The following is a 114,362-nucleotide window of genomic DNA, read 5'->3' as shown; positions in this document are numbered from 1 at the left end:
CCGGCGCGCTGCGCTTCACAGGCCAGAGCATCACGGTCTACGGCATTACCATCGCCTTCATCGTCGGGCTGTGGCTGTTCTTCGGGCTGACACTCTACGGCAAGGCGCTGCGCGCGACCGCCGTGAACCGGCTCGGTGCCCGGCTCGTCGGCATCCGCACCACGCTATCCGGGCAGATCGCCTTCCTGCTGGCGTCCGTCATCGGCGCACTGTCGGGCATCATGATCGTGCCGATCACGACGCTCTATTACGACTCGGGCTTCCTGATCGGCCTGAAGGGCTTTGTCGCCGCGATCATCGGCGGGCTTGTCAGCTACCCCCTCACCGCGGTCGCGGCGCTGGTCGTCGGCATCGTCGAGGCGTTCTCGTCCTTCTATGCCTCCAACTACAAGGAGGTGATCGTTTTCATGCTCTTGATTCCCGTGCTGCTGCTGCGCTCGCTCGCAGCGCCTGCGGTCGAGGAAGAGAAGGACTGACGCCAAAATGCAGAGCCGGCTCCCCATCCTCATCTTCGCGCTGATTATGGCGGCGATCCCCTTTGTTCCGGGCATGCCCCCGTTCTGGATCGTGCTGCTCGACAATGTCGGCCTCACCGCCCTGGTCGCGATGGGCCTCGTGCTGCTGACCGGCGTCGGCGGCCTGACCTCGTTCGGACAAGCGGCCTTCGTTGGCTTCGGCGCCTACACCACCGCGGTGCTGTCAACGACCTACGGCATGTCGCCCTGGCTAACGCTCCCATTGTCGCTGCTGGTCAGCGGATTGCTGGCGGTGCTGCTCGGCCTCGTCACAGTCCGTCTCTCTGGCCATTATCTGCCGCTCGGCACGCTCGCCTGGGGGCTCGGCTTGTTCTATCTCTTCAGCAAGCTCGAATTCCTGGGAAGAAACGACGGCATCTCGGCGATCCCGCCGCTGTCGATCGGCTCGTTCAAAATGCTCTCGCCCGGCTCGATCTACTACGCGATCTGGGTTGCCGTGATCCTCTCGGCGCTGCTCACGATGAACCTGCTGGACTCCCGCACCGGCCGCGCCATCCGCGCGCTCCGGCGCGGCCATGTCGCGGCCGAGGCGTTCGGCGTGCACACGCCGCGGGCGAAAATGCTGGTGTTCATCCATGCCGCCGTGCTCGCCGGCCTCTCCGGCTGGCTTTACGCCCATCTTCAGCGCGCGGTGAACCCGACGCCGTTCGGCGCGCAGGCCGGCATCGAGTATCTCTTCATCGCCGTGGTCGGCGGCGCCGGCTATGTCTGGGGTGGCGTCCTGGGCGCGGCGCTCGTCGTGGTCCTCAAGGAAGTGCTGCAGAGCTATCTGCCGCTGATCCTGCCCGGCTCCGGCCAGGTCGAGACCATCGTGTTCGGCATCATGCTGGTGGCGCTGCTTCAGCTCGCACCCGGCGGCGTCTGGCCCTGGCTGATGTCGTTCCTGCCCCAGCGCACCGGTGGCAAAAAGCCGGACACCTCGCTCAAGCTGGAGCAGCGCACCCGCTCCCCCGGCCAATCCAGCGTCCTGCTTCAGGTCGAGAAGGCCCGGAAGCAATTTGGCGGCGTGGTCGCGGTGAACAACGTCTCCTTCGACGTCCTGGCTCGCGAGATCGTCGCGCTGATCGGCCCCAACGGCGCCGGCAAGAGCACCACCTTCAACCTGATCACCGGCGTGCTGTCGGCCACCTCAGGCTCGATCTCCGTGCTCGGCAACAAGGTCGACAGGGCACCGCCGCAGGAGATCGTCAAGCTCGGCATCTCCCGCACCTTCCAGCACGTCAAGCTGGTGCCTGACATGACCGTGCTGGAGAACGTCGCGATCGGCGCCCATCTGCGCGGCCATTCGGGGCCGATCTCCTCGATGCTGCGGCTCGACCGCACTGATGAGGCAAAGCTGCTCGCCGAAGCCGCCCGCCAGATCGAGCGGGTCGGACTTGGCGAGCAGATGCATCAGCTCGCAGGCTCGCTTTCGCTGGGACAGCAACGGATCGTCGAGATCGCCCGTGCGTTGTGCGTCGATCCGATGCTGCTGCTGCTCGACGAGCCGGCCGCCGGCCTGCGCCACATGGAGAAGCAGCGGCTCGCGAGCCTCCTGCGGGAGCTGCGCGACGGCGGCATGAGCGTGCTGCTTGTCGAGCACGACATGGGCTTCGTCATGAACCTCGCCGACCGCATCGTGGTGCTCGATTTCGGCACCAAGATCGCAGAAGGAACGCCGGCCACGATCAAGACCAATCCCGAAGTGATCAAGGCCTATCTCGGAGTGGCGGCATGACCGCGCTGTTGTCCGTCGCCGACGCCCATGTCGCCTATGGCAAGGTCGAGGCCGTGCGCTCGGTCTCGCTCGAAGTCGGCCAGAACCAGATCGTCACCATCGTCGGCGCCAATGGCGCCGGCAAGACCACGCTGCTCTCCGCCATCATGGGCATCTTTCCGCTGAAGGGGCGCGTGGCATTCGCAGGTCAGGATCTGTCGCGACTCGACATCGAGGACCGCGTCGCCATGGGACTTGGCCTCGTTCCCGAGCACCGCGAATTGTTCGTGACCATGAATGTCGAGGACAATCTCGAGTTGGGGGCCTTCCGCATCGAGAGAAGCAAGGCGAAAGCCTCGATGGAGCGGGTCTACGCGCTGTTTCCGCGGCTCAAGGAACGGCGCAAGCAGCTCGCCGGCACGCTCTCCGGCGGCGAGCAGCAGATGCTCGCAATGGGCCGCGCCCTGATGGGCGAGCCCAAGCTCCTGATGCTGGACGAGCCGAGCCTCGGCCTCGCCCCGATCATCGTCGCCGACATTTTCCGCATCGTCACCGAACTGCGCGCCGCCGGCGTCTCCGTACTGCTGGTCGAGCAGAACGCGCAGGCCGCATTGAAGATCGCGGATCAGGCCTATGTCATGGAGCTCGGCGAGTTCGTGCTCAGCGGTAAGGCCAGCGACATTGCGGCGAACGAGCGCGTCGCCGCCAGCTATCTCGGCTTCCAGCACGAAGGCGCGAGCGGGCTGTAAGTTCGAGAAATTGCTGACGCCGCACGCGCTGTCTTCTTCCCTTCTCCCCTTGCGGGAGAAGGTGGCGCGAAGCGCCGGATGAGGGGTATCTATCTAAACGGAAAGTGCTTCATTCGTGGAGAGAGACCCCTCACCCGTCTCGTCGCTCCGCGACGAGCCACCCTCTCCCGCAAGGGGACAGGGTGCACGCCGCAAGTCGCTCTAGCTTTCATTGGCAGGTAAGCTCAACTCGCGGCCTTCTCCCCCTTCAGCGCCGCGACCTCCGCCTCCAGCTCCGTGATTTTCGCATCTCTTGCCGCCAGCGCCGCTGCCACATCCGTCGCGTCGAACTTCTGCGGGATGTGCTGCGGGCAGTTCGTGTCCCACGCTTCGATCTTGAACAGGATCACCTGCTCCGGCCGGGCGCGGTAGCCTTTCGGCATCAGCGATGTCGTCAGCGCCTCGTCGTCTTCGACCACCCGCGCCTCGCCCCAGATCTTCACCCGGCGGCGATGGGCGTAGTCCATCACGAAGATGTAGGCCTTGGGATTTTCGGACAGATTTCCCTGCGTGATGTATTGCCGATTGCCGGCATAGTCCGTGAAAGCCAGCGTCTGCTTGTCCAGCACTTTCAAGAAGCCCTTCGGGCCGCCGCGATGCTGGATGTAGGGCTGTCCGTCGGCCGAGGCCGTGGCAAGATAAAAGCTGTTGGCGTCGGCCAGGAACGCCGCGAGGTTTTCATCGACCTCGGTGCGCCAGCCGCGCTGCTCGGCATGCGCATAGCCTTCGCGGGATCCCTTTCGGGTCTGGATCGACTTCACCGCCGGCGTGAATGCGACGTCGCTGGCATAGGTGTGAGTTGCCGTCATCGGACCATCTCCTGAAATCCCGGCGCATCCCTGCGTCTTCGCCACCTAAAATGGACTTTTCGCCGGCTAAAACAATCGGCCCGCTTGACACTTCATCATTGCGGTATATGCAACAATACCATGGATCGCCTCGAGGCCATGCATGTTTTCGTCACCGTCGCTGACCTGCACGGCTTCGCGCCGGCGGCACGAAAACTGCGGTTGTCCCCCTCCGCGGTGACGCGGCTGATCGCGGCGCTGGAGGAGCATCTCGGCGCGCGCCTGTTGCAGCGGACCACCCGTCAAGTGACCCTGACCGACGTCGGCACGCGCTATCTGGAGCGTGTGCGTCGTATCCTGGCCGATGTCGAGGAGGCCGACGGCTCGGCACGGGAGGAGCGCAACCGGCCGAGCGGGCGGCTGGTGGTGTCGGCGCCGGTCGGCTTCGGCCGGCTCCATGTCGGGTCTGTCATGACCGCCTACCTCAAGCGCTATCCCGAGGTCGCCTGCGAATTGCGGCTGTCGGACAATTTGGTCAATCTCGTGGAAGATGCCGTCGACGTCGCGGTGCGGATCGGCCATCTCGCCGACTCCTCGCTCGTGGCGCGCCAGGTCGGCGAGATGCGTCGGATCGTTGTGGCGACGCCAGGCTATCTGAAGCGCCATGGCGAACCGAAGACGCCGGAGGCACTGCTTACGCACCAGACCATCGCGTTCGGTCCATCCGCGAACTGGCGCTTCGTGCAGGACGGCCGCGACATCGAGGTGGCGCCGAATCCACGCTTCGCCAGCAACAGCGCCGACGCCGCCCTGCAATATGCCGAGGCCGGCGGCGGCGTGACCCGGGTGCTGGCCTATCAGGCCGCCGAGGGCTTGCGGCGCGGGCGCCTCAGAATCGTGTTGGCGAAATACGAGCAGCCGGCGCTGCCGATCCACATCGTCTACCCGACCTCGCGCCTGCTCTCCGCCAAGGTGCGCGCCTTCGTCGATCTCGTGGTGGAGACGGCGGGGTGGAAATTCGGGTGACGCCCTCACCCCTTTTTCGGCACGACGCGAAAGGTGCCGCTGGCGCGCGCGATCACGGCGCCGTCGGCCTTCGCGAGGCACTGCGCGAAACAGATTGTGCTGCCGGTCTTGATCGCCTCGCCCTCGACCGCGAGCCATTGGCCGATCTCGCCGGCGCCGACATAGTCGACCGACAGCGAGATCGTGACCAACGAGGTGGTCCAGCCGGTCGCCTGCGCGCAGCTGTAGCCCATGGCGGCATCGGCCAGCGCTGCGATCAATCCGCCATGGATCAGCCCGCGCGCGTTGGTGTGCGGTGTTGCGAGCCGCAATCCCACGGTGACGCCGTTGTCGGTCTTCCTGGAGTAAAGCGGCTCCCAGGGGTCGGTGAGCGGGGCTTTGCGGAAATGCGGCTCGAAGCCGGCGGGGATGTCGGTGCTGGTCATGTCCATCTCGCGTTGGTGGCTGCCGCCATTGAACGCGAGGGACGTGACGGTTGCACCACCTACAAAGTTTTAAACGGAATTTGCGCGGGTGTTTGAAAGAAGTGGCGCCGGCGCGAGCACTCGTAGGGTGGGCAAAGGTGCGCAGCGCCGTGCCCACCATCTCGCGCGAAGACAACGCTGGTGGGCACGCTTCGCTTTGCCCACCCTACAGCACCGTCCTAAAACGGCAGCCCCACATAGTTCTCCGACAGTGATGTCATCGCGGCTTGGGACTGCGTGACGTAGTCGAGCTCGGCGAGCTGGATGCGCGCCCCAATCGTACCGGTGTCCGGAAATTTGTGCAGCATCGAGGTCATCCACCAGGAGAACCGCACGGCTTTCCAGACCCGCGCCAGTGCCTTCGCGGAATAGGCGTCAATGCCGGCGCTGGATTTTTCGTCGTAGAACTCGCGAAATGCGCTCGACAGATAATGCGCATCGCTCGCGGCCAGATTCAGCCCCTTGGCGCCGGTCGGCGGCACGATATGGGCGGCATCACCGCACAGGAACAACTTGCCGAAACGCATCGGCTCGGCGACGAAGCTGCGCAGCGGCGCAATGCTCTTCTCGATCGAGGGGCCCGTGATCAGGCTGTCGGCGGCGTCCCGGTCGAGGCGGCGCTTGAGCTCGTCCCAGAATCGATCGTCCGGCCACTGGTCGACATGGTCGTCGAGCGCGCACTGCACATAGTAGCGGCTGCGCCTGGTCGAACGCATGGTGCACAGCGCAAAGCCGCGGACGTGGTTGGAATAGATCAGCTCGTGGCTGACCGGCGGCGTCTCGGAGAGGATGCCGAGCCAGCCGAACGGATAGATGCGCTCGAACTCCTCGATGGCCGAAGCCGGAACGCTGGCGCGGCTGACGCCGTGAAACCCGTCGCAGCCGGCGACGAAGTCGCAATCGATCGTGTGGGTGACGCCATCTTTCATGTAGGTTACGCGCGGGTGACCGCCGTCGAAATCGTGCGGTTGTACGTCCTTGGCCTCGTAGACCGAGGTGAGACCGGCGGCGTTGCGCGCATCCATCAGGTCGAGCGTGACCTCGGTCTGGCCGTAGATCATGACCGTCTTGCCGGTCGCAGCCTTCATGTCGATGCGGTGCCGGCGCCCCGAAAAGGCGAGCTCGATCCCTTCATGCACCAGCCCTTCGGCATGGGCCCGTGCGCCGGCGCCGATCTGGTCGAGCAGCGCGACTGTTCCCTCCTCCAGCAGTCCGGCCCGGATGCGGCCGAGCACATAGTCCGGGCTCTGCCGCTCCAGAATGACATTGTCGATGCCATAGCGGTTCAGCAGTTGCCCAAGCAACAATCCAGCCGGCCCTGCCCCGATGATTGCGACTTTTGTCCGCAATACTTGCTCCTCCCGATCCGGTAGGCTTTCGGCGTGGCTCGCTTGTCGCAGCTGTCCGCACACGATAATTATATCATATAACGGTTGGGCAAAAAGGGAGTGCGCGGCGGCACGCCGCGCCAGTTCCGGCTTGAACGCGCCGGCCAATTAGATAACATGTTAAATAACGAGACCGGGCCATCGAAGCCCGCCGTCAAAAGAGGGAGAGACGCGTGATGAGGAAAGCCTGTCTGGCGTTGCTGCTGGCAGCAAGCGTGAGCCCTGCGTTCGCGCAGGACAAGACCTTCGATTTGAAGATCTCGCACTGGGTGCCGGCCTCGCATCCGCTGCAGAAATCGCTCGAGGATTGGGCCGCCGCGGTCGAGAAGGATTCCGGCGGCACCATCAAGGGCAAGGTGTTTCCGGCCCAGCAGATGGGCAAGGCCTTCGATCATTACGACATGGCGCGCGACGGCATCGCCGACGTCACCTATGTCAATCCCGGCTACCAGCCCGGCCGCTTCCCGATCATCGGCGCCGGCGAATTGCCGTTCCTGATCTCGGATGCCAAGGGCGGCTCGATGGGGCTGGATGCGTGGTATCGCAAATACGCCGAGAAGGAGATGAAGGACGTCAAGTACTGCCTCGCCTTCGTCCACTCGCCGTCTTCCTTCCACTCCCGCACCAAGAAGATCGTGATGCCGGAGGACGTGAAGGGCCTGAAGATCCGCCCCGCCCACGCCACCATGGCGAATTTCGTCACCTCGCTCGGCGGCACCAATGTGCAATCCTCCGCGCCCGAAGTACGCGACATCATCGAGCGCGGCGTCGCCGACGGCGTCACCTTCCCCTGGGGTTCGCTGGTGCTGTTCGGCATCGACAAGGTGACCAAGTACGACATGGAGGCGCCGCTCTACACCACGACCTTCGTGTTCGTGATGAACAAGGACAAGTACAATGCGATGTCCGACAAGCAGAAGGCCGCGATCGACAAGAATTGCACGGTCGAGATGGCCGGTGTGGTCGGCGAGCACTGGGGCAAGTTCGAGGACGCCGGCATCGACAAGGTCAAGGCGGAAACCAGCCACGAGGTCTACAAGCTGACGCCCGAGCAGACCGCCGCCTGGAAGAAGGCTGCCGAGCCGCTGGTGAAGACCTGGGCCGACGGCGCAAAGAAGGCCGGCGCGGATCCGGATGCGGCGCTTAGCGAGCTGAAGGCCTCGCTGAAGAAGTACAACGCGCTGGCGGAGTGACGCTGAATCGGAGCCGCAGACTCGCTGCACCTCTCCCGCTTGCGGGGGAGGTCGGCGCGAAGCGCCGGGTGGGGGCTCTCTCCACTCGGGGTCCGTTCATTGCGGCGACACCCCCACCCCAGCCCTCCCCCGCAAGCGGGAGAGGGAGTGCAGCATCGCTGTTGATGCAACTCGCACTCATCTCGAGCAGGAAGCTCCCATGAAGCGCAGCTGGATGGATCGCGTTATCGATTCGATCGAGTGGATCGCAGCCGCCTTCGTCGGCATTGTCGCACTCGACATCTTCCTGTCGGTGCTGCTGCGCAACACGCTGAACTATGCGATCCCCGATAGTTTCGACATCGGCCGCATGCTGCTCGGCATCCTCATCTTCTGGGGCATCGCCGCGACCTCCTATCGCGGCACCCACATCACGGTCGATCTGGTCTGGGGCAATGTCGGGCCGCGCTACCAGCGCTGGATCGACGTGTTCGCGACACTGGTGCTGCTGTTCGTCGTGACGGTGCAGACCTGGACGCTGTTCGACAAGGTCCGCGGCACCTACAACGACAACGTCCAGACCTTCGACATGCACATGCCGACCTGGCCGTTCTTCGCGATCGCCTGGATCGGCGACGTCTCCGCCGTGCTGCTGATCGCGATCCGCACCTATCGGTTGATCTTCCATCCCGAAGAGATGCACGACCCCAAGCTGAAGGCGACGGAGTAATCATGAGCACCGATGCCGTCGCCGTTATCGGCTTCGTTTCCCTGTTCGCCCTGATGCTGCTGCGCGTGCCCGTCGGCATGGCCATGGGCCTCGTCGGCGTCTCCGGCTTCTCCTATCTCGTCGGCGCCACGCCGGCGCTGAAGCTGGTCGGCCAGACCTCCATGCGCACGGTGACCGACTACACCTTCGGCGTCATTCCGATGTTTCTGCTGATGGGCTCCTTCGTCAGCAATTCCGGCATGAGCCGCGAGCTATTCCGCGCCGCCAACGGCTTTGTCGGCCATTTGCGCGGCGGGCTCGGCATCGCCACCGTCGGTGCCTGCGGCGGCTTTGCCGCGATCTGCGGCTCCTCGGTCGCGACCGCAGCGACCTTCTCGGCGGTCGCTTACCCCGAGATGCGCCGTTTCGGCTACCCGCAGTCGTTTGCCACCGGCGTGATCGCGGCCGGCGGCACACTGGGCGCGATGCTGCCGCCCTCCACCGTGCTCGCCGTCTACGGCATCATCACCGAGCAGGACATCGGCAAGCTGTTCATCGCCGGCATCATCCCGGGCATTCTGGCGATGACCATGTACATGATCACGATCTTCCTGATCGGCTATTTCCGGCCGGACTTTCTGCCCAAGGGCAAGGTGCTGCCATGGCGCGAGCGCTTCGCCGGCCTGAAGGACATCTGGGCGCCGGTGCTGCTGTTCGTGTTCGTGATCGGCGGCCTTTACGGTCTGCCCTATTTGCCGCGCTTCACGCCGACCGAAGCCGGCGGCGTCGGCGCTGCCGGCGCCTTCATCATTGGCGTGGCGACCGGCCGCCTCGACCGCGAGAAAATTCTGGCCTCGCTGCTGCAGGCGACGCGCACGGCGGCCGCCGTGTTCACCGTGCTGATCGGCGCCTTGATCTTCGGCTATTTCCTCACGGTGACGCAGACCCCGCAGAAGGTGACGGAATTCCTCACCGGCCTTGGCCTCGGCCCCTACGGCGTGCTGGCGCTGATCATGGTGATGTATCTCGTGCTCGGCTGCCTGATGGACGCCATGGCGATGATCATCCTCACCGTGCCGATCATTTTCCCCGTGATCATGCATCTCGGCTTCGACCCGATCTGGTTCGGCGTCATCATCGTCATGACGGTCGAGCTCGGCCTGATTCACCCGCCGGTGGGCATGAACGTCTTCGTCATCAAGAGCGTGGTGAAGGACGTTTCCTTCTCCACCATCTTCAAGGGGGTGATTCCGTTCGTGGCGACAGACCTCGTGCGCCTCGTGATCCTGATCGCCTTCCCGCTGCTGGCGACATGGCTGCCGACGCGGATGATGGCGCATTGAGGAGGTGAAGCGATGACCACGCCGGCGCTCGAAACCAGATACGTCTTCACCGTCACTGCACGTATCGGCGACGTCGTCACCGCCGGCGAGACCGGCATCGGCGTTCGCCGCATCATCCCGATCATCGGCGGCGAGGTCTCGGGCGCGATCACCGGCAAGGTGCTGCCGTTCGGCGCCGACTTCCAGACCATCCGCCCCAACGAGCTGATTGATCTCGAAGCGAAGTACGCTTTCCAAACCAACGACGGCGCCATCGTCTATGTCGAGAACAAGGGCATGCGCTTCGGCCCGGTCGAGCTGTTACAAAAGCTCAAGCGCGGCGAGCCGGTGGATCCTAAACTGATCTATTTCCGCACCGTGCCGAAGTTCGAGACCGGGCATGAGAAGTACCGCTGGCTGATGCAGCACATTTTTGTCGGTTCAGCCGCGCGGCATGCGGACCGCGTCGTGATCGACGTGCATCAGGTGATGTGAACGCGTGGCGCCGCACCAAGGGCCGGCTGGTCCATTGACATTGCCACTTATGTAGCGTATACGCTACAGATGCCGACGATCAAGAGAACCGACGAATTCTCTGACTGGCTTAGAAACCTGCGAGACCGGAGAGCGAAGGCAAAAATCCTGGCCCGGATCGATCGGCTGGCGCTCGGCAATCCCGGAGACGTTGCTCCGGTCGGAGGCGGCATCAGCGAAATGAGAGTTCACGAGGGCGCTGGATACCGGATCTACTACGTTGCCCGAGGCGAGGAGATCATCATTCTTCTTTGCAGTGGCGATAAAGGCTCTCAGCCAGGGGACATAGCGTTGGCAAAGAAGATCGCGAGCGAATTGGAGGTCTGAGCAATGGCAAAAGTGAAATCCTTTGATACTGCGGAGTACCTCGACAGTCCGGAGATGGTTGCGGCCTATCTCACCGAAGCCTTTGAATCCGACGATCCGTCCGCAATAACGATGGCAATCGGCGCCGTAGCGCGCTCTCAGGGCATGGGCGCCATTGCCGAAAAAGCCGGTCTATCCCGTGAGAACTTGTATCGCTCGCTTGGCGGCGAGGCCAAACCCGAATTCGGCACTGTGATAAAGGTTCTCCACGCCATGGGTATCAATCTTGTGGCGCAACCCCAAAGCGGAACCAAGGCGGCGTAGCGGCCGGATAGCATCGGCGTCGGTGATATTCATCCCAATCTTGCGCATCGGGCATTCGGGTACGGGCTCTGTACCCGGACTGTCGTCCCATTTCCGGACGATGCATCGGCTTCCCCGCTGCCAGCCGTATTGACTCCCCCTGAATTCGTTATACAACATAACTATTCTGACAAGGACGCAAATGACACAGGGAAACGCCGAGACCGCCGACGCGGGCGCCTCCGGGCTTTTGAAGATCGAGCGGGCGGACCGGGTTTTGACCGTCGGCCTCAATCGGCCGGCCAAGCGCAATGCGCTCAACGACGGCATCATCCTGGAAATCGGCGAGTGTTTTACGTCCCTTCCCGAGGATATCGGCGCGGTCGTCATCCACGGCATCGGCGACCATTTTTCCAGCGGTCTCGACCTCTCCGAACTGACCGACCATGATGCCACCGGCGGCCTTCTCCATTCCCAGATGTGGCACCGGGTGTTCGACCGCATCCAGTACAGCCGCGTGCCCGTGATCGCGGCGCTCAGGGGCGCCGTGATCGGCGGCGGGCTGGAGCTCGCCTGCGCGGCGCATATCCGTGTCGCCGAACCGTCGACCTATTTCGCGCTGCCGGAGGGACAGCGCGGCATCTTCGTCGGTGGCGGCGGTTCGGTGCGCCTGCCGCGCCTGATCGGCGTCGCCAGGATGATGGACATGATGCTGACCGGCCGCGTCTATTCCGCGACCGAAGGCACCTCCTACGGCTTTGCGCAATATGTCACGGAAGCCGGCAACGGCCTCGGCAAGGCGATGGAGCTTGCGACCAAGGTCGCCTCCAACGCGCCGCTGACCAACTTCGCCGTGCTCCAGGCGCTGCCGATGATCGCGGAGGCCAATCCGCAGACCGGCCTGTTGATGGAATCGCTGATGGCGACGGTGGCGCAGAGCGACAAGGAAGCCAAGCGCAGGATCCGCGAATTCCTCGAGCACAAGACCGCAAAGGTGAAGCCGAAATCATGAGCGCGCAGCCGTCCTCTTCCAGCATGGAGCGCGGCGCGAGCACTTCCCCGCTGCGGCCCATTTCATTCGGCGATCCCGTCGTGAATATCGAGCGGCGCGACGACGGCACGATTTACCTGCGGCCCAAACAGCCGCTCGGAGACTATCCGGCCCGCATCACCGACCGCCTGCATCACTGGGCGAATACGACGCCGGATCGCATCTTCATGGCCGAGCGCGAAGGCGGTCGCGGCTGGCGCAAGATCAGTTACGCCGAGCTGCTCGCCGCGAGCCGGCACATCGCCTCAGGACTCATTGCGCGCGGGCTGTCGGCGGAGCGGCCGGTCGTCATCCTCTCCGGCAATTCGATCGACCATGCATTGCTCGCGTTTGGCGCGTTCTATGCCGGCATTCCGTTCTGCCCGGTGTCGCCGGCCTATTCGTTGGTTTCGAAGGATTACGGCAAGCTCTCCTACCTGATGAAGCTCCTGACGCCCGGCCTCGTCTTCGCCGAGGACGCCGACAAGTTCGCCGACGCGCTCGCGGCCAACGTCTCGCTCGGCACCGAAATCGCCGCGTCCTACGGCCACGTGCCGGGCCGCGACGTCACCTCGCTCGCCGACCTCATGGCAACCCCGATCCGCGGCGATCTGGACGAAGTCCACGGCAAGATCGGTCCCGACACCATCGCGAAATTCCTGCTGACCTCGGGCTCGACCGGCAACCCCAAGGCGGTCATCAACACCCAGCGCATGATCTGCGCCAACCAGGTGATGCTGCGCGAGACGCTCGCCTTCCTCAAGGACGAGCCGCCCGTCATCATCGACTGGCTGCCCTGGAATCACACTTTTGGCGGCAACCACAATATCGGGCTGACGCTCTACAATGGCGGCTCGATGTATCTCGATGCCGGCAAGCCGGTGCCTGGAGGCATCGACGAAACCGTGCGCAATCTCCAGGAGATTTCGCCGACAGTCTATTTCAACGTCCCCAAGGGATACGAGTCGCTGCTTCCTTATCTGCGCGACGACCAGGGCCTGCGCGCGAAATTCTTCGACCGGCTGCACGCGATGTTCTTCTCGGGCGCGGCGCTGTCGCCGTTCGTCTGGAACAGCCTCGACGAGCTCGCGGTCAAGGAAAAAGGCTACCGCGTGCCGATGCTGACCGGCCTCGGTGCAACCGAGACCGCGCCGTTCTTCATGTCGGTCAACCCGCGCACCAGCCGCTCCGGTCATGTCGGGCTTCCCGTATCCGGCAACGACGCCAAGCTGGTGCCGAACAACGGCAAGATGGAAGTTCGTTGCAAGGGACCGAACGTGATGCCCGGCTACTGGCGCCAGCCCGACATCACCGCGAATTCGTTCGACGAAGAAGGCTTCTACAAGCTCGGCGATGCGCTCAAGCCTGTCGATCCCGACGATCTCAACGCCGGCTTCGATTTCGACGGCCGCATCGGTGAGGATTTCAAGCTCGGCAGCGGCACCTGGGTCAGCGTCGGCCCGTTGCGCGCGCGCTTCGTTGCGGCCTGCGCACCGCTGGTGCGCGACGTCGTCATCGCCGGCATCAACCGTGACGAGGTTTCCGCGCTCGTCGTACTCGATCTCGACGGCTGCCGGCTGATCAACCCGACGCTGCCGACCGACGATCTCGTCCTCGCGACCCGCGACCGGCTGGTGCGCGAGGCATTTCGCGAACGGCTGACCCGCTTTCTCGGCGCGGCCACGGGATCCTCGACGCGGATCACGCGCGCGATCCTCATGGACACGCCGCTCTCGATCGACAAGGGCGAAGTCACCGACAAGGGGTCCATCAACCAGCGCGCGGTGCTCGAGCATCGCAGCCTGCTGATCGAGGAGCTCTACGCTGCCAATCCATCGGACCGTGTGATATCGGTCGGCTAAGAAAACATCGCTACAGGGAGAACGCCATGTTGTTGAAGGATCAGGCAGTCATCGTCACCGGCGGCGCATCGGGACTGGGCGCGGCGACCGCGCGTAAGCTGGCGGCGCAGGGCGCCCGGGTGGCGGTGTGCGACCTCCATGCCAAGCTCGCGGAAACCGTGGCCGCCGAGATCAAGGGCGTCGCGGTGACCTGCGATGTTTCCGATGCGGCCTCCGCGGAAGCTGCGATCGCCCAGGCGACCAAGGCCCATGGACCCGCGCGCGTGCTGGTCAATTGCGCCGGCATCGGCGTTGCCAAGCGCGTCGTCGGCCGCGACGGCCCGATGGCGCTCGCGGATTTCGACAAGGTGATCAAGGTCAACCTGATCGGCACCTTCAACATGCTTCGCCTTGCCGCGAACGAGATGTCCAAGCTCGAGCCGCAGGCAACCGGCGAGCGCGGCGTCATCATCAACACGGCGTCGGTTGCCGCTTATGACGGCCAGATCGGGCAATCGGCCTATTCGGCATCGAAGGGCGGCATCGTCGGCATGACGCTGCCGATCGCGCGCGAGCTGGCGCAGTTCGGCGTCCGCGTGCTGACGATCGCGCCCGGCCTGTTCCTCACGCCGCTGCTCGCCAACCTGCCGCAGGAAGCCCAGGACTCACTCGCCGCCGCAATCCCGTTCCCGCGCCGGCTCGGCCACGCCGACGAGTTCGCGGCGCTCGCCCTGCACATGGTCGAGAATTCGTACCTGAACGGCGAAGTCGTACGCCTCGACGGCTCGCTGCGCATGGCACCGAAATAGGGCGCGACATATGTTCGTGAACCGGCGCGACGTCCAGATCCAGTGGGGTGATTGCGACCCCGCCAACATCGTCTATTACCCGCGCTATTTCGCGATGTTCGACGATTCGACCTCGACCCTGTTCGAAGTCGCCGGGTTCTCCAAGCAGGACCTGGTCCGCAAATACGGCCTGGTGGGCATTCCCATGGTCGACACCCGCGCCAAGTTCTACATCCCCTCGACTTATGGTGACTGGATCACCATCGAAACCAAGGTCGAGAGCATCAAGCGCTCGAGCTTCGAGGTGAAGCACAGCGTCTTCAAGGGCGAAGCTCTGGCGATCGAAGGTTTCGAGACGCGCGTGCTGGTCGGCCGCGACCCCGTTAACCCCGACAAACTGAAATCGGCACCGTTTCCCGCGGAAATGGTAGCCAAATTCACGGGGAGCGAGGCCCGGAGCTAAATCGCCACATCACCAAAAGAGGGGGCTGAATTACCCCCCGATTTCTGCTTTCAAAGAAACACATAAAGGGAGGAATAGATGAAACGCTTTTACCTGACCGCCGCCGTCACCGCGGCCGCGCTTGCGCTGCCGGCCGTGCCCGCGCTGGCCCAGACCGCCGAGGTCACCATCGGCATCACCACCACCACGACCGGCCCGGGCGCAGCGCTGGGCATTCCCGAGCGCAATGCGCTGGAGTTCGTGCCGAAGGAGATCGGCGGCGTGCCGCTGAAGGTGATCGTACTCGACGACGGCGGCGATCCCACCACCGCGACCACCAACGCCCGCCGCTTCGTGACCGAATCCAAGGCCGATATCATCATGGGCTCGGCGCTGACGCCGCCGACCATCGCGGTGTCGAACGTCGCCAACGAAGCCGGCATTCCGCATTTCGGCCTGGCGCCGTTCCCGATCACGCCGGAGCGCATGAAGTGGTCGGTCGCGATGCCGCAGCCGATCCCGATCGTGGGCAAGGTGTTGTACGATCACATGAAGGCCAAGGGCGTGAAGACCATCGGCTATATCGGCTATTCCGACTCCTATGGTGACCTCTGGTTCAACGATTTGAAGGCGCAGGCCGTGCCAATGGGCATAACCATCGCCGACGAGGAGCGCTTCGCTCGCCCCGACACCTCGGTGACCGGACAGGTGCTGAAGCTCGTGGCTGCGAATCCCGACGCCATTCTGGTCGGCGCTTCCGGCACCGCAGCCGCGCTGCCGCAGACCGAGCTGCGCGAGCGTGGCTATCAGGGCCTGATCTACCAGACCCACGGCGCCGCCAGCATGGACTTCATCCGCATCGCCGGCAAAGCGGCGGAAGGCGTGCTGATGGCCTCCGGTCCCGTCATGGATCCCGAGGACCAGCCGGACGAAGCCGCCACCAAGAAGCCGGGCCTCGCACTCAACTCGGCCTATGAAGCCAAGTACGGCCCGAACAGCCGCAGCCAGTTCGCCGGCCATTCCTACGACGCCTTCGAGATTCTCAAGCGCATCATCCCGACGGCACTCAAGACGGCGAAACCCGGCACGCCGGAATTCCGCGAAGCAATTCGCCAGGCCTTGCTGTCGGAGAAGGAGCTGGCCGCAAGTCAGGGCGTCTACAACTTCACCGAAAAGGACCGCTACGGCCTCGACGACCGTTCGCGGATTTTGCTCACGGTGAAGAATGGCAAGTACATGCTGGTGAAATAGGCGCGACCGCAGGATTGAGACGACGAGAGCCGGCCCGATGGGCCGGCTCTTTTGTTTGCAGTCCCAGACCCTCGGGGCGTCATGCCCGGGCTTGTCCCGGGCATCCACGTTCTTCGTTCCGCGCGGCAACGCGTGGATGGCCGGGACGAGCCCGGCCATGACGACGTGGAGGCTTCAGCGCCCCAAGCCAACGTCGCACAGCACTAAGCCGCCTGTCGCAACGGGGTCCAGGCGAACTCCGGATAGTAAGTGTCCATCATCCGGTCGACATAAGCGGTGAGGTTCGGAAATCCTTCGGCGCGACGGCGCAGCGCGGATTCGAAGAACGGCGTCAGGATCCCGGCGAGTGCACCGAAGGCGGTGGCATCGACGCCGCAGGGCTTGTTGCCCATCAGACAGGCCTTGTCGCCGAGCTGCACCGAGAGCGCAAACAGCGAGCGCACGGCGAGATCGACGTCGTCATCGGGCGCGTGACGGCCTAATCCGGAGAGCAAATAGTTCTCGGCGACACGGAATTGCGCGTCCTCGCGCAACTTCTCGCGATTGTGCTCCGGCGCGCCGTCGAAGAAATGCGCAGGCCCCTTGGCGAAATTGACTGGGTCGACCCAGCGCGCCCCGACCAGCGCAAAATAAACGTGATGCTCGATCATGCGCTCGAATGCCCAAGCCTGTGCGCGCTCGGCAAGCGACAGCCCGGCGTCGAAATCGAAGCCATAGCGGCGCTCGATATGGGCGCGGATGAAGGTGGAATCGGCCACCGCCTCGCCGCCATCGTCGATGAAAGGCAGCTGCCCCTTGGGAGAGGCGGGCGGCATCGCCCGCTCCTTCCGGTAGGGCAGTCCCGCCATCTTGAGCTGCACCTCCGTCTTGGTGACGAAGGGGCTGATTTCCGGCAGGCCGAAACCGGCGCCAAAGCCGTAAAGCGTGATCATGAAGGCTCTCCTGAAACGACCGAAAGAGTTGAGGGAACTTAGCCGCGGGCTGCTGCCACCATGGTGGCAGCAGCCGTGATATCTTCTGCGAAACGGGCCCCCCGCCAGGCGCGGGCCATGACATGATGAACCAGCCCGTCCGCGGCCTGGACCAGGAAGCGAGCCACCACGGTCGCGAGCGCAAGGCGGAGGTCGAGCACCATGAGATCAAGCGATACGAGGCGTCCGAACGCCCATGCGTACCAAGCTCGGACTTGCAAACGCAGGACTTGCAAAGGCGGGACTCGTAAAGGCTGGGTCCGCCACAGCGCAGCGGCCGGGCCGAAATGAGTTGGAATGATCATGGACAAATCCTCTTCAGTCGACGTGTTGTCCCGGTATAGAACTCCCCTGCTGCCAACATCCTGTCAGCAGCCGCGCGCCACCTTCTGAAAAACCACCGACAAGAGACCCGTCATGAGACGCGCCGACCGGCTGTTTCAAATCATCCAGGTGCTGAGGCGCACGCGTAAGCCGTTGACGGCGGACGCCATCGCGGCCGAGCTCGAGACCTCGAAGCGCACGATCTATCGCGACATCGCCACGCTGATCGGCCAACGCGTGCCGATCCGCGGTGAAGCCGGCATGGGCTACATCCTGGAAAAGGGTTTTGACCTGCCGCCTTTGATGCTGACACCCGACGAGATCGAGGCGGCGGTGCTGGGCGCGCAATGGGTCGCCGGCCATGCCGATCCCGCGCTGGCGCGCGCGGCTGAAGATTTGATGGCCAAGATCGCCGACACTGTCCCCGAGCGCCTGCGCCCCTTCGTGCTGGAGCCGGCAAGCCGGGCCCGGCCGAGCTGGAACAGGGAGCCGGACCGCCTCGACATGGCACGCACGCGCACCCAGATCCACGAAGGCAAGAAGATCATGCTGCGCTATCGCGACGAGCAGGGCCGCGCCAGCGAGCGCATGATCTGGCCGATTTCGATCGGCTATCTCGAAGCCGTGCGCCTGCTCGCGGCCTGGTGCGAGCTGCGCGGCGACTTCCGCAGCTTCCGCACTGACCGCGTGGTGGATGCGAGCTATCCCGACGAGAGATATCCTGAAAGGCGCGACGTGCTGCGCGCGAAATGGCGGCAAAGCCTGGTCTGGGGCCCGCCCAAGGATACGTGAAGGACACGTGACGATGGACGAGAACGCCCCCGTCGACCTGTCGAGCTGTTGCCAGAGTTGCGGCGCCTGCTGCGGCTATTCGGCGAACTGGCCTCGCTTCTCGATCGAGAGCGACGAGGAGCTCGCCGCGATTCCCGAAGCGCTCGTCAACGCGCGTCAATCCGGCATGCGCTGCGAAGGCGATCGCTGTTCGGCGTTGCAGGGAGAAATTGGAAAAGCGACCGCGTGCGGCATCTACGCAGTGCGGCCGGAGGTGTGCCGCACATGCATGCCGGGTGATGCCGAATGCGCGATGGCGCGACGGAAATTCGGGCTGCCAATTATCGCGAGCGTTTAGGCCGGGACGGCTTCACTGATCTCGTCGTCGATCTCGTCGTCCAGCGGCGCGAGCACCGAGAGCGGCTTGGTCGACAGCGTGATCGGCTTGCGGCCACCGGACAGCGACGGCGAGGATTTCGCCGCGCCTTCGCGCGCGAGCGCGTAGAGCGTCGAACCGACACGGCCGCCGTTCTCGATCAGGTCGCGCTCGTTACAGCTGCCGGCGATCGCGACCGCCAGCGAGTGCAAATGGCTGCGGCGATAGCAGAACAGCGCCAGCCTGGCGCGCGCGTCTGGGGAAACACTTTCAACCAACCTCGGCAGGCCACTCTCGCTGGCGCGGTACATCTCGCCAAGGAGCTCGTCGCGGACCGGGCACGAATCGCCTTCAAAGGTATCGCGGCTTGAAAACATTGCAGTTCTCCCTCGTGGGCGAAGATGCAGTGCAATTCTCTAATGAAAGGTTAACCACGCTGCCCGGTAGTCGCCCGGGGTGCTTGCGCGTGGGCAGCGAATCAATGGGCTGGAAAGGGTTTCTCTGTGGCCATCCTTCGAGACGCCCGCCTTCGGCGTGCCCTCAGGGTGAGGTCTGTTTTCTGCTGAAAGATTCTCACCCTCATGGTGAGGAGGCGCGAAGCGCCGTCTCGAACCATGCAGGCCCGACAGCCACTTCAGAGGGCCATCGTCCGTCAGTTCGCCGCCATGAAGATGGAGAGGCCGAAGCCGGTCAGATGGTGCAGGGCCTGGTCGACACCGATCAGGGTCCAGAACCAGGGATGCGCAAGGTCGACGCCGAAATTGGCCGAGACGAGGCCCTTGGCGCGGTCGATCGTGATGTGGATCACGAAGTCGATCAACGCCACGAACCAGAATTTCGGCGCCACGATCAGGATCAGCGGCAGCGCAACCGCGAGGTGAACCAGGCAGTGTACCAGGAGCGGCAGGGCCCAGCCGTGCTTCTGGTCCTTGCCGTGCGCCATCCAGGCGGTCTGGAGGACGAAATCGGCGATGATGTGCTTGAACGTCAGCAGCAACATCCAGCCAATGAGGGCTTCGACCGGAACCGCCGATGACAGGGGTGGAAACGACAAGGCGCCCTCGTTGACGTGACAAGAAGAATTGGAGCGTTCAGCGCAATCTCTTCCTGGACCGGTCAAATCGCCGGGACTTGCGATTTATGACACCTCCCGCGGCGGAATGCAGCCGGGGGGAACCGGAAAATCGCCAACTGTGGCTAACTGGTGATAGGATGGCCAATCGCCGCGGCCGACTTGAGTAAGGTTACCTTCGGCTCGGAATTTGCATTCCGCGGGCTGCGCGCTATCATCGCCGGTAGAGAATATCGTTCTTTTTTCAGACGTTTACGAATTGCAGGGCGACCGCAGCGATCACATCCGCGAGCCGCCCGCCACCGGAAGCATAAGGCCAGAGTGCTGCCATGAGTACTGAGGGCCCGACCTCATCGCCGATCGAGCCACCGCCCCGGCGACCCAAGGTGATCAAGACCAACCAGCAGCAGGTCTTCCTCTACGTCGTGCTGACCCTGCTGTTGTCGCTTGCCACCGTCTGGGGCGGCCGCATGCTGGTGCACAATTCGGAAACGCTGACCTTTGCCGTCGGCGCGCCCAACAGCGATGAGGCGCTGTTCGCAGCCAAGCTCGCCGCCGTCCTGAAGAACAACGCCTCGCGCTTCCGGATCAAGATCGTCAACAACGCCGACAACGCCAAGGCGATCGCCCAGTTCGACCGCAAGCAGGCCGACCTCGCGGTGCTCCGCACCGACGCCAAGGTGCCGCTGCGGGCACGCACGCTCGCGATCCTCGAGCACGATCTCGTGCTGCTGCTCGGGCCCGGCAACAAAAAGATCAAGTCGCTCGCCGAGCTGAAGAAGAAGAAGGTCGCCGTCCTCGCTGACAGCGAATCCTCGCTCGCCTTCGTCCGCGGCATCCTCGACATTCCCGACGGTCCGGACGCGGCGAAGATCCAGATGGCGCCGCAGGGCGCAACGCTCGACAAGCTGTTCGCGCCGGCGAGCGGCTTTGGCGCGGTCGTCGCCATCGTTCACGCCTCGCGGGCGGTGCGGGACAAGGCGTATGAGCAGGTCGCCAGGCGTGGCGGCTTCACACTGAACGCGATCGACGAGGCGAAAGCGCTGGCGCGCAGGATCCCCGGCATTTCCAGCGAGACGCTGACGGCGGGGACGCTGTCTGCATCGCCGGAAATTCCCGACGACGATCTCGACACGATCGGTCTCGAATGGTTGCTGGTCGCCCAATCCAGGATGTCGCCGACGGCGGCCGGGGAACTCGCGCGCACCGTCTACGAGAACAAGTCCGCGCTCGGGCTCGACAGCGGCTTTGCCAGCAGAATCGAGCCCGCCTCCGTCGAGAAGGACGCCTTCGTGATGGCGCATCAAGGGGCGGCCGACTACATCAACGACGACACCAAGTCGTTCATGGATAAGTACAGCGACCTGATGTATCTGGGCGCTGCCGCGCTCAGCGTCATCGGCTCGATCTTCGCCGCGATCTACGCCAAGATCACCCGGATCGCGCCCGAGAAGGCGAGCGAGCTCTCCACCGCCATTCTCGACATCGGTGAGCGGATCGAACACGCTCATTCGCTGGACCAGCTCGAATGTCTCCAGGACGAGCTGGAAGGCATTTTACGCGGCGCCGTCATCGGCCTCAGAGACGGCACGATCAGTACCGACGGGCTCGACACGTTCAAGCTCGGCTACGAATTCGTCCGCGACGAGATCGGCATGCGCCGCGACTACCTCAAGCGCCATGCCGGCGAGAGCGAGAAGGCAGCTCAGGATGTGGCCCCTCCCCACCACGACGAGAGCAATGTCGTGGTGGTGAAGACAGCTCAGAGTGCCTGACCTATCGAAGCTCGACTGCGGCCATCCTTCGAGACACCCGCCTGCGGCGGGCCGAGCGACCGGGGGGCCCTAGTCCGGGAACCGTCCCCGGTCCACAACCGTTTGTTCTCGGATCAACCGGAGACTGCGCCATGCGTGCACTCCTCATCATCTTCCTGCTGGGAATGTTGGCGGCGGTTGGCTATTTCGCTTATTCCGCGATGACGGTCGAGGGCGAGCCGATCCCGACGGAAGGCTATGTGGCGCTGGCGCTGGGGGCCGGGTTTTCCGTTGTTGTCGGCATCGGCTTGATGGTGCTGCTGTTCTTCAGCAGCCGTCGCGGCTACGACGAACCGCCGCATTTCAAGTAGCGGCGCGTGGCCGGCGGACGCGCCCGTCGTTGACGACCTCGGCCCGGGCAGGCACTTTGGCACCGAGGTTCCAGCCGGGGACCGCAAAGACAAAACCGAGCCGCCGTCCCGCATGTCCAAGCCGCTGATCTCCGCTATGGCCCAGTTCGCGGCCGCCACAGCCGGCCGCAACATGACCAGGGCGGCCTACGTGGCCGTCGCCGTCGGCGTGCTCGCCATGGTGCTGCTGACGGTCAACCCGGCCTATGAGACAGCGCATCGCTGGGTCGATGCCCTGCTTTGGACCTGCCTCGTCTACTTCGTGTTCGAATGGGTGGTCCGGCTACGCCATATGGCGCGACAGGGGCGCCTTGCACTCTACATGTCCTCCTCCGCCGGGCTGGTCGACACAGTCGGAGCGTTGGCTGTGCCGGCCGCGTTGATTCTCGGGATCGAGCCCAGGACGGCGTGGCTGCTCAGCGTGCTCTGGGTGCTGAAGGTGGTGCCCGGCATTCCCGGCCTGCGGCAGCTCCGCCGCGTGCTGGTGCTGGAATCGGGACCGCTGGTCAGCGTGCTCGTGATCTTCCTGATGGTGGTCTTCCTGGCCTCGGTCGCGGAATATTTCCTGGAGCGGGACGTGCAGCCCCAGACTTTCGGCAGCGTCCCCGCCGCACTGTGGTGGGCCGTCGCAACCCTGACGACGACGGGCTATGGCGACGTCGTGCCGGTGACGCCGCTGGGCCGCATGGTGGCCGCGCTGGTGATGATCTCCGGCCTCGGTGTGTTCGGCCTCTGGACCGGCATCCTGGCGACCGGCTTTGCCGCCGAGACCCGGCGTGACAACTTCCTCAAGACCTGGGAATCCGTCAGCAAGGTGCCGTTCTTCGCGGCGCTTGGGCCGGCCGCCATCGCCGACGTCACCCACATGCTGCGCACCATGGAGCTGCCGGCGCGCACCATGATCATCCGCAAGGGTACGCAGGGCGACTGCATGTATTTCATCGCCGCCGGCGAGGTCGAGGTCGACCTGCCCGGCAAGAAGGTGCAGCTCGGCGACGGCGCCTTCTTCGGCGAGATGGCCTTGCTCGGCAACAATTTGCGCGGCGCCAATGTCTCGACCACCAAGGTGTCGCGGCTTCTTGTGCTCGACCTCGTCGACTTCCGCGTGCTGATGGCGCGGCATCCCGATCTCGCCGAGACCATCGATGCCGAGGCGAAGCGGCGCACGCTCGAAAACAAATAAATGGAGACAAGAATGTCGGATATCACCGACGCGGCCTCTGGCCCCGTGCTCGAAATCACCGGCGCACGCGCCACCATTCGCCTCAACAGGCCTCAACATCTCAACCGGCTCCAGGCCGAGGATCTCGGCGAGCTAGTCAAGCTGTTCGACCGGGTCGAGGCCGATCCCGCCATTCGCGTGCTGGTGCTGACCGGCACCGGGCGCGCCTTCTCCGCGGGCTACGATCTCAATTCCGTTGCCGAGCGCGCGGTCAGTGCGAGCGAGCAGCAGAGCGCGGGCTCGGCGTTCGAGGTCGTCGTCAATCGGCTGGAGGATCTGGGCGTACCCACGATCTGCCGGCTCAATGGCGGCGTCTATGGCGGCTCGACCGATCTCGCGCTCGCCTGTGATTTCCGCATCGGCGTCGACACTGCGGAGATGTTCATGCCCGCGGCCCGGCTCGGGCTGCACTATTACAGCAGCGGCATCAAACGCTATGTGACGCGGCTCGGCGTCGACAATGCGAAGAAGCTGTTCCTGACCGCGCAAAAGATCAGCGCGCCGGAGATGCTGCGGATCGGCTACCTCACCGATATGGTGGCGGTCGAGTTTCTGGACGAGGAGGTCGACAAGCTCGCCAACATCCTCGCCGGCAACGCTCCGCAGGCGATGCGCGGCATGAAGCGCGCGATCAACGAATTTGCCCGCGGCGAACTCGACCAGCAAGCCGCCGACCACCGTCACCGCGACAGCATGCGCGGCGACGAGATCAAGGAAGGCATCAAGGCCTTCGCGGAAAAACGACTGCCTCGGTTTTGAGTGAGATGGACATTATTTCGCAACAGCGCGCCACACCCTCAGTGTCGTCCCGGCTAAGTGCGCAATTGCGCACGGGGGCCGGGACCCATACTCCCAGGAAGGAGTTGTAGGGCGAACTGGTAACTCCGGGTCTTCGCAAAACGTAATCCTGTGCTTATGGGTCCCGGCCTTCGCCGGGACGACACCGGATTTGAGATGCGCGCCGTCGTTCACCGATGCATGCCGCTCACGCTCCAGCAGCCGCAGCATGCTGCGTAGCCATCTCGGCATCGGCCGCAGTGATACGCTGGAACGCCGGCCGCGCCGTCATCCGTTCGGCATAGCGGACGAACACATCCTTCTTCGGCACGATGCCGAACATCATGGTCCAGCTGAACGCGACGCCCCACAGCACATCCGCGGCCGTCATGCGCTCGCCGAGCAGATACGGTCCCTTCGACAGCTGCGCCTCGAGCGCGCCGAGCATGATGTCATAGTCGGCATACGGCGATTGCGTGATCGGTGCCGGCTCGCGCTGCATGAACTTGTCGATCAGGGCCGGCTCGAAGGATGAGCCGTAATAGGCGATCCAGCGCAGATAGGGGCCGCGCAGCGGATCGTTCAGCGCAGGCGTCAGCCCCGCCTCCGGAAAAAGATCGGCGAGGTAGATGGTGATCGCGACCTGCTCGGTCACAAGCTGCCCGTGGTGGCGGATCGCTGGCACCTTGCCGAGCGGGTTGATGGCGAGATAGGCCGGCTGGCGCTGCTCGCCGGCCTTCATGTTGAGGACATGGAGATCATAAGGCGCCCCCAGCTCCTCCAGCAGCACCCGCGTGCCGGTGGCCCGGGTTTGCGGCGAATAATATAACGTGATGCGGTTCGGATCGGTCATAGCGGTCTCCATCTGGCCGGCTGGCGATGGCGTTGTAGCGGACCATACCTGACATCCTGTGTCAGGTATGGTTTAAGAGATCATGCGCGCGAGCCGGATGCTGTCGATCCTCACCACCCTCCAGGCCAAGGGGCAGGTCACCGCGCCCGAGCTCGCGGAGGCCTGCGAAGTCTCGGTGCGCACGATTTACCGCGACATCGACGCGCTCGCGGCGTCCGGCGTCCCTGTCTATGCCGACCGCGGTGCGGAGGGCGGCTATCGCCTGCTCGACGGTTATCGCGTGCGGCTGAATGGTTTGTCGCAAAGCGAGGCGGAAGCGCTGTTTCTGGCGGGATTGCCGGGCCCGGCGGCGGCGTTCGGGCTCGATGCGGCGATGATCGCCGCACAGAACAAGCTGATGGCCGCCCTGCCCGCCAATTTGCGCGAAGACGCGGGACGGATGCAGGAGCGTTTTCATCTCGACGCGCCGGGCTGGTTAGGCGAGGCGGAAGAACCAAAGCATCTGCGCACCATCGCTGCCGCGACCCTGCGCGGGACACTGATCAAAATCCGTTACCAGAGCTGGCGCGCCGAGAAGCACCGCCGCGTCGCGCCGCTCGGTCTCGTGCTGAAAGGCGGCAGCTGGTATCTCGCAGGTCTGGTCGACGGCAGCGTGCGGACCTATCGCGTCGCGCGCGTGCTCGATTGCACGGCGCTCGACGATCGCTGTGAGCGGCCCGCCGGTTTCGATCTCGCCGCCTATTGGCGGGACGCAACGCTGCGTCTCGAGGCCGAGATGCATCCCAATGTCGCGATCGTCCGGCTGTCGCCCTTCGGCGTGAAACTGCTCGACGCACTGAGCCAACCTTACGTCAGGGCGCGTACGCAGCTCGAAGACACCGCAGATGCAGATGGCTGGCGCATTGCCAGAGTGCCGACCGGCAAGACGTCATGGCATGCCGCCGCCGAATTGTTGCGGCTCGGGCCCGAGGCCGAAGTGCTGGAACCGGCCGATCTGCGCGAGAAGATGGCGGAGCTGACAGAGGCGATGGCTGTGCGCTATCGCGCGGCGCGGAAAACAGGACGGCGGCGCAACGCGCCGCGACCGACGAAACACTCCTGAAACACGATTCTCCCCTGCCTGCATGAACGCATCCGCGTTTCGGCTCGACCGAGATGCAGGGACACAACAACGGCCCTTGCGCCACACTGGAGAATGAAGATGTTTCGTAAGCTTGCACTTGGTCTGATCGCCGCCGGCTCGCTCGGCGTTGCCGCTCTCGCCCCCACCGCCGCGTCGGCCCACGGCTTTCACCATCACTGGGGTCCCAGCTGGGGCTTTGGCGGCGTCTACGTCAACAGCGGCGTCAACAATTGCTATCAGGAGCGCGTCGTCCAGACCCGCCACGGCCTGCGCGTCCGCGTCGTCAACGTGTGCGCGTACGGGATCTACTGATATCAGCCGCATTCACGACAAAGCCCCGATCGCACCGCGATCGGGGCCTTTGCGCGTCAACTTTCTTCGGCTAGCCGGCCTGTCTATGTCGCCGAAACCAGGCCCACGTCTCGCGCGTCGTCCTGATGTAGCCGCGGCCACGATGGACGATCTCGCCGTCGACGATTCCGTTCAGCTTTGGCAGCGCGTGGAACGGGATCGAGGGATAGGCGTGGTGCTCGACATGATAGGGCATGTTCCACGCGATCCATTTGACGATTGCGCCGGTGTAGGTCGTGCGAGTGTTCTGGAATGCGCTGCGGGTACGCTCGCAGCCGGTGTGTTCGGCGTAGAGATAGGGCCGCAGGAAGAACTGCCCAATGATCAGCGGCACGATCCAGACCCAGAGCAGCAGCGCCGACGAGAACCACAAGGACAGAACGAGCAGCAACGCATAGAGCGCGGCATAAGCGCGCGCCTCGGTGACGATGATGGCGCGCCTGTTCTCGGGAATCCAGGGCACGACGACCTTGCCGGTGACGGCATGGCCGAGCATCAGCCGCAGGCGTCCGGCGACCTGAAGCACGCCGCTATAGGCGAGCGCGAGCTGCGTGTCGGATTTCGGTTTCACGCCGACGACCAGTTCAGGGTCCTTGTCCGGATCCTGGGTGTAGCGGTGATGGTCCCAGTGAAACAGGCAATAATATTCGTAAGGCAATCCGATGATGAAACCCGAGAGGTAGCCGACCACGAGGTTGAGACCGCGGCTCTTGAACGCCGTCTTGTGCGCGGTCTCGTGCACGGCCATGAACAGGAAGGCGACGAGATAGCCCTGCACCGCTATCAGCGGCAGCGCCCAAAAGACACCCCAGGTCGAAGAGACCCTCCAGATCAGCGCGCCGACTAGTACGACCAGGCCGTAATGGCTGAGGCTTTGCGCGGCACCTCTGAGATTGGAGCGCACCGACAATTCCCGCAGCATCGTCGGCGCCAGCGGCTTCAAGCGATGGCCGGACTCTGAAATCGTTGCGTCGCTCATGATCGGATGCCTGTCCTACTTGCTGAGGAGCTCCGCGATCTCGGCCTTGATGAAGGCCTGATCGCGCGGATTGTTGACGGGGTTGCCGGCGCGATGGCCGTGCAGCGACGGGATCGGATGCAGCACCGCAGAGCGCGCATTGACCAGCCGGCCGAGTTCGTCCTCGTTGTCGCGCACGTCGAAATAGCGGTCGGTCGCACCGGGCATCAGCAGCATGTGGGCCGTGATCGCACCGAGCGCGCGATCGAGATCGCCGTCGAATGTGGCGCAGCGACTGATATCGCCGTTCTGCCAGATCCCAATCTGCGCCAGGAGATCGTTGGCATCGCGCCGGGCAAACGCCGCGTCCCAGCTGCGGGCGAGATAGTCGTCCAGCGAGGTGAAGCCCGCTTCGCGCCAGATCTCGTCGCGATAGAAACCGTGCGACATCGCCCAACCCGCGTAGACGCGCCCCATGGCGCGATAGCCTGCGACGGGCTTCTCGGCGAAGCGGCCGTCGCGGAAGGCGGGGTCGGCGGTCAGCGCGGCCTTCACGCTTTCCAGGAAGACGTAATTATAGGCCGCGCAGCGGGCACTGCCGCAGACGACGGCCGCCCGCTCGACCATATCGGGATGCAGCGCCGCCCAGTGATAGGCTTGCATGCCGCCCATCGACCAGCCATAGACCAGGGCAAGCTTCGAGATGCCGAACCGCTCGGTGAGCAGCCGGTGCTGGACCGCGATGGCATCGTGATAGGTCAGGATCGGGAACGGCGCGGCGGTATTCGACGGCGAGGACGACAGCCCGTTACCGAACAGATTCGGGATGATGATGAAGTACCGCGTAGGGTCGAGCATCCCGTCGGGGCCAATCAGCCACTCGGTGTCGGCGTGCTGCGCGCTGAACGAGGTCGGATAGAGAATCACGTTGTCCTTGTCCGGACTGAGCGTGCCGTAGGTCTTGTAGGCGAGCTTGAGCGAAGGGACGACGACCCCGGACCGGAGCGCGACGTCGCCGGCCTCGAAGATCTCGTAGTCGCGCCCTGCCGTCATGGACCGAACTCCCGCTCACGCGGCAAGCGCGCCGCGGAAACAGCGATGCATCGATCATGCCGGTCCCGCAGACGCATCGTCGCGTCACGCTTAATAACTGTACTTATAGTCCATTTATTGTGGACCAGCAAGATAAATGCGGTCTCGCGCCGGCTCATGCGATGGCGGCCAGATAGCGCGCGACAGAGGCCGCGAATGCGGCCTTGGCGCCTGCGGCGATATTGCGATCCCACCAGGCGCCGTAGACACGGTCGAAGGCCAGCGGCTCGATGGCAGCCGCAATCCGTCGCACCGCGGCGGCGTTGAGCGGCATGTAGTTCGGATAGGAGTACATGAAGCTGACGAAGCGGCGATCCATCGTCACCTGCGCGATATCGCCGGTGAGCAGCGCACCCCTGCCGTCCGCACCACTCGCGTGGTGCAGCATGGTGGCGCCGGCGAAATGACCGCCGGTGCGCAGCAGCAGCACATCGTCGGAGATGCGATGGCTTTCGCCGGTCCAGTGCACGATCGAGGAATGCGGACGCGTCACCCATTGGCGATCATCGGCGTGCAAATAGACCGGCACGCCCCCGAACGCCTCGCTCCAGTCGGCGAGCGCGCCATAATAATGCGGATGCGAGATCGCAATCGCCTTCAACCCGCCGAGCGACCGCACATGCGCGATCGCCTCCGGCGTCGCCAGCGGGATGCAGTCCCACATCAGCCAGCCGTCCGCGAGCGGCACCAGCAGCGCGCGCTGACCGATGGCAAAGCTTGGCTCGAGCGCGATGCCGGTCAGGCCGAGGTCGTCGCGCCAGACCATGCGGTGACGTTCCGAGAGCGCCTCGCGCGTGAGGAAAGTCTGTCCGTTCCAGCCGACGTATTGCCGTTCGTCCTCGCAAATTTCACAGGACGTTGGCGGATTTTCGCCCGGAAATTGCGCGCCGCAGGTTTCGCAGGTCCAGAGGGGCATGCCGTACTCCCGACAAAGACGATCCAACGTCAATAGGGAATTGCTGGCCGTGATCGCAAGCCCCGCCGACCGGGCGAAACCTGGAACCAACCCGATCAGCGCCCGTTAAACTCTCGTCCGCGCCAGAACGATTGGCTGAAAGGATCATGTCCCACCCGCCGTATCCCGGCTGAGACCACGTTTTGGTATCGATGACATCGCGGTCCCCCTCCTCGTCTCGTATCTGGCCCCTGTTCGCTCTCAACTTCTTCATGGCCGACATGCAGTCGGGCATCGGCCCTTTCGTCGGCGTCTTCCTCCAGGAGCGCGGCTGGGCGAGCGGCTTGATCGGCACCGCGATGACGATCGGCAATGTCGCGGGCATGCTGATCACCACGCCGATCGGCGGCTTCATCGACGCGAGCCGCAACAAGCGGATGTGGGTCGTGATTCCCGGCATCTGCGTGGTGCTCGCGTCCGCGATCATCCTGATCTCGCAGAATTTCTGGGCAGTGACGTTCTCGCAAGTCGCACAATCCCTTGCGAGCGCCGCGATCGTGCCGGCTGTCACAGGCATCACGCTCGGCATTGCCAAGCAGAAGGGCTTCAACGCGCTCAACGGCCGCAACCAGGCCTTCAACCACGCCGGCAACATGGTCGGCGCCGCGCTGTCGGGCTATCTGGGTTACAAGTTCGGCTACGTCTCGGTGTTCGTGTTGGCGGCTGTGTTCGGCGCCATCGCGATCGCCTGCGTGATGATGATCCCGGCCAAGGCGATCGACGATCGCGCTGCGCGCGGCAGCAAGGAGGACGATCCCGACAGCGCGCCGGACGCGTTCACGATGCTGCTCAAGCACCGCGCGCTGCTGGTGCTGGCATTGGCGCTCGCGCTGTTTCATCTCGGCAATGCCGCCATCGTTCCGCTCTATGGCCTGGCGGCGGTCGCGGAAGGCCAAGCCAATGGCCCGAGCTTCGTCGCGACCACCGTGGTGATCGCGCAAGGCGTCATGATCATCACGTCGCTGATCGCCATGAAAGCGGCGAGCAAGCGCAACTACTGGCCTGTCATCCTCGTCTCCTTCATGTTCCTGCCCATCCGCGGCGTGCTCGCCTTCTTCGTCACGGGCTGGTGGGGCGTCGTACCGATGCAGGTGCTCGACGGCATCGGCACGGGACTCCAGACGGTTGCCGTCCCCGGCATGGTCGCGCGCGCGCTCAACGGCACCGGCCGCATCAATCTCGGCCAGGGTGCCGTGATCACCGTGCAGGGCATCGGCGCGAGCCTCAGTCCCGCGCTTGGCGGCTGGATCGCGCAATGGATCGGCTACGGCCCGACGTTCCTGCTGCTCGGCGGTTTTGGCCTCGCGTCGATGGCGCTGTGGTTCGCGTTCGGTGCCCACGTGAAGAAGTATTGAGGCGTCCTTTTTCGCTCTCCCTGTTCTTGCGGGAGAGCGAGAAGAGGAATGCGTCAAGTCCCAAAATTCTTCTGGATCGCCTTGTCGAGCGTTCACCGCCGACGAAGCGCTGGCGCAGCTCGCGCTTGCCCGCGATCCAGATCGTCGGCGGCGCGAAGAACGACGTGACCTTGTGCGCCTGGATCAATGAGAGGATGTTGTCGGCCGCAGGCTTGCCCGTGATCACGCCGGAGGCGCCGAGATAGATTTGCGGCCCCAAGAACACGTCGAGCCGCGCGGGCGCTGGCCGCGTCAATCAGCCAGCGAGCGCGGCAAGCTCAGAGCTTGTGCCCCTTCTGGCGCAGCGCCTCGATGAGACGCTGCTTCAATTCGTCGGCCGTCTTCTGGCCGACGTCCTGGCCGATCTGCGCGCTTGCCTGCGCCAGCGCATCCGACTTCTCCAGAAGCTTCTTCCCGGCCGGCTGGACATAGAAGGCCTCGATCTGGCGCAGCTCGTCGATGCTGAAGCTCTGGGCGTAGAGAGCGGCGACCTGGTCGATCATCGAGGTGAGGGCCGGAGTGTAGATCTCGGAGCCGGGTGCCGTCACTGCGTCATAGTCGCGTTCGATCTCCGGCCTGTCCTGCGCGACCACGGGCCTCAGCTTGAGCAGGAGCTGCGGCAACAGCGCGCGATACTGATCCGCGATCTTCAGGGTGACCACGAGCTTGCGCGCCGCGCTCATCGCCTCCGGCGAGGGTGCTTGCGCCGATGCACCCGAGATCAGAAGCAGGAGGGTGCCGGCGATCGTCAACACAAGTCTGGACATAAACTTCTCCGTTGGATCTCTCCACGAAAATGCAGGCCGGCGATCCTCAATGACCCGCGGGCGCCACGGCAGACCTGTCCGCGGGCGCGCTTTCCAGGACGGTGTCGGCCTCCTCGATCTCCGTCACCTTCACGAACAGGTTCGGCACCCGTTCGGCCCGGTCGAGCAGCCAGGCGGCGGCGATCATGATGACGATGCCGACGACGGAGACCGCGAGCTGTTCCCATACGCCCTTGGTGTATTGCGTCAGGATCCAGTGCGCCGAGAACGACAGGAAGACGCCGAGGCAGAAGATCGGCAGCGAATGCTGACCGCAGAGGATCACGGGGCGCAGCCAGGCCCCGTGCAGGGTCCGCCATTTGCGCGAGATGAGGTGCGTCACCCAGATTGCCAGCGCCAGGAAATGCGTGAAGCGCAGCATGTCGAGGTCGGTCTTGTCGATCGGGTAGATCGCCTTGATCATCCATTTCGGGATCAGGGCATCGAGCGAGGGGACGTGCCAGGTCATCACGATCAGCAGCGCGAACGCCAGCCAGGCCGCGGCCAACGTCATTGCCGCCTTGGACCACACCCATCTCGCGATCTTGTCGATCTGGCCGATGCCGCACCAGGCCGCGAACACGAACATCAGCTGCCAGCAGAACGGATTGAAGTACCAGTGCGTGCCGGGCGGATAGGAGGCGACGTTCCAGTCGAACCAGCGCGCCAGCACGTAGAGCACCACGGACGCGGCGAGCGTCAGGTTCGGCCGCCGCACCAGGCACCACACGATGAAAGGCGAGGCGAACACCAGCGTGATGTAGAGCGGCAGCACGTCGAGATTGACCGGCTTGTACTTCAGGAGGATCGCCTGCCCGATCAGCTCGTCCGGATGCGACAGGAAATTGAAGACATTGAACTCGTGCTCGTACATCGGATTGTCGAAGCGGCGCGCGGTGCGGGCGATCTGTGCCGTGAACAGCAGGAACAGCATGATGTGGGCGACATACATCTCGACCGCGCGCCGCCACAGCCGCTTCAGCGCGGCGGCAAACCAGCCGCCCGCGACGATCGGGCCGTAGATCCAGCCGACCAGATAACCGGAGATGAAGACGAAGAATTCGGCGGCGTCGCTGAAGCCGTAATTGCGCAAGGTCAGCCAGGCCACGACGTCGTGCGGGATGTGGTCGAGGAAGATCATCCACAGACCGATGCCGCGGAAGAGATCGAGCCGCAGGTCGCGCTCGACCGGCGCGAGCAGCGCTGACTGGTCCCGTGTGATCATGGCCCCGCCTCGTTCGGTGGGCGTCGCGCCGTCGCGGCGCCGGAAAATCGGATGCTAAAAAATTGAAATCAAAAGTCGCCTGGCCGTGTGGCCAGGGCCGACGGTAGCCGACCTTGCTGCGCGTGCAAGGGCATAGTCATCGGAGCGGGCCGCACCAGCGTGCCGTCCTCCGCGCTGCACCATGGGGGGCCCTTCAAAATAAAAGAGCGAAAACAACCCCATGCACAGTAGCTAAGTCCTTGCGAAGATTACTGAATTTATTTGACGCGTCGGGCAGATTTGGCCCGCGATGGCGGCCCGGCCACCGCTGCCGTCAGCTGAGCTCGTCATCGGTCGCCTGCATTTCGTTGAGCATCGCCTCGGCTTTGTGCCGCAGCGGCAGCGCGCCGCTCTCGGCGGCGATCGCGATGGTCGCGCGCAGGGCGCCAAGGATCGCCGCCTTGGCCTCCGCATCCAACGGCGGCGTCACCACGGCCTCGCCGAACAGGGCCTCCGCCTCCAGCCCGGAGAACCCCTGTTGCCGCGCGGTGTTGCGCGCCTCGCGCAGCATGTTCTGCGCGGCCTGGACGTCGCCGAGACGGTGGGTGGCGAGCGCCAGGTAGATCGAGCTGCGCAGCACCGCCGAGGTATAGCCGACCGCCTTGGCCTCCTCCCGCGCCTCTGTCAGCATGCCGCGCGCGCGGTCGAACAGCCCCTGCTCCAGATAGGCCATGCCGAGATGGCAGGCGAGCACCGGCACGAACAGCCGGATGCCGTGCTTCTGCGCCAGGACAAAACCGTCCTCGAGAATGGCCGCGGCCGCCGCCGGCTCGCCGCGGCCGAGCATCAGCCAGCCGCCGCTATAGGCCGCGGCGACACGGTCGTAGGGGCGGCCGGTTTCCTCCGCGATCGCGGCGGCCTGTTGCTGAAGCTGCTCGGCGAGATCGAACTCGCCCATCACCGTGTGGGTGAAGCTTTTCATCATGCAGCAGAGCAGGAGCACATATTTAGGCATGGTGCTCTTGGGGGCGTCGGCATTTGGCCCCTCCAGTCGATAGCAGGCTCTTGCGACCGTCCGCTCTGCTTCCCGGTAGCGTCCGGCGAGGAAATAGGCCTGCCCTAAGCCATACAGCGCAACGTTGAGCCATCCGAGATCTCCCCCGTGCTCCGCAAGGCTGACGATCTGTTCACCGGTTGCAACCGCCTCGATCGGCGTACCGTAAAAGTTCTGGGCGGCCGCTCTGACGGTCATGGCGGCGATCTTTCTTGCAGTATCATCTATGACATTAGCCCGCCGTTCCGCTTCTCTTCCAAGCTCAAACCATTCGGCCACCAATCCAGACGCCATGAAGGCCGAGCGTGCTTCGATACGAACATCTATCGCGCGAGCTTCACGCGAAGGCCCCGTCGGCATCATATCCAGCGACTTCATCGCGGTTTGGAAGTAGGTGGCAGCATCTGAAAACGCAGAACGAGCCAGACACTTTTGCGCTGCCGCCCGGCCGTGGACAAAGGACCTGTCCCAATCCTTTGCACGAGTCGCATGATAACAAAGCTCGTCAGAATCGCTGGATTTTCGTCCGTCGGACTCTAGCGCCGATAGAATGCGCGAATGAATGCTTTCACGCACTTTTTCGACCATCGATTCGTAGGTCACTTGGCGGACCATGTCGTGCCGAAACTCAAGAACGCTCTCCAATTCGCTATCGATCCTGACCAGCAGATCGACTCGATCAAGCGCCGCCAAGGAGGTCTGAAAGACGTCTTCGGGGAGCGCCGCGACGCTCCGTAATATGGCTTCGCTGGATCGTCGCCCCAGAGTAGCCGCGATCTGCAAGATTTGGCGTTCCGGCCTCGCCAAGCGATCGAGCCGCGCAGCAATGACCCCCTGGATACTCGTGGGAATTCCAAGCTCGTCGATCGGACGGACCAAAGCGAGGTCGCCCCACTGGCCCCGAAGCGTGCCGTTGTCCTTGAGGCCACGGCAGACCTCCTCGATAAAGAGTGGGACGTTGGCCGTATGAGAAATGATCCGGTCTTTCAGATCGGCATTGTCCGATGACCCGAGCATGTCGCCCAGCATGTCCCGACTGGAATCATTGTCCAATGGGCGCATCGCAACGACTTCAGCCTGGCAGCGCGCGACCCAGAATGGCATGCCGTCCGGCCTGCTTGTAAGGAGCACAAGAAGACCGGCGGCCTGTAGTGACGACAGAGCAGCCACCACAGTATCGCTGGCCCGATCGATCCAATGCAGGTCCTCGATCAGGAGCACTGTGCGCTGGTGACGCGCTACACTCCCGACAATGGCGCAGCTCGCGTCGGAAATTGCACGTCCTCGCGCGTGAGGCTCCAGTTCATCCCACTGCGGATGCGAGATCGGAAGGTCCAGCACAGCCTCGACGGCGCATTGTTCGATCACCGGCAAATCGGACCGAGGGTCGCGTGCGCTGCCCATTTCCCTTGCTGTCGTCTCAAAAATCGAAAGCAGCACGCGTTTGAGCGTGCTGAATGGCGCTCCCTGCAAATTCGGGCTGCACTCCGCATCGATCAGGCGCCAACCCGCGGCCTTCAGGTCCTGGGCAAATTCGTGCGCCAGTCGTGACTTTCCTATGCCAGCGTCCCCCAGCAGAAGAACGGTCTGTCGGCTCGAGCCGGCATTATCCGCCGTGCGTCTCAACAAGGCGCGCTCGACAGTTCGATCGACGAACCGAGAAATACTGCGTGCCCGCCGCACTCTCCAGCTCGAAAGGTCGCTCGCGCCCATGACCCGGTAGACCGGCAGGGGCTCCGCGAAGCCACGCAATGCCTTGCGGCCCAGAAAATCGAAGCGGACGTGCCCGTCCGCGAGTTGCTGGCAAGCTTCCGACACGTAGATCTGGTTGGCTTCTGCCGCCGCTTCCAGCCGCGCGGCCAGATGTTGGGCGGCGCCGCCGATCTCGTAGACTTTGGAGAATTCGCTGGCGACCATATAGGCGACGACGTGTCCGGAATGCAGGCCGATCCTGACCTGAAGCCCGGCATCCCCCAGGCCTGCAACCCGCCGGACGAGCTCGATGGCCGCATGGCACGCCAGCGGGGCATGGTTGTCATCGGCGATCGGGGCACCAAACACCGCTGCCACTCCGTCGCCAAGCTCCTTGCTGACGATGCCTCCGAACTGACGCACCGCGCCCCTCATGGCAGCCAGTGCGGGCTCCAAGCGAGAGACCGCTTCCTCCGGCTCCAATTCGGCAACAAGACCGGTGGAATCGATGACATCCGCACGAAGGATCGTCACAAACCGCCGCTCGCTATCCGGTTCGACGCGGTGACGCACGGCCGCCCCGCATTTGGCGCACCAGCTGTCGCCTGGGGTGATTGTAGACTGGCATGTGAAGCAGTGCATTCCAGCGCCTTCGAGCGGTTGCGGCCTGGCTCGTGCAAGAGGCCGCGAGCAACGAATGTAAGACTACTCGATGACGGCTGCCAAGCAATCAGCACACCGGCACACAATCGACAGACCGCACTTGACGAAGGGTCCTTGGATGGACGGGGTACGCTGCTGGGTGGTAACTTCATTCCGCGCAAGGCGGGCTATTGGGTGGGTCGGTGTTGCCGGACAGCCAAATATTGCGCCCGGCGACGCCAGATTTGGAGGAAAGACAATGGGCGCGAGAGTATATAGCGAAGAGCCATTCAAAGATTTGATGAACGACAATTATTTTCCGCTGGAAAACATGCAGCGGAGCGTGGACATCCTCAAGGCGTCCCCGGACATCCACTTGCCGACCCTGGAATACGGGCAGTATCACCTGATCCTGACGCCGGCGGACAAATGGCCCGCCGGGAGCGGGGCGTACTGGCACAAGGAAAAGGGCCGGGCTCGCGTCGACCTCAGCACCCAGCCCAACACGATCCCGTTGTCCAAAGACGAGCCGGGCGTCATCCCCTTGACGCGATGCGATCTGCTTGATGCTTGCGTCCGGAAGTGCTTCAACTCCGAGCCGCCGATCCCGATGAAGACGAAGATCGTCACGCACAAGGCGAGCGACGCCTATGCGCACCGGCATGAGATTCGGCTGGAGTGGGAGTATTGCGATGGCGAGGACAAGGCGCCGACGCTGCTCTATCTGACGATGGTCTGTCCGCACAGACCCTGAACTTCGGATGCATTCGACGCGTCAGAATGGCTGCCGCACCTCCCGCGCTCGCCGACAGGCACGGGGGAGGCAATGACTCCCGGATCTCCCCGCACGCCGAGGCGCTGTCGATCCTGGTCGGCGGCGGACGGGAAGGCTATTGCGCAGTTCTGAGCTGCCTTTGCGCTCCGAGCAAAAATGGCGCGCGCAAGGCGCGCCATTTCCTCCTTAAGCCGACAAGTTCAGCGAAGGCCGCCGGTGACGTGAAGCGTCTCGCCCGTGACGTACGATGCGTCGTCCGAAGCGAAGAAGGCCACCGCGGCAGCGATCTCCTCGACCTTGCCGATGCGGCCAAGCGGGGTGGTGGATTCGATCCAATTGCGCATGTCACCTTCGTGCAGGCCGGCCGAGACGACGCCTTCGGTGGCGATCATGCCCGGGTTGACGGCGTTGACGCGGATCTTGCGCGGCGCCAGCTCCTTCGCCAGGACGGCGGAGATTGCATCCACCGACGCCTTGGTCGCGGTGTAGACGGCTGTGTTCGCCGGCGCGATGGTCGATACGCCGGAGCTGATGTTGATGATGCTTCCGCCATTGGCGTTGAAGTGCTTCGACGCTTCGCCCGAGACCAGCAGCAGGCCAAGCACATTGAGGTCGAATTGCCTATGGAAATGCTCAGGCGTGATGGCCTCCAGCGGGGCGAATTCGTAAATGCCCGCGTTGTTGACGAGGATATCGATCGCGCCGAACGCCTTTACGGTCTCTGCGACCACGCTTGTCACGTCCTTGGCGTCGGCCAGATTGCCGTGGACCGCGACGGCTTTGCCACCCTTGGCGACGATGGCGGCGACCACGCGGTCGGCGGCCTGCTTACTGGAGCTGTAATTGACGGCGACCGCCGCGCCCTCGGCCGCGAGCCGGGCGGCGATTTCGGCACCGATGCCTTTGGATGCGCCGGTCACGAGCGCAACTTTTCCTTCGAGTCTCTTGGTCATCACCTTCTCCATCATCCGGCACGACGCCGATATTCAATAGTTCAATACTAATGAACTATTGAATGAGTTCAAGGGAGGTGCTATATTTTGTGCATGGTGCAGTTCGTTCACCCACCGCGGAGCGAGATTTCATTGGCTGGGGTGCTGGGAGCGCTCGCGGACCCTATGCGGCTGCGGATCGTCAAAAGCCTGGCCGCACAGAACGATTGCATGTCGTGCACCGAGGCGGCGCCCTGCCCTGACATGGCGAAGTCGACCCTGTCGAACCATTTTCGCATCCTGCGCGAGGCCGGCCTGATCCGGACGTCCAAGCAAGGCGTCCAGCACCGCAATGTCCTGCGCGAAGAGGACATCAATGCGCGGTTTCCGAAGCTACTGAAGATGATCCTTAGCTATCCGGAGTGAGGCGTCCCCCACTCTTGCGTAAGCTGCGGCCGACGTTTTCACCGGAGCGCGGCCAAAACAAAAATGGCCCGCTCAGCGCGGGCCATTTTCGGATCGGGACCGGTAAGGTCCGAACTTGGTTGCGGGGATAGGATTTGAACCTATGACCTTCAGGTTATGAGCCTGACGAGCTACCGGGCTGCTCCACCCCGCGTTAACCGTTGCTTTGCCTTCGTGAAAGTGCCGGGGACGGTGAATGAAGGGCCGGCGCTGTTCGCGTGGCTTGCTTCGTCCGTCCCGAAGGCTTCCTTGGAAGGCAACCCCGGGCAAAGCCCGTTGGGTGCGGGCGGTATGTACCAACCCGACGTGCCTTTGGAAAGGGCTGCGGGGACGTTTTTTTCGACTTTATGACAGCGCGGTGGACGAATTTGCGGCCTGTTTGGCCCGCCCTTGCCAGAAGTTCCACAAGGGGCCAGCTTGCTGGCAACAAAACCGCGCGGAAACGCCACTTAAAAGGGGAGAACGCCATGGACCACGCCCTGGACGGCCCCTCGGATCGCCCCTTGGACCGATCCCCGCTGAGCGCCCCGTTGCGAGCCCTCGAAGACGCCTTCCATGCCATGGTCGCGCGGTCGCGGGCCGAGCCGGCGCCCGGCCTCGCCGAGCGGCTCGACCGGCTGGCACGGCTGCGCACTGTCGTCGCCGACAACGAGGAGCGCTTCCGGCAGGCGATCTCGGCCGATTTCGGCCACCGCTGCGCGGTCGAGACCAATATCGCCGAGACCATGATGGTGTTCTCCGAGATCCGTCATGCGACGAAACACCTCAACAGCTGGATGGCGCCGCAGCGCGTTTCGACGGCGCTGCAATTCCTGCCCGCGCGCAACCGGCTGATGCCGCAGCCGCTCGGCGTCGTCGGCATCATCGCGCCGTGGAATTATCCGCTGCAGCTGACGCTCGCGCCCGCCATCGGCGCGCTCGCCGCCGGCAACCGTGTCATCATCAAGCCGAGCGAACACGTTGCCCATTTCGCAAGCCTGCTGAAGGAGGCGATCGCCGCGCGGTTCGACGCTGCGGAGCTGTTCGTCACCGGCATCGAGGACGAGGTCGCGAAGGCCTTCGCACACCTGCCGTTCGATCATCTGGTGTTCACCGGCTCGACCCGGGTGGGACGGCTGGTGGCGGAGGCCGCGGGGCGCAATCTCACGCCCGTCACGCTCGAGCTCGGCGGCAAGTCGCCTGTTATCATCGACGCCTCGGCCGACCTCGAAGAGGCCGCCGAGCGCATCGCCTACGGCAAGCTGCTCAACGCCGGGCAGACCTGCATCGCGCCCGACTATGTGCTGGTGCCCGAGCGCTCGCTGCAGGCCTTCGCCGAAAAACTGCGCGCGCAGATGCGGCGCATGTTCGGCACCGACCCCGCCAACAAGGACTACACCTCCGTGATCTCCGACCGACATTATGCGCGGCTGGAAAATCTCGTCGCGGACGCGGCACGTCGCGGCGCCAAGATCCTGCAGCCGGCGAAGCCGGACGATCCCAACTGGAAGGCGCACCGCAAATTCCCGCCGACGCTGATCGCGGGCGCGACCGCAGACATGGCGGTGATGCAGGAGGAGATTTTTGGACCGGTGCTGCCGCTGCTCGGCTATCGCGAACCGGCCGACGCCATCGCCTTCGTCAACGCCCGCGACCGGCCGCTGGCGCTGTACTGGTTCGGCAAGGACCGCAATGCGCGCGACGAGGTGCTGGCGCGTACCGTCTCCGGCGGCGTCACCATCAACGACTGCCTGTTCCACTTCGCGCAGATCAACCAGCCGATGGGCGGCGTCGGCGCATCCGGCACCGGCGCCTATCACGGCGAATGGGGCTTTCGCACCTTCAGCAAGCTGAAGCCGGTGTTCTATCGTTCGAAATTCAACCGGCTCGCCGACCTCTATCCGCCCTACGGCGGCAAGATCGCGCGGCTGGAGAAGATGATGCGGTTCATGTCGTAATTGCCCGTCATTGCGAGCGCAGCGAAGCAATCCAGACTGTCTCCGCGGTGGGATTCTGGATTGCTTCGCTTTGCTCGCAATGACGAGAAGAAAAATGCAAGAGGGGGAAACATCAGTGACGGACACATTCGATTTCGTCGTCGTGGGCGCGGGCTCCGGCGGCTGCGCGGTGGCGGGGCGGCTGTCGGAGGATGCGGGGACATCCGTGACGCTGCTCGATGCCGGCGGACGGAACGACAATTGGCGGATCACCACGCCGTTCGGACTCGCTTTGCCATATAAGGTCGCGAACTGGGGCTTCGATACCGTGCCGCAGAAGGGATTGAACGGCCGTATCGGCTATCAACCGCGCGGCAAGGGGCTCGGCGGGTCCTCGGCGATCAATGCCATGGTCTACATCCGCGGCAACAAATGGGACTACGACCACTGGGCCTCGCTCGGCAATGCCGGTTGGTCGTACGCGGACGTGCTGCCCTATTTCAAGGCTTCCGAGAACAACGCCGATTTCGACGGCGCCTATCATGGCAAGGGCGGCCCGCTGCATGTCAACCGGCTGCGCTCGGACAATCCGATCCACGACGTCTTCCATCAGGCCGCCCGCGAGGCGCAGTTTCGCATCCGCGAGGACTTCAACGAAGACGACCACGAAGGGCTCGGCAGCTACCAGGTGACGCAGCACAATGGCGAGCGCTGGAGTGCGGCACGCGCCTATCTGCATCCCCACATGGACAAGCGCGCCAATCTGCGTGTCGAGACGCAGGCGCATGCCACGCGCATCCTGTTCGAAGGTGGGCGCGCGGTCGGCATCGAATACATCCAGGGCAAGCAGACAAAGCAGCTGCGCGCGCGGCGCGAGGTGATCCTCGCCTCCGGCGCCTTCCAGTCACCGCAATTGCTGATGCTGTCGGGCATCGGCGACGGCGAGGCGCTCGCCGCGCACGGCATCGGCGTCGTGCATCATTTGCCGGGCGTCGGACGCAATCTGCAGGATCATCCGGATTTCGTGTTCGTCTACGCCTCCGACTATCCGCACTTCGTCCACTCATCGCTCGGCCGGCTGCCATCCCTGCTCCGCGCCATCCAGCGATATCGCCGGGACCGGCGCGGACTGATGACCACCAATTTCGCCGAGTGTGGCGGCTTCCTGAAGACCCGAGCCGACCTCGATGTGCCCGACATCCAGCTGCACTTCATCATCGCGATGCTCGACGATCACGGCCGCAAGAAGCACAAGGAGGCGGGCTTCTCGTGCCACGTCTGCCTGTTGCGGCCGAAGAGCCGTGGCAGCGTCTGGCTGAAAAGCGCCGATCCGCTGGCGGCGCCGATGATCGATCCGAATTTCTTGGGCGAGGCGGAGGATCTCGAGACGATGGTCGCCGGCTTCAAGACCACGCGGCGGCTGATGGAGACGCCCGCGATGCGCGCGTTGCAGAAGAAGGACATGTTCACGTCCGATGTGAGAACGGACGACGACATCCGCGCCATCCTGCGCGCGCGTGTCGACACCGTCTATCATCCCGTCGGCACCTGCAAGATGGGCACCGACGCGATGGCCGTGGTCGATCCGGCGCTGAAGGTGCACGGCGTCGAGGGTCTGCGCGTCGTCGACGCTTCGATCATGCCGACACTGATCGGCGGCAACACCAATGCGCCGACCATCATGATCGGGGAGAAGGCGGCGGATATGATCAGGGCGGAGATGCGGTAGTGTCTCCTGAGCTGTCGGAGCCAGGAAAAGTACAGACGATTTTAACGATCTGAAACCGGAATGATTGGTTCTGCGTTCACTCGTTCCATGGCAGGCTCCCGCGCATGAACAGTTTCGATCTCGCCGTCTATGCGGCGTTCGTCATCGCGATCGGCTTCGGTTTCAGGACCGGCCTGCTCGGCAGCGCCATGACGATCCTGGCCTATCTCCTCGCCGCCCCCATCGCCGTCGCGTTGATGCCGCTGATCGTCCCTCAGGTCGCGGGCAATCCGAATGCGCCGCTGTTGCAGAACTGGCTCTGGTTCTTCAGCATCTTCGTGGTAGTCGGCATGCTGTTTGGACATCTCGGCCGGCTGGCGCTGAGCGACACGATACGGCAGGCCGGCATCGGCGACCGGCTTGGCGGCGCAGCGCTCGGCGCCATCAGGGTCGGCCTCGTCGCCACCACCCTGGTGCTGGTGTTCGACCAGATCGTGCCGGCTAACCGCGAGCCGCCGTTTCTCGCCGGTTCGCACCTGCGGCCGCTGTTCTCGACGGTCGGCCGGATGGGCTTCAAGTCGCTGCCGCCGGAGGCGGCCTCCGCGATCGACCGTCTCAAGCAGGAGCGGCACATCTGATGATGCCCGCACATTTGCATCGCCGCGCGAGCGTGCATGCATTTTGATGCGAGCCAATCCCTTATCAGCGGCGCCAAGGTTGGCTAGAATAGCGGCTCTAAAAACCTAGCTGACATTACGGGAGTGAAACAGTGGATCTTGGGATCAAAGGTCGCCGCGCCATCGTCTGCGCATCCAGCAAAGGCCTCGGACGCGCCTGCGCCATCTCGCTGGCCGAGGCCGGCGTTCACGTCACGCTGACCGCGCGCGGCGCCGAGGCCCTGAAGAAGACGGCCGACGACATCCGCAAGGCCTATCCTGATGTGACCGTCACCGAGATCGTCGGCGACATCACGACGCCGGCGGCCCGCGAGGCCGTGCTGAAGGCCTGCCCCGAGCCGGATATCCTGATCAACAATGCCGGCGGACCGCCGCCCGGCGATTTCCGCAACTGGACCCGCGACGACTGGATCAAGGCGATCGACGCCAACATGCTGACCCCGATCGAGCTGATCAAATCGACCGTGGACGGCATGATGACGCGCAAATTCGGCCGCATCGTCAACATCACCTCGGCCGCGGTGAAGGCGCCGATCGACATTCTCGGTCTCTCCAACGGCGCGCGCGCCGGCCTCACCGGCTTCATTGCCGGCCTGTCGCGCAAGACCGTGATCAACAACGTCACCATCAACGGCCTGCTGCCGGGCCCGTTCGAGACCGACCGCCTGCGCAGCACCGCGAAAGGCGAATCCGAGAAGCGCGGCATCACGCCGGACCAGGTTCTGGCCGAGCGCGCCAAGCTCAATCCCGCGGGCCGCTTCGGCGACCCCGACGAGTTCGGCTACGCCTGCGCCTTCCTGTGCGGCGCCAAGGCGGGCTTCATCACCGGGCAGAACCTTCTGCTCGATGGCGGTGCATTCCCAGGAACGCTGTGAGAGCAGTCTGGTACGAGGAGACAGGACCGGCGGCGGACGTCCTCACCTATGGTGAGATGGCGACGCCGGTCGCAGGTCCAGGCGAAGTTCGTGTTCGCCTGGAAGCCTCCGGCGTCAATCCGGCCGATGTCGGCCGGCGCGGGGGCAGCTATCGCGCGAAGGAATTTTCGCGTGTCATTCCGAACAGCGATGGCGCCGGCTTTATCGACCAGATCGGCGATGGCGCGACACGGTTCAAGATCGGCGACAGGGTCTGGCTGTTCAACGGCCAGCGCAACGGCCGCGCCTTTGGCACCGCGGCCGAACATATCGCGCTTGCCGAGCACCTGGTGACGCCGCTGCCGGACAATCTCTCTTTTGCGGAAGGCGCGACGCTGGGCATTCCCGCAATGACGGCGTGGTGCTCCCTGTTTGCGGACGGGCCGATCGTCGGCAAGACCGTGCTGGTCACCGGCGGCGCGGGTGCCGTCGGGCATTACGCCGTGCAACTCGCGAAATGGGGCGGCGCGCAGGTGATCGCGACCGTCAGCTCGGCGATGAAAGGCGAGCAGGCGCGACAAGCCGGTGCCGATCTCGTGGTCAATTACAGGGACGAAGATGTCGTTGCCAAGGCGATGGCCTTCACCGGCGGACGCGGGGTCGACCACTTGGTCGATGTCGATTTCGGCGGCAACATTGCGACGACGCTGAAGTTGATGGCCATGAATTCGACCATCGCGGTCTACGCCACGAATGGCAACCGCACGCCGACCGTGCCGATGCGCGAGCTGATGGAGAAGTGCATCACGCTCCGCTCGCTCGTCTTGTTCGCGCTGCCGCCGGCGTTGCTCGCGGCGGCGCAGGCCGACATCTCGAACTGGCTGGCGGCGGGGCCGCGAATCCACAATGTCGCGGCGCAGTTTGCGCTGTCGGAGACGGCGCAGGCCCATATCGCCGTCGAGAAAGGCGACAAGCTCGGCACCGTGGTCGTCGACTGCGCGCGCTGATATCGGCCGGAATCACCGCTGTTGCTTGGTGGGCTCGTCTTCGTCCCGCTGGCTCGGACTGGATGAATCGGCGACTGGGTTTCCGTCGGTCCAGTCGACGCCGAATTCGTCGAGCCCGTCGGCGAGCAGATCGCCCAGCATCGGCTCACCCAGCAGATAATGCGCCGTTTCGCGCCGGGGACTGCGATACTCCGCGCGCGCCTCCACCGCGCGTGCGCGCAAATCGTCCCAATCGTCGATCGTGCCGTCGCCGCGGCCGAGCCAGGTCAGTGTGACGAGATCGATCTGCTCGTCCTCGTTCAAGGCCACGATGAAACTTCCGAGCTCGTTGACGACCGGATCGGAGCCGTCATCCTCGAGGACGTCGACCGCGTCGTCATCAGTCGCGTTCGAGCCTGAATCTGGATCGGAATCCGCCTGCTTGACGTCGAATTCACGCGCCTTTTCGATGATGAAGGCGACCTTCTCCGCGGAAATCGCAAGCTCTGGCATGGCTGGCCCTTTGTCTTTCCCTGGGTTCCCGCGATAACGCCGCACCGCGTCAGATGATCCATTGCGCCTGACGGCGAAACTGCGCATGTTCCCCGCCAAAGCAAGAACATGAGGATGCGCCGGATGCAGTGGAAGGTCGGCAGGGTCAAAATCAGCAAGATCGTGGAATTGGAGACGGTCGGCTCGACCCGCTTCATTCTGCCCTTGGCGAGCAATGCAGAAATCCAGAAGCTGCCTTGGCTGATCCCGCATTTCGCCACGGAAGAAGGCCGGCTGAAAATGTCGATCCATTCGCTGGTGGTGGAGACGCCTTCGCACCGCATCGTGGTCGATACCGGGCTTGGCAACGACAAGCAGGGCCGCAACGTCCCGACCTGGAACAATCGCACCACGCCGTTCCTGGAGACGATGATTGCGGCGGGCTTTCCGCCGGAGAGTATCGATACCGTGCTGTGCACGCATCTTCATGTCGATCATGTCGGCTGGAACACGAAATGGGTTGACGGCAAGTGGGTGCCGACCTTCCCCAACGCGCGCTATGTCTTCGGCAAGACCGAGTACGAGCATTGGCGCGACCATTCCACCGAGCCGGACAAGCAGGCCGTGTTTGGCGATTCCGTGAAGCCGATCGTCGATGCCGGCCGGGCCGAGTTGGTCGCGAGCGACCACCGGCTCAGCGAGGAGATCAGCATGATCCCGACCCCCGGCCACAGCCCCGGGCATATGAGCATTCTGATCCAGTCGGACGGCGAGCAGGGACTGCTGACGGGCGACGTTGCCCATCATCCCTGTCAGATGGCGCATCTCGGCTGGTCCTCGACCGCGGATTCCGACCAAAGCCAATCTGCCGCGACGCGGCGCGAATTGTTCGGCCGGTTTGCCGACACCCCGACGCTGGTGATCGGCGGGCATTTTTCGGCCGGGCACATCAAGCGGGACGGGGACGCATTCAGGTTCGAGGCGCTGGCCTAGTCTCGTGCCCCGGACGAACCTCCCGAATTGAGAGGGCTGCAATGCGCCCCTCTTTGAGCGGTTGAATTTCCCGCCGCCCTGTTCCATGAAGCTGTTCAACCGATCGGTCCAGTCCAGGGAGAAACGAGAATGAAGCTTGTTCGTTATGGCGAGAAGGGTGCGGAAAAGCCCGGCCTGATCGACAAATCCGGCCAGTTGCGCGACCTTTCGGCGCATGTGAAGGACCTGACCGGCGAGGCCTATTCGCCCGAGAGCCTGAAGAAGCTGGCGGCGCTCGATCCGGCCTCGCTGCCCGCCGTCTCCGGCAAGCCGCGGTTCGGCGCCCCCGTCACCGGCATGTCGAAATTCGTCGCGATCGGCCTCAACTACAGCGACCACGCCAAGGAGACCGGCGCGGAGATCCCGAGCGAGCCGATCATTTTCATGAAGGCCAACACCTCGCTGTCCGGCCCGAACGACGCCGTCGAGAAGCCGCGCGGCTCGACCAAGCTCGACTGGGAGGTCGAGATCGCCGCGATCATCGGCACGCGCGCAAAATACGTCTCTGAAGCCGACGCGCTCAACCACGTCGCCGGTTACTGCGTCTGCAACGACGTCTCCGAGCGCGCCTTCCAGATCGAGCGCCTGGGTCAGTGGACCAAGGGCAAGTCGCACGACACGTTCGGCCCGCTCGGCCCCTGGCTCGCCACCAAGGACGAGATCAAGGACGTGCAGAACCTGCCGATGTGGCTCGACGTCAACGGCCAGCGCCGCCAGACCGGCTCGACCAAGACCATGATCTTCTCGATGGCCAAGTGCATCTCCTATGTCTCGCAGTTCATGACGCTGCTGCCGGGCGACATCATCACGACGGGCACCCCGCCCGGCGTCGGCCTCGGCATGAAGCCGCCGACCTTCCTCAATGTCGGCGACGTCATCACGCTCGGCATCGAGGGCCTCGGCGAGCAGCGCCAGGAGATCGTCGCGGCGTAAGCCGCGATCATCACTGTCGCCACGCCGTCATTGCGAGCGAAGCGAAGCAATCCAGAGATCGTCCGGCGGAGACAGCCTGGATTGCTTCGTCGCTTCGCTCCTCGCAATGACGAACTAAAACTTTCATTTTTTGGATACTCGCCATGAAGCTCACCTTCTCCCCCGCCTCGCCCTTCGCCCGCAAGGTGCGCATCGCCGCGATCGAGCTCGGGCTGATCGACAAGATCGAGTTCACGCCGGCAGCCGTCGCGCCCGGCACGGCCAACGAGGACTATTCGAAGATCACGCCGCTGAAGAAGCTACCGGTCCTGATCACCAATGACGGCGACGTTATTTTGGACTCGTACGTCATCGTCGAATATCTCAACGAGATGGCCGGCGGCAGCCTGATCCCGGACTACGGTCCGCGCCGCTGGAAGGCCAAGACCAATCATGCCCTGATCAACGGCATGCTCGATTCCATGCTGCTGTGCCGCTACGAGAAGATGGTGCGGCCGCAGGGCCTGCAATGGCAGGCGTGGTCGGACGACCATTGGAACCGGGCCTGGACCGGAATGGCGCGCTTCGAGAACATGCCCGAGGTGCTGAACGGCCCCTTCGACATCTCGCAGATCGGCCTCGTCTGCGTGCTCGGCTATGCCGACTTCCGCTTTGCCGATTGCGGCTGGCGCAAGGCCTATCCGAAGCTCGACGCGTTCCACCAGAAGATGCTGGAGCGGCCCTCCGTGAAGATCTCGGTGCCGCCGGCGGCGTAGTATCGCGACTGCGGGAGAAGGATGATGCGCGATCGCTTCCCCCGCCTCAGCATTCTCGGCGCGAGCCTCATGCTCGCGTTGACCGTCTCAACCACTTCCGTGCAAGCCGACGGCATGGTGCCTGGACAGCGAAACCTCGCCTGCGAGCCGCCATCGTCAACCGACGACGGCTGGACGACTGCGTCGCCCGACAGCGTCGGCATGGACGGCGCAAAACTTTGCGGGATCGCCGCACGACTCGAACAACGCGCGACTTCGGTTCATTCGGTTGTCGTCGCGCGCCACGGCAAGCTCGTCTTCGAGCAATACTTCGCCGGCTACGATCAACCCTGGGGACAGCCGGAAGGCCAGCACGAATTCACCGCGACGACGAAGCACGACATGCGTTCGGCATCGAAGAGTGTCGTTTCGCTGCTCATCGGTATCGCGATCGATCGCAAGCTGATCGAAGGCGTCGACGAACCTGTGCTCAAATTCTTCCCCGACCATCAGGCGGTGAAGCAGGCGGGCTGGGAGGCCATCACGCTGCGCCATCTGCTGACGATGTCCTCGGGAATGAAATGGGACGAGGCGCGGGCATGGACCGATCCGAACAACGACGAGCCGCATCTCACCTTTGAAGCCGATCCGATTGATTATGTGCTCGGAAGGCCGGTCGCCGCGCCGCCGGATGTGCTCTGGACCTATAATGGCGGCGGGACTGAACTGCTCGGCAATATCCTTGAACGCGTCTCGGGCAAGCCGCTGGAGACGTTTGCGCGCGAGGCGCTGTTCCAGCGGCTCGGGATCGCCGATTTCGCGTGGAAGGCCTACCCGAAGAACGGCAAGATCGCGGCGGCCGCCGGCCTGCGCTTGCGTCCGCGAGATGCCGCCAAGCTCGGCCAGCTCGTGCTCGATCGCGGCCAGTGGAACGGCCAACAAATCGTCTCGGCCGATTGGATTGCACAATCGATCGCACCGCGCTTCCAGGCGATCGGCTATTTCGGCGGCACGCTGTTCTACGGCTATCAATGGTGGATGGGCCGCTCGCTGGCCGGCGGGAGGGAAATCAAATGGGTTGGCGCCTTCGGCTGGGGCGGACAACGCATTTTCATCGTGCCCGAGCTTGATCTCGTCATGATGACCACCGCTGCCCAATACGGCCAGCCGAAGGAAGGGCTGGCCGCGATCGACGTCCTCTCCAACATCGTCATTCCATCCGTGCGTGACGCACGCTGAGTGCAAGGAAGCGAGCATGAGCCTGAAATACGCGGTTGGCGACCTCACCATCCATCGCGTCGTCGAGCAGGAAACCTCGTTCGTGCCGGCGCTGGAGATGTTGCCGGGGCTGACACCGGAGCTGCTGGCTGAGAACCGGGCGTGGATGAGGCAGGCGAAAGCCCTGGATGACAGCGACACGTTGATGCTGTGCTTCCAGTCCTATGTGATCAAGACGCCGCACCACACCATTCTGGTCGACAGCTGCATCGGCAACGACAAGCCGCGGCCGCAGCGTCCGAAATGGAACATGAAGACCGACGACACCTATCTGCGCGGACTCAACGCTGCCGGATTCTCGCCTGACGACATCGACTTCGTGATGTGCACGCATCTGCATGTCGATCACGTCGGCTGGAACACGCGGCTGGAGAACGGCCGCTGGGTGCCGACCTTCCCGAAAGCGCGCTACGTCTTCGCCAAGCAGGAATTCGATCATTGGACCGAGCAGAATGCGAAGGCGGAGGTGCCGCCGTTCGTGGACAGCGTGCTGCCGGTGGTCGAGGCCAAACGCCACGAGCTTGTCGGCAACGATCACCAGATCGGCGATCACGTTCGTATTCTGCCGACGCCGGGCCACACGCCGGGCCATATCGCCATCACGATGGGACACGGCAAGGACGACGCCGTGTTCTCCGGCGACCTCATGCACTCGCCGATCCAGACGCTCTATCCGGAGATGTCGGTGAAATTCGACCTCGATCAGGCCAAGGCGGCAACGACGCGCCGCAGCTTCCTGGAACGCTATTGCGACACCGACACGCTGTGCTGCACCGCGCATTTCCCCTCGCCGTCGGTAGGAAAGATCCGGCGCAAGGGCAGCGGCTTCGTCTGCGCGGCGGTGTGATCTAGCCGAGATCCCGTAGGGTGGGCAAGGCGAAGCGTGCCCACCATGCCAAACGCGTTATAGAATGATGGTGGGCACGGCGCGCGAAGCGCGCCTTTGCCCACCCTACGATTCCACCCGTGTGGAGAAAGCAATGACCAACCTCCCCGAGATCCCTCTCCCCGCCGGCATCCGCTCACGCTATGTCGACGATATCAACGGCTTGCGCCTGCATGTGCTGGAGGCAGGCTTCGAGACCAAGGGGCGGCCCTGCATCCTGCTGCTGCACGGCTTTCCCGAGCTCGCCTTCTCCTGGCGCAAGGTGATGCCGGCGCTCAGCGCGGCCGGCTATCACGTGATCGCCCCGGACCAGCGCGGCTATGGCCGGACGACGGGATGGAGTGCGGAGTATGACGGCGACCTCGCGCCGTTTTCGCTCTTCAACCTGGTGCGGGATGCGCTCGGGCTGGTGTCGGCGTTCGGGTACAGGCAAGTCGATGTGGTCGGACATGATTTCGGCAGCCCAGTCGCGGCCTGGTGCGCGCTGATGCGGCCCGACGTGTTCCGTTCGGTGACGATGATGAGCGCGCCGTTCGGCGGAGCGCCGCCGCTGCCGTTCAACACGATCGACGCGCCGGCAAAGCCACCGTCCGAAGACCCCGTGCATCGCGAGCTCGCCGCCTTGCCGCGTCCACGCAAGCATTATCAGTGGTACTATGCGACACGCCCGGCCAATGCCGACATGCACCGCGCGGCGCAGGGCGTGCATGATTTCCTGCGGGCCTACTATCACCATAAGAGCGCGGACTGGACCGACAACAAGCCATATCCGCTGAAGTCCTGGTCGGCGAATGAGCTTGCGAAGCTGCCGACCTATTATGTGATGGACCTGAACGAGACCATGGCCGAGACGGTCGCAAAGGAGATGCCATCGCCGTCCGCGATCGCCGCCAATCAATGGCTGCCCGACCGCGAGCTCGGCTACTACAGCGCCGAATATGGCCGCACTGGATTCCAGGGCGGCCTGCAATGGTATCGCTGCGGCACATCGGGTGCGTTCAACAACCAGCTCCAGTTGCTAGCCGGCCGCACCATCGACGTCCCCTCCTGCTTCATCTCGGGCAAGCAGGATTGGGGCACCTACCAGCGTCCCGGCGTGTTCGAGGCCATGCAGGCGCGGGCCTGCACGAAGCTGCTCGGCTGCCACCTCGTCGACGGCGCCGGTCACTGGGTGCAGCAGGAGCAGCCGGCCGAGGTAAGCCGACTGCTACTCGATTTCCTAGCAAAGAGCCGCGGCGTGGTTTGACCCGGGAACCCAAGCGCCCTATATAGTTTAGAATTGTTCTAAACTAATCAGACAGGGCCGCCGTGAAGAATTTTGCCGATCTGACCGAACGCGAGGTGCTTGCGGTCGCGATCTCCTCCGAGGAGGAGGACAGCCGCATCTACATGAGCTTCGCCGAAGACCTGAAGGAGCGCTATCCGGACTCCGCCAAGATCTTCGAGCAGATGGCCGAGGAAGAGCGCGGCCATCGCCACATGCTGCTGGAAATGTACGAGCAGCGCTTCGGTCCGCATTTGCCCCCGATCCGCCGCGAGGATGTCAAAGGCTTCCTGCGCCGCCGTCCGGTCTGGCTCACCAAAAACCTGCCGCTCGACACCATCCGCAGGGAAGTCGAGACAATGGAATTGCAGGCCGAGCGCTTTTACGTGAAGGCCGCTGAACAGGCGCAAGATGTCGGCGTGCGCCGCCTGCTCGGCGATCTGGCCGAAGCCGAGAAAGGCCACGAAGAGGTGGCGGCGAAGCTAACGGACCAGATCCTGAGTTCAGACGTGCGCGCCGAGGAAGACCGCACCAACCGGCGCATGTTCGTGCTGCAATATGTGCAGCCAGGTCTCGCCGGCCTGATGGACGGCTCGGTTTCGACGCTGGCGCCGCTGTTTGCGGCTGCCTTCGCCACGCATCAGAATTGGCAAACATTTCTGGTCGGCCTCGCCGCCTCGATCGGTGCCGGCATCAGCATGGGTTTTGCGGAAGCGCTGTCCGACGACGGCTCGCTAACCGGACGTGGTTCGCCCTGGCTGCGCGGTCTCACCTGCGGCTTGATGACGACGCTCGGCGGCCTTGGGCACACCCTGCCCTATCTCGTGCCCGATAGCTGGGCCAACGCATTCTGGATCGCGACCGGAATTGCCGGAATTGTCGTGTTCTTCGAATTGTGGGCGATCGCCTTCATCCGCGCGCGCTACATGGACACGCCGTTCCTCCAGGCCGTGTTCCAGATCGTGCTCGGCGGCGCGATCGTGCTGGCGGTGGGGATCTTGATCGGCGCCGCGTAGGACGTTGTCATGCCCCGGCTTGACCGGGGCATCCAGTACGCCGCGACCTCTCCGCGTCCGATCGGCGCCGGTGGAATACTGGATCGCCCGGTCAAGCCGGGCGATGACTGCGAGTGGGTGCTTGGCTCACCGCGTTCCGTCTTGCTCACATGTCAATCGCGATCAAACGGCGGTTGCGGTGCTGGGCCAAACTGCGCATCATCGTTCGACAAGAAGAACAGGAGATGCGCCATGGCCAAATCCGAATGGAGCTTCAAGAGCGCGGTCGAACTGTCGGCCGCGTTGACCGCCAAGAAGGTTTCCGCGGTCGAGCTCACCCGCGATGCGATCGATCGCATCGAACGGCACGACGGCAAGGTCAATGCGATCTGCGTGCGGGATTTTGATCGCGCGCTGGACGCCGCACGCGAGGCGGACGCCGCATTGGCGCGCGGCGAGCGCAAGCCGCTGCTCGGCCTGCCGATGACGATCAAGGAATCCTTCAACATCGCCGGCCTGCCCACGAGCTGGGGCTGGACGCCGCAGAAAGATTTCAAGCCGGCGGACGACGCGCTGTCGATCGCCCGGGTGAAGGAGGCCGGTGGCGTTATCCTCGGCAAAACCAACGTGCCCGTGGGGTTAGCTGATTGGCAGAGCTACAACGAGATCTACGGCACGACGAACAATCCATTCGATCTCGGCCGCACGCCGGGTGGCTCGTCGGGCGGCTCGTCTGCGGCGCTGGCGGCAGGCTACGGACCACTCTCGCTCGGGTCCGACATCGGCGGCTCGCTGCGCGTGCCCGCCTTCCACTGCGGGGTCTATGCGCACAAGCCGACCTACAATCTCTGTCCAACGCGCGGCCACACGCCGCCGCCCTTTCCGGCCATCCCGATGGAGCGCGACATGGCGGTGATCGGTCCGATGGCGCGGAGCGCAGTCGACCTGCCCCTGCTCCTGGACGTGATGGCAGGCCCCGATCCGTTGGACCTGGGCATCGGATACAAGCTCGCGCTGCCGGAGGCGCGACACCGCGCGCTGAAGGATTTCCGCGTGCTGGTGATCGACAGCCATCCGCTGCTGCCTGCGAATGCCGATATTCGCAGCACGATCGAGAAGCTGGCGAAACAATTGGCGGGCGCAGGTGCAAGCATCACGCGGGAAAGCCCTCTGTTTCCCGACTTCACCGATGCCTCTCGCCTCTACATGCGCATGCTGATGAGCTTCCTCGGCGCCTTCCTTCCGCCGGACGATCTCGCGGGCGCGCGTGCCGGTGCAGCGCAGCTCTCGCCCGACGACAAGAGCCTCGCTGCCGAACGGCTGCGTGGTATCACCAGCACGCATCAGGCCTGGGTATTCGACGAAGGCGCCCGCGCCGGCCTACGCGCGCAATGGCGACACCTGTTCAGGACATTCGATGCGGTGATCTGTCCGATCATGCCCACGCCGGCCTATCCGCATGATCATTCGCCGGAGCAGGAAAAGCGCCGGATCAATATCGACGGCAAGGACCACGCCTATCCGGACCAGCTTGCGTGGCCCGGCATTGCCACGCTGACGGGCCTGCCGGCAACGGCTGTTCCACTCGGCCTGTCGAAGGACGGGCTGCCGGTCGGCGTGCAGATCATCGGGCCCTTCCTCGAGGACCGGACGCCGCTCAAGCTCGCCGAGCTGATCGAACTCGAGTTCGGCGGGTTCGTGCCGCCGAAGATGTTCGACGATTGATGCGTTCGTCGTTGCGACGGCGCGCCAGGTCACTGCTCCAGATTCTTCAGCAGCAATTTCAGCGCTGTCGCCGCAAACATCTGCATATTGGCCAAGCGGTCGTTGCTGCCCGTCTCCAGCGTCATCACCTCGATCGCGGGCCCGGCGACCGCCATGCAGCTGTGGCCCGCCGCATCGCCGTAGCGATTGCCGGTGGGACCGGACGCGCCGGTCTCGGACAGGCCCCAGTCGCAGTTTAAGCGGCTGCGCATCCGCTCGGCCAGCAGCTGCGCGTAGGGCTCCGACGAGGAACGAAAGCCCTTCATTCCTTCGTCCGAAATATCCATCAGCACGCGCCTGGCATCGCGGGTGTAGACCACGGCGCCGCCGAGGAAATAGGCGGACGCGCCGGGCACCGCGAGCAGGCTGGCCGAGATCAGGCCGCCGGTCGAGGATTCCGCCACGGCAATTGTCTGTTTGCGCGCTATCAGTTTCGCTGCGACCTGTTCCGCAACGCCGACGAGCTCTTTCATTCCTTGACCCCTTATGCCTTCGCAACCGAGCTCGGCCTTTCTAGCATATGACAGCGGCCTTGGCCGAGTTGCAGCCAACGGGCAGGCCTGCTTGAATGGCAGTCAAGAGGCGGAGCGGCCAAGCGCCGCCCGCGAGAAGACGCGACGAGGAAACGTGAAGGACACGTCATGGCGTCCCTGATCGCCGGCGGGGTGGATTGCGATGTGCATCCGGCCGTGCCGCATCTGACCAGCCTGCTGCCGTACCTGAACGACTATTGGCGCGATCAGGTGACGACGCGCGGCATGGTCGATCTCATCTCGCAATCCTACCCGCAGAACTCGCCGATCACGGCGCGGCCCGACTGGCGCCCCGAAAGCGGCAAGCCGGGCGAGAGCCTTGCGGACATGCAGCGCCATGTGCTCGATCCCTTTCAGCTCTCGCATGCCATCTGCAATCCGCTCTATGGCGTGCAGATGGTGTTTTCCGAGGATCTGCAGGCCGCCTTCTGCCGCGCACTGAACGACTGGCTCGTGAAGGAATGGCTCGATCGCGACCCGCGGCTGCGCGGCTCGATCGTGATCCCCACCCAAAGCGTCGAGAAGGCCGTCGCCGAGATCGAGCGCTGTGCGGCGGATCGCCGCTTCGTGCAGGTGCTGATGCTGGTGATGGGCGATACGCCGCTCGGAAAGCGCGCGCTCTGGCCGATCTATGAGGCGGCAGAACGGCTGGAATTACCGATCGGCATTCATGCCGGTTCCGCCTATCACAATCCGCCGACCGCCGTGGGCTGGGGTTCCTACCACATCGAGGATTATGCCGGTCAGGCCCAGGCGTTCCAGACCCAGCTCACCAGCCTGATCGTCGAGGGCGTGTTCGCCAAATATCCGCGACTGAAGATGGTGATGCTGGAATCTGGCGTGTCCTGGATCTCCCCATTTCTGTGGCGCCTGCACAAGTTCTGGCGTGGGGTGCGGATGGAGACGCCATGGGTCGATCGCGCGCCGCTGGACATTGTGCGCAGCAACATCCGCTTCTCGTTACAGCCATTCGATGCGCCGCCGGACGAGACGACATTAATTCGCCTGTTTGATCATATGCAGTCGGACGAATTGGTCGTATTCTCCACCGACTATCCGCACTGGCAGTTCGACGGCCAGGAGGCGCTGCCCGCAGGTCTCACCCCCGATCTCGTGCGCAAGATCATGATCGATAATCCGCATGCGACCTATCCCCGCCTGACTTAGCCGCTGCCAAAGGAGGCAAGGCGATGAATATTCAGTTCCGCGAAAGCTCCGAAGCCGCTTCCCCACTGACCGTCAAAACCGCAATCGCGGACTGCGACATCCATCCGGCACGCGCGACCCGCGCCGAACTCTATCCTTACCTCGCCAAACGCTGGCAGCATCATCTCGAAGTCTACGGCGTCCATGCCTATCAGGGCATGATGGAAGGTCCGCCCTATCCGAAGGCCCAACCCAACGCCTCGCGCCGCGACGCCTATCCGCCGGAAGGCGGGCCGCAGGGCTCCTCGCTGTCCTTCATGCAGAAGCAGCTGCTCGATCCCCACAACGTGCAGCTCGGCGTGCTCAATCCGCTCAACACCGGGCAGGGCATCCGCAACCACGAGCTCTCGGCCGCCTTGTGCTCGGCGATCAACGACTGGCAGATCGACAAATGGACCAGCAAGGACAAGCGGCTGAAGGCGTCCATCGTCGTCGGCAATGAGGACGGCCTGTCGGCCGCCGCGGAAATCCGCGAGCGCGCCGGCGACAAGAATTTCGTCCAGGTGCTGCTGCTCAGCCGCAATGTCGAGCCGCTCGGCCAGCGCCGCTACTGGCCGATCTATCAGGCCGCGGAAGAGGCCGGCCTTCCCGTCGGCGTCCACGCCTTCGGCTTCGGCGGCAACCCGATCACGCCGTCGGGCTGGCCTTCCTATTACATCGAGGAGATGGTCGGCCACTCGCAGTGCCAGCAATCGGCGCTTGCGAGCCTGGTACTGGAGGGCGTGTTCGAGCGCTTCCCGAAATTGAAGATGGTGATGATCGAGGCCGGCTTCGGCTGGGCGCCGTCGCTGGCGTGGCGGCTCGACAAAGTCTGGCAGCGGCTGCGGAGCGAGGTGCCGCATGTCAAACGGCCGCCGTCGGAATATATCCGCGAGCAGGTGTGGTGGACGACGCAGCCGATGGAGGATCCGGAGCGGCGCGAGGACCTGTTCGACGTCATCAAGTGGATCGGCTGGGACCGGCTCCTGTTCGCCACCGACTATCCGCACTGGGATTACGACGAGCCGTCGCGCGTGTTGCCCGCGGGCGTCAGTGACGACAACCGCGAGGCGTTCTATCTCGGCAATGCGAAGAAGCTGTACGGGATCGCTTGATGGCGCGGCATGTGATTGCCGCGGTCGATGAGCTTCCGCCCGGCACGCGAAAATTTCTGGAGATCGACGGACGGCCGATCGCAATCTTCAACATCAAGGGTGAATATTTCGGCCTGATGAACCGCTGCCCGCATCAGGGCGCGGCGCTGTGCGAGGGACCCTTGATCGGGCTCGCGCAATCGAAGGATCCGGGCGAGATCGAATATACCAAGCTCGGCGAGATCATTCGCTGCCCCTGGCATGGCTGGGAGTTCGACATCCGTACCGGCCAGTCCTACTGCGACCCCCGCCGCTTCCGCGTGAAGGCCTACCCGGCTCATGTCGAGCCGGGTGCGAGCGTGGTGAAGGGGCCGTATGTCGCCGAGACGATTCCGGTCAGCGTGGAGAGCGACTACGTGGTGGTGGAGTTGTAAGCTCCCGCGGTCATTCCGGGGCGCCCGAAGGGCGAGCCCGGAGTCCATCGTGCCACGGGAGTACCAGGAGAAATGACACCGTCCTAGTGTCCCGCCACCGGCTCGACCACCGCATCATATGTCGGCACCGCCTTGCCGCCGCCCCGATACACGACCGAGGCCGCGATGACGCCAAGCAGCGCCGCAAACATCAGCCAGAAGCCGGGCGAGGCCTTGTCGCCGGTGTGCTCGATCAGCAGGGTCGAGGCGAACGGCGTGAAGGTGCCGAACAGGGCGGCCGCGAGCGCGAAGGCGAGCGAGAAGCAGGTGGTGCGGACATGCGCCGGCACGATCTCGACCAGCGCGCCGAGCATGGTGCCGCTGTAGACGCCGAAATAGAACGAGAACATCATCTCGACGGCGAGCAGCTTGCCGAAACTCGGCGCTGCCACCAGCCAGTGCAGCGCCGGATAGGCCGTGACCAGCGACAGGCAGGCGATGGTGATCAGCACCGGCTTGCGGCCGATGCGGTCCGACAAGGCGCCGCCGACCGGATTCCAGAAGAAGTTGGTCACGGCGACCAGCAGCGTCACCAACAGCGCATCCTGGCTCGACAGCTTGAGCACGGTCTTGCCGAAGGTCGGCGTGTACACCGTGACGAAGTAGAACGTCGTCGTGGTCAGGACCGCGATCATCATGCCGAGAAGGACGATGCGCCAATTGGCGAGTGCGGAGGCGAACACTTCGTTCGCCGTCGGATGCTTCTTCATGGCGAGGAAGGCCGGCGTCTCCTCGAGCGTCCGCCGCAGGAAGAAGATCAGGGGAATGATCAGGCAGCCGACGAAGAACGGAATGCGCCAGCCCCATGCGGCCACCGTGTCGGCCGGCATTACCTCGGATAGAAGGTAGCCCAGGATCGAGGCGACAAAGATCGCGACCTGCTGGCTCGACGACTGGAACGAGGTGTAGAAGCCGCGATTGCCGGGCGTCGAAATCTCCGACAGATAAACCGACACGCCACCGAGCTCGACGCCGGCGGAGAAGCCCTGCAGCAGACGGCCGATCAGCACGATGACAGGCGCGGCGATGCCGATGGTCGCGTAGCTCGGGCAGAACGCGATGACGACGGTGCCGACGGCCATGATGCCGAGCGTGACGATCAGGCCCTTGCGGCGGCCGATGCGGTCGATATAGGCGCCGAGCACAATCGCGCCGACGGGACGCATCAATGCGCCGAGCCAGAACACGCCGAAGGTGTTGAGCAGCGAGGCGGTCTCGTTGCTGGACGGGAAGAATGCCTTGCCGATGGCGGCGGCGTAGAAGCCGAACAGGAAGAAGTCGAACTGCTCGAGGAAATTGCCGCTCGTTGCGCGCAGGATCGCGCCGATGCGCGACTTGATCTCGGGCGGATTGGTCGATGCTGCTGGTCCAGCCATGGCGTTACTCCCCTGAAGACGCGGCCGGACCGGAACTCACTTCACGGCAGGCGACGGATTATTGCTGCGACAATCTGTCTTACCCCTTCCCGCGCGGGGGGGTGCGAGTCAATCGATTTTGCCGCGGAAGCTGATGATTTTTCAGGCTTTATTCCGCGTTGCGGCGATCATCCACTCACGGAATGCGGCGAGCTTCGGCGCTTCGCGGCGGCCCTCCGGCGCGACCAGGTAAAAGCCGGCATCGGCCGGCAGCGCGATCTTGAAGGGAACGACGAGCCGGCCCTTGGCAATGTCGTCCTGAACGTAGGAGGTCCGCCCCATCGCCACGCCGATGCCGTCGATGGCGGCCTGGATCGTCATGAAGATCATGTCGAAGGTGATGCCGGGCTGCCTGGCGATGTCGGCCGGCAGACCCGCCGCCGTCAACCACAGCCGCCAGTCGTCGCTGTTGGCGTTGGAGGTGTGCAGCAGCATGTGGCTCTTGAGGTCCTCGGGACAGCGCAACGGCTTGTCACCGCGCAAGAGAGACGGGCTGCACACCGGAAACAGCTCGTCCGCCATCAGCCAGTCGGCGCGCAGACCCGGCCACTGGCCGCGGCCGTAGCGGATCGCGGCATCGACATTGTCGCGCTGGAAGTCGACGAGGCTGGTCGAGGTGGTGATACGGACGTCGATGCCGGGATGGTGCTCCTGGAAATCGGTCAGCCGCGGCAACAGCCATTTTGCGGCCAGCGATGCCAGCGTCGAGACCGTCAGCACCTTGTCGTCGTCCTTGCGCAGCAGCCGGTCGGTGGCCAGCCGAAGGTCGTTGAAGGCGGCACGGACGCCCGGCAAATAGTCGCGCGCCTCCGGCGTCAGCGCCAGTGCGCGGTTCTGCCGGACAAACAGGCGGATGCCGAGCTCCTCCTCGAGCCTGCGGATCTGATGGCTGATCGCGGTCTGGGTCACGTTCAGCTCGGACGCAGCCAGTGTGAAGCTGAGATGGCGCGCGGCGGCCTCAAAGGCCCGCAATCCGTTGAGGGAGGGCAATCTGGCAGTCATCTGGCAGCAGGATACATGACGTTATTTCATGCGAAGGAGTACAAATTGTCGTTTGTCGCAGTGCACCAGCAAGCAGATAGTAGCGGTCAACTTAGCTCTAGGAGCTGACAATGTCTACTTTGACCCAGAATTCGATGACAAATCATCATGCGCCCGGGCTGATCCACCAGATCGGCGAGACCCTTCACGTCTGGCACGAGCGCTACCGGACAAGGCGTGAGCTCACCAACTGGTCCGCGCGTGACCTTCAGGACGTCGGGCTGTCCTGGAGCGATGTGGCCTATGAGGCCGACAAACCCTTCTGGCGGGCCTGATTGGCCGCCAGGCCGGCGCCGCCTGACTGTGGGGCGCCGGCGGTCCCTTTTGCCTTTGGTCCCCTTGAGTGCGCGTGTCATGAGCATCCTTCGCCTGGAAGATCTGAAGCAATATTCTGACACGCTGCGCACGCGATACGGCGAGGCGCTGCGCGTTCGCTTCGTCGAACCGCGCGACACCGAGGAGCTCCAGCACTATTTTCGCTCGCTCTCGACGCGGTCCCGTTACAACCGCTTCTTCGGCGCGATCAGCGAACTGCCGCAGGGCCTGCTGCACGAATTCCTCCAGGTCGGCGAGCGCGAGCGTTTTACCGTGGTGGCGACCATGATGGTCGACGGCTTCGAGACCATCGTCGCCGAAGCGCGCTACGCACTGCATGCCGAAACCGCGACGCTTGAATTCGGTCTGTCGGTTGCCGACCGCTGGCAGGGCCACGGCATCGCCACCGCGCTGATGAAGAATCTCGAATGCCGCGCGGCCGCGCTTGGCGCCGACCACATGTTCGGCGACACGCTGCGCTCCAACGCGGCCATGATCTCGCTCGCGCGCAAATCGGACTTCGCCTTCGTCAATCATCCTGACGACTGGAAGCTGGTGCGCTTCGACAAGGAGATTTCCGTCGCACCGAAGGACATTCCCTGCGCGAGTTGGCGTCTCGTTGCCCTTTCCCGTCAGGCCGATAGCCCCTCAGCCTCGGTCTGACACCACTCGAGCCCGGCTCTGGTCAAACAGCGCCGGGCTTTTTTTTATTCTTCGTAGCCCGGATGGAGCGAAGCGCAATCCGGGTTTCGGGCTTCAGCTGAAGCGTCCCGGATTTCGCTTCGCTCCATCCGGGCTACGGCTCCCTACTTCCCCGTGAACACCGCCTTGCGCTTCTCGATGAAGGCCTGCACCGCCTCCTTGTGATCGGCGGTCGCGGTCAGGCGGACCAGACGTTCGGCTTCGTGGTCGCGCGCGGTCTCGAAGTCGAACAGCAGGGCCTCGTCGAGATTGTCCTTCATGTAGCGCAGCGCGAGGCGCGGACCTTCAGCGAGGGATTTTGCCAGCGCAAAGGCCTCTGCCTGCAATTTGTCGTCGGGCACCACGCGGTTGACGAGGCCGATGGCCTCGCATCTGGCAGCATCGACCCGATCGCCGGTGAACAGCAGCTCGCGTGCCCGCGCGGTGCCGACGAGGCGCGTCAACAGCCACGCGATGCCATAATCGCCGCTGAGCGCAATGCGCGCATAGCCGGTAGCCACGAAGGCCGATTGCGCGGCAATGCGGATGTCGCAGGCCATGGCGATGGCGAGCCCCGCGCCGACCGCCGGCCCCGGCAGCGCGGCGATGGTCGGCTTGCGCACCGACACCAGCGCGCCGGTGAGCAGGCGCTGCCGCTCCTGGAGATCGGCGACCTTGTCGTCAAAGGACATTTCCAGCTTCTTCGGGTCGCGATGCGCGCCCATGCCCTTGACGTTGCCGCCCGCGCAGAACGCTTCGCCCGCGCCGGTGATCAGCAGCGCGCCGACATCGGGGTTCTCGCCGCAGGAGCGGATCATGGTGCGTAGCGCCGGGGTCAGCGCGTCCGACAGCGAGTTGCGCGCCTCCGGCCGGTTCAGCGTGATCAATGCGACGCGATCGCGGATCGCGCAGAGGAGTTCGTTGGTGCCGGTATCGATGGTGATTTCCGTGCTCATGATTCCCGCCCTTGTAGGGTGGGCAAAGCGAAGCGTGCCCACCATTTGCTGTTTCGTGGTTGATGGTGGGCACGGCGCTATGCGCCTTTGCCCACCCTACGGCAGCTTGCCTCAAAACTTCTCGACCCAGGGCCGCAGCTCCAGCTCCCAGCTCCAGGCGCTGCGCGGCTGCTGCAACACGTTCCAGTAGCTCTCCGCGATGGCATCGGGATCAAGCATCGAATCCGGCTTCTCCGGCGCTTCCGTGCGCGCTGCGCTTCTGATGCCGCCATCGATCACGAAATGTGCGACATGGATGCCTTGCGGCGACAATTCGCGCGCCATGCTCTGCGCCAGCCCGCGCAGTGCGAACTTGCCCATCGCGAATGGCGCGGACTGCGCATAGCCCTTGACGCTTGCCGAAGCGCCGGTGAACAGGATCGCGCCGTGCTGGTTCGGCAGCATGCGCCTGGCCGCCTGCTGCGCCACCAGGAAGCCGCCATAGGCGCTGACCGCAATGGCGTGCGCCACGTCGGCCGGAACGAGATCGACGAACGGCCCGCGCGCCCGGCCGCTCGCGTTGTAGACGACCAAATCGGGCGTACCGATCTCGCGTTCGACCAGGCCGAACAGGCGTTCGACCTCATCAGGGTCGGTGGCGTTGCAGGCATAGGCCTTGGCGCCGGTCTCGCTGCAGAGTGCGCCGAGCTTCTCGATTTTTCGCGCGGCCAGTGCGACGCGGATGCCCTGGGCGGACAACAGCCGCGCCAGCGAGGCGCTCAGGCCTTCGCCGGCGCCGACGATGAGGGCGATCTTGTATTTCGGGTGTTCCATGACGTGATCTCTCGAAGACGGGAAGCCGCTGATCTATGCACGGTCCGCGCGGACAACCACCCGGGGAGGATCACAATTCCGCAGAGCGAATTGCTCCGACGCGGCGATCATGCCTCCCTGACAATTTGCGGCTTTATCCGCTTTCGCGACTGGAGCATGATCGACATCATCTCAAGCGGCAAGCGCCAAATCAGCGCAAAATGACCGCAAGGCGGAAACGAAGAGGACGATCATGCACAAGCCGGCCCCTGCGCAGGCAAAACAGGTCGCGGCCGCACCATCCGGACTGCTGGCTCCCGACACTACCGGCATGAATTTCTACCGCGCCGACCAAGCCCTCACCGATCTCCTGCGCATCCATCTGCCGGAGACGCTATTCCGCCACGTCGAGCCGCATCTCGATCGCCTTGGTGAACTCGCCGGCGGACATCTCGACGATTGCGCGCGGCTCGCCGACCGGCACACGCCGGTGCTGCACCAGCGCGACAAGTTCGGCCGCGATTTGCAGTGGATCGAATACCACCCGGCCTATCGCGAGCTGGAGAAGGCAGCGTTCGGCGAGTTCGGCATCCACGCGCTCTCGATCCGCAAGGGCATCATGGGCTGGCCGGACAAGTATCCCGTCGTCGCCAAGCACGCCTTCACCTTCCTGTTCAACCAGACCGAATTCGGCATGGGCTGCCCGATCAACGTCACCGACGGCTGCGCCAAGCTGTTGGCGAATTTCGGCACCGAGGCGCTGAAGGCGAAATATCTCGATGGCCTGACCCAGACCGATATGAGCAAGCTGACGCAAGGCGGCCAGTTCATGACCGAAAAGGAAGGCGGCTCCGACGTCGGCACGCTGACCACGACGGCCGTGCAGGAAGGCGACCATTGGCGCCTTACCGGGGAAAAATGGTTCTGCTCGAACGCCGACGCAAAAATCGTGATGCTGCTGGCGCGCCCCGAAGGCGCCGGCCTCGGCACGCGCGGTGTCGGCCTGTTCCTGATGCCGCGCTTCCTCGACGACGGTTCGCAGAACCACTACCGGATCGTGCGTCTGAAGGACAAGCTCGGCACGCGCTCGATGGCCTCGGGTGAGATCAAGCTCGAAGGCGCGATCGCCTACGCGGTCGGCAAGCTCGACCGCGGCTTCGTGCAGATGGCCGAGATGGTGAACTCGTCGCGGCTGTCAAATGGCGTCAAATCCACCGCGCTGATGCGGCGGGCCTACCATGACGCGATGACGGTGGCAAAAAACCGTGTGGTGTTCGGCAACCGCATCATCGACCTGCCGCTGGGCCGGCGCCAGATACTGAAGATCATGCTGCCGGTCGAGCAAGCGTTGTCGATGAGCTTTCTCACCGCGGACGCGCTCGACCGTGCCGAGGCCGGCAGCCAGGATGCAGCCGCACTGCTGCGCATCCTGACGCCGACCTTGAAATTCCGCGCCACCCGGGACGCGCGAAAGGTTTGTGGCGATGCGCTCGAGATGCGCGGCGGCATCGGCTATATCGAGGAATTCGCGACCGCTCGGCTGCTGCGGGACGCGCATCTCGGTTCGGTTTGGGAAGGCACCGGCAACATCGTCGCGATCGATGCGCTGAGGCGCGCGGTCGGCCGCCACGGCGCCGAATCCGCGCTCGCAGCCGATCTGCACGCCCGCCTCGATGACAGCCCCTCGGTGCCGCAGGCCTGGCGCGACCGGCTGCACACTCTCACCGATCGCGCGGTCGGCTTCGCGCGCGAGGTCGCCAGCGCGGCCGACAACGAGGCCGATGCGCGCCGCGCCACAAGCCTGCTCTATCATGTCGCCAGTGCCGTCGCGCTCGCCTGGGAGGCACATCGTATTCACGACATGCGTGGCGATGCGCGAAGGCTGTTGTTGTCGCGGCTGGTGATCGATCACCGGGTGTCGCCGAGCGATCCGTTCCGGTTGACGGAAAATCCCGTGCAGCAGAAGATCGCGGCGCTTCTCCTCGGCGATCGCGCCGGTAGCATGAGCGAGGTTGGCGAACTGGTCCTGGCAGCGTAGGCTGCCACCCGCGTTCAAAGCAAAAAAGCGATAGGGAGTGCTCGATGAAGGCCGCCGTCCTCCATGAAGTCAACAAACCCCTGGTCATCGAGGATGTCAGCCTGCCGAAGCCCGGCCCGCGCGAGGTCCTGATCCGGACGTCGGTCGCTGGTCTCTGCCACTCCGATTTGCACTTCATGGAAGGCCTGTATCCGCATCCGCTGCCTGCGGTGCTCGGGCACGAGTCGGCCGGTGTCGTCGAGCAGGTCGGCTCCGACGTGACTTATGTGAAGCCCGGTGATCATGTCGTCACCTGTCTTTCGGTGTTCTGCGGCACCTGTGACAATTGCACCACGGGCCGCACGGTGCTCTGCACCGACACTACGGTGAAATTGCTGCCGGGGGCATCCAATCGAATGCAATGGGCACGCTCGGAGAAGCTGCATCAGTTTCTCAACCTGTCGTCCTTCGCCGAGCAGATGCTGGTGCACGAGAACGCGATCGTCAAAATCCGCAAGGAGATGCCGCTCGATCTTGCGGCGCTGATCGGCTGCGGCGTCATTACCGGCTACGGCGCGGTCGTGAACACGGCGAAGGTGACGGCCGGCGAGACCGTAGCCGTAATCGGGTGCGGCGGTGTCGGCATGGCTGCGATCAACGGCGCGCAGATCGCCGGCGCCGGCCGCATCATTGCCATCGACACCAATCCGGCCAAGCTCGAGCTCGCGACCAAGCTGGGCGCCACCGACATCATCAATCCGGCAGACGGCGACGTCGTGAAGCAGGTGCGCGATCTCACCAATGGCGGCGTGCATCATTCGTTCGAGGTGCTCGGCCGCAAGGAGACCGCGGAGCAGGCCTTCGGCATGCTTGCCTCCGGCGGCACGGCCACCATCGTCGGCATGATTCCGTTCGGCCAGAAGATCGAGCTGCATGGCTTCGACTTCCTGCGCGAGCGCAGGATCCAGGGCTCATCGATGGGCTCGAACCATTTTCGCGTCGACATGCCGCGGCTGGTGGATTTCTACCTGCGCGGCCGGCTGCACCTGGAGGACTGGATCTCGGCCAAGCTGAAGCTCTCCGAGATCAACGAAGGCTTTGCCAACATGAAGGCCGGCAAGACGCTGCGCAGCGTGATCATGTTTGACAGCTGATGCAAGAGACGCGGTCCTCAGCCCGCCGGGCACGTTGCGGGAAGGTAAGCCCGGCAAGACCAGATCTTGACCAACCGATGAACTGCCCCGGAGCATGACGGCAGAGCCCGGAGCGGCACTACCGCTGCAAATGTCGCGTAAAGATCCGCACCACATGACCCCTGACCCGCGGCGCCTCGTCGTAGAGGTCTGAGGCGAGGCGCTCGATGGTCTCGCGCAGCGACAGGAACTGGGCCTGCCGCGCGCTGCTTTCGGTGCCCTGCATGCCCGCAAGCTCGTCCATCGCGGCGTCGCTGATCTGGCAGTGTACGACCTCGCCGTCGTTCAGCATGGTGAAGCGAAAGGCGAGCCGTTCGAGATCATGGCCAATGATCCTGTCGCGCATGAGTGGCATCAAGTCGTCCCGGTCGACCCCGCGCCGAAAATGCCGAAAATCCCGCTGCTTGTCAGCAGCAAAGGCAATCCATGGCCTACTGAAATGCGACTTCAGCGAAACTGCGGAGCTTTCGCGAATGCAACCGCTCGGATTCCTGCTGTTTAAGCCGTTCCAGCGCCTTCAAGCCGATCTCGAGATGCTGGCCGACGCGGCGGCGGTAGAATTCGCTGGCCATGCCTGCGAGCTTGATCTCGCCGTGCAGAGGCTTGTCGGAGACGCACAGCAGCGTGCCGTAGGGGACGCGAAAGCGGTAGCCGTTGGCGGCAATCGCGGCCGATTCCATGTCGAGCGCAACCGCGCGCGATTGCGACAAGCGGCGAATGACATCGGGACCGCTGATCTCCCAATTGCGGTTGTCAACGCTCGCGACGGTGCCGGTACGCATCAGGCGCTTGAGCTCGAACCCCTCGAGCCCGGTGACGTCCTCGACCGCCTCCTCGAGCGCGACCTGCATCTCCGCGAGCGCCGGGATCGGCACCCACAGCGGCAACTCACGATCAAGCACATGGTCCTCGCGCACATAGCCGTGGGCGAGCACATAGTCGCCGAGCCGCTGCGTGTTGCGCAGGCCCGCGCAATGGCCGAGCATCAGCCAGGCATGGGGCCGCAGCACGGCAACATGGTCGGTGACATTACGCGCGTTGGACGGACCGGTGCCGATGTTGATCAGCGTGATGCCGCGATAACCGGGGGTGACCAAATGGAAGGCCGGCATCTGCGGCGCGCGCGCGGGCGCAACGCCCGTCGACGCGCCGCCGCTGCGCGTGATCACGTTGCCGGGAGCGACGAAGGCATCGAGGCCGGCCTCGCCAGCCTGAAGCCGCTGCTGGCAGAGCTGCGCGAAGGCGTCGACGTAGAACTGGTAGTTGGTGAAGATCACGAAGTTCTGGAAATGCTCTGGATCTGTGCCCGTGTAGTGGTAGAGCCGGCGCAGCGAGTAGTCGACGCGGGCCGCCCGAAACAAGGACAGCGGCTCGGGCGCGCCGGGCTGGAGCTCGAAAGTGCCGTCGGCGATGGCATCGTCCATGGTGGCCAGATCAGGTACGTCGAAGGCATCGCGCAGCGATCGCGTCACGGGCGAGTTCTCGCTGGTGGTGATGGCGGCTTCGATGTTGATGTCGCGGCGATAGGCGAAGTGAACGGGGATCGGTTCGCTGGACTCGCCGATTTCGACCGGGACGCCGTGGTTCTGGATCAACAGCCCGATCTGCTCGGTCAGATAAGTCCGGAACAGATCCGGACGCGTGACGCTGGTCTCGTGCACACCGGGCCGGGCGACGAAGCCGTAGGCGAGACGCGAATCCAGCCGCGCATGCGTCGCGGTGGTGACACGGACGAAGGGATAGAAGGCCCGCACCCGCGTCGTGATTGCCTCGCCGTTGACGTAAGCTTCGAACCGATCACGCAGGAACTTCGTGTTGCGCTCGTAGATCTCTTCGAGGCGGGCGACGGCGAGGCCGGCGTCGGAAAAGGATTCGGTGGCGACGGAGGGTGGGGATTGGACGGATTGCATTGTTCGATGCCGGGTTGCTGGGGCTGAATCGAACTATAGCAAGAAAACTAAAGCAAGAAAGAAGCCCCCCGTCATTGCGAGCGTAGCGAAGCAATCCAGAAATCTCGCCGCGGAGGCAACCTGGATTGCTTCGCTACGCTACCGATGACGAAAGGAGGCGACGCTTCCCCGCGTCACTTCTCGCGGAACGCCCGCATGAACTGGTCGTGCAGCGGCTTCATCAGATAGGACAGCATGGTGCGGTCGCCGGTCTGGACGAAGGCTTCCGCCGGCATGCCGGGGATCAGCCTGGAGTCACCGAGCTTGGCGACCTCTTCTGCGGACAGCGAAACGCGGATGGTGTAGTAGCTCTGGCCGGTGCGCTGGTCGGTGGTGACGTCGGGCGAGACGCGGCTGACGACGCCGTTGAGCTCCGGCGTGGTGCGCTGGTTGAAGGCGGACAGGCGCAGCAGCGTCTTCTGGCCGATCTGGAGCTTATCGATATCGACCGGATTGACCTTGGCTTCGACCTGGAGATCGTCGGCCTGCGGCACGATCAGCATGAGGGCGTCGCCGGCGGTGATGACGCCACCAACGGTATGCACCGTCGATTGCAGCACCATGCCGTCCTGCGGCGCGCGGATGTCGACGCGGCGAAGCTGGTCCTCGGCGGCGACCTTGCGCTCGATCATTTCGCCGATCTTGTCGTTGGTCTCGCGCAGATCCTTGGAGACCTCGCTGACCATGTCCTTGTCGACCTGGATGATCTGCAGCTCGGTCTCAGTGATCTTGCCCTTGGCCTGCGCGCGCGAGGCGATGTATTGCGCACGCTCGCCGTTGAGACGGGCGCTATCGCGTTCGAGCGTGGTCAGGCGGGAGATCTGCACCAGATGCTTGTCATAGAGATCGCGGACACCCACGAGCTCCTGCTGCACCAGTGAGATTTCCCTGTCCTTGGCCCGCTCCTGCGCGGAGAGGCCCTCGATCTCCTCGTTGAGCTGCTGGATGCGCTCGCGCAGCTGCGCCTTCTGGCCGGCGCGTCCGTTGACGCGGACGTCGAACAGCTTGGTTTCGGCGGAGAGCAGCGCCTTGACGTCGGGATCGTTGCTGCGATCGAGCAGCGCTTGCGGGTAGTCGATCCTGTCGATCCCGCGCTGCTCGGCCTGGAGCCGCGCCGCACGCGCCTGCGCCGCATCGAGATTCTTGGTGACGATGGCGAGGTTGGCCTTGGTGACGGTGTCGTCGAGCCGCACCACGATGTCGCCGGCCTTGACCACGTCGCCATCGCGCGCGCGCAGCTCGCCGACGACGCCGCCGGTCGGATGCTGGACCTTCTTGACGTTGGATTCGACCACGATCTGACCCGGCGCGATCAGCGCGCCGGAAATCTGCACCGTCGAAGCCCAGCCGCCGAGGCCGACCAGGAGGACCAGCACGATCCCAAGCCCGAGCATCAGGTGGAACCGGATCGACTGCCGTACGGTCCTCTTCGCGGCGGGCTTCGCGCCGCCGAGCGCCATCGTGCTCATGCCTTGGCTCCGCCTTCGCTGACGATCTTGATCGGCGCCGGCGGTGTCACGCGCGGCTGGAGTACCTGGGCGAGCACCTGCTCCTTCGGCCCGAAGGCCTGCATGCGGCCGTCGCGCAGCACCAGGATCTGGTCGACCGCTTCCACGCCGATCGGACGGTGCGCCACCACGACGACGATGGCGCCGCGCTCGCGTGCCGCACGGATGGCGCGGGTCAGCGCTTCGTCGCCTTCGGTATCGAGATTGGAATTGGGCTCGTCGAGCACGATCAGGAACGGGTTGCCATAGAGAGCGCGCGCCAGCGCCACGCGCTGCGCCTGGCCCGCGGAGAGCGCCGTGCCCTGCTCGCCGACCTGGGTGTTGTAGCCCTCGCGCATCTTGATGATCATCTCGTGCACGCCGGCCTCCTTGGCGGCGGCGATGATGCCGTCGGAGGTGGCCTCGGGATCGAACCGGCTGATGTTCTGCGCGATGGTGCCGCCGAACAATTCGACGTCCTGCGGCAGGTAGCCGATATGGCGGCCGAGCATGTCGGACGCCCATTGGTCGAGCGCCGCGCCGTCGAGCCGCACCTTGCCGCGAACCGGTTGCCAGACGCCGACCAGCGCGCGGATCAGCGACGACTTGCCGGAGCCGCTCGGTCCGATCACGCCGAGGCCGTTGCCGGCTTCGAGCGCAAAGGTGACGTCCTGCACGATGAGGCGCTGGTCGCCCGGCGGCACCATGGCGATGCCTTCGACCGAGAGGCGGCTGGTGGGCGCCTGCAACTGGGTCGGCATCGTCTGCGCCGGCATCTGCTCCAGAAGGCGGGTCAAGCGGTGCCAGCTCTGGCGTGCCGCGACAAAGGATTTCCAGTGCGCGATGGCAAGATCGACCGGCGCGAGCGCACGGGCCGACAGGATCGAGCCGGCGATGATGATGCCGGCGGTCGCTTCCTGGTGGATGACGAGATAGGCGCCGACCGCGAGCACGGCCGATTGCAGCATCATGCGCAGCACTTTTGCGACCGCGCCGAGACCGCCGGCGACATCGCTCGCACGCTGGTTGCCGTCGAGATATTTTTCGTTGGCCTCGCTCCAGCGCGCGTTCATCCGGCCGGCCATGCCCATCGACACCATGACTTCGGCATTGCGGCGGCTGGCCTGGGCGAGATCGTTGCGCTGGGCGGCAAGCCCCATCGCGTCTTTCGCCGGCTGGCGGGACATGAACTCGGTGACCAGCGTCAACCCGACCAGGATGACGGCGCCGACCAGCGCGGTGACGCCGATCATGACGTGGAAGGCGAAGCAGATGGCGAGATAGAGCGGCAGCCAGGGCAGGTCGAAGAACGCGCTCGGGCCCATGCTGCCAAGAAAGGAGCGGACATTGTCGAGATCGCGCAGCGGCTGAAGCCCCTCGTTGCGGCTGCCGACCAGCAGCGGCAGGCGGACGATGGTGTCGAACACCCGCTTGTTCAAGGCTTCGTCCAGCGCGGTGCCGACCCGACCCAAAATCCGGTTGCGGATCATGTCCAGCACGCCCTGCGCCATGTAGAGGAAACTGGCGAGGACGATCAGGCCGACCAGGGTCGGAATGCTGCGGCTCGGCAGCACCCGGTCGTAGACCTCCAGCATGAAGATCGACCCGGTCAGATAGAGCAGGTTGATCATGCAGCTCATCAAGCCGACGCCGACAAACGCCGTGCGACAGGCGCGCAGCGCATCACCGAGCTCTGAGCGGCGGACGCCGGGAACGGCTGCCATCAGTCTGATCTCTTTCGGGTAGGGGCCAAAGCCCCTGATTTCAAAGGCAAATTCAGGAGTAATTGACCCGGATTAACATCGCGTTTGCGCTCATCGCCCAACGCAGTCGAACACCCGGGACCCCTATAGCCCACATCACCCTCGACCGACCTTGCACGCAAGTCCGGAATCTCACGATCTTGCGGCTTTTTCTTGCAGACATGTCACCTCTCCCCAGGCGGGGAGAGGTCAAAAGTTCGATCAATTGAACTCGGGCGCCATTAGAATCGGCCGCCGCCGCGGACCAGCCGCACCACTAGCAGCAGGATGACCGCGCCGATCGCGGAATAGACGATCTCCGATATCAGTCCGGTGCCGATGTGAATGCCGAGCTTCGGAAACAGGAAGCTTGCCACCAGCGCGCCGGCGATGCCGATCACGATGTCGCCGATGATGCCGAACCCGGTTCCGCGCACCACTTTGCCGGCCAACCAGCCAGCCACGAGGCCGACGAACAGGATGACAAGCAGGCCTTCATTGGAAATGTACATAAGTGAGGTCCCTCTCCGTGAACGGTTCCATGGAAGCGGAACCGGGATGAACGAGGTCTGAATGCTGTTCCCGCTCCCGCTTGGGGCGCAAAATATCAAGACAACGCGGTGACCGGCTCCGCCAGCACGCACCGTGCCGCCCGGCCCGGCCCGACCTCCACACTCCCAGGCAGCTGCTCCAGACAGCGCGGCTGGGCCACGGCGCAGCGGGGCGCAAAGGAGCAGTTGTGCGGCCTCTCGCCAAGCGACGGCGGGGTGCCGGGGATGGTCTCGAGCCGCTGTCCCCGCTTGGCCCCGTGGACGGTCGAGGCGAGCAGGCCCTTGGCGTAGGGATGCACCGGTGAGCGGACGATGTCGCGAAGCGTGCCCTGCTCCACGATCTGGCCGGCATACATCACAGCGACCCGGTCGCAGATCTCGATGGCGACGCCGATGTCGTGGGTGACGAAGATGACGGACATGCCGAACTCGCGCTGCAGCTCGCGCAGCAGCAGCAGGATCTGGATTTGCACGGTGGCATCGAGCGCCGTGGTCGGCTCGTCCGCGAGCAGGATCTTCGGCCGGCAGGCGAGCGCCAGCGCGATCATCGCACGCTGACGCATGCCGCCGGACATTTCATGCGGATAGGCATCCAGCCGCCGCTTGGCCGAGGGGATGCGCACGACGTCGAGCATCTCCAGAGCTCTCGCGCGGCCCTCCGCATAAGACTTGCCTTCATGGCGCACCACGCTTTCGGCGATCTGCGCGCCGATGGTGTAGACCGGATCGAGCGCGAGCGCCGGCTCCTGAAAGATCATCGACACGGTCTGGCCGCGGAACGACGACAGCTGCTCCTCGTTCATCGCAAGCACGTCGCGGCCCATGACGTTGACCTTGCCCGTGATCTGCGTGCGCTTCTTCGGCAACAGCCGCATCAGTGCACGCAAGGTCACGCTCTTGCCCGAGCCGGACTCTCCGAGCAGGCCCAGCACCTCGCCGTCGCCGAGCGAGAGGCTGAGATCGTTCACGGCATAGACCGTGCGCTCGCCGGTGAAGCGGATGTTCAGGCCTGAGATCTCGACGAGCTTTGTCATGACGGAAGTTTCGGCAGCCTGTCGTGATAATCGGTGGCGCGCTGGAATGCGGCGCCGATGGTGAGCAGCGTCGCTTCATCGAACGAGCGGCCGATCAGCTGCATGCCGATCGGAAGACCATTTTTGGTGAAGCCCGAGGGCACCGTGAGCGACGGCAGGCCAAGGTAATTCACCGGACGGGTGAACAGCGTCAGCCGCTGCAACAGCGCCGGCGCGTTCGGCCCGCCGCCGACGTCGCTCTCCTCGATCGTCGGCGCCGGCACCGGAGACGCCGGCGCGATGATCGCGTCGACACCTGATGTCGCAGCGTTGTGCGCGGCCAGTGCCGGCCCGCGCCAGCGCATCGCCTCGAGGTAGGTGATGGCGGGGACCGCAAGGCCGTTCTGGAGCCGCATCAACACCTGCGGGCCGTAATCCTGCGGCCGCTCGATCATCCAGCGCTTGTGGAAGGCGGCGGCTTCGGCCGCAAGCACGAGCTGGCTTGCCGCGGACAATTGCCGCTGATCGGGCAGCTCGACCGTGACGATGTCGGCGCCTTCGCGCTTGAGCACTGCAATGGTCTCGTCCAGCACGCGCGCCACCTCGCCGTCGAGATCATCGACATAGAAGGACGAGGGGACGCCGACCTTGAGGCCCTTCAGCGAGCCCCTGGTCGCGCCGACATAGTCAGACAGCGGCTCACGGCTCGCGGTCGAATCCTCGGGATCGGGACCGGCCATCAGGGCCAGCAGCAGCGCGCAATCCTCGGCCGTGCGGGCGAGCGGGCCGACCGTGTCGAGCGACTGCGACAGCGGCATCGCACCGGCGCGGCTGACCCGGCCAACGGTGGTCTTCAGTCCAGTGACCCCGCAGAAATGCGCGGGCATGCGGATCGAGCCGCCGGTGTCGGAGCCGAGCGCGGCATAGGTCAGTCGCGCCGCGACCGCCGAGCCCGAACCCGAAGACGAGCCGCCGGTGATGTGCGCCACGTTCCAGGGATTCCGAACAGGGCCGTAATGGGCGTTATGGCCGGTCGGGCCATAGGCAAATTCGGCGAGATGCAACGTGCCGAGCCGAACCTGGCCGGCGTCCTTCAGCCGCTGCAAGGCGGTGGAGGTCACTGTCGGAACGAAATCGCGGCGGATCAGCGAGCCGCAGGTCGCGACGTGGCCTGCGTCGTAATACATATCCTTGTGCGCGAGCGGCACGCCATGCAACGGCCCGCGGACTTCCCCCTTGGCCAGTTCGGCGTCGGTGGCATCGGCGGCCTTCAGCGCCGCCTCTGCCTCGATCGACATGAAGGCGTTGAGGTGCGGCTGCCATTGCGCGATGCGATGCAGCAGCGCCCGCGTCACCTCATGCGAGGACACCTGCTTCATCGCGATCGCGCGCGCGACCTCGGTGAGCGTCATCAATGCGGGCTCGATGCTCATTTCGAGACCTTGGCAGCCTGCGCGATCGGATAGAGCGCGGGCTCGAGATCGAACGGCAACGTGCCGGCAATGGCCGCAAAGCCCTCGAAGGCCGGTCCGATGGAGTTGGAGATGCGCGTCGCGATCTCGTCGTCAACGGGAACACCGGCGACCTGTGCCGTCGCCTTGATCTCTTTTGTCGTCGGTCTCGTCATACGGTTTCCTCCTTCGGCGCGCGGCTATGGCCTGAACCCGGGATCGCCATGTAGCACGCGGCCTCGTGGCCCATTCTATCGAGCGCGGTGAGTTTTGGTGTCGCATTTGCGCAGAGCGGCTCCGCAAACGGGCAACGGGTGTGGAAGCGGCAGCCCGAGGGCGGATCGATCGGATTGGGCGGATCGCCCGTGATCGGCGGCGTCTCGGTGCGACGGTCCGGATCCGAGGACGGCATCGCGGCAAGGAGTGCGCGCGTATAGGGATGCGCCGGCTGGTCCCAGACCTGGTCGACCGGGCCGAGTTCGACCACTTCGCCGAGATACATCACCAGCACGCGATCGCTGATGTAGCGCACGACGTTGAGGTCGTGACTGATGAAGAGATAGGTCAGGCCGAACTCGCTCTTGAGATCGGCAAGCAAATTGAGCACCTGCGCCTCGACGGATTTGTCGAGCGCGGAGACCGCTTCGTCGAGGATCACCAGCCGCGGCGAGAGCGCCAGCGCGCGTGCGATGTTGACGCGCTGGCGCTGGCCGCCGGAGACCTCGTGGGGGTAGCGGTTGGCGAAGTTGGCGGGAACCAGGCCCACCTTGCCGAGCAGCTCGCGCGCCAGCGCGCGCGCGGCGCCGTCGGCCATACCGTGCACCTTCGGGCCGAAGGCGATCGACTCTTCGATGGTCAGGCGCGGATTGAGCGAGGCGTAGGAATCCTGGAACACCATCTGCATGCCGCGGCGCAGCTCGCGCAAGGAGAGCGACTGGCCGACGCTCATGCCGTCATAAATGATGTCGCCGGTATCGCGCGGCATCAGGTGCATGAGCAGCCGCGCGGTGGTCGACTTTCCGCAACCGGATTCGCCGACGATCCCGACGGTCTCGCCCTTGGCGACGGAGAAGGAGACATTGTCGACGGCACGCACGGTGCGCTTTGCGGCGAACAATCCGCCGCGCACCGGGAAATGCTTGGTCAGGCCGTTCACCTGGAGCAGCGGCTGGGCGACGCCGCCGAGGTCTTCGATCGGCTCCAGCATTGCGACAGAGAGGTTGGTTTCGCTCATGGCTAGTTCCTGATGTCCATGGCGCTACGCAGGCCGTCCGAGAGCAGGTTGAAGCAGATCGAGACCGCGAAGATCATTGCACCGGGGAGCGCAGCGACCCAGGGGTTGACGTAGATCGCGGTCCGCAAGGTGTTCAGCATCAGGCCCCATTCCGGCTCCGGCGGCTTAGTGCCGAGTCCAAGGAAGGACAGGCCTGCCGCGAGGATCATCGAAACCGAGATCAGGCTGGTGGCATAGACGAAGATCGAACCGAGCACGTTGCCGAGAATGTGCACGCGCATGATGGTGAAGGGACCGGCACCGGAGGCGCGCGCGGCGTCGACGAAGTCCATGTTGCGCACGCCGGTGGTGACGCTTTCGGCGACACGGGTGATTTGCGGGACGAACACGACGGTCAACGACACGATGGAATTGAGGATGCCCGCGCCCAGCGCGCCGGAGATCGCGATCGCCAGCAGCACAGACGGAAACGCGTAAAACACGTCGACCGTGCGCATGATCGCGGTGTTGAGCTTGCCGCCGACATAGCCGGCGACGAGGCCGAGCGAGGTGCCGATACAGAAGGCGAGGATCACCGGCAAAATGCCGATGAGAAGCGACAGCCGCCCGCCATAGATCAGCCGCGCCAGCATGTCGCGACCGAGCTCGTCGGTGCCGAGCGGGTAGCCTGTTGTGCCGATGTGCCGAAGGCGCCGGATCATCGAGCCCTTGTACGGATCTTCCAGACCGAGCCATGGCGCAACGATCGCCGACAGGAAGATCAGCAGCAGCACCAGCGCGCAGACCATGCTGACCTTGTCGCGCCGGATCCGACGGCCGACGGTCGCCCAATAGCCGCGCGCCTTGGTCGCGGGCGCAGACTGAAGCGCGGCGTCGGAGGTGACGGAGAGCGGAAGCTCGGTCATCGCTAGCCCCGCTTGATGCGCGGGTCGATCGCGGCTTGCGCGATGTCGACCAGCAGATTGAGGAAGACGAAGAACAGCGCCAGGATCAGGATCGTGCCCTGGAGCAGCGGTAGGTCGCGCTGGAAGATCGCCGAGTTGAGCAGGAAGCCGGAGCCCGGCCAGGAAAACACGGTCTCGATCAGAATCGAGCCGCCGAGCATGTAACCGAGCTGAAGTCCCATCACGGCGAGCGCGGTGGGCGCGGCGTTCTTGATGACGTGGCGGAACACCCCGCGCTCATGCAGGCCTTTGGCACGCAGCGCCTCGACGAAGTCCTGGCTGAGGATGTCGCCGGTCAGCGCGCGCACCGTGCGGGTGACGATGCCCATCGGGATCACGGAGGTCGTGATCGCCGGCAGCACGAGATATTGCAAATGCGCCCAGTCCCAGGCCCAGGCGGCCGAGCCGCCGGGTCCGGCGCCGACGGCGGGCAGCCAGTTCAGCTGAACCGAGAAGATGATGACGAGCACCATGCCAAGCCAGTAATGCGGCACCGAAACGCCGGCGATGGCAAAGGATGTCGCCAGCTTGTCGATCCAGGTCTCGCGGAAATAGCCGGCGATCAGGCCGAGCAGGATGCCCATGGTGAAGCCGATGATCGCCGCCGCAATCGCCAGCGTGACCGTGTTGCTGACCGCGCGCATGACCTCGGCCAGCACCGGGCGGCCCGTGGCGATGGAATTGCCGAGATCGCCATGAAGTGCGCGGAGCAGCCAAAGCCCGAACTGCACCGGCAGCGGGCGGTCGAAACCATAGGCGGTGCGGAGCTGCGCGGCGAGCTCCTGCGAGGCGTCAGCCGGCAGCACGGCCACCAGCGGATCGCCCGGCGTGATGTGCACGAGCAGAAAACACACCAGCGCGACGCTGATGACGATCGGGACGACGTAGACGATGCGTCTGGCGATATAGGCGAGCACTGCAGTTCTTTCTTCCTTCTCCCCTTGCGGGAGAAGGTGGCGCGAAGCGCCGGATGAGGGGTTGTTTCCGCGAGTACAGCTATTCCTAATGAGAGATGGTCACTCGCGGAGAGAGACCCCTCACCCGGCTTCGCTTTGCGAAGCCACCCTCTCCCACAAGGGGAGAGGGTGCACTGAGCAAGCTGAGAGAATTACTGCATCGACACCAGCGAGAAGTCGATGAACCAGCTCTTTGGCTGCACGATGCCTGTCACCTTCGGGCTGATGGCACGGGGGCCAACGTCGTGGGCGACGTAGAGGAAGGCTGCGTCATCGACGGAGGCCGCGTGCAGTTCGGCGAGCGCCGCGTCACGCGCGGCGGGATCGAAGGTTTGCCGCGCCTTCTTCACCAGCTCGTCGAACTTGGGATTGTTGATGAAACCCCAATTGTTCGATACCGGCGGAGCCATGCCCGATTGCAGGAAGCGCACCAGCGCGAAGAACGGATCCATCGCCGCGTAGGTGACGTTGGTCGCGTTCGAGCCGTTGGCGCTGGGATCCTTGGCGCCGCGGCGCCAATTGGTGAACAGCGTATTCCACTCGATGACGTCGAGTTGCACGTCGAAATAGCATTCGGCCAGCGCCTGCTGGAGATATTCGTTCATCGGCAGCGGCTGCATCTGGCCCGAGCCGGAGGCAGAGGTCTGGGTCTTCACCGTCAGCTTCTTGTTCGGGCCGAAACCGGCCTCCTGCATCAGCTTCTGCGCAGCCGCCTTGTCATACTTGATCTCGAAGGTCGGCTTGCCGCGCCAGGGATGGCCGGGCTCAAAGGTGCCGGTCGCGGGCACCATCAGCCCCGCGAGCAGGCCGTCCTTGAGTCCTTCGCGATCGACGCAGAGGTTTGCTGCCTTACGCACGCGGATGTCGTTCCAGGGCGAGCCCTCGACGCGCGAGAACTGCCACGGCCAGACGTGCGGCTGCTCGTTGGCGTAGAGCTTGAAGCCGCGCTGCTTGAGCTCGGGCAAAGCGTCCGGCGCCGGTGCCTCGACCCAATCGACCTGCCCGGAGAGCAGCGCCGCGGTGCGCGCGTTCGCCTCCGGCATCGGCAACAGCACCATCTTGTCGACCTTGGGCACGCGGTCCTTGTTCCAGTAGCTCGCATTCTTGACCAGCTCCAGCCGCTCGCGCGGGGTGAACGCGGCCATCTTCCACGGGCCGGTGCCCGCGGCGTCCTTGGCAAACGCGGTCCAGGCGGCCTGCGACTTGGCCTTGGCGTCAGCGCCTTCCGCCTTCTCGTAGAAATGCTGCCACTTCGCCGGGCTCGCCATGAAGAGATTGGTGAGGTTGATCGGCAGGAAGCTGTCGGGCTCCTTGGTGGTGAGCTCGACCGTCATGTCGTCGATCTTCTTCGCGGACGCCAGCGTGGGCATACGCGAGGCCGTGACGCCGACCTGGCTGGCGTCGAATTGCGGCGCGTCCTGCTTCAGCACCTTCTCGACATTCCACACCACGGCGTCCGCGTTGAACGGCGAGCCGTCATGAAAGGTGACGCCGGGGCGTAGCTTGAAAGTCCATTTGGTCTTGTCGGCATCGTCGACCTTCCACTCGGTGGCAAGGCCGGGGATCACCACGCTCGCCTTGTCGGCCGAGGACAGATCCCAGCCGGTGAGCGCGTCGTACATGGTGAGGCCGGTGAAGCGGTTGCCTTCAAAGCCCTGATCGGGCTGGCCCAGCGTGCGCGGAATATCGGCGGCAGTCATGGCGATGCGCAGCACGGTTTCCGCACTTGCGACGCGCGGCCACGCAGCCGCGCTACTGAGCGCCAGCAACGCGATCAGCGCCGCGCGGGTCTTGTTCTTATTGATAAGCATTGCCTCAATCCTTTTCCGGCTTCGATGACTAATTTTGATGCAATCGTATGCAATGCCTATGCCAATGGGGAAACTTATTCTGCAAATTGCCTCTGCGACGACAAGTCCTTGTGATGACACGTCGGCGAAAGCACCTCGCTGCCTATTCTGGCATCAAGATTGCAGGTTTGGCTCCAATTCTCCCTTGAAGTCTTCCTTGGAGCTTTGGCCATGCGTATCCGACTATCGACCTGTTTCGCCGTGCTTGCACTGGCGTTGTCCGCGATTCCGGCGGGCGCCGAAACGGTGCTGCACTACGGCATTTCGATGGCGGACATCCCGCTGACCACCGGCCAGCCCGATCGCGGCGCCGGCGCCTATCAGTTCACGGCCTACACCATCTACGATCCGCTCGTGGCCTGGGAGATGGACGTCGCCGATCGACCCGGCAAACTGGTGCCGGGGCTCGCCACCGAATGGAAGGTCGACGATACCGACAAGACCAAATGGCGCTTCACCTTGCGTAAGGGCGTGAAGTTTCACGACGGCAGCGAGTTCACCGCCGACGCCGTGATCTGGAATCTGGACAAGGTGCTCAACGACAAGGCGCCACAATTCGACAAGCGCCAGAGCGCCCAGGTCAAGACCCGCCTGCCCTCGGTCGCGAGCTACGCCAAGATCGACGACTCCACGGTGGAGATCACCACCAAGACGGTCGATTCCTTCTTTCCCTATCAGATGCTGTGGTTCCTGGTGTCGAGCCCGACGCAATACGAGAAGCTCGGCAAGGACTGGGACAAGTTCGCGAGCCAGCCTTCGGGGACCGGCCCGTTCAAATTGACAAAACTGGTGCCGCGCGAGCTCGCCGAGCTCACGAAGAATCCGGATTACTGGAACAAGAAGCGCATTCCCAAGGTCGACAAGCTCGTGCTGGTGCCGATGCCGGAAGCGCTGACGCGCACCAATGCGCTGCTGGCCGGGCAAGTCGATCTGATCGAAACGCCGGCGCCGGATGCCGTGCCGCAGCTCAAGGCCGCCGGCATGAAGCTCGTCGACAACGTCACGCCGCACGTCTGGAATTATCATCTGAGCGTGCTGCCGGGTTCGCCCTGGACCGACATCCGCCTGCGCAAGGCGCTGAACCTCGCGATCGATCGTGAGGCCGTGGTGGGCCTGATGAATGGCCTTGCGAAACCCGCCAAGGGACAGGTCGATCCGTCGAGCCCGTGGTTCGGCAAGCCGAGCTTCGAGCTGAAATACGATGTCGCCGCGGCGAAGAAGCTGGTCGAGGAAGCCGGCTACTCCAAGGCGAAGCCGCTGAAGGCGACCTTCATCATCGCACAGGGCGGCACCGGCCAGATGCTGTCGCTGCCGATGAACGAATTTTTGCAGCAGAGCTTCAAGGAGATCGGGATCGACATCGATTTCAAGGTCGTCGAGCTCGAGACACTCTATACGCACTGGCGCAAGGGCGCGGCCGACGAGATGAACGCCGGCATCACCGCCAACAACATCGCCTACGTCACCTCCGACCCGCTCTACGCCATCGTCCGCTTCTTCCATTCGAGCCAGATCGCGCCGGTGGGCGTCAACTGGGGCGGCTACAAGAACCCGAAGGTCGACGCGCTGATCGACGAGGCCAAGCAGACTTTCGACAGCACCAAGCAGGACGAGCTGCTGGCGCAGGCGCACGCGCTGATCGTCGACGACGCCACCCTGGTATGGGTGGTGCACGACACCAACCCGCACGCGCTGTCGCCCAAGGTCAAGCAGTTCGTGCAGGCGCAGCACTGGTTCCAGGACCTCACGACGATCGGGACGGAGTGAGGCGACAGCTCAACCCTCTGCCGTCGTCCTGGCGAAAGCCAGGACCCATAACCACCGAATTTCGTTTGCCGAAGATTGGTGGTTGGCCGCTCGCCGTAACAACTTCTCCCTGGGGTAATGGGTTCTGGCGTTCGCCGGGACGACAGCGAGTGTGTGGTTAGCTTCAAAACCGCACATCTGCCCCCTACTTCGTCAGCAGTGCATAGGCCCCGGTCCACCCCTCCGCCGGCGGATTCACCTGGAATTCCTTGATACGCACTTCATAGAGCTTGAACAGCTTTTCCAGCGTGTCGGCATCCTCGCTCCTGCGCCCGCGTTCGATGGCGTCCAGCGCGCCCTGCCAGTCGCGGCCGCGATAGCAGGCCAGCATTTCGATGGTGACGTTGCGCAGGCGCTGGAAGGCGCCGGAATGCATCACGTCCTCGCGGCCGGCGATGGCGTAGATCACTTCGGGCTCGGTCTTGCCCTTGACCATGATGAAGTCGAGCTCGAGGATCGCGAACTTGTCCTTGGCGGCGAGCGCGGTCCTCGAGCCGACGATGATGGGAAAGCCGTACTCCTTCGACTGGCCTTCCAGGCGCGAGGCCAGGTTCACGCTGTCGCCGAGCACCGAATAGTTCTTCTTCAGGTCGGAGCCCATGTTGCCGACGACGCCGATGCCGGTGTTGAGGCCGATACCGACATTGAGCGGGATGTAGACGTGGCCGCCATCCGTGGCTTCCTGTTCGCGGTCCTTGTTCACCGCGTCGATCCGCTCCAGCATCTGGATCGCGGCCTCACAGGCGTTGACCTCGTGCTCGGCATCGTCGAGCGGCGCGTTCCAGAACGCCATGATGGCGTCGCCCATATATTTGTCGATATAGCCCTTCTGATCGATGATCACGTCGGTCAGAGGGGTCAGGAAGCGGTTCATCAGCGCGATCAGGCCCTGCGGGTCGTGCTTGTAGGTTTCCGATATGGTGGTGAAGCCGCGCACGTCGGAGAACATGATCGTCATTTCGCGCTCCTCGCCGCCGAGGACGAGCTTTTCCGGTGACTGCGCGAGTTGCTCGACCAGCACCGGCGACATGTATTGCGCGAACATGCCGCGGATCTGCACGCGCTGCCGCTGCTCGCGCACGAAGCTCGCGAAGATCAGCGTCAGATAGATCGCGGTGGTCGAGAGCAGCGGATAGGTGAAGTCGATGAGATAGCGGCGCTGGGCATAGTAGAACCAGGACACTCCGATCAGGATCGCGGCGAAGGTCGCGCCGGCAAGTACGAGGCGGACCGGTCCGAGGTTCGGCGTGAAGATGATGACGAGCAAGCCGATGACGAGCGCGGCGAGCAGCTCGACAACGAGCGCATAGCCGGGCTGGGAGATCACCGCGCCGCTCAGCACACTCTCCAGCACCTGGGCGTGGATCTCGACGCCGGGCATGGTCGAGGACACCGGCGTGGTCTTGAGGTCGTTCAACCCGCCCGCGGAGGTGCCGATCAGGACCAGCTTGCCGGCGATCTTGCCGGGCGACACGCTATTGTCGAGCACATCGGCCGCAGAGACGTAGATCGAGGGGTCCGGGCGGGCGTAATGCATCCACAGCTGGCCGTTCTTGTCGGTCGGGATCTCCAGGCCCTTGAGGCGGATCGTGCGGATACCGCTCTTGTCGGTCCTGATGAGCAGCGTCGGCGTGCCGGTGGCGACGCGCAGCATCTCCAGGCTCAGCGAGGGCATGATGTTGTCCTGCGCCCGCAGGATCATCGGCACGCGGCGGATCAGGCCATCGCGCTCGGGTCTGATCGAGAACAGGCCGCGTCCGGCCGCGACCTTCTCGATCACAGGCACGTTGCGCAACAAGCCCGGGAAGTCGAACATGAAGCGTTCAGACCCGTCCTCCCCGAGCGTCGCTACGCCGGTGAATGGAAGTGACTTGTCGAGTTCGGACAAGACTGCTGGAAGCCCCGTCTCGCCCAGCACCACGCGCGAGCGCTTGATCGCTTCGGCAAGGATCTGGTCGTTGCTCGGCAGCTCGCGCAACTTGGCGCGGGTGGCATCGTCGAGGTAGCGCATGTGGCTCGCGACCAGATCCGGATTGAGCCGGTCGGCCTCCGAGAACACGACGTCGAAGCCGATTGCGACCGCGCCGTTGCTGGTAAGGTTCTGGATCATGTCGGCGATCCGCGTCCGCGGCCACGGCCATTGGCCGAGCTTGGCGAGGCTCTTGTCGTCGATGTCGACGATCGTGACCGGCCGCGCCGCCTTGTGGCGCGGATCGATCAACTGAAACATGTCGAAGGTGCGCAGCCGCAGTTCCTGGATCGGCGGCGGATCCCAGAGGCGAGCGCCGGCAAACACGACCAGCAGCGCAAGGCACATCAGCCGCGCAAACCCCAACTTCCGCGCAAACCACCGCCGCAAGATTTTGAGACGTTTCATGGCGGTTGAATATCACGCTTTCACGGGCAATGGCAGCCGGCGGCTTGGCACCCAAGCGGTCATCAGGCGTGGACGATGAAGTCGCTCGCATGGAGATGGGCCGCGGTGACGCCCTTCAGGACGATCGTGTCTGCCGCGTCGATCGTGATCAGGGTGTCCGCCGAATTGGTAGGTGACCCGGCCACATGCTGGGCCATCCAGGCGGAAAGATTGGAGGTCGTCACAACTGCCGAGAGATCGATGTGGTCCTGACCCGGCGTGAAATTCACGATCATATCGCAGTTCGAGTCGGCCGCGAACACGAACTGATCCTGATAGCCGGTTCCGATGAACAGATCTTTGCCGGTCGTGCCGGTGATCCGCGCGTGGTCGTTCGCACTTTCAGGAAGGTTGAAAATCAAGTGAATGGTATCGCTCGCCCCGTGCCCGTCGGTCACGGTGAGCGTGATCTTGTCCGTGGGCGGCTCTGCGCTGCCTTCATTGTAGATAACGGTATTCAGGCTCCCATTGATGTTTGCAAATAGACCGGAGCGCGACGACGGGCTCGCATTGCTGCCGGCAGCCTCGGTCGTGGCAGCCAGCGTGAATATCTCATTCGGAGCAGCGTCCGGGTCGACCAACGAAAGGCCATGGACGATCACCTGCTCGTCGTCGTCTTGCCTAACACTCACGTGATCGAGATCGAACATCGGCGTGTCATTCGCGCCGGTCACGCCGACTGTCAGTGTCGCCGTGCCCGCGGCCCCATGAACGTCCGTCGTCTGTACCGTGAACGTATCCGAATAGGATCCCTGCGGCAGTGCGTTGATGGCGGTTGCATCCGGAACGTAGCTGTAGTTGCCGTTCGCGTTCACCGTTAGCGAGCCGTAGTGGCCTGCGACCGTTGCAGCCGCATGATGCGTCGCATCAAGCACGGCATAGGTCAGCGACCCCGTCTCGCCACTGTCAGCATCGGTCCCGACCAGCTTGCCGGTGAGATTGGCGAAACTGTCAGTCGCAGCCGTGTCCGTGAGCGAGCCGATGTTGAGATCGGACAGCTTCGGCGTGTCGTTGGCGCCCGTCAGGTCCACCGTGTATGTCGCGGTGGTGGCAGCGCCATGCGCGTCGGTGACCTGGACCGTGAAACTATCCGAATAGGAGCCTCCCGGCAGGGCGTTGATCGACGCAGCGTCGGGAACGTAGCTATAGCTGCCGTTGCTATTGAGCGTCAGCGCGCCATAATGACCCGTGACCGTCGCGACGGCCTGGTGACCTGCGTCAAGCAGGGCATAGCTCAGCGTGTCGCCGGTGTCGACGTCGGTCCCGACCACCTGTCCCGTGAGGTCGGAGAAACTATCCGCTGCGGCCGTGTCGGTGAGTTTCCCGATGCTGCCATAGGACAACACCGGCGTGTCGTTGGCGCCGGTGACGGCGACCGTGAATGACGCCGTGCCGACAGCACCCTGCGCGTCCTTGGTCTGAATCGTGAAGACGTCCGAGTAAGGGCCTGCCGACAGCGCGTTGATCGCCGCAGCATCCGGAACGTAGCTGTAGCTGCCGACGGCATCCACCGTCAGCGAACCGTAATGACCGGCGACCGTCGTGACCGCGTTCGCTCCATCCATCACCGCGTAGTGCAACGTTGCCGTCTCGCCATGGTCGGCGTCGGTCCCGACCAGCGTTCCCGTGATGTTCGGGAAGCTATCGGTGGCGGCGGTGTCAACAAGTGGACCCGTGGTGACCGCGGCCAATGTCGGAATGTCGTTCTTGCCAGTGATGGTGACGCTGACCTCGGCCGTATGGATCTTGCCGTAATCGTCCGTGAGCGTGATGGTGGAGTCGACCTTCGCGGTCTGGTCCTTGGCGAGGAAATCCAGCGCGCCGTCGGGGATCGAATAGCTCCAGGTGACGGTGCCGTTGTTCTTGCCAGTCTGCCCATAGATCAGCGCGGCCTTCAACGCGGCGGTCTCGTCGTCGGTGAGCGACGCGGTGAGGTCGGTGCCGCCATCCAGCCAGATCACAGCCTGGTCGGTGACTGCAACTGTCGCTATCGGACGGTCCGTCAGGTCGATGTCGGTGAAGTGAATCGAGCCGGTTGCGGCGGGCAGCGGGTCGGAATCGCCGGAGCCGGTGGTGCTTTCGCGCTCGGAGAAGTTCGCGGTCAGGGATGCATTGACCATGTCGAACGCCGGCGCGTCGTCGATCGCATGCATCGTGATCAGCGTGTGGCCGCCATCGTCGCTGCCCGCGAAGTGCGCGTTGCGATAGTCGCCGACGAGAGTCAGGTCGATGGTCTTGCCATCGTTGCCGGTGACCGTGAGCATGCCGCCGCTCGCAGGATCGGCAGCATTGGGCACGTAGACGGCGCTGGTGCCGGGGCCCCACTGGATCGTCGATAATTCGATCGTGTCGTTCACGGACAAGTCTGCGATCGAGCCGCCGAACGTGTCCGTATCGATCTCAAGCGCGGCGCCGTTGCCGTGAAGTGCGATCGTTTGCGCGACCGTGCCTTCGAGCTTCAGCAGCGCGCCGGCATCGACGGTGACCGAGCCCGTGCCGGTCAACGAGCCGAACAGCGACAACTCGCCATGGACCTCGATGGTGCCGGTATTGGCGATGGTGCCCGAGATCGACGCCGTGCCCCAGCTGTCGATGTGGTTGTGATTGACGAGGCCAGGCCCACTCAGGGAGATCGAGGCGCCGTTGAGGAGATCGATGACACCGTCATTGACGATCGTCGACGCATTGCCGAACACGCTCGTGCCGGCGACCGTCCAGGTGCCGCCCAGCTCGTTGTTGAAGGTCGCGGTAGCGACCGAGACATTGCCGTTGATGTGGCCGGTGTTGTTGATCGTGAGGCTGCCGTCGGTCTCGACGATCGCATCGGTCGCGGAGGTCACGCTCAAGGCGGCGGCCGGCCCGATGGTGCCGGAATTGTCGATCACCGAACCGGTCGTGTCCTGCTGGATGTGGATCGCCGCATTGCCACCGGTGCCCACGATCGAGCCGGAATTGACGATGTGGATCGAACCGGTCGCGCCCGAAAACTCCAGCGTCGCGCCGACATCGACGATCACCTTGCCTGAACCGGCGATGCCACCCGCAAGGTCGAGCGTGCCGCTCTGGACCTCGATGATGCCGGTATTGGTGACGCTGCCCGTGACCGTATCGACGCCGGCGCTGTAGAGATTGCCGGCATTGCTCAGGCTGCCGCCGTTGATCGAGACGTCGGTCAGATAGAGCTTCGAGTGACCATCGACCGTGATCGCTCCGGTGCCGCTGTTACTGACAGTCAGATTTGTCAGCTTCAGCGTGCCATAGTTGATCGCCTCGAGATCCGCGGTGTTGGAGATGTCTTCGCCGGAGACGCCGAGCACGCCACCATTCGCCTGAATCAGATTGTGATTGGTGATGGTGTGAAGCGTGGCGGGATCGATCGTCAGCGTGCCGCTGGTGACCGTGATCGTGCCGGTGTTGGTGATGTCGGCGTTGTCGATCGCGCTCGTGCCGGTCGATTCCAGCGTACCGGCAATCGTCACCGTGCCGCCGTCGATGGTCGCGCCCTGGAGATCGAGTGTCGAGCCGGACTCGACCGAGACGGCACCGCTGCCGGTATTGGTCGCCTTCATCCCGATCAGCTTCAGTGTCCCGTGATCGATCGCCGCCAACGTGCCGGTGTTAGTGACGGCTTCGCCGTTGATGTCGAGCTCGGCGCCATTGGCCCGGAGGATGCCGTCATTCGCGATCGAGCTTGCGGAGGTCGTCGCCAACAGCGTCAACGCGCCCAGGGTTGCCTCGATCAGATAGTTGTTCGAGATGTTGGCGTCGGTAATCGCAGTTGTGCCGGTCGAATTCAGCGTGCCCGAAACAATGAGCGCGCCGCCGGTCAGGCTTGCACCGTTCAATGTCAGCTTGCTGCTTGCATCGACCTTGACCGTGCCATGATTGGCGATTGCGGTACCCGCAACGGTCACGTCATCCAGCGTCAGTATGACGCCGCTCTCAACCGTCACGGCAGCGGTGCTCAGCGTCGCCGATTGATCGATCTTGCTGCTGCCGATGACATCGATCGTGCCGACGCCGTTGACAGCCCCGCCCGAAATCTCCGTGCTGGACAGTGTCAACGTCTGGCCGCCATCGACCGTCACCGTGCCGGTGTTGGTCACGACGTCATTGAGCAGCGTTGCAGCGCCGGCGATCTTCAGCGTGCCGATATTGGCGACCGCGCCACCCTGGATGCTGGCGCCGTCCTGAAGCTTGACGGTGTTGTCAAGCTCGATGCCTGCATTGTCCGTGATCGTCGAGCCCGAAACCGTGATGCCGTCCAGCGTCAGCTTGGCATCGGCGGTAACTGCAGCCGTGCTCAGTGTGGCGCCGCCGTCGATCTTGCTCGCGACGATGACATCGATGATGCCGGCGCCGTTGACGGCCCCGCCCGAAATCTCCGTGCTGGACAGTGTCAACGTCTGGCCGCCATCGACCGTCACCGTGCCGGTGTTGGTCACGACGTCATTGAGCAGCGTTGCAGCGCCGGCGATCTTCAGCGTGCCGATATTGGCGACCGCGCCACCCTGGATGCTGGCGCCGTCCTGAAGCTTGACGGTGTTGTCAAGCTCGATGCCTGCATTGTCCGTGATCGTCGAGCCCGAAACCGTGATGCCGTCCAGCGTCAGCTTGGCATCGGCGGTAACTGCAGCCGTGCTCAGTGTGGCGCCGCCGTCGATCTTGCTCGCGACGATGACATCGATGATGCCGGCGCCGTTGACGGCCCCGCCCGAAATCTCCGTGCCGGACAGTGTCAGCGTTTGACCGCCATCGACCGACACCGTGCCGGTGTTGGTCACGACATCGTTGAACAGCATCGCAGCGCCGGCGATCTTCAGCGTGCCGGTGTTGGCGACCGCGCCATCCTGGATGCTGGCGCCGTCCTGGAGCTTGACGGTGTTGTCGAGCTCAATGCCGGCATTGTCCGTGATCGTCGAGCCCGAAACCGTGATGCCGTCCAGCGTCAGCTTAGCATCGGCGATAACTATGGCCGTGCTCAGCGTCGCGCCGCCATCGATCGTGCTGGCGCCGGTAACGTCGATCGTGCCGAGACCGTTGATCGTGCCGCCGCTGATGGTGGCGCCGTTCACTGTCAGCTTGCCCGCGGCATCGATCGTGACGTTGCCGGTATTGGTAACGGTCGCGCCCTGGTCGATCGTCAGCCAGCCATTCGCCAGCACCTTGATCGTGCCGCCGGAGGTGTTGGAGACGGTCTCGTGGGCGAACTCCGCTGTGCCCTTGACGTTGACCGCCCCTGAATTGTTCAGCGTGCCGTTCTTGAGGACGCTGCTGCCATCGAGTTCCAACGTGCCGGCGATGGTGACCGTGCCGCCGCTGATGGTGGCAGTGTCGACGATCAGCGTCGTGCCGGCATCGGCCTTGAGCGTGCCGCCGGCATTGTTAATTGCGGCGAGCGTCTTCAGCGTGCCGCCGGACAGCTCAATCGTGCCGGAATTGGCGATCGTGGTACCGCCAGCGAAATCGCCACCGGCCGCAAGCGTCAGATAGCCGGCATTGGTGAGCACGCTACTGTCCAGGAACTCGGCCTTGCCACCAACCGAGATCGTGCTTGCCGCGAAATTGGTGAGCTTCGAATCGGCCTTGAGGCTGATCTCGCCCGCAATCGTCAGCGCACTCTTGTTGATGACTTCCGGTGCCTTGTGGCCGACCGCGGTGTCGTAGTCGTTCATCGTGATCGACTTGGCGTAGGCTGCCGTGTCGATTGTCACCGGATAGGACGGCGTTAGCCCATGCAGCTGGTCGGTGATGACGATGACGTCGTCATTGATGGTCGGGACCGTGCCGGTTGCCCAATTGGCCGCATCCTTCCAGAAGCCGCCGGAGGGAGCACCGGGCTTGTCGGTCGCGATCCACACCACGGCGGGAGCGTCGGTGCCGGTGATCGTGACGGTGATGGTCTGCTGCGAGGTGGCGCCTTGCGCGTCCTTGAGCGTCACGGTGTAGACCAGCGTCAGCACCTCACCCTTGGGGATGAAGTCGGCGAGATAGACCGGCAGGTCAGCCAGCGACCAGTTGATGGCGCCGGTGCCGTCTCCGGTGCTATCGGCGCCCGCCGCGATCGCGACCGACATCGCGCTCTGGAACGCCGCGAGTGGGCCGGGCGGAACGCTACCATCAGGCAGGGTCGCACTGGTCAGCTTGACCGCGACCGTGTGGGCGTCGGTGAGGTCGACATCCGTGAAGGTCAGCGTGCCCGAAGTCGGCACCTCGCTGGTGAGCGGGCCACCGGGTTTGCTGGTGCCGCCCTCGAAGATGATGACGGGAACGCTGGTGGTGATCACCGGCTTGTCGTTGGTGCCGGTGATCGTGATGGTGATGTCGATGGGCGACGTTTCGGGATTGACCGAGAAATTATTGTTGACGCGAACCTTGTAAGTCAGCGTCAACGTTTCACCGGCCGCTAGGAAGTCGAAGACGTGGTCGGGAATCGTGTAGGTCCAGACCGCCGAGCCGTTGTTGTTGTTACCGCCGGCTGCGGCGACGCTGATCTGGGTTTGCGTTGCCGCGATGTCCTGCTTCTGGAGTGCAGAGAGCGCGCTGGTGACATCCTGCTGGCCGGCATTCTTGTAGAGATAGTTCGGCGCGTCGCCGAGGTCTATGCTCACCGTCGGCCGGTCGCCCAGGTTCTGGTCGACGAAGGTGATCAGGCCGGAGATGGTGTCGGAATGCGTCGTGTCGCCGGTCGTATCCGCACGCTCAGTCAGCGCGAACGCCTTCTGCACATTCCCATTGAGATCAAGGCTGCGTGCATCGGGCGGGCCGGGAATGCGGGTGCTGCTCGACGGATCATGGCCGGAATCCTGCGCTCCCGGCTGAGTGAGATTCGTGAAGGTCGCGGTCGCGGTGGCACCGGTGTCCGTCTTGATCACGACAATGTTGCCGGTCTGCGTGATCGAGTCGGTGAAGTTCTGGGTCAGCTTGGTGTTGCTGTTGTTGTCCGTGAACTTCAGCGTGAACACGTCCGTGATCAGCTTCTGGATGTCCGGCGACATCAGCGCATTGGAGATCGAGACGTTGCCGCCGCTGATCTGGATCATCTGGCCGGCCTGGTTGACCGTCGCGATCGGCAGCAGCGTGACCTTGTCGAACAGGATGTAGGAGCCCGTCGTGCCGTTCGGCTCGACCAGCACCTGGAAGCTCGCCTGCGGCTGCGGATCGCCGCCGCCGGCGGGAACGACGAAGTTGATCTGGCTCAGCACCGCCGTGCCGCGGATACCCATGGTGGCGACTGGCGTGTCGACCTTCATGTCTCCGTGCTTGGCGGTCTCGCCGGCAACGAAGGTGATGGTGCCCGCGACCAGACTGAGGAGAGAGGAATTGTTCGACCCGTTGGGGTCGTAGACCATCTCGTTCAGCACCATCCGCGCATTGGAGGACAGGCCGAACACCGTGCCGTCGATGAACGTGATGCCGAGCGTCGAGTCGCCACCGGTCGAGACCACGTCGCCCTTCTCGACGTTGTCGCCGTTGTTCAGGATGACGGAGACGCCGTTACGAACCGCGGTCGCGCTGCCGGAGAGCTTGGTGACGTGGCCGATGACCTGGGCGGCGGCAATGCCGGAGGCGGCCTGCGCATATTGCACATGGCCGGTGAGTGCGTTGACGACGTCGCCGGTGAGGTGCGCGCCGTCGGGCGAGGCGATCGCCGCGCGCTTGTCGCCCCTGAAATAGTCGTGAACGACGAAGTCGTGGCCGTCATGGGACAGCACGAGGTCGAGACCGGCGCGCTTGAAATCGCCGTTGAAGATCAGGTTCGGGTCGGGAACGACGAATGCGCCGTCAGGCACATGACCATGTGCCTTTGCGGTAAAGGAATCGACGTGGCCATCGGCGGGCGATCGGGAACCCAAGCCGTCCAAGGAAATCGCGGCGTCAAATTTGCCAGCGTAATTCAATCCGGGCACCAAAAAAGGAGTTAAAATCTAAGTAAGTATCGCTCGCCTAAACTTGCATATCATTACCAAGTCCTTAGCGAAACCACCTATTGCTTGTGTGATTTCGCATCACCAAGCGGTCGATGCTCTCAGGCGGCTGGGCACCTGCAGAGAAGTCAAAGTAATCTTTCAAATACTCATACGTAAAGCAGCGCTTATTTTCGCTCATTCCAAGTAACCTCATGTATTCTATTGCAGAAATCCCACAATAGATACTTATGTCATCTTTTGTTCGTGGTGCCCCGCACCACCCTGCGGCAAATACGGGGCCAAATCTGTGATCCAACTAACAGAAGCCGTGAAATAGCGAGCCGTTAGCCATAAGGCGCAGAATCAGTTCCACCACAACTTGTGCCTGCAATTGGTCCTTCTTCGCGGCAGCTGCCGCTCTCCTAGCCGGCGAATCGTAAAATTTTACGCAATATGAGCAGGCCCGTTTCAGCCTGTTGCCCGGTTTTGGGACCCCAGCCGGGCGCGTTAAGCAGAACAAAACCGCCTGCCTCGCACTATCTCCGCGAAAGCAACAAAGCCCAGCACGTGCAGGTCGAGGGGGACCTGGCGAAGCCGGAAGGGGATGTCAGATGGAGACCGCTGCTCGTTCGCGCGCCTGGCGCGCAATCCTAGTGCTGTGCGGATTGATCCTGCTTGGATCGGCCGCCGAGCTTCGCGCTGGCACGCTGTTGTCGCCGGGAGCCGGCGTCCTCGTGCGCAAATCCGCCGAGCCGTTCGGCGTGTTCGCCTTCGCCATCTCCGCCGGCAGCCTGCAACAAAAATGGCTCGCGCTGAGGTCCAGGCTCGACGATGACATGGTGCAGCTCGCGCTGTGCGACGGCGACCGGGACAATTGCGCTTCGCCGGCTGCGCTGAAACTGCTCGCCATCGTCGACCAGGCCCGCAGCCGTGAGGGCCGCGCTCTGCTGGGCGAGACCAATCGCGCCATCAACCTCGCCATCCGTGCCGCCGCTGACGGTTCTGAGGACGTCTGGAGCTCACCTCTCGCGACCTTCGCGCGCGGCGCCGGGGATTGCGAGGATTACGCCATTGCCAAGCTCGCCGCTCTTAAGCTCGCGGGCGTTGCCGCCGAAGATCTCCGTATCGTCGTGGTGCGCGACGTCAGGGCCGGCGAAGAGCATGCGGTTGTCGCTGCACGGCTCGACGGCCACTGGCTGATGCTCGACAACCGCCGCATGGCGATGGTCGAGGACGACGCCGCACGGAGCTACCAGCCGTTGTTCGTGCTCTACCAGTCGGCCGTGATGAAGTATGTCGACGAACCCGTGCGGTTCTCGATGATCGCCGCCGAGGCGCGTTGACTTTCTTGTAGCCCGGATGGAGCCACCGGGTCGGCGCACAGCGCCGCCCGATGACGGGCTCCGCGAAATCCGGGGCCGCCGCCTGTCGCACGAATCCCGGATTGCGCTGCGCTCCATCCGGGCTACCAGGATCAAGTAGCTTACCCCACAAAGCCATTTCGCCGCGCGATTTGGGACGCTAGCATGGCCGCGGCTATGCGGGGGCGACCGGAATGCGGTTCATCGTGCTGACTATGCTTGCATTGCTGGCCTTGCCGGCGGCGCCAGGCTTCGCGCAATCCAGCCCGTCCGACCGCTCCGTCGCCGAAAGGCTGCCGTTGTTCGCCAGGAACAACTGCCAGCAGATCCGCGATCCCGGCAATCAATTGTTCTGCGGTGATGCCGAGCTTGCCGCCGCCGCCGAGAAGCTGAGCACGGGAATCGAGGCACGGCTTGCCCGCCTCCCCGATCGTCTGCCTGGGATCGAGGAGAACGCGATCTGGATTCGCCAGCGCAACCTCGGTTGCGGCATCGTCGGCCAGACCGCGATCCGCACCGACGATTTCGACCGGGTGAAGGCATGTCTTCTCAAGGTGACCGAGGAGCGCGCCGCGATCGTACGCGATCCGGATTTCGACTGTCTCGCCGCCAACACCGCCGCAGGCGCGCTGATCTGTGCGGACCCGTCGCTGGCGCTTGCCGAGACCGACTTGAACAGCCAGGTCCTCGGCCTGATCGGCAAGCTCGATCCGACCTCGGCACGCTTTGCCTTTGCCGAATATGGCCGGTGGACGCGGGAGCGCGATCGCAAATGCAATCTGGTCGGCAAGGAGAACGTGCCGCTCGGGGAGCTCGAGTCCGCGGAGGACTGTCTCGCCGGCTATCTGAAGCACAAGACCGACGAGATTGGCGCGGCGAAAGGCGATCCGAAGAAGGTGTTCGGCCGGCAGGTCGCAGCCCGCGCGCCCGACACCGATGCCGTCGACTTCTGTGCCGCGCGAATCCACGCGGCCAATTCCTGCGGCAACTTCCTCCGCATCAACCGCGTCTATGCGCTCGATAGCCAGGTGGGCGAGCAGGAGGCGCAGGTCACGGGCGAAATCGAGATGGCCGTGCTGGCGCCCTTCGCCACCTGCAGCAAGGTCGCCACGACGTGCACGGGCACCTGCTGGGACCCCAGGACGGGTCGTCCGCAGCCTGGCGTCAGCAACAAGGAGCGCTCCGCAGACGCCTTCAACGTCACGCGCCGCCTGCGAATCCAGCGCACATTTGCGTTTGTCAAAGCCGCCGATGGCTGGCGCTGCCGGGAAGACGAGCTGGCCCCGGTGAATTCAGGCACCGCGGGTGGGGGATCGTAGGGCTGTGTGCTCTCCCTCGCCCCGTTCTTACGGGGAGAGGGTTGGGGTGTGGGGCTGCTTCAGCGAATCCGGTGACAGTTCGACTCGCGGAGAGCCCCCTCACCCGGAATTTGCTGCGCAAATCCCGGCCTCTCCCCGCATGCGGGGAGAGGCGAAGAAATCAAAACATCAGATTGTCCTTCACCAGAACCCAGCGGCCGCCCTTGACCTGCTGCACCTGGGTGATGGTGTTGGCGAGGTGGTCGGTCTTGGAGAATTTGGTCGGCGGCGAGTTGAAGATGTCGAGGAACTTGTCGCCCGATTCCAGCGCGTCCAGCATCTTCTGGCCGGTCAGATCCTTGCCCGCCTTGTTGGCGTAGAACGCAAACGTCGTCACCGCGTTGTAGCCGATGATCGCCTGGGTATTGGCATCGGTGTTGAACATCTTCTTGTAGTTGATGAGCCAGTCGTGGACCTTGCCCTTGGCGGTGTCCTCGTAGGGGATCTCGAAGCCGCTCGCCGCATAGAGGCCCTCGACGGCGTCCTTGCCGAGCGCCGGCACTTCCAGCACGTTGGTCGGCGTCGCGCCGAGGAAGGTGACCTCCCAACCGAGCTTCTTCGCCTCCGTCATCGCACCGATGGTCTCGCGGATCACGGTGCCGAGCACGACGAGATCGCAGCCGTCGGACTTCATCTTGGCGATCTGCGCGCTGAAATCGGAGGCGCCGCGCTTGTAGCTCGTCACCGACGCCGGCTGCAGCTTCATGACCGTCAATTGCTGGGTGAAGCCGTCGAGCACGTTCTTTCCGTACTCGTCGTCCTGGTGCATGATGCAGGGCTTCTGGAAGTTCTTCCACTCCACCATGTATTTCAGCGCGGCGCGCGTGCTCTCAACATAGGGCAAGAGGTTGTTGAACTTCAGCCGCTCCTGCGGCTTGGCCGGGTCGAACTTGAAGGTGAACTCGGCGGCGGTCAGCGGGAAGAGCTGGAGCACGCCGGCATCGAACAGGATGTCCTGCGCGGCGAGCGTCGGCGCCGATCCCATCGAGCCGATCATTGCAAATATCTTGTCGCGCTCGACCATCTTCTGGGACGCCAGCACGCCCTTCTTCGGATCGTAGCCGTTGTCCTCGAGGATCATCCTGATCTTGCGGCCATTGATGCCACCGGCCGCATTGATTTCCTCGACCGCCATCTTCATGCCGTTGGAGACCGGCACGCCCCAGACCTTGATCGGCCCCGACAGATCCTGATGGGTGCCGATGACGATCTCGGACGCCGAGATGCCTTCATTGGTGACCTTGGTTTGCGCGACGGCGGGCAGACAGGTGAGCACCACCGCGCCTGCCGCAAGGCCGAACGTTCTCAACGATCTCGACATTGACGTCTCCTCTCCTTGGGGCCCTTATGGTGCGAAGGGTGGGGCCATCACTCCTTCGCTGTTATTTAAACAAGATTGTTCAAGCCACCGCCCGCGCCGGATACATCGCGTCGATTTCGGCGGCATAACGCTTGTTCACGAAACCGCGCTTCAGCTTCATGGTCGGCGTCAGCTCCTCGTCCTCCGGAGTGAGCTGGCGTTCGATCAGATAGAATCTCTTGATGGTCTCGACGCGGGCGAAATTGGCATTGACCGCTTCGATCTCGCGCCAGATCAGATCCTGGATCTCCGCCGCGCGGCACAGGCTGGCATAATTGGTAAAGGGGATGTCGTGGTCCTGCGCGAACTTCTCGACATTCTCCTGGTCGATCATCACGAGGCAGGTGAGGTATGGCCGCTTGTCGCCGATCACCACGGAATCCGAGATGTAGGGCGAGAATTTCAGCTGATTCTCGATCTCGGACGGCGTGATGTTCTTGCCGCCCGAGGTGATGATGATGTCCTTCATCCGGTCGGTGATGCGGACGAAGCCCTCATTGTCGATGGTGCCGACGTCGCCGGTATGCAGCCAGCCGCGATGGTCGATGGTCTCTGCTGTCCTCTCCGGCTGGTTCAGATAGCCCATGAACAGGAAGTCGCCCCTGATCAGGATCTCCCCGTCGGGCGACAGCGCCACTTCACCCCACGACACCGCCTTGCCGACCGAGCCAAGCTTGATGCGTTCCGCCGGCATCATGGTGGCGACCCCGCAATTCTCGGTCTGGCCGTAGACCTCGTGAATGTCGATGCCGAGCGCGAGATACCAGCGGATCAGCTCCGGCGCGATCGGCGCCGCGCCGGTGAAGGCGATGCGGCATCGGTCGAGCCCGATCATGCGTCGGATGTTGCGAAAAGCGAGCCGGTAAGCGATGCCGTTGGCGATGCGCAACGACAGCGGCGGCGGCTTCCCTTCGATCCTGCAATCGACCATGCGATAACCAATGTCGATGGCGCGGCGGTACACCCATTGCTGCAACGGCGTCGCATCCTTCAGCGCGATGGTGATCGCGGAATAGAACTTCTCCCAAATCCGCGGCACCGCGAGGAAGATGGTCGGCTGCACCTCGCGCAGATTGTCCGGCACAGTCTCGGGACTCTCGGCAAAATTCATCACCGAGCCGAGCGCGACCGAGATGTAATAGCCGCCGATCCGCTCGGCGACGTGGCAGAGCGGCAGGAAAATCAGCCGCTCCTCGTTCTCGCGCGCTGGAATGAAATCATCGGCGTGCCGCATCTGGTGCGTGACGCTGCGATTGGCGTGCATGGCGCCCTTGGGCGGGCCCGTGGTGCCGGATGTATAGACGAGGACCGCGAGATCGCTCGCGCTGCGACTGTCGACCATCTCCTGCCACAGCGCCTCGCGGCCGGCCATGTGGTTGCGCCCGAGCGCGCGGAACTCGTCGAGCGACATCACCATGTCGTCGAAGAAGCCGCTAAGGCCCTCCATGTCGAACACGATGATCTTTCGCAGAGACGGACAGCGTGCGCGGCAGGCCAGGATCTTGTCGAGCTGCTCCTCGTCCTCGGCGAAGATCACTTTCGTCCGGGAATCGTTGACGAGATATTCGACCTGGGATGAGGCATCGGTCGGATAGATCCCGGAAGAGACGCCGCCGGCGCACAGAATGCCCATGTCGACATGGACCCATTCCGGCACGGCGTTGGCGATGATGGAAGCAACGTCGCCGGGCCTGAAGCCGATGGCGTGCAGCGCGTAGGCGATCTCCTTCGAGATCTCCAGCCATTCGCGCCAGCTGGTCGGCTGCCAGATCCCGAATTTCTTCTCGCGTATAGCCGGCCTGTCGCCCCGCGTCTCCGCGGCGCGCAAAAAGCTTTTCGCGATCGTGTCAGCGACCGTCAGCACCGCCGGTCGGGCCATGCACGTCTCCTTCTTGTCGCGCTCCCCTCCACTGCCTGCCTTGCCGGCGGTCTATATTAGCGGATGGGCTTTGGTATTTAAGGCTTCCTCTAACGCCAAGTCTTCTTCTTTTTCCAGCGCCGCTCGCCTCGTGCGCCGGCTTCCTTGGCGCCCAGGTAGAATTCCTGGATGTCCTTCGAATGCATCAAGCGGTCGCAGCTGTCGTTCATCACGATCCGGCCGATTTCCAGCACATAGCCATAGTGCGCCGTCTCCAGCGCCACCTTGGCGTTCTGCTCGACCAGCAGGATCGACATGCCCTGCTCCTCGTTGACCCGACGGATGATGGCGAAGATCTCCTTCACCAGCAGCGGCGACAGCCCAAGCGAGGGCTCGTCGAGCAGCAACAGCGTCGGCCGGTTCATCAGCGCGCGGCCGATTGCGAGCATCTGCTGCTCGCCGCCGGAGAGCTGTCCGGCCGGCTGGTTGATGCGCTCCTTCAGCCGCGGGAAATAGCCGTAGACGCGCTCCAGATCGTCCGCGACGCCGTCGCGATCCTTGCGCGGATAGGCCCCCATCATCAGGTTCTCGCGCACGGAGAGGAACGGGAACACCTCGCGGCCCTCCGGCACATGGCTGAGGCCCAGCCGCACGATCCTGTCCGCCTCCATGCGCTGGATCGACTTGCCCATGAACTCGATGGCGCCCTTCTGCGGGTCGAGAATGCCCGAGATCGTCTTCAGCACCGTGGTCTTGCCGGCGCCGTTGGCGCCCAGCAGCGTGACGATGCGTCCGCGCGGCACTTCGAGCGAGATGCCGCGGATCGCCATGATCGGCCCGTAATAGCTCTCGATGTTGGAGAGTTTCAGGATGATATCTGGTGTCGCCACGGCATCCATCGCGTCAGGCTCCCAGATAGGCGGCGACGACATCGGGGTGCTCTTGCACTTCGGCCGGCGAGCCCATCGCCAGCACCCTGCCGTAGTTCAGCGCGATGACGCGGTCGGAGACGCGGTTGACCAGCGACATGTCGTGCTCGACCATCAGCACGGTGACGCCGAGCTCGCTCTTCAGGTCGCGGATCCAGAACGACATGTCGTCAGTCTCCTCCACGTTGAGGCCCGAGGACGGCTCGTCGAGCAGGATCAGCTTCGGCTCCGAGCATAGCGCGCGCGCCAGCTCGATCACCTTGCGCACGCCGTAAGGCAGACCCGAGATCAGCTTGTCGCGGTAGGGCTCGAGATCGAGGAATTCGATGACCTGCTCGACCCTGCGGCGATGCACCTTCTCGTCGGCGCGTACGCCTGGCAGGAACAACAGCTCCTGCCAAAGCTGCGTGGTCGAATGCCGGTGGCGGCCGACCAGCAGGTTCGACAACACCGTCGCATTCTCGAACAGCTCGATGTTCTGGAACGTGCGGGCGATGCCAAGCCTTGCGATGTCATGGGGCGGCTGCTCCGTGATGTCCTGATCCTCGAAAAAGATGCGACCCGAGGTCGGCCGGTAGATCCGCGAAATCAGGTTGAAAATCGAGCTCTTGCCGGCGCCGTTCGGCCCGATGATCGAGAGGATCTCGCCCTTTTCGACCGCGAACGACACCGCATCGACGGCCTTCAGCCCGCCGAAATGCAGCGACAAACTCTCGGCGCGAAAATAGCTCATCGGTTACGCTCCGACTTCACGTAGATCTTCTGCCGCTTGAAGGTGGCGCGCTTGTAAAGCGGGAACAGCTGGAAGAAGAGCTTTATCTTGAGCCAGCGGCCGTAAAGCCCGAGCGGTTCGAACAGCACGAACAATACGATGATGATGCCGTAGATGGCGCCTTTCAAGCCGTTGAGCGAGGCAAAGGCCGCGACCTTGGACTGGACATTGGCCGCGGCTTGCGTGCCCGCTCCGAACGTCGCTGCAATGCCGGCGATGATGCCGGGCATGTCGTCCTTGAGGTAGGTCAGGAACGGATCGATCATCACGATGAAGATCGCTCCCAGCACTGCGCCGTGCAGGCTGAAGGTGCCGCCGATCAGGATCACGATGATGAACTCGATCGAGAGCTGGAGCGTGAACATCTCCGGCGAGATGAAGGAGAGCTTGTGCGCGAACAACACGCCGGCGAAGCCGGTGATCGCCGCGGAGATCGCAAAGGACTTCACCTTGTACAGCGCGACATTGACCCCCATGCTGCGCGCCGCCGTCTCGCTGTCGCGGATCGCGACGAAGGCGCGCCCCGTGGGCGAGCGCAGCAAATTGAGCGTGCCGACGATGGTCAGCACCAGCACGGCGAGGCAAAGGAAATAGAAAGTGGGGCTGTCGCGCGAGACTGCGACCCCAAACAGCGACACCGCCTTGATCCGCATGCCCTCGTTGCCGTTGGTGACGCTCTCCCATCGCGCCAGAATCTCCTCGACGATGAAGGCGAAGGAGATGGTGGCGATGACGAGATAAATGCCTTGCAGCCGCAGCGCGGGGAATCCGACCAGCGCACCGATCAGCCCGGTCAGGAGCCCGGCGGCGAGAAAGTAGACCGGGAACGGCACACCATACTTCTGCAAATAGGCCGCCGTATACGCACCGATCGCGAGAAACGCCGCGTGCCCGAGCGAGGCCTGCCCGGTGAAACCCGTCAGAATCAGCAGCGCCACGCCGACGGTCGCATAGATGCAGACGAAGACGAGCTGACTCATCAGATAACTGGAGAGCACATAGGGCGCGATCAGCAGCACGGCCAGCAGGAGACCGTAGGAGACGTAATAGCCAGAATGCGGAAACAGCCTGATGTCGTCCTCGTAGTCGGTCTTGAACAGGAAGCGCATGCGTTCAGACTTTCTTGCGGACATGAAGGCCGAACAGGCCTTCGGGCTTGAGCAAGAGCACGGCGAGCAGCACGACGTAGGGCGCGACGTCCTTCCAGCCCTCGGCCAGATAGAAGCCGGCCATGCTCTCGATGACGCCGATCAGGACGCCGCCGACGACGGCGCCGGGGATCGAGCCGAAGCCGCCGAGCACGGCGGCCGGAAACGCTTTCAGGCCCAGCACTAGACCGACATTGGAATGGATGAAGGTGATCGGCGCCAGCAGCACGCCGGCACAGGTCGCAACCGCCGCGCTGATCGCCCAGACGATCGACACCACGCGCTTGACCGGGATGCCCATGTAATAGGCCGCCAGCATGTTCTCGGAACTGGCGCGCATCGCGGTGCCGAGCATGGTCTTGTTGAAGAACAGCCAGAGCAGCGCGCAGAGGATGACCGTCGCCGCGATCACCGAGAGCTTGTCATGGGCGAGCACCAGCGAACCGATCCGCAGCACGCCCTGACTGAACGGCGTGTCGATCTTGAAATCGTCGGTGCCCCAGATCATGCCGGAGACCGAGCGCAGGAAATAGCCGAGCCCGATGGTGGCCATGATGATGGAGAATTGCGGATAGCCGAGGATCGGCCGCACCACCACGCGCTCGGCGAGCATGCCGAACAGCGCCATTGCCGCCACCGCGCCGGCAAAGCCGACCCAGTAGTTCAGCCCCATCATGCCAATGAAGGTGAAGGCAAAGAATCCGCCCAGCATCATCAAATCGCCCTGCGCGAAATTGACGACCTCGGTGGCCTTGTAGACAAGCACGAAGCCGAGCGCGATCAGGCCGTAGACGCAGCCGAGCGCAACACCGCTGACCAGCTGCTGAACGAAATCCAGCATCGTCGCGCATCCTCCCGATACAACCGGCGGTTCTTCCTGACCGCCTTGCCGCATCTTGTGTTCAGTCGCTACGCAGTCGTTTCGCTGCGTTAGCGCCATTCGTCCCTTTGCCAATTCAGCCTGAACCGCCAAGCGCTGTCAACAAACGGTGACTTGCCATTAGTCCAATCCGGATGACGGAATTTGCGGCAGCGCGATTCACGGTGCCGAAACATCTTCGGGGCATGGTCGCGAGCGATGCAAAACCGCAAGGTGTGGCCGCCATGAAGACGGACGACTCGGCGCTCGAAGTCATGGGGTTAACGAAGTGTTTTGACCGTCTGGCGGTCGATAACCTCGATCTCACCATCCATGCCGGCGAATTCTATGCGCTGGTCGGCCCCAACGGCGCCGGCAAGACCACCACTTTGCGCATGGTTGCAGGCCTTTTGCGGCCCGATGCCGGCGCGGTCTCCATCTTCGGCATCGATGCGCTCCAAAACCCCGTCGCCGCCAAGCAGGTGATGGCGTGGGTCTCCGACGAGCCCATGATCTACGACAAGCTCACGCCGCTCGAATATCTCGAATTCGTGGCCGGTCTGTGGGGCATCGCACCATCGGCCTCGGAACCGATCGCCGCGGGTCTCCTGAACTCGCTCGGGCTCGAGCCGCACCGGCACGAACGCTGCGAGGGTTTTTCCAAGGGCATGCGCCAGAAGGTCGCCCTCGCCGGCGCCCTGGTGCACGATCCCCGCCTCATCATCCTCGACGAACCGCTGACGGGACTGGATGCCGTCTCCGCCCGCCATGTCAAGGGACTCCTGAGCGAGCGCGTCCGCGCCGGTTGCACCGTCATCATGACCACGCATATCCTCGAGGTCGCCGAACGCATGGCTGACCGTATCGGTGTGATCGCAGCCGGCCGCCTGGTTGCCGAGGGCACGCTAACCGAGCTCCGGCAGCAAAACGGGCACGCCGACACCAGCCTGGAAGATCTCTTCATCGCGCTGGTGACGCTTCCGGAAGCCGCATGAGCTCGGCCACCGCGCTGTCCTGGTTCGCCCGCCACGAGCTCCGGCTCGCCTGGCGCGAATGGCTCGCCATGATGACCGGCGGGCGGCGCAAACGAACACGTGCGGCGGTAATCGGCCTGCTGTTCTTCGCGGCGCTGCTGCACGTACCGGCCTGGGCGGTGATCGGCCGCTTCGCCGACCTGCAATTGCCACTCGACAAATCCTCGCTGATCGTGATCTCGGCGACGATTTTTCTCGCCTGGACGCTGATGCTGTCGCAGGCAATCGAATCGGTGACCCGGGTGTTTTACGCACGCGCCGATCTCGACCTCGTCATGTCCTCACCCGCGACGCTGGCCAATCTGTTCTCGGTGCGCATCGCCGCGATCGCGCTCGCCATCACGGTGATGGCGCTGCTGTTCTCGACGCCCTTCATCGACGTGCTGGTATTCGGGGGCGGCGCGCGCTGGCTTGCTGCGTTCGGCGTCGTTGTCGCCATGGGCCTGTCGGCCGCAGCGATCGCGATCGCCGTCACCATCCTGCTGTTTCGCCTGATCGGTCCGGCGCGGACACGGTTCGTCGCCCAGATCCTCGCCGCCATCATCGGCGCCGGCTTCGTGATCGCGCTTCAGGTGGCGGCGATCATGTCCTACGGCACGCTGTCGCGCTTCACCATCCTGACCTCGGGTAGCTTGGCCGCTTACGCGCCCGATGCCGACAGCATCTGGTGGTGGCCGGCGCGGGCGGCGATGGGAGACGCCGAAGCGCTGCTGCTGCTCCTAGCGCTCGGGCTCGTGCTGCTCGGAAGCGTCATGGCGATCTTCTCGGGCCGCTTCGCCGACACGGCGATCGATGCCGCCGCCTATGGCGCGTCCGGCCGTCGCAGCGCGAAGGAGCGCCCGTTCCGCGGCGGATCGCGTCAGCATGCCCTGCGGCGCAAGGAATTTTCGCTGCTCTGGCGCGATCCCTGGCTGATCTCGCAGACGCTGATGCAGCTGCTCTATCTGGTGCCGCCGGCGCTGCTGCTCTGGCGCAACTTTGCCGACAGCTCCGCGGCGCTGACGCTGATCACGCCCGTCATCGTCATGGCGGCCGGCCAACTCGCCGGCGGGCTTGCCTGGCTGACGATCTCGGGCGAGGACGCGCCCGACCTGGTTGCGACCGCGCCGCTGACGCCGTCCAGCGTCATCCGCGCCAAGATCGAGGTGGTGCTGATCGCGATCGCCATCGTCTTCTGCCCGCTGATCGCGGCGCTCGCTTTCGCCTCGGCGTTCCAGGCCGCGGTCAGCGCCGGTGCGGTCATCGTCAGCGCGGCCTCCGCCACCGCAATCCAGCTCTGGTTCCGGGTGCAGGCCCGGCGCAGCCAATTTCGCCGCCGCCAGACCTCGTCGCGACTTGCGACCTTTGCCGAGGCGTTCTCCTCGATCGGCTGGGCTGCCAGCGCCGCGCTGGTGCTCACGCTGCCCATCGTCGGTCTCGTCAGCGGCCTGATCACCGCGGGCCTCGTCGCCATCACCTGGAAGTTCAGCCCAAGGCGGGAGTGAAGGCTGCCTGCCTTGAAAGTAAGGATAAAATGCCTTACCTATCGAGGACTCAGTATTGAGGGATCCCCATGAGCACGCTCACGGTCACGGCAAAGGGGCAGGTTACGCTACGGAAAGACCTCCTGGAGCACCTCGGTGTACATCCGGGCGACAAGATTTCGATAGAAAAGCTTCCTGGCGGGCGAGTTGAGGTGAGAGCAGTTCGGCCCACCGGAGAGATTTCGGATGCCTTCGGCTTTTTGAAGGGAAAGACGAACGGTCGATCGCTCTCGATCGAGGAGATGAATGCGGTCATTGCTGACGGCTGGGCCAGCAAGCGATGAAGATAACACCCGACACCAACGTCCTGGTACGGGTGCTGGTCGAAGATGATGCCGAACAGAGCAAGGTGGCCGAAGCCCTTCTCGAGAACGCGGACCTCATAGCCATCTCGATCCCCGCATTATGTGAGTTGGCTTGGGTCCTCTCACGAGGCTACAAAACCTCTGCTGGAAATATCGCGGCTTCGATCCGGCACTTGATCAATGCATCCAATGTCGTCGTCAACCGGCCCATAGCTGAGGCTGGATTAGCGCTCCTCGAGGCCGGGGGTGACTTTACCGATGGCGTCATCGCCCACGAAGGCAACTGGCTTGGGGCCGATACTTTCGTGTCGTTCGACAAAGCGGCCGTGAAACTGATCAAAGCAAGCGGTGGAATGGCGCGGCTCGCCGGCACCACATGACGCGAGGATAATTCGTAGATACACTCACAGATCGTCGATAAGCGCCGGACGGTTCCTGATGTCTCGATTGTTGCTGACGGTCTGTGCGCTTCTCGGTTGGCTGGTAACATCTGCCTTCGCGCAGCAATCACCTCAGCGCAGCGAATGCCTGGCGATGGCAAATGCGGCACCCCGCGTGACGCCGGTCGCGTTCCGGCAGGCCGCAGCCTCCGCTGAAGTCCAGATTACCTATGCAGGCCATTCCACCTATTTCATCGACACGCCCGGCGGCTTGCGCATCGCGACCGACTATAGCGGGGCCTACCAAGTGGGCCGGCTGCCCGATGTCGTCACCATGAACCGGGCCCACAGCACGCACTATTCTTTATATCCCGACAAGCGCATTCCTCATGTGCTGCATGGCTGGGGCGAGGACGGCAAGCCGGCCATCGTGTCGGAGCGCATCGGCGACACCTTCATCCGCAACGTCACCACCGACATCCGTCGCTATTTCGGCGACGATTCCGGCGCCGACATGATCCGCGACGGCAATTCGATCTTCATCTTCGAGGTCGCGGGCCTCTGCATCGGCCATCTCGGCCATCTTCACCACAAGCTCGACGACAGCCATTTTGCCCAGATCGGGCGGCTCGACATCGTCATGGTGCCGATCGACGGCACCTACACCATGTCGCTCGACGGCGTCTCCGAGATCACCAAGCGGCTGCGCGCCTCGGTCGTGCTGCCGATGCACCGCTTCGCCACCCCGCTCGACGATTTCATGCAACGTATCGGCCAGCAGTTCGAGATCGACCGGCGCATGGAACGAAGTTTCCGGATGTCTCGGGATGCGTTGCCGTCGAAGCCGACGGTGATCATCCTCGACGGGGTGTGACGCGCCGAGCCGGAACGCATGAGCCTCCTCCGACTTGGTTGCTTCGAAATCAGTTACGATCGGAGCAGTCATGAGCAGAAGGTTGCTGGTCATAGGCTCATTTGCGGCCATTTACCTGCTGTGGGGTTCCACCTACTTCGCCATCACTTTGGGCCTGAAATCGATTCCGCCATTTCTGCTGATGGCGCTGCGTTCGCTCTGTGGCGGCATCTTGTTGCTGGCCATGAGTGCCGGTGAGGTCGCGAACCTATCCGCGCAGGCGTGGATAAGGGCGAGCCTGTGCGGGCTCCTGTTCTTTGTCGGTTGCCATGGCGTACTCGCCTTCGCGCAGCAATCGGTTCCTTCGGGCGTGGCGGCCATCGTGCTGGCCACGATCCCGTTCTGGATCCTGCTGATCGATGTCTTGTTCCCCGGCGATCAGCGACCGAAGCCCTTCGCCCTGCTCGCTCTCGTGCCGGGCTTCTTCGGCGTCGGACTCGTGGCGTGGCAAAACGTCGAGCAGGCCGGCATCAGTATCCTTCCCGTCGTCTGGCTGCTGGCTGCGGCCTTGTCATGGTCGGCCGGGACTATCTTGTCCCGGAGCATGTCGAGCCAGGCATCCGCTATCCTGCTTTCGGGCATCCAGCTTTCGATAGGCGGTACCGTGTTGTTCGCGATCAGTTGGCTGACAGGCGAGATCGGAAACTTCAGGCCGAGCGAGGTTTCGCTGACTTCGCTTGCAGCGGCGCTTTGGCTGATCATCGCTGGCAGCGTGATCGGATTCGTTGCCTACAACTGGCTTCTGGAAAACGTCTCGACCTCGTTGGTGTCGACCTACACTTTCGTCAACCCGGTGATCGCTGTACTGCTCGGCACCCTCGTGCTGAGCGAGCCATTTTCGCGCCTGATGTTGCTTGGTGCGGGTCTCGTGATTGTCTCCGTCATCGTCATTTGGCTCGCGGAACGCGCGACGAGCCGACGAACGAACGACAGGCCCAATCCTGGCATAGGGCATCTGTCGCCCAACAAGACTTGACGGCGGGCGCCGCGCAATTTTCTCCAAGTCGGCTGCCGTCCGGTCGTGCTGATCTCCTCGCAAACAGGAGATGGACATGACCGACTTTGCGAGATTATTGCACGCGGACGGACCGAACCCCGAGCACGCGGCGGCGCTCCAGCTTTATGGCCGCTTCGTCGGCGATTGGGACGCCGAGATCACCGCCCATGGACCCGATGGAACGAAACACACCGCGCCCGGCGAAATCCATTTCGGCTGGGTGCTGGAGGGCCGCGCCGTGCAAGACGTCTGGATCATTCCGCGCCCGGCTGGCAGCCCGGCCTTGCCGATCGCCGGCAATTGGTACGGCACGACGCTGCGGGTCTACGATCCGACCATCGATGCCTGGCGGATCTCCTGGTTCGATCCCGGCCGCGGCATATTCCGCCAGCAGATCGGCCGTCCACGCGATGCCGACATCGTTCAGGAAGGCACGACCGAAGCCGGCGACCTGACGCGCTGGAGTTTTACGGAAATCACCGAGGATTTCTTCCATTGGCTCGGCGAGGTCAAGCCGGCCACCGCAACCGATTGGCGGCTTTTGGTCGATGTGAGGGCGAAGCGGCGCAAGGATTGACGACGGCGCCGCTGTGCCCGCGATGACGGGTGCGGTTGCGAAACGCGCGCTGCTGCACGCGAGAACGAGGTGTTAGGCTCCCAGAACAAGAAGCATACATCAAGGGAGCGAACGCCGATGGCCGCAAGCGGTTTGCCCGCCAACACGAGCGGGCTATTCGTCGAGCCGCGCGAGGACTGGCTCGCGCTGCATCACGAGGAGATCATCGATCCCTTACGGCCGATCGTCGATCCCCATCACCATCTCTGGAATCGCGGGCACCGCTATTTGATCGAGGAGATGGCGGCGGATATCGCCTCCGGCCACAACATCACCGCCACCGTCTATGTCGATTGCCGCTCGATGTATCGTGCGCACGGGCCCGAAGCATTCCGGCCGGTCGGCGAGGTCGAGTTCGCCAATGGCGTCGCCGCGATGAGCGCCAGCGGCGGCTATGGCAAGGCGGCGATCTGCGCCGGCATCGTCAGCCACGTCAACCTGCTGCTCGGCGATGCCGCACAACCGGTGTTGGAGGCCGAGATCGCGGCGGGCAACGGTCGCTTCCGCGGCATCCGGCATTCCTCGGCCTGGGACGCAGATCCCGCAGTCGCCGGCATGTATGCGAGCCGGCCGCAGGGATTGTTGCAGGACCCGACCTTCCGGAAGGGCTTTGCCTGTCTCGCGCCGCTGAACCTGAGCTTCGACGCCTGGCTGTTCCATCCGCAAATCGGCGAGCTGACCGAGCTCGCCCGCGCATTTCCCGACACCAGGATCGTGCTCGACCATTGCGGCGGCCCGGCCGGAATCGGCCGCTTTGCCGGGCGACGCGAGGAGGTGTTTGCGCAATGGCGCGCCTCGATCCGGGAGATCGCGAAATGCGAGAACGTCGTGGTGAAGCTCGGCGGGCTCGCGATGTGCCTGCTCGGCTACGACTTCCATTTGCGCGAGAGGCCGCCGTTATCCGAGGAGCTTGCCGCGGCGTGGCGGCCTTACATTGAAACCTGCATCGAGGCGTTTGGACCCACGCGCGCGATGTTCGAGAGCAATTTCCCGCCGGACAAGGGCCAGTGCAGCTATCAGGTAATCTTCAACGCCTTCAAGCGTATCGCGGCGCCCTTGAGCGAGACCGAGAAGACGGCGTTGTTCTCGCAGACCGCGAGTGATTTCTACCGGTTCGATCTGCCTTAAAGTGATTGGCGCCATGACGAGAACAGGGGCCGGGATGTTGATCCCGGCCCCCTGTTCCGTCGTGACCGCTGGGAAGCGTCCTTGAAACTGATTGAACTCTAACCGGCGCCCATCAGCGAGGCAGGACGGCGCTCGCCGGTGGAGACGAAGATCTTCTTGAGCTTGTTGAGGACGCGGATCAGGAAGCCGATCATCACGGGATTGGTCTTGCGGCAGAAGGCGATCTTCTTGACGTGGCCCTCGACATGCCACTTGGCATGCGCGCCGTTGCGGAAGAAAATGACGTCGCCCGGGCCGTAGCGCTTCGGCGGCATGCCGTCGCTTTCGAGCACGATCGACCCTTCCATGATCATGATCGTCTCGTCGATGTCGTAATACCAGTTGAAGCGGCCTTCGGTGCAGGCCCAGATGATGGTCGAAGCGGTGCCGTCGGCGCTGGTGGACAGGATGTGCGAGCGCGACACCGGATTGCCTTCGATGATCCAGGACGGTTCGATCGGCCGCAGCTCGAGATCTACATTGCAACTACTGATTTCAATCAATGCGCGCGACATCTGTTCCCCCAGGGGATAAAATATGATCCGCCGGGTCTCGGCCCGGATTGTTCAAAGATGGCGGGAACGCTAGTAGCCGGTTTTTAATTCTTTCTTACGCAGGGTCCGACAATCAGCCGCAAGTTGCAGACGCGAAACGGTTAACGCCGCAATTTCCCTGCAATTTCGCGCACATGAACCCTTCTTTTCCGGGGTGCGACAAAGTGCGCGAAGCTATCTGAAAGGAGCCATGCCGATGCCCCTCACCCCGGAGGTTCTCGCAACTCAAGGCGAGGTCGTGGCCTGGCTCGGCAGCCTCGATGTCTCCTTCGCAACCGACGAGGAGCCTTGGTTCACCGTCGACGGCATCGAAAGCCCCCGGCAAATCGGCAGTGACGGCTCCGGCGGCGCGTTCGTTCTGCTGCCGTCTCAGAATGTGCTCTACGTCTCGTCGGAAGGCCGCGCGGGAATCATCGCCGAGAGTTTCGAGGCTTTCGTCAAGCTCGTCGTGGCGCACCCCTATTGGCTCGACATCCTCAAATTTTCCGCCGGCGGTGATCTCCATGAGATGCGGCGGGCGGCGGATGCGCTGGAGGCCACACTCGACGACGAGGACGACGTCAACGAGGCCCGCGAGCAAATCCGCGGGGGTCTCGACCTGCCCGAGGCGAATGATCCGGTCGGTGCGCTCTACGACGCGGTGGCGGCCTCCGACGCCGTCGTGCGGGCCACCGACGGCAGCCCGTTCACGACGCTGTTCAACCGCTTCAGCATCGACAACAGCCCGATGCTGCGCAACCCGGCGGCGTAGTTACTTCGCCCATTCGCCCTTGCGAAACACCGGCACTTTGCTGCCGTCGGCCAGAATGCCGTCGATGTCGGTCTCGGCCGAGCCGATCATCCAATCGATATGGATCAGGCTCTGGTTGCCGCCTTGCGCCGCGATCTGCTGCGGCGTGAGCTGGGCGCCGTTGACGAAACACTTCGAATAGCACTGGCCGAGCGCGATGTGCGAGGCCGCGTTCTCGTCGAACAGCGTATTATAGAACAACAACCCGCTCTGCGAGATCGGCGAGGAATGCGGCACCAGGGCCACTTCGCCGAGACGCCGCGCGCCCTCGTCGGTGTCGAGCACCTTGTTCAGTACCTCCTCGCCGCGCGAAGCCTTGGCGTTGACGATCCGGCCGTCCTCGAAGCGCACCGCGATGTTGTCGATCAGCGTGCCCTGGTAGGATAGCGGCTTCGAGCTCACGACATGGCCGTAGACGCGCCGGCAATGCGGCGTGGTGAAGACCTCTTCGGTCGGGATATTGGCGTTGCAGCTGATGCCGTTCTTGGAGAGCGAGGCGCCGCCCTCCCATTCATGGCCGTCGGCGAGCCCGATGGTGAGGTCGGTGCCCGGTCCCGAATACTGGAGCGCGCGGAAACGCTGGCCGTTGAGCCAGTTGGTGCGCTCCCGCAGCACCGCATTGTGGCTCGCCCAATTGGCCGGCGCATCGTCGCGATCGACGCGGGACGCTGCGAAGATCGCGTCCGCGAGCTTGCCGATCGCGACCTCTTCAGGATCGTTCGGAAAGACTTGCTTCGCCCAGGACGGGCTCGGGTAGGCAATGATGTTCCAGTTGGTGTCGAAATTGACGATCTTTTCCAGCGCCGGCTGATAGGCCATGGAATTGGCCTTGCTGGCGCGCGCGACCTTGGAAGCATCTTCGCCCGAGAGCAGCATCGGATTGTCGCCGACGATGGCGAGACGCGCGGTGTTGTTCGAGAACGCCTTGGCCATGCCCTCGTAGAGCCAGTTGGCGGCGCGATCGAAGCTGTCGTCGTGGCCGTGGCGATAGCGCGCCAGCGTCATCTCTTCGTCGGAGAGAATGGGCGTCACGATGCCGGCGCCGGCCTTGTAGGCATGCACCGCGATCCGCCGCACCAGCGGCAACGCGATCGCAGGTGCCGTCAAGAGCAGATCCTGGCCCGGCCGCAAGCCCAGGCCCACCTTCACCGCCACCTCGGCCAGCCGGTCGAGCTTCACGGGATCGATGGGAGTGGAGGTGATGCGTTGATCAGTCATGCCGGATCCTCTGCCGAACGTCTCTCGTCCAATCTAAGTCTAGCATCGCGAGACACAAGTGCGCGAGTGCCTTGCGACCCCCCAAAGATACGCAGTTTCGCGCATTTTGGTTTTCAACGCGTTGCCGATTTCAGCACCCGGTCGACCATGGCGGGAGCAAGGCCGAGGTAATTTTTCGGTGATGTCAGCGCCTCGATCGTGGCACGGTCGATTCTGACAGAGACGCGGGAATCGGACGAGAGCGCGTCCGCCAGCGTAAGACCTTTCTCATTGGCGAGCCGGCAGGCGTCATAGACCACGTCATGGGCCTCCTGCCGCCCGATCTGCGGCGCGAGCCCCATCATGACGGCTTCGGCCACGATCAGACCGCGGCTGACGGCGAGATTCTCGTTCATCTTGCTTTCATCCACGATGAGGCCGGCGAGCGCGAACTTCGCCTGGTGCAAGGCGCCGGCGGTCAGCACGAAGCTCTCGGGGATCGCCATCCATTCGGCGTGCCAGGGCCCGGTGGCGCGCTCGAAATCCTGCACCATGGCATCCAGCATGAGGCCGGCGTGCTGGCGCACCGCCTTCGACGCCGCGAGCATCAGTTCCGAGGAGATCGGGTTGCGCTTCTGAGGCATAGTCGAGGAAGCACCGCGTCCCTTGACGAAGGGCTCGTAGACCTCGGCGAATTCGGTCGAGGCCATGATCATGATGTCGAGCGCGATCTTGCCGAGCGAGCCGGTGACGAGCGCCAGGAAGTTGACGGCCTCGGCAAAACCGTCGCGTGCGACGTGCCAGGTCGAAGCGGGGACGCCAAGCCTCAGTTCGGCGCAGAGCGCTTCCTGCACCTCGAACCCCTTGTCGCCGAGCGAGGCCAGCGTGCCGGCGGCGCCGGCGAACTGGCCGACCAGGACGCGCGGCTTCAATTCGCTGAGGCGCTCGGCGTGGCGGTCGAACATCGCGAGCCAGATCGCGGTCTTGTAGCCGAAGGTGACCGGCAGCGCCTGCTGGAGATGGGTGCGGCCCGCCATCGGCGTGTCGCGGTGGCGCTTCGAGAGGTCGGCAAGGATTGTGCGCAGCGCGGCGATGTCCTGCTCGACGAGCTCGAGCCCGGCGCGCAATTGCAGCACCACGGCGGTGTCCATGATGTCCTGCGTGGTCGCGCCCCAATGCACATAGCGGCCGGCATCGCCGCATTGCTTCACCATCTGATGCACGAGCGGCAGGATCGGATAGCCGACGACATCGGTCTCCTGCCGCAACAGGTCGAAATCGAGCGCGGCCACATCGGTCCGCGCCGCGATCTGGTCGGCGGCATCGTGCGGAATCACCCCGCACTTCGCTTCCGCTTTCGCCAGTGCCACCTCGACCTCGGCATAGCGCGCGACCGTCGCGATATCGGAAAACACCTCCCGCATCTGCGGCGTGCCGAAGGCATCGCGGAACAGCACGGAATCGAGCACGGTGGTCGAGGCATGAAAAGCGGGCATGGGCGTTTCTTCGTGGTTGGTGTTTTGTGTGGGCGGCAGCTTACGCACGCGGAACTGTTCGGCAATGGACATTCACCGTTCGTCACACATTCGATGCCGTCGCGAAGGCCAGGACAACATGGGAAGCTGCCGCACGCCATTGCCTCAACACCGACATTGCGAGGAGCCCTTGCGACGAAGCACTCCACGCTGTCTGCGCGGCGACAGGCTGGATTGCTTCGCTACGCTCGCAATGACGTGAGGAAATCGCGACAATCCGGCCGAACCGGCCACGTTCTAACCAAGGCTGCATTCCTCCCCGTAAACTGCATGCCTGCCATCACGCGATCGTGGTGAACCGGGCAGGCCCCTCGGTGGACTCACAGACATCAGCCGAAATCCGTCTTGATTTCATCGTTGCCCGATGTCGTGAGGTCTGAGTTTTCGACGTGCAGTTTCTGTTCCGGGATCACCTGCTCGATACCGACTTGCGCGAGCTGAGCCGCGAGCAAGTTCCCGTTGCCGTGGAGCCGCAGGTCTTCGATCTCGTCGTCCACCTCATGGAGAACCGCGACCGGGTGGTCAGCAAGGACGAGCTGATCGACAAGATCTGGCATGGGCGCAGCGTGTCCGAATCCACCCTGACCAGCCGGATCAATGCGGCACGCAAAGCGGTCGGAGACACCGGCGCCAACCAGGCGCTGATTCGCACCATCTCACGCAAGGGTTTTCGTTTCGTCGGCGACGTCGAAACCAAGCGTGGGGCGACCGCGCCGGACTCCGATTTCGGAGCGAAGCTACTGCAGGCCCCGCTGGCGCTGCCGGACCGGCCGGCGATCGCGGTGCTGCCCTTTACCAATATGAGTGGCGACCTCGAGCAGGATTATTTCTCGGACGGGATCAGCGAGGACATCATCACCGCGCTGTCGAAGCTGCGCTGGTTCTTCGTCATCGCGCGCAACTCCTCCTTCGTCTACAAGGGCCGTGCCGTGCACATGCACGAGGTCGCGCGCGAGCTCGGCGTGCGCTACGTGCTCGAAGGCAGCGTGCGGCGGAGCGGCGATCGCGTGCGCATCTCCGCGCAGCTCAACGACGTCTCGACCGGCAGCCATCTCTGGGCCGAACGCTACGACCGCGAGCTTGCCGACATCTTCGCCGTGCAGGACGAGATCACCGAGGCGATCGTCGCCGCGATCGAGCCGCAGCTCTATACCGCCGAGAGTTTTCGCGCCCAGCAGAAGCCGCCGGGAAGCCTGGATGCCTGGGACCTCGTGATGCGCGCATTGTCGCATTACTGGCGCATCACCCGCGAGGACAATGCCGCCGCGCAAGGATTGCTCGAAAAGGCCGTCGCGCTCGATCCCGCCTATGGCAAGGCGCTCGGCCTGCTCGCGACCAGCCACATCTTCGGCGCGCATATGGGCTGGTCCGACATGGCCGCGACCGTGCCGGTCGCCGAGCACGCCGCGCTCGCGGCGGTGGAGGCCGATCGTGAGGATGCCTGGGCCCATCACGGCCTGGCATACGCTTATTTATTCCGCCGCCGCTTCGACGACGCACTGGCGGAATTCGAGCTGGCGCTGAACCTCAATCCGAACTTTGCGATGGCGCACGCCTTCTACGGCGTGACGCTGTGCTACGCCGGACGATGGCAGAACGGCGATGTCGCCGCGCGCCGCGCGCTGCGGCTGAGCCCGCGCGACCCGCTCGCGGCGATCTATTGCGGCGTCGCGGCCTATGCCCGGTTCATCGGCCGCGATTACGAAGGCGCCGCACAGATGGCGCGCGAGTCGATGCGGCAGCGCGCCGATTTCGTCGGCGCGCATCGCGTGCTGACGGCCGCCACCGGAATGTCGGGAGATCCCGCGCGCGCGGCTTCCGCCCTGGAAGGCTTGCGCCGCGCCCAACCGGGCATCTCGCTCGCCTGGATCACGCGCGAGCTACCGATGCTGCGGGACGAGGATCGCGAGCATTACCTCGAGGGATTGCGGCGCGCGGGGATGACATAGCGAATCTCTCCTCTCCCCGCTTGCGGGGAGAGGAGAGAAGAAAGCGCATCACTCCTGCATCATCTCGCCGCTGCCGCCGAATTCGGCCGGGAAATCCTTGAGCTTGGGCAGGCCGTCGCGCATTGGCAGCACCGTCTCGGCGTAATTGACGTGGACGCCGGGCGCGAAGGCGAGGGTGGGAATGGTGGCGGTGAAGACGTCGATCAGGCCGAGCGGCGGATGGTTGGTCATGAGATGGCCGCCGCACTTCTTGCAATATTTGCGCTGGCTGAGCGGCGTCTTCGCAAAGGTCTCGACATTCTCTGCACCTTCTGTGATGCGCACGGCTTCGGGCTTCCACAGGCTGAAGGCGTTCACCGGACCGCCCGACCACGAGCGGCACGAGCTGCAATGGCAATAGCCCATCGCCTCCGGCGCGCCTGTGACCTCGATCGTGACCGCGCCACAGAAGCAGTTTCCAACATGTTTCATTAGGTCGTCTCCGTTGATGATTGTTCAGATTCCTCTCCCCGCTGCTGTTTGCCGATAAGTCGGCAAAAAGGAATGCGGGGGTCGCGACGAGCTTCGCTCGCACTAATAGCGTCGGGGTGAGGGGGATTCACCCCGAGAAACGTGGAAGGCCGGGTCGGCAAGCTCCGTTACGCGCCTCGGCGCCGCCGCGCGTCCTCCTTTCGGCGGACGCGGCCGAACGACGCGCAAGCTATACTGACTTGCGCCAGGGAATAAGCATCGACACCCGTTGTTTGTAGTGCCGGTACTCGTCGCCGAAGAGATCGATGAGGTCGTGCTCCTCCAGCGCGATGCCGACGAAGATGTAGGCCGTCGTCACGGCGGCGAACAGCAGATGGCCCGCGGTCATGACCGGCGCCGCCCAGAA

General features: G+C 63.9%; 105 protein-coding genes and 1 tRNA gene (2 of these 106 cut by a window edge). 59 read left to right on the top strand and 47 right to left on the bottom strand.

Annotation, left to right across the window (positions count from 1 at the left end; genetic code table 11):
- The 3 genes in view from ABIB80_RS06955 to ABIB80_RS06945 are tightly spaced (at most 7 nt apart) and all read left to right on the top strand, a layout consistent with a single transcriptional unit that may run on beyond the window.
- Positions 1–476, top strand: the end of a protein-coding gene (locus ABIB80_RS06955) for a branched-chain amino acid ABC transporter permease (protein WP_007599693.1). It extends 565 nt beyond the left edge of the window; 476 of the gene's 1,041 nt are visible here — the last part of the coding sequence; its start codon lies off the left edge, out of view; its stop codon occupies positions 474–476.
- Between the two features lie 7 nt (positions 477–483).
- Complete coding sequence (locus ABIB80_RS06950) at positions 484–2,253, top strand: branched-chain amino acid ABC transporter ATP-binding protein/permease (protein ID WP_007599692.1); 1,770 nt, start codon at positions 484–486, stop codon at positions 2,251–2,253.
- Entirely contained in the window at positions 2,250–2,981 is a 732-nt protein-coding gene (locus tag ABIB80_RS06945; RefSeq protein WP_007599691.1) for an ABC transporter ATP-binding protein, read from the top strand. Before ABIB80_RS06950 ends, ABIB80_RS06945 begins: the two co-directional genes overlap by 4 nt.
- 224 nt (positions 2,982–3,205) lie before the next feature.
- On the opposite strand, the gene ABIB80_RS06940 is transcribed toward ABIB80_RS06945, so the two are convergent.
- Positions 3,206–3,829, bottom strand: coding sequence for a pyridoxamine 5'-phosphate oxidase family protein (locus tag ABIB80_RS06940; protein ID WP_007599689.1), 624 nt, complete (start codon positions 3,827–3,829; stop codon positions 3,206–3,208).
- 120 nt (positions 3,830–3,949) lie between these two features.
- Between ABIB80_RS06940 and ABIB80_RS06935 the strand changes: the two genes are divergently transcribed.
- Entirely contained in the window at positions 3,950–4,834 is an 885-nt protein-coding gene (locus ABIB80_RS06935) for a LysR family transcriptional regulator (protein ID WP_007599687.1), read from the top strand.
- 5 nt (positions 4,835–4,839) lie between these two features.
- Here the strand turns inward: ABIB80_RS06935 and ABIB80_RS06930 are convergent, their stop codons facing one another.
- A complete protein-coding gene (locus ABIB80_RS06930) occupies positions 4,840–5,259 on the bottom strand; it encodes a PaaI family thioesterase (RefSeq protein WP_007599679.1) in 420 nt (139 codons plus the stop codon).
- 218 nt (positions 5,260–5,477) lie between these two features.
- Positions 5,478–6,647, bottom strand: a complete 1,170-nt coding sequence (pobA, locus tag ABIB80_RS06925) for a 4-hydroxybenzoate 3-monooxygenase (protein WP_007599677.1) — start codon at positions 6,645–6,647, stop codon at positions 5,478–5,480.
- A 215-nt stretch (positions 6,648–6,862) separates the two neighbouring features.
- Between pobA and ABIB80_RS06920 the strand changes: the two genes are divergently transcribed.
- The 11 genes from ABIB80_RS06920 (at position 6,863) to ABIB80_RS06870 (ending at position 16,384) form a co-directional block, all read left to right on the top strand.
- Positions 6,863–7,879 (top strand): TRAP transporter substrate-binding protein, encoded by a 1,017-nt coding sequence (locus ABIB80_RS06920; protein WP_007599675.1) that lies wholly within the window; start codon positions 6,863–6,865, stop codon positions 7,877–7,879.
- 199 nt (positions 7,880–8,078) lie between these two features.
- Entirely contained in the window at positions 8,079–8,588 is a 510-nt protein-coding gene (locus ABIB80_RS06915) for a TRAP transporter small permease (protein WP_007599673.1), read from the top strand.
- A 2-nt stretch (positions 8,589–8,590) separates the two neighbouring features.
- Entirely contained in the window at positions 8,591–9,910 is a 1,320-nt protein-coding gene (locus ABIB80_RS06910) for a TRAP transporter large permease (RefSeq protein WP_007599671.1), read from the top strand.
- A 12-nt stretch (positions 9,911–9,922) separates the two neighbouring features.
- Positions 9,923–10,384, top strand: a complete 462-nt coding sequence (locus ABIB80_RS06905; RefSeq protein ID WP_007599665.1) for a DUF3237 domain-containing protein — start codon at positions 9,923–9,925, stop codon at positions 10,382–10,384.
- A gap of 69 nt (positions 10,385–10,453) precedes the next feature.
- The gene (locus ABIB80_RS06900) at positions 10,454–10,750 is read left to right on the top strand and encodes a type II toxin-antitoxin system RelE/ParE family toxin (RefSeq protein ID WP_007599663.1); all 297 of its coding nucleotides are present in this window, start codon (positions 10,454–10,456) and stop codon (positions 10,748–10,750) included.
- 3 nt (positions 10,751–10,753) lie between these two features.
- Entirely contained in the window at positions 10,754–11,053 is a 300-nt protein-coding gene (locus ABIB80_RS06895) for an addiction module antidote protein (protein ID WP_007599661.1), read from the top strand.
- 181 nt (positions 11,054–11,234) lie between these two features.
- A complete protein-coding gene (locus ABIB80_RS06890) occupies positions 11,235–12,044 on the top strand; it encodes a crotonase/enoyl-CoA hydratase family protein (RefSeq protein ID WP_007599659.1) in 810 nt (269 codons plus the stop codon).
- On the top strand, positions 12,041–13,924 hold the full coding sequence (locus tag ABIB80_RS06885) for a feruloyl-CoA synthase (RefSeq protein WP_007599657.1): 1,884 nt from the start codon (positions 12,041–12,043) through the stop codon (positions 13,922–13,924). Before ABIB80_RS06890 ends, ABIB80_RS06885 begins: the two co-directional genes overlap by 4 nt.
- 26 nt (positions 13,925–13,950) lie before the next feature.
- Positions 13,951–14,712 (top strand): SDR family NAD(P)-dependent oxidoreductase, encoded by a 762-nt coding sequence (locus tag ABIB80_RS06880; protein WP_007599655.1) that lies wholly within the window; start codon positions 13,951–13,953, stop codon positions 14,710–14,712.
- Positions 14,713–14,722: 10 nt separating this feature from the next.
- On the top strand, positions 14,723–15,154 hold the full coding sequence (locus tag ABIB80_RS06875; protein ID WP_007599654.1) for an acyl-CoA thioesterase: 432 nt from the start codon (positions 14,723–14,725) through the stop codon (positions 15,152–15,154).
- 78 nt (positions 15,155–15,232) lie between these two features.
- On the top strand, positions 15,233–16,384 hold the full coding sequence (locus ABIB80_RS06870; protein ID WP_007599653.1) for an ABC transporter substrate-binding protein: 1,152 nt from the start codon (positions 15,233–15,235) through the stop codon (positions 16,382–16,384).
- A gap of 203 nt (positions 16,385–16,587) precedes the next feature.
- Here ABIB80_RS06870 and ABIB80_RS06865 read toward each other — a convergent pair whose 3' ends face one another.
- Both ABIB80_RS06865 and ABIB80_RS06860 read right to left on the bottom strand, forming a co-directional pair.
- Entirely contained in the window at positions 16,588–17,316 is a 729-nt protein-coding gene (locus ABIB80_RS06865) for a glutathione S-transferase family protein (protein WP_007599652.1), read from the bottom strand.
- Between the two features lie 38 nt (positions 17,317–17,354).
- Positions 17,355–17,660: a hypothetical protein gene (locus tag ABIB80_RS06860; RefSeq protein ID WP_007599651.1), complete on the bottom strand. Its 306-nt coding sequence runs from the start codon at positions 17,658–17,660 to the stop codon at positions 17,355–17,357.
- A 112-nt stretch (positions 17,661–17,772) separates the two neighbouring features.
- Here ABIB80_RS06860 and ABIB80_RS06855 point away from each other — a divergent pair, with 112 nt between their 5' ends.
- Entirely contained in the window at positions 17,773–18,471 is a 699-nt protein-coding gene (locus tag ABIB80_RS06855) for a helix-turn-helix transcriptional regulator (RefSeq protein WP_007599649.1), read from the top strand.
- A gap of 13 nt (positions 18,472–18,484) precedes the next feature.
- Positions 18,485–18,808, top strand: coding sequence for a YkgJ family cysteine cluster protein (locus ABIB80_RS06850; protein WP_007599647.1), 324 nt, complete (start codon positions 18,485–18,487; stop codon positions 18,806–18,808).
- On the opposite strand, the gene ABIB80_RS06845 is transcribed toward ABIB80_RS06850, so the two are convergent.
- A complete protein-coding gene (locus ABIB80_RS06845) occupies positions 18,805–19,203 on the bottom strand; it encodes a hypothetical protein (protein ID WP_007599645.1) in 399 nt (132 codons plus the stop codon). The genes ABIB80_RS06850 and ABIB80_RS06845 overlap by 4 nt on opposite strands.
- A gap of 275 nt (positions 19,204–19,478) precedes the next feature.
- Positions 19,479–19,826 (bottom strand): DUF3307 domain-containing protein, encoded by a 348-nt coding sequence (locus tag ABIB80_RS06840; protein WP_018458457.1) that lies wholly within the window; start codon positions 19,824–19,826, stop codon positions 19,479–19,481.
- Positions 19,827–20,227: 401 nt separating this feature from the next.
- Here ABIB80_RS06840 and ABIB80_RS06835 point away from each other — a divergent pair, with 401 nt between their 5' ends.
- The 4 genes from ABIB80_RS06835 (at position 20,228) to ABIB80_RS06820 (ending at position 24,043) form a co-directional block, all read left to right on the top strand.
- Positions 20,228–21,673, top strand: a complete 1,446-nt coding sequence (locus ABIB80_RS06835; protein ID WP_007599640.1) for a TAXI family TRAP transporter solute-binding subunit — start codon at positions 20,228–20,230, stop codon at positions 21,671–21,673.
- Positions 21,674–21,804: 131 nt separating this feature from the next.
- Positions 21,805–22,023: a hypothetical protein gene (locus ABIB80_RS06830; protein WP_007599638.1), complete on the top strand. Its 219-nt coding sequence runs from the start codon at positions 21,805–21,807 to the stop codon at positions 22,021–22,023.
- Positions 22,024–22,135: 112 nt separating this feature from the next.
- Positions 22,136–23,245: a cyclic nucleotide-gated ion channel gene (locus ABIB80_RS06825; protein WP_007599633.1), complete on the top strand. Its 1,110-nt coding sequence runs from the start codon at positions 22,136–22,138 to the stop codon at positions 23,243–23,245.
- Between the two features lie 12 nt (positions 23,246–23,257).
- Positions 23,258–24,043: an enoyl-CoA hydratase/isomerase family protein gene (locus ABIB80_RS06820; protein WP_007599632.1), complete on the top strand. Its 786-nt coding sequence runs from the start codon at positions 23,258–23,260 to the stop codon at positions 24,041–24,043.
- Between the two features lie 226 nt (positions 24,044–24,269).
- On the opposite strand, the gene ABIB80_RS06815 is transcribed toward ABIB80_RS06820, so the two are convergent.
- Positions 24,270–24,914 (bottom strand): glutathione S-transferase family protein, encoded by a 645-nt coding sequence (locus ABIB80_RS06815; RefSeq protein ID WP_007599631.1) that lies wholly within the window; start codon positions 24,912–24,914, stop codon positions 24,270–24,272.
- A gap of 82 nt (positions 24,915–24,996) precedes the next feature.
- On the opposite strand from ABIB80_RS06815, the gene ABIB80_RS06810 reads away from it, so the two are divergent.
- Both ABIB80_RS06810 and ABIB80_RS06805 read left to right on the top strand, forming a co-directional pair.
- Positions 24,997–26,016, top strand: a complete 1,020-nt coding sequence (locus tag ABIB80_RS06810; RefSeq protein WP_035994003.1) for a helix-turn-helix transcriptional regulator — start codon at positions 24,997–24,999, stop codon at positions 26,014–26,016.
- Positions 26,017–26,115: 99 nt separating this feature from the next.
- Entirely contained in the window at positions 26,116–26,349 is a 234-nt protein-coding gene (locus tag ABIB80_RS06805; RefSeq protein ID WP_007599629.1) for a hypothetical protein, read from the top strand.
- Positions 26,350–26,419: 70 nt separating this feature from the next.
- Here ABIB80_RS06805 and ABIB80_RS06800 read toward each other — a convergent pair whose 3' ends face one another.
- From ABIB80_RS06800 to ABIB80_RS06790, 3 genes are all read right to left on the bottom strand, one after another.
- On the bottom strand, positions 26,420–27,367 hold the full coding sequence (locus tag ABIB80_RS06800) for a fatty acid desaturase (RefSeq protein WP_007599627.1): 948 nt from the start codon (positions 27,365–27,367) through the stop codon (positions 26,420–26,422).
- Positions 27,368–27,382: 15 nt separating this feature from the next.
- Positions 27,383–28,399: an alpha/beta fold hydrolase gene (locus ABIB80_RS06795; protein WP_007599625.1), complete on the bottom strand. Its 1,017-nt coding sequence runs from the start codon at positions 28,397–28,399 to the stop codon at positions 27,383–27,385.
- Positions 28,400–28,553: 154 nt separating this feature from the next.
- On the bottom strand, positions 28,554–29,354 hold the full coding sequence (locus tag ABIB80_RS06790; protein ID WP_007599623.1) for an MBL fold metallo-hydrolase: 801 nt from the start codon (positions 29,352–29,354) through the stop codon (positions 28,554–28,556).
- 191 nt (positions 29,355–29,545) lie between these two features.
- On the opposite strand from ABIB80_RS06790, the gene ABIB80_RS06785 reads away from it, so the two are divergent.
- Complete coding sequence (locus ABIB80_RS06785; protein ID WP_007599621.1) at positions 29,546–30,748, top strand: MFS transporter; 1,203 nt, start codon at positions 29,546–29,548, stop codon at positions 30,746–30,748.
- Positions 30,749–31,065: 317 nt separating this feature from the next.
- Here the strand turns inward: ABIB80_RS06785 and ABIB80_RS06780 are convergent, their stop codons facing one another.
- The 3 genes from ABIB80_RS06780 to ABIB80_RS06770 all read right to left on the bottom strand — a co-directional run bounded on the left by ABIB80_RS06780 (position 31,066) and on the right by ABIB80_RS06770 (position 36,185).
- Positions 31,066–31,554 carry a DUF2059 domain-containing protein gene (locus ABIB80_RS06780; RefSeq protein ID WP_219682953.1) on the bottom strand — a complete coding sequence of 163 codons (489 nt, stop codon included), beginning with the start codon at positions 31,552–31,554 and terminating at the stop codon, positions 31,066–31,068.
- A 46-nt stretch (positions 31,555–31,600) separates the two neighbouring features.
- A complete protein-coding gene (locus ABIB80_RS06775; protein ID WP_007599617.1) occupies positions 31,601–32,818 on the bottom strand; it encodes an OpgC domain-containing protein in 1,218 nt (405 codons plus the stop codon).
- A gap of 313 nt (positions 32,819–33,131) precedes the next feature.
- A complete protein-coding gene (locus ABIB80_RS06770) occupies positions 33,132–36,185 on the bottom strand; it encodes an ATP-binding protein (protein ID WP_354127149.1) in 3,054 nt (1,017 codons plus the stop codon).
- 259 nt (positions 36,186–36,444) lie between these two features.
- On the opposite strand from ABIB80_RS06770, the gene ABIB80_RS06765 reads away from it, so the two are divergent.
- On the top strand, positions 36,445–36,939 hold the full coding sequence (locus tag ABIB80_RS06765) for a hypothetical protein (protein ID WP_354127148.1): 495 nt from the start codon (positions 36,445–36,447) through the stop codon (positions 36,937–36,939).
- Positions 36,940–37,160: 221 nt separating this feature from the next.
- Here the strand turns inward: ABIB80_RS06765 and ABIB80_RS06760 are convergent, their stop codons facing one another.
- Positions 37,161–37,913: an SDR family NAD(P)-dependent oxidoreductase gene (locus tag ABIB80_RS06760; protein ID WP_106942175.1), complete on the bottom strand. Its 753-nt coding sequence runs from the start codon at positions 37,911–37,913 to the stop codon at positions 37,161–37,163.
- Between the two features lie 93 nt (positions 37,914–38,006).
- Here ABIB80_RS06760 and ABIB80_RS06755 point away from each other — a divergent pair, with 93 nt between their 5' ends.
- Positions 38,007–38,318 (top strand): ArsR/SmtB family transcription factor, encoded by a 312-nt coding sequence (locus ABIB80_RS06755; protein WP_035973552.1) that lies wholly within the window; start codon positions 38,007–38,009, stop codon positions 38,316–38,318.
- Between the two features lie 116 nt (positions 38,319–38,434).
- Here ABIB80_RS06755 and ABIB80_RS06750 read toward each other — a convergent pair.
- A tRNA-Met gene (locus ABIB80_RS06750) sits at positions 38,435–38,511 on the bottom strand.
- Between the two features lie 313 nt (positions 38,512–38,824).
- Between ABIB80_RS06750 and ABIB80_RS06745 the strand changes: the two genes are divergently transcribed.
- From ABIB80_RS06745 to ABIB80_RS06725, 5 genes are all read left to right on the top strand, one after another.
- Positions 38,825–40,294 carry a coniferyl aldehyde dehydrogenase gene (locus ABIB80_RS06745; RefSeq protein ID WP_354127147.1) on the top strand — a complete coding sequence of 490 codons (1,470 nt, stop codon included), beginning with the start codon at positions 38,825–38,827 and terminating at the stop codon, positions 40,292–40,294.
- Positions 40,295–40,409: 115 nt separating this feature from the next.
- Complete coding sequence (locus tag ABIB80_RS06740; protein WP_354127146.1) at positions 40,410–42,002, top strand: GMC family oxidoreductase; 1,593 nt, start codon at positions 40,410–40,412, stop codon at positions 42,000–42,002.
- A gap of 104 nt (positions 42,003–42,106) precedes the next feature.
- The gene (locus ABIB80_RS06735) at positions 42,107–42,619 is read left to right on the top strand and encodes a CvpA family protein (protein ID WP_219682958.1); all 513 of its coding nucleotides are present in this window, start codon (positions 42,107–42,109) and stop codon (positions 42,617–42,619) included.
- Between the two features lie 131 nt (positions 42,620–42,750).
- The gene (locus ABIB80_RS06730; RefSeq protein ID WP_354127145.1) at positions 42,751–43,533 is read left to right on the top strand and encodes an SDR family oxidoreductase; all 783 of its coding nucleotides are present in this window, start codon (positions 42,751–42,753) and stop codon (positions 43,531–43,533) included.
- Positions 43,530–44,519, top strand: a complete 990-nt coding sequence (locus tag ABIB80_RS06725) for an NADPH:quinone reductase (RefSeq protein ID WP_354127144.1) — start codon at positions 43,530–43,532, stop codon at positions 44,517–44,519. The genes ABIB80_RS06730 and ABIB80_RS06725 overlap by 4 nt, the downstream gene beginning before the upstream one ends.
- Before the next feature lie 12 nt (positions 44,520–44,531).
- On the opposite strand, the gene ABIB80_RS06720 is transcribed toward ABIB80_RS06725, so the two are convergent.
- Complete coding sequence (locus ABIB80_RS06720) at positions 44,532–45,011, bottom strand: DUF3775 domain-containing protein (protein WP_007599599.1); 480 nt, start codon at positions 45,009–45,011, stop codon at positions 44,532–44,534.
- A gap of 123 nt (positions 45,012–45,134) precedes the next feature.
- On the opposite strand from ABIB80_RS06720, the gene ABIB80_RS06715 reads away from it, so the two are divergent.
- From ABIB80_RS06715 to ABIB80_RS06680, 8 genes are all read left to right on the top strand, one after another.
- Positions 45,135–45,983, top strand: coding sequence for an MBL fold metallo-hydrolase (locus ABIB80_RS06715; protein ID WP_354127143.1), 849 nt, complete (start codon positions 45,135–45,137; stop codon positions 45,981–45,983).
- Positions 45,984–46,112: 129 nt separating this feature from the next.
- The gene (locus ABIB80_RS06710) at positions 46,113–46,955 is read left to right on the top strand and encodes a fumarylacetoacetate hydrolase family protein (protein ID WP_007599594.1); all 843 of its coding nucleotides are present in this window, start codon (positions 46,113–46,115) and stop codon (positions 46,953–46,955) included.
- Between the two features lie 143 nt (positions 46,956–47,098).
- Entirely contained in the window at positions 47,099–47,710 is a 612-nt protein-coding gene (locus ABIB80_RS06705) for a glutathione S-transferase family protein (protein ID WP_007599593.1), read from the top strand.
- 21 nt (positions 47,711–47,731) lie between these two features.
- On the top strand, positions 47,732–48,928 hold the full coding sequence (locus ABIB80_RS06700) for a serine hydrolase domain-containing protein (protein ID WP_354127142.1): 1,197 nt from the start codon (positions 47,732–47,734) through the stop codon (positions 48,926–48,928).
- A gap of 16 nt (positions 48,929–48,944) precedes the next feature.
- Positions 48,945–49,814, top strand: coding sequence for an MBL fold metallo-hydrolase (locus ABIB80_RS06695; protein WP_007599589.1), 870 nt, complete (start codon positions 48,945–48,947; stop codon positions 49,812–49,814).
- A gap of 133 nt (positions 49,815–49,947) precedes the next feature.
- A complete protein-coding gene (locus ABIB80_RS06690; protein WP_007599588.1) occupies positions 49,948–51,099 on the top strand; it encodes an alpha/beta hydrolase in 1,152 nt (383 codons plus the stop codon).
- A 62-nt stretch (positions 51,100–51,161) separates the two neighbouring features.
- Positions 51,162–52,133 (top strand): iron exporter MbfA, encoded by a 972-nt coding sequence (gene mbfA, locus ABIB80_RS06685; RefSeq protein WP_219682962.1) that lies wholly within the window; start codon positions 51,162–51,164, stop codon positions 52,131–52,133.
- 231 nt (positions 52,134–52,364) lie between these two features.
- Entirely contained in the window at positions 52,365–53,837 is a 1,473-nt protein-coding gene (locus tag ABIB80_RS06680; protein ID WP_007599586.1) for an amidase, read from the top strand.
- 29 nt (positions 53,838–53,866) lie between these two features.
- Here the strand turns inward: ABIB80_RS06680 and ABIB80_RS06675 are convergent, their stop codons facing one another.
- Positions 53,867–54,349: a CinA family protein gene (locus ABIB80_RS06675; RefSeq protein WP_007599585.1), complete on the bottom strand. Its 483-nt coding sequence runs from the start codon at positions 54,347–54,349 to the stop codon at positions 53,867–53,869.
- A gap of 168 nt (positions 54,350–54,517) precedes the next feature.
- On the opposite strand from ABIB80_RS06675, the gene ABIB80_RS06670 reads away from it, so the two are divergent.
- From ABIB80_RS06670 to ABIB80_RS06660, 3 genes are read left to right on the top strand one after another with little or no spacing between them, the layout of a single operon-like run.
- Positions 54,518–55,576, top strand: coding sequence for an amidohydrolase family protein (locus ABIB80_RS06670; RefSeq protein ID WP_007599583.1), 1,059 nt, complete (start codon positions 54,518–54,520; stop codon positions 55,574–55,576).
- A 23-nt stretch (positions 55,577–55,599) separates the two neighbouring features.
- Positions 55,600–56,709 (top strand): amidohydrolase family protein, encoded by a 1,110-nt coding sequence (locus tag ABIB80_RS06665; protein WP_219682963.1) that lies wholly within the window; start codon positions 55,600–55,602, stop codon positions 56,707–56,709.
- Positions 56,709–57,122, top strand: a complete 414-nt coding sequence (locus ABIB80_RS06660) for a Rieske (2Fe-2S) protein (RefSeq protein ID WP_007599578.1) — start codon at positions 56,709–56,711, stop codon at positions 57,120–57,122. The genes ABIB80_RS06665 and ABIB80_RS06660 overlap by 1 nt, the downstream gene beginning before the upstream one ends.
- 83 nt (positions 57,123–57,205) lie before the next feature.
- On the opposite strand, the gene ABIB80_RS06655 is transcribed toward ABIB80_RS06660, so the two are convergent.
- Together ABIB80_RS06655 and ABIB80_RS06650 are read right to left on the bottom strand one after the other, a co-directional pair.
- Positions 57,206–58,537 (bottom strand): MFS transporter, encoded by a 1,332-nt coding sequence (locus tag ABIB80_RS06655; protein ID WP_007599577.1) that lies wholly within the window; start codon positions 58,535–58,537, stop codon positions 57,206–57,208.
- 141 nt (positions 58,538–58,678) lie between these two features.
- Positions 58,679–59,578, bottom strand: coding sequence for a transcriptional regulator GcvA (locus ABIB80_RS06650; protein WP_007599576.1), 900 nt, complete (start codon positions 59,576–59,578; stop codon positions 58,679–58,681).
- Between the two features lie 110 nt (positions 59,579–59,688).
- Between ABIB80_RS06650 and ABIB80_RS06645 the strand changes: the two genes are divergently transcribed.
- Both ABIB80_RS06645 and ABIB80_RS06640 read left to right on the top strand, forming a co-directional pair.
- Entirely contained in the window at positions 59,689–59,892 is a 204-nt protein-coding gene (locus ABIB80_RS06645) for a DUF1127 domain-containing protein (protein WP_007599575.1), read from the top strand.
- 79 nt (positions 59,893–59,971) lie between these two features.
- Positions 59,972–60,595, top strand: coding sequence for a GNAT family N-acetyltransferase (locus ABIB80_RS06640; RefSeq protein ID WP_007599574.1), 624 nt, complete (start codon positions 59,972–59,974; stop codon positions 60,593–60,595).
- Between the two features lie 143 nt (positions 60,596–60,738).
- Here ABIB80_RS06640 and ABIB80_RS06635 read toward each other — a convergent pair whose 3' ends face one another.
- Both ABIB80_RS06635 and ABIB80_RS06630 read right to left on the bottom strand, forming a co-directional pair.
- The gene (locus ABIB80_RS06635; protein ID WP_007599573.1) at positions 60,739–61,569 is read right to left on the bottom strand and encodes an enoyl-CoA hydratase; all 831 of its coding nucleotides are present in this window, start codon (positions 61,567–61,569) and stop codon (positions 60,739–60,741) included.
- 111 nt (positions 61,570–61,680) lie between these two features.
- Positions 61,681–62,382, bottom strand: coding sequence for an SDR family NAD(P)-dependent oxidoreductase (locus ABIB80_RS06630; RefSeq protein ID WP_007599572.1), 702 nt, complete (start codon positions 62,380–62,382; stop codon positions 61,681–61,683).
- Positions 62,383–62,614: 232 nt separating this feature from the next.
- On the opposite strand from ABIB80_RS06630, the gene ABIB80_RS06625 reads away from it, so the two are divergent.
- Positions 62,615–64,399, top strand: coding sequence for an acyl-CoA dehydrogenase family protein (locus ABIB80_RS06625; RefSeq protein WP_007599571.1), 1,785 nt, complete (start codon positions 62,615–62,617; stop codon positions 64,397–64,399).
- A 44-nt stretch (positions 64,400–64,443) separates the two neighbouring features.
- On the top strand, positions 64,444–65,532 hold the full coding sequence (locus ABIB80_RS06620) for a Zn-dependent alcohol dehydrogenase (protein WP_007599569.1): 1,089 nt from the start codon (positions 64,444–64,446) through the stop codon (positions 65,530–65,532).
- Positions 65,533–65,650: 118 nt separating this feature from the next.
- Here the strand turns inward: ABIB80_RS06620 and ABIB80_RS06615 are convergent, their stop codons facing one another.
- The 12 genes from ABIB80_RS06615 to ABIB80_RS06560 all read right to left on the bottom strand — a co-directional run bounded on the left by ABIB80_RS06615 (position 65,651) and on the right by ABIB80_RS06560 (position 78,709).
- Complete coding sequence (locus ABIB80_RS06615; protein WP_354127141.1) at positions 65,651–65,917, bottom strand: DUF1488 family protein; 267 nt, start codon at positions 65,915–65,917, stop codon at positions 65,651–65,653.
- An 85-nt stretch (positions 65,918–66,002) separates the two neighbouring features.
- Complete coding sequence (locus ABIB80_RS06610; protein WP_219682969.1) at positions 66,003–67,481, bottom strand: AMP nucleosidase; 1,479 nt, start codon at positions 67,479–67,481, stop codon at positions 66,003–66,005.
- A 173-nt stretch (positions 67,482–67,654) separates the two neighbouring features.
- Positions 67,655–68,989: an HlyD family type I secretion periplasmic adaptor subunit gene (locus tag ABIB80_RS06605; RefSeq protein WP_007599563.1), complete on the bottom strand. Its 1,335-nt coding sequence runs from the start codon at positions 68,987–68,989 to the stop codon at positions 67,655–67,657.
- Entirely contained in the window at positions 68,986–70,731 is a 1,746-nt protein-coding gene (locus ABIB80_RS06600; protein WP_007599561.1) for a type I secretion system permease/ATPase, read from the bottom strand. Before ABIB80_RS06600 ends, ABIB80_RS06605 begins: the two co-directional genes overlap by 4 nt.
- A 260-nt stretch (positions 70,732–70,991) precedes the next feature.
- Positions 70,992–71,261 carry a GlsB/YeaQ/YmgE family stress response membrane protein gene (locus tag ABIB80_RS06595; protein ID WP_007599560.1) on the bottom strand — a complete coding sequence of 90 codons (270 nt, stop codon included), beginning with the start codon at positions 71,259–71,261 and terminating at the stop codon, positions 70,992–70,994.
- Positions 71,262–71,356: 95 nt separating this feature from the next.
- On the bottom strand, positions 71,357–72,334 hold the full coding sequence (locus tag ABIB80_RS06590; protein WP_007599559.1) for an ABC transporter ATP-binding protein: 978 nt from the start codon (positions 72,332–72,334) through the stop codon (positions 71,357–71,359).
- Complete coding sequence (locus ABIB80_RS06585; protein WP_007599558.1) at positions 72,331–73,746, bottom strand: Asp-tRNA(Asn)/Glu-tRNA(Gln) amidotransferase GatCAB subunit A; 1,416 nt, start codon at positions 73,744–73,746, stop codon at positions 72,331–72,333. Before ABIB80_RS06585 ends, ABIB80_RS06590 begins: the two co-directional genes overlap by 4 nt.
- On the bottom strand, positions 73,743–73,940 hold the full coding sequence (locus tag ABIB80_RS06580; RefSeq protein ID WP_007599557.1) for a hypothetical protein: 198 nt from the start codon (positions 73,938–73,940) through the stop codon (positions 73,743–73,745). The genes ABIB80_RS06585 and ABIB80_RS06580 overlap by 4 nt, the downstream gene beginning before the upstream one ends.
- A complete protein-coding gene (locus ABIB80_RS06575) occupies positions 73,937–74,998 on the bottom strand; it encodes an ABC transporter ATP-binding protein (protein ID WP_007599556.1) in 1,062 nt (353 codons plus the stop codon). Before ABIB80_RS06575 ends, ABIB80_RS06580 begins: the two co-directional genes overlap by 4 nt.
- 2 nt (positions 74,999–75,000) lie before the next feature.
- A complete protein-coding gene (locus tag ABIB80_RS06570; RefSeq protein WP_007599554.1) occupies positions 75,001–75,903 on the bottom strand; it encodes an ABC transporter permease in 903 nt (300 codons plus the stop codon).
- 2 nt (positions 75,904–75,905) lie between these two features.
- Entirely contained in the window at positions 75,906–76,859 is a 954-nt protein-coding gene (locus ABIB80_RS06565; RefSeq protein WP_007599552.1) for an ABC transporter permease, read from the bottom strand.
- A gap of 191 nt (positions 76,860–77,050) precedes the next feature.
- Positions 77,051–78,709 (bottom strand): ABC transporter substrate-binding protein, encoded by a 1,659-nt coding sequence (locus ABIB80_RS06560; RefSeq protein ID WP_007599547.1) that lies wholly within the window; start codon positions 78,707–78,709, stop codon positions 77,051–77,053.
- Positions 78,710–78,919: 210 nt separating this feature from the next.
- Here ABIB80_RS06560 and ABIB80_RS06555 point away from each other — a divergent pair, with 210 nt between their 5' ends.
- Positions 78,920–80,515: an ABC transporter substrate-binding protein gene (locus tag ABIB80_RS06555; protein ID WP_007599546.1), complete on the top strand. Its 1,596-nt coding sequence runs from the start codon at positions 78,920–78,922 to the stop codon at positions 80,513–80,515.
- A 184-nt stretch (positions 80,516–80,699) separates the two neighbouring features.
- Here the strand turns inward: ABIB80_RS06555 and ABIB80_RS06550 are convergent, their stop codons facing one another.
- Both ABIB80_RS06550 and ABIB80_RS06545 read right to left on the bottom strand, forming a co-directional pair.
- Positions 80,700–82,931, bottom strand: coding sequence for a CHASE2 domain-containing protein (locus tag ABIB80_RS06550; RefSeq protein ID WP_007599545.1), 2,232 nt, complete (start codon positions 82,929–82,931; stop codon positions 80,700–80,702).
- 62 nt (positions 82,932–82,993) lie between these two features.
- Positions 82,994–90,871: a VCBS domain-containing protein gene (locus tag ABIB80_RS06545; RefSeq protein WP_502918724.1), complete on the bottom strand. Its 7,878-nt coding sequence runs from the start codon at positions 90,869–90,871 to the stop codon at positions 82,994–82,996.
- Positions 90,872–91,491: 620 nt separating this feature from the next.
- On the opposite strand from ABIB80_RS06545, the gene ABIB80_RS06540 reads away from it, so the two are divergent.
- Both ABIB80_RS06540 and ABIB80_RS06535 read left to right on the top strand, forming a co-directional pair.
- Positions 91,492–92,223, top strand: coding sequence for a transglutaminase-like cysteine peptidase (locus ABIB80_RS06540; RefSeq protein ID WP_007599541.1), 732 nt, complete (start codon positions 91,492–91,494; stop codon positions 92,221–92,223).
- A 212-nt stretch (positions 92,224–92,435) separates the two neighbouring features.
- On the top strand, positions 92,436–93,560 hold the full coding sequence (locus ABIB80_RS06535) for a lysozyme inhibitor LprI family protein (RefSeq protein ID WP_007599540.1): 1,125 nt from the start codon (positions 92,436–92,438) through the stop codon (positions 93,558–93,560).
- Positions 93,561–93,720: 160 nt separating this feature from the next.
- Here ABIB80_RS06535 and ABIB80_RS06530 read toward each other — a convergent pair whose 3' ends face one another.
- The 6 genes from ABIB80_RS06530 to ABIB80_RS06505 form a co-directional block, all read right to left on the bottom strand.
- Positions 93,721–94,920, bottom strand: coding sequence for an ABC transporter substrate-binding protein (locus ABIB80_RS06530; protein WP_354127139.1), 1,200 nt, complete (start codon positions 94,918–94,920; stop codon positions 93,721–93,723).
- A 79-nt stretch (positions 94,921–94,999) separates the two neighbouring features.
- Positions 95,000–96,838, bottom strand: a complete 1,839-nt coding sequence (locus ABIB80_RS06525) for an AMP-dependent synthetase/ligase (protein ID WP_007599538.1) — start codon at positions 96,836–96,838, stop codon at positions 95,000–95,002.
- A gap of 89 nt (positions 96,839–96,927) precedes the next feature.
- The gene (locus ABIB80_RS06520) at positions 96,928–97,716 is read right to left on the bottom strand and encodes an ABC transporter ATP-binding protein (RefSeq protein ID WP_007599536.1); all 789 of its coding nucleotides are present in this window, start codon (positions 97,714–97,716) and stop codon (positions 96,928–96,930) included.
- 4 nt (positions 97,717–97,720) lie between these two features.
- Positions 97,721–98,479: an ABC transporter ATP-binding protein gene (locus tag ABIB80_RS06515; RefSeq protein WP_007599535.1), complete on the bottom strand. Its 759-nt coding sequence runs from the start codon at positions 98,477–98,479 to the stop codon at positions 97,721–97,723.
- Positions 98,476–99,627 (bottom strand): branched-chain amino acid ABC transporter permease, encoded by a 1,152-nt coding sequence (locus ABIB80_RS06510; RefSeq protein WP_027515317.1) that lies wholly within the window; start codon positions 99,625–99,627, stop codon positions 98,476–98,478. Before ABIB80_RS06510 ends, ABIB80_RS06515 begins: the two co-directional genes overlap by 4 nt.
- 4 nt (positions 99,628–99,631) lie before the next feature.
- Positions 99,632–100,507, bottom strand: a complete 876-nt coding sequence (locus ABIB80_RS06505; protein WP_007599531.1) for a branched-chain amino acid ABC transporter permease — start codon at positions 100,505–100,507, stop codon at positions 99,632–99,634.
- 263 nt (positions 100,508–100,770) lie between these two features.
- Between ABIB80_RS06505 and ABIB80_RS06500 the strand changes: the two genes are divergently transcribed.
- From ABIB80_RS06500 to ABIB80_RS06465, 8 genes are all read left to right on the top strand, one after another.
- Positions 100,771–101,520: an ABC transporter ATP-binding protein gene (locus tag ABIB80_RS06500; protein ID WP_007599530.1), complete on the top strand. Its 750-nt coding sequence runs from the start codon at positions 100,771–100,773 to the stop codon at positions 101,518–101,520.
- Positions 101,517–103,043 (top strand): hypothetical protein, encoded by a 1,527-nt coding sequence (locus tag ABIB80_RS06495; RefSeq protein ID WP_007599524.1) that lies wholly within the window; start codon positions 101,517–101,519, stop codon positions 103,041–103,043. Before ABIB80_RS06500 ends, ABIB80_RS06495 begins: the two co-directional genes overlap by 4 nt.
- A gap of 68 nt (positions 103,044–103,111) precedes the next feature.
- A complete protein-coding gene (locus ABIB80_RS06490; protein WP_007599523.1) occupies positions 103,112–103,366 on the top strand; it encodes an AbrB/MazE/SpoVT family DNA-binding domain-containing protein in 255 nt (84 codons plus the stop codon).
- On the top strand, positions 103,363–103,767 hold the full coding sequence (locus tag ABIB80_RS06485; RefSeq protein WP_007599522.1) for a type II toxin-antitoxin system VapC family toxin: 405 nt from the start codon (positions 103,363–103,365) through the stop codon (positions 103,765–103,767). Before ABIB80_RS06490 ends, ABIB80_RS06485 begins: the two co-directional genes overlap by 4 nt.
- A gap of 58 nt (positions 103,768–103,825) precedes the next feature.
- Complete coding sequence (locus ABIB80_RS06480; RefSeq protein ID WP_007599521.1) at positions 103,826–104,641, top strand: MBL fold metallo-hydrolase; 816 nt, start codon at positions 103,826–103,828, stop codon at positions 104,639–104,641.
- Between the two features lie 70 nt (positions 104,642–104,711).
- Positions 104,712–105,656: an EamA family transporter gene (locus ABIB80_RS06475; RefSeq protein WP_007599520.1), complete on the top strand. Its 945-nt coding sequence runs from the start codon at positions 104,712–104,714 to the stop codon at positions 105,654–105,656.
- A gap of 76 nt (positions 105,657–105,732) precedes the next feature.
- Entirely contained in the window at positions 105,733–106,254 is a 522-nt protein-coding gene (locus ABIB80_RS06470) for a hypothetical protein (RefSeq protein WP_007599519.1), read from the top strand.
- Between the two features lie 117 nt (positions 106,255–106,371).
- Complete coding sequence (locus tag ABIB80_RS06465) at positions 106,372–107,421, top strand: amidohydrolase family protein (protein WP_007599518.1); 1,050 nt, start codon at positions 106,372–106,374, stop codon at positions 107,419–107,421.
- Positions 107,422–107,519: 98 nt separating this feature from the next.
- Here ABIB80_RS06465 and ABIB80_RS06460 read toward each other — a convergent pair whose 3' ends face one another.
- Entirely contained in the window at positions 107,520–107,975 is a 456-nt protein-coding gene (locus ABIB80_RS06460; protein ID WP_007599517.1) for a cupin domain-containing protein, read from the bottom strand.
- A 235-nt stretch (positions 107,976–108,210) separates the two neighbouring features.
- Between ABIB80_RS06460 and ABIB80_RS06455 the strand changes: the two genes are divergently transcribed.
- Positions 108,211–108,765, top strand: coding sequence for a hypothetical protein (locus ABIB80_RS06455; RefSeq protein ID WP_354127138.1), 555 nt, complete (start codon positions 108,211–108,213; stop codon positions 108,763–108,765).
- On the opposite strand, the gene ABIB80_RS06450 is transcribed toward ABIB80_RS06455, so the two are convergent.
- Positions 108,766–110,022 carry an aminopeptidase gene (locus tag ABIB80_RS06450; protein WP_007599512.1) on the bottom strand — a complete coding sequence of 419 codons (1,257 nt, stop codon included), beginning with the start codon at positions 110,020–110,022 and terminating at the stop codon, positions 108,766–108,768.
- 113 nt (positions 110,023–110,135) lie between these two features.
- Positions 110,136–111,497 (bottom strand): 3-carboxy-cis,cis-muconate cycloisomerase, encoded by a 1,362-nt coding sequence (gene pcaB / locus ABIB80_RS06445; RefSeq protein ID WP_007599510.1) that lies wholly within the window; start codon positions 111,495–111,497, stop codon positions 110,136–110,138.
- Positions 111,498–111,925: 428 nt separating this feature from the next.
- On the opposite strand from pcaB, the gene ABIB80_RS06440 reads away from it, so the two are divergent.
- Positions 111,926–113,485 (top strand): winged helix-turn-helix domain-containing tetratricopeptide repeat protein, encoded by a 1,560-nt coding sequence (locus ABIB80_RS06440; RefSeq protein WP_007599508.1) that lies wholly within the window; start codon positions 111,926–111,928, stop codon positions 113,483–113,485.
- A 48-nt stretch (positions 113,486–113,533) separates the two neighbouring features.
- Here the strand turns inward: ABIB80_RS06440 and ABIB80_RS06435 are convergent, their stop codons facing one another.
- Positions 113,534–113,956, bottom strand: a complete 423-nt coding sequence (locus tag ABIB80_RS06435) for a GFA family protein (protein ID WP_007599506.1) — start codon at positions 113,954–113,956, stop codon at positions 113,534–113,536.
- Between the two features lie 229 nt (positions 113,957–114,185).
- Positions 114,186–114,362 carry the 3' portion of a methanethiol S-methyltransferase gene (gene mddA, locus ABIB80_RS06430; RefSeq protein WP_007599504.1) on the bottom strand. The gene runs 609 nt beyond the window's last position, so 177 of the gene's 786 nt are visible here — the last part of the coding sequence; its start codon lies beyond the right edge, outside the window; its stop codon occupies positions 114,186–114,188.

It is taken from the genome of Bradyrhizobium sp. i1.15.2, from assembly GCF_040548425.1.
Taxonomy (GTDB): domain Bacteria; phylum Pseudomonadota; class Alphaproteobacteria; order Rhizobiales; family Xanthobacteraceae; genus Bradyrhizobium; species Bradyrhizobium canariense.
The sequence above is the reverse complement of the archived record's forward strand: the minus strand, read 5'-3'. Positions and strand labels throughout refer to the sequence as shown.

Coding starts and splice junctions, on each gene's coding strand:
- ABIB80_RS06950 (WP_007599692.1), top strand. CDS start 484: ATGCAGAGCCGGCTCCCCATCCTCATCTTCGCGCTGATTATGGCGGCG.
- ABIB80_RS06945 (WP_007599691.1), top strand. CDS start 2,250: ATGACCGCGCTGTTGTCCGTCGCCGACGCCCATGTCGCCTATGGCAAG.
- ABIB80_RS06940 (WP_007599689.1), bottom strand. CDS start 3,829: ATGACGGCAACTCACACCTATGCCAGCGACGTCGCATTCACGCCGGCG.
- ABIB80_RS06935 (WP_007599687.1), top strand. CDS start 3,950: ATGGATCGCCTCGAGGCCATGCATGTTTTCGTCACCGTCGCTGACCTG.
- ABIB80_RS06930 (WP_007599679.1), bottom strand. CDS start 5,259: ATGACCAGCACCGACATCCCCGCCGGCTTCGAGCCGCATTTCCGCAAA.
- ABIB80_RS06920 (WP_007599675.1), top strand. CDS start 6,863: ATGAGGAAAGCCTGTCTGGCGTTGCTGCTGGCAGCAAGCGTGAGCCCT.
- ABIB80_RS06915 (WP_007599673.1), top strand. CDS start 8,079: ATGAAGCGCAGCTGGATGGATCGCGTTATCGATTCGATCGAGTGGATC.
- ABIB80_RS06910 (WP_007599671.1), top strand. CDS start 8,591: ATGAGCACCGATGCCGTCGCCGTTATCGGCTTCGTTTCCCTGTTCGCC.
- ABIB80_RS06905 (WP_007599665.1), top strand. CDS start 9,923: ATGACCACGCCGGCGCTCGAAACCAGATACGTCTTCACCGTCACTGCA.
- ABIB80_RS06900 (WP_007599663.1), top strand. CDS start 10,454: ATGCCGACGATCAAGAGAACCGACGAATTCTCTGACTGGCTTAGAAAC.
- ABIB80_RS06895 (WP_007599661.1), top strand. CDS start 10,754: ATGGCAAAAGTGAAATCCTTTGATACTGCGGAGTACCTCGACAGTCCG.
- ABIB80_RS06890 (WP_007599659.1), top strand. CDS start 11,235: ATGACACAGGGAAACGCCGAGACCGCCGACGCGGGCGCCTCCGGGCTT.
- ABIB80_RS06885 (WP_007599657.1), top strand. CDS start 12,041: ATGAGCGCGCAGCCGTCCTCTTCCAGCATGGAGCGCGGCGCGAGCACT.
- ABIB80_RS06880 (WP_007599655.1), top strand. CDS start 13,951: ATGTTGTTGAAGGATCAGGCAGTCATCGTCACCGGCGGCGCATCGGGA.
- ABIB80_RS06875 (WP_007599654.1), top strand. CDS start 14,723: ATGTTCGTGAACCGGCGCGACGTCCAGATCCAGTGGGGTGATTGCGAC.
- ABIB80_RS06870 (WP_007599653.1), top strand. CDS start 15,233: ATGAAACGCTTTTACCTGACCGCCGCCGTCACCGCGGCCGCGCTTGCG.
- ABIB80_RS06865 (WP_007599652.1), bottom strand. CDS start 17,316: ATGATCACGCTTTACGGCTTTGGCGCCGGTTTCGGCCTGCCGGAAATC.
- ABIB80_RS06860 (WP_007599651.1), bottom strand. CDS start 17,660: ATGATCATTCCAACTCATTTCGGCCCGGCCGCTGCGCTGTGGCGGACC.
- ABIB80_RS06855 (WP_007599649.1), top strand. CDS start 17,773: ATGAGACGCGCCGACCGGCTGTTTCAAATCATCCAGGTGCTGAGGCGC.
- ABIB80_RS06850 (WP_007599647.1), top strand. CDS start 18,485: ATGGACGAGAACGCCCCCGTCGACCTGTCGAGCTGTTGCCAGAGTTGC.
- ABIB80_RS06845 (WP_007599645.1), bottom strand. CDS start 19,203: ATGTTTTCAAGCCGCGATACCTTTGAAGGCGATTCGTGCCCGGTCCGC.
- ABIB80_RS06840 (WP_018458457.1), bottom strand. CDS start 19,826: ATGTTGCTGCTGACGTTCAAGCACATCATCGCCGATTTCGTCCTCCAG.
- ABIB80_RS06835 (WP_007599640.1), top strand. CDS start 20,228: ATGAGTACTGAGGGCCCGACCTCATCGCCGATCGAGCCACCGCCCCGG.
- ABIB80_RS06830 (WP_007599638.1), top strand. CDS start 21,805: ATGCGTGCACTCCTCATCATCTTCCTGCTGGGAATGTTGGCGGCGGTT.
- ABIB80_RS06825 (WP_007599633.1), top strand. CDS start 22,136: ATGTCCAAGCCGCTGATCTCCGCTATGGCCCAGTTCGCGGCCGCCACA.
- ABIB80_RS06820 (WP_007599632.1), top strand. CDS start 23,258: ATGTCGGATATCACCGACGCGGCCTCTGGCCCCGTGCTCGAAATCACC.
- ABIB80_RS06815 (WP_007599631.1), bottom strand. CDS start 24,914: ATGACCGATCCGAACCGCATCACGTTATATTATTCGCCGCAAACCCGG.
- ABIB80_RS06810 (WP_035994003.1), top strand. CDS start 24,997: ATGCGCGCGAGCCGGATGCTGTCGATCCTCACCACCCTCCAGGCCAAG.
- ABIB80_RS06805 (WP_007599629.1), top strand. CDS start 26,116: ATGTTTCGTAAGCTTGCACTTGGTCTGATCGCCGCCGGCTCGCTCGGC.
- ABIB80_RS06800 (WP_007599627.1), bottom strand. CDS start 27,367: ATGAGCGACGCAACGATTTCAGAGTCCGGCCATCGCTTGAAGCCGCTG.
- ABIB80_RS06795 (WP_007599625.1), bottom strand. CDS start 28,399: ATGACGGCAGGGCGCGACTACGAGATCTTCGAGGCCGGCGACGTCGCG.
- ABIB80_RS06790 (WP_007599623.1), bottom strand. CDS start 29,354: ATGCCCCTCTGGACCTGCGAAACCTGCGGCGCGCAATTTCCGGGCGAA.
- ABIB80_RS06785 (WP_007599621.1), top strand. CDS start 29,546: ATGACATCGCGGTCCCCCTCCTCGTCTCGTATCTGGCCCCTGTTCGCT.
- ABIB80_RS06780 (WP_219682953.1), bottom strand. CDS start 31,554: ATGTCCAGACTTGTGTTGACGATCGCCGGCACCCTCCTGCTTCTGATC.
- ABIB80_RS06775 (WP_007599617.1), bottom strand. CDS start 32,818: ATGATCACACGGGACCAGTCAGCGCTGCTCGCGCCGGTCGAGCGCGAC.
- ABIB80_RS06770 (WP_354127149.1), bottom strand. CDS start 36,185: ATGCACTGCTTCACATGCCAGTCTACAATCACCCCAGGCGACAGCTGG.
- ABIB80_RS06765 (WP_354127148.1), top strand. CDS start 36,445: ATGGGCGCGAGAGTATATAGCGAAGAGCCATTCAAAGATTTGATGAAC.
- ABIB80_RS06760 (WP_106942175.1), bottom strand. CDS start 37,913: ATGACCAAGAGACTCGAAGGAAAAGTTGCGCTCGTGACCGGCGCATCC.
- ABIB80_RS06755 (WP_035973552.1), top strand. CDS start 38,007: ATGGTGCAGTTCGTTCACCCACCGCGGAGCGAGATTTCATTGGCTGGG.
- ABIB80_RS06745 (WP_354127147.1), top strand. CDS start 38,825: ATGGACCACGCCCTGGACGGCCCCTCGGATCGCCCCTTGGACCGATCC.
- ABIB80_RS06735 (WP_219682958.1), top strand. CDS start 42,107: ATGAACAGTTTCGATCTCGCCGTCTATGCGGCGTTCGTCATCGCGATC.
- ABIB80_RS06720 (WP_007599599.1), bottom strand. CDS start 45,011: ATGCCAGAGCTTGCGATTTCCGCGGAGAAGGTCGCCTTCATCATCGAA.
- ABIB80_RS06715 (WP_354127143.1), top strand. CDS start 45,135: ATGCAGTGGAAGGTCGGCAGGGTCAAAATCAGCAAGATCGTGGAATTG.
- ABIB80_RS06710 (WP_007599594.1), top strand. CDS start 46,113: ATGAAGCTTGTTCGTTATGGCGAGAAGGGTGCGGAAAAGCCCGGCCTG.
- ABIB80_RS06705 (WP_007599593.1), top strand. CDS start 47,099: ATGAAGCTCACCTTCTCCCCCGCCTCGCCCTTCGCCCGCAAGGTGCGC.
- ABIB80_RS06700 (WP_354127142.1), top strand. CDS start 47,732: ATGATGCGCGATCGCTTCCCCCGCCTCAGCATTCTCGGCGCGAGCCTC.
- ABIB80_RS06695 (WP_007599589.1), top strand. CDS start 48,945: ATGAGCCTGAAATACGCGGTTGGCGACCTCACCATCCATCGCGTCGTC.
- ABIB80_RS06690 (WP_007599588.1), top strand. CDS start 49,948: ATGACCAACCTCCCCGAGATCCCTCTCCCCGCCGGCATCCGCTCACGC.
- ABIB80_RS06680 (WP_007599586.1), top strand. CDS start 52,365: ATGGCCAAATCCGAATGGAGCTTCAAGAGCGCGGTCGAACTGTCGGCC.
- ABIB80_RS06675 (WP_007599585.1), bottom strand. CDS start 54,349: ATGAAAGAGCTCGTCGGCGTTGCGGAACAGGTCGCAGCGAAACTGATA.
- ABIB80_RS06670 (WP_007599583.1), top strand. CDS start 54,518: ATGGCGTCCCTGATCGCCGGCGGGGTGGATTGCGATGTGCATCCGGCC.
- ABIB80_RS06665 (WP_219682963.1), top strand. CDS start 55,600: ATGAATATTCAGTTCCGCGAAAGCTCCGAAGCCGCTTCCCCACTGACC.
- ABIB80_RS06660 (WP_007599578.1), top strand. CDS start 56,709: ATGGCGCGGCATGTGATTGCCGCGGTCGATGAGCTTCCGCCCGGCACG.
- ABIB80_RS06655 (WP_007599577.1), bottom strand. CDS start 58,537: ATGGCTGGACCAGCAGCATCGACCAATCCGCCCGAGATCAAGTCGCGC.
- ABIB80_RS06650 (WP_007599576.1), bottom strand. CDS start 59,578: ATGACTGCCAGATTGCCCTCCCTCAACGGATTGCGGGCCTTTGAGGCC.
- ABIB80_RS06645 (WP_007599575.1), top strand. CDS start 59,689: ATGTCTACTTTGACCCAGAATTCGATGACAAATCATCATGCGCCCGGG.
- ABIB80_RS06640 (WP_007599574.1), top strand. CDS start 59,972: ATGAGCATCCTTCGCCTGGAAGATCTGAAGCAATATTCTGACACGCTG.
- ABIB80_RS06635 (WP_007599573.1), bottom strand. CDS start 61,569: ATGAGCACGGAAATCACCATCGATACCGGCACCAACGAACTCCTCTGC.
- ABIB80_RS06630 (WP_007599572.1), bottom strand. CDS start 62,382: ATGGAACACCCGAAATACAAGATCGCCCTCATCGTCGGCGCCGGCGAA.
- ABIB80_RS06625 (WP_007599571.1), top strand. CDS start 62,615: ATGCACAAGCCGGCCCCTGCGCAGGCAAAACAGGTCGCGGCCGCACCA.
- ABIB80_RS06620 (WP_007599569.1), top strand. CDS start 64,444: ATGAAGGCCGCCGTCCTCCATGAAGTCAACAAACCCCTGGTCATCGAG.
- ABIB80_RS06615 (WP_354127141.1), bottom strand. CDS start 65,917: ATGCGCGACAGGATCATTGGCCATGATCTCGAACGGCTCGCCTTTCGC.
- ABIB80_RS06610 (WP_219682969.1), bottom strand. CDS start 67,481: ATGCAATCCGTCCAATCCCCACCCTCCGTCGCCACCGAATCCTTTTCC.
- ABIB80_RS06605 (WP_007599563.1), bottom strand. CDS start 68,989: ATGAGCACGATGGCGCTCGGCGGCGCGAAGCCCGCCGCGAAGAGGACC.
- ABIB80_RS06600 (WP_007599561.1), bottom strand. CDS start 70,731: ATGGCAGCCGTTCCCGGCGTCCGCCGCTCAGAGCTCGGTGATGCGCTG.
- ABIB80_RS06595 (WP_007599560.1), bottom strand. CDS start 71,261: ATGTACATTTCCAATGAAGGCCTGCTTGTCATCCTGTTCGTCGGCCTC.
- ABIB80_RS06590 (WP_007599559.1), bottom strand. CDS start 72,334: ATGACAAAGCTCGTCGAGATCTCAGGCCTGAACATCCGCTTCACCGGC.
- ABIB80_RS06585 (WP_007599558.1), bottom strand. CDS start 73,746: ATGAGCATCGAGCCCGCATTGATGACGCTCACCGAGGTCGCGCGCGCG.
- ABIB80_RS06580 (WP_007599557.1), bottom strand. CDS start 73,940: ATGACGAGACCGACGACAAAAGAGATCAAGGCGACGGCACAGGTCGCC.
- ABIB80_RS06575 (WP_007599556.1), bottom strand. CDS start 74,998: ATGAGCGAAACCAACCTCTCTGTCGCAATGCTGGAGCCGATCGAAGAC.
- ABIB80_RS06570 (WP_007599554.1), bottom strand. CDS start 75,903: ATGACCGAGCTTCCGCTCTCCGTCACCTCCGACGCCGCGCTTCAGTCT.
- ABIB80_RS06560 (WP_007599547.1), bottom strand. CDS start 78,709: ATGCTTATCAATAAGAACAAGACCCGCGCGGCGCTGATCGCGTTGCTG.
- ABIB80_RS06555 (WP_007599546.1), top strand. CDS start 78,920: ATGCGTATCCGACTATCGACCTGTTTCGCCGTGCTTGCACTGGCGTTG.
- ABIB80_RS06550 (WP_007599545.1), bottom strand. CDS start 82,931: ATGAAACGTCTCAAAATCTTGCGGCGGTGGTTTGCGCGGAAGTTGGGG.
- ABIB80_RS06540 (WP_007599541.1), top strand. CDS start 91,492: ATGGAGACCGCTGCTCGTTCGCGCGCCTGGCGCGCAATCCTAGTGCTG.
- ABIB80_RS06535 (WP_007599540.1), top strand. CDS start 92,436: ATGCGGTTCATCGTGCTGACTATGCTTGCATTGCTGGCCTTGCCGGCG.
- ABIB80_RS06530 (WP_354127139.1), bottom strand. CDS start 94,920: ATGTCGAGATCGTTGAGAACGTTCGGCCTTGCGGCAGGCGCGGTGGTG.
- ABIB80_RS06525 (WP_007599538.1), bottom strand. CDS start 96,838: ATGGCCCGACCGGCGGTGCTGACGGTCGCTGACACGATCGCGAAAAGC.
- ABIB80_RS06520 (WP_007599536.1), bottom strand. CDS start 97,716: ATGGATGCCGTGGCGACACCAGATATCATCCTGAAACTCTCCAACATC.
- ABIB80_RS06515 (WP_007599535.1), bottom strand. CDS start 98,479: ATGAGCTATTTTCGCGCCGAGAGTTTGTCGCTGCATTTCGGCGGGCTG.
- ABIB80_RS06510 (WP_027515317.1), bottom strand. CDS start 99,627: ATGCGCTTCCTGTTCAAGACCGACTACGAGGACGACATCAGGCTGTTT.
- ABIB80_RS06505 (WP_007599531.1), bottom strand. CDS start 100,507: ATGCTGGATTTCGTTCAGCAGCTGGTCAGCGGTGTTGCGCTCGGCTGC.
- ABIB80_RS06500 (WP_007599530.1), top strand. CDS start 100,771: ATGAAGACGGACGACTCGGCGCTCGAAGTCATGGGGTTAACGAAGTGT.
- ABIB80_RS06495 (WP_007599524.1), top strand. CDS start 101,517: ATGAGCTCGGCCACCGCGCTGTCCTGGTTCGCCCGCCACGAGCTCCGG.
- ABIB80_RS06490 (WP_007599523.1), top strand. CDS start 103,112: ATGAGCACGCTCACGGTCACGGCAAAGGGGCAGGTTACGCTACGGAAA.
- ABIB80_RS06485 (WP_007599522.1), top strand. CDS start 103,363: ATGAAGATAACACCCGACACCAACGTCCTGGTACGGGTGCTGGTCGAA.
- ABIB80_RS06480 (WP_007599521.1), top strand. CDS start 103,826: ATGTCTCGATTGTTGCTGACGGTCTGTGCGCTTCTCGGTTGGCTGGTA.
- ABIB80_RS06475 (WP_007599520.1), top strand. CDS start 104,712: ATGAGCAGAAGGTTGCTGGTCATAGGCTCATTTGCGGCCATTTACCTG.
- ABIB80_RS06470 (WP_007599519.1), top strand. CDS start 105,733: ATGACCGACTTTGCGAGATTATTGCACGCGGACGGACCGAACCCCGAG.
- ABIB80_RS06465 (WP_007599518.1), top strand. CDS start 106,372: ATGGCCGCAAGCGGTTTGCCCGCCAACACGAGCGGGCTATTCGTCGAG.
- ABIB80_RS06460 (WP_007599517.1), bottom strand. CDS start 107,975: ATGTCGCGCGCATTGATTGAAATCAGTAGTTGCAATGTAGATCTCGAG.
- ABIB80_RS06455 (WP_354127138.1), top strand. CDS start 108,211: ATGCCCCTCACCCCGGAGGTTCTCGCAACTCAAGGCGAGGTCGTGGCC.
- ABIB80_RS06450 (WP_007599512.1), bottom strand. CDS start 110,022: ATGACTGATCAACGCATCACCTCCACTCCCATCGATCCCGTGAAGCTC.
- pcaB (WP_007599510.1), bottom strand. CDS start 111,497: ATGCCCGCTTTTCATGCCTCGACCACCGTGCTCGATTCCGTGCTGTTC.
- ABIB80_RS06435 (WP_007599506.1), bottom strand. CDS start 113,956: ATGAAACATGTTGGAAACTGCTTCTGTGGCGCGGTCACGATCGAGGTC.